Source organism: Streptomyces sp. NPDC048417, from assembly GCF_040651615.1.
Lineage (GTDB): Bacteria > Actinomycetota > Actinomycetes > Streptomycetales > Streptomycetaceae > Streptomyces.
Genome location: NZ_JBEZKI010000004.1, coordinates 1 through 110,780, shown reverse-complemented (window position 1 = coordinate 110,780; position 110,780 = coordinate 1). Strand labels below are relative to the sequence as shown.

Below are 110,780 nucleotides of genomic sequence, written 5' to 3'. Positions count from 1 at the left end.
GCCCCCTGGGCGGGACGGGCAGGGGCCGCGGGGGCGAGCCGGCTACGACGCGAACAACCGCACCGCCCACCCCGCATGCCACTCGGCCCCGATCTCCAGCAACGGCGCGGACGCGGCGGGCAGCTCGTCCGCCCCACCCCCCGCGGCCACCCGCCGCGCCGCCTCCACCGCCCGGTCCACCACCCGATCCACCTCGGACGCCAACCGGGCCAGCACCCCCGTCGCCTCGAACGGGTCCAGGCTCAGCAACCGCACCACCGCCGTGGCCGGCCCGCTCACGCACTCGTACGCCGCGCAGTAGGCCGCGTCCTCGGCCGAGAGCCCCGCGGCCCTGGCCACCACCCCCAACACCACCGGCTGATGAGCCCCCTTGGGGAACTCCTTTGCCAGAGCGTCGAGTTCGGCACCCGGCCAGGTTGCACGCGCGGCCCGCAGCAGCTGCCGCCCGAGCCTGCGCGCGACGCCCCGCAGCGCCGGCGACGGCGTCCGCGCGTCGGCCGCCGCGTCCAACTCCCTTACCTCCACACCGAGTACCGCGGCCGCGGCGAGCGCACCCGCCACCAGCCCCGCCGTGTGCAACCGCCCCCGGCAGAACTCCTCCAGATCCGCCGCTCCGGTGATCCGCCCGGCCTTGACAGCGGCCTCCGCCCCGCCGGAGTGCGCATGCCCTCCGGCGGGGAAGCGGCCGTCGGCCAGTACCAGCAACGCTGCCCGAGACATCAGAGACCCCTGCTCTCAGAACAGGAAGTAGCGCTGGGCCATGGGCAGTTCGGCTGCCGGTGTCGCCTCGACCAGCTCTCCGTCGATGTACACGGCGAAGCTGTCGGGGTCGACCCGCACCCTCGGACGCGCGTCGTTCTCCCGCATGTCCGCCTTGGTCACCCCACGGGTCGACTCGATGGCGACGAACCGCTTCCCGAGCTGCAACCGCTCCGGCAGCCCGTCCTCGACGGCGAGCGGGGCGACGAAGTTGAAGGAGTTGGCGGCCGGCGCCCGTCCGATCGCCCCGTACATGGGGCGCGGCAGAATCGGCTGGGGCGTCGGGATCGACGCGTTGGCGTCACCCATCTGCGCATAGGCGATCTGGCCGCCCTTGAGGACGAGGTGCGGCTTGACCCCGAAGAACGCGGGCTCCCACAGCACGAGGTCGGCGAGCTTGCCGCTCTCGACGGACCCGATCTCACGGGCGAGTCCCTGGGCGAGCGCCGGGTTGATCGTGTACTTGGCGACATACCGCCGTACCCGGTGGTTGTCGGCCCGTCCGTCGCCCGGCAGCGCGCCGCGCCGCCGCTTCATCACATGCGCGGTCTGCCAGGTCCGCAGGATCACCTCGCCGACCCGCCCCATGGCCTGCGCGTCGGACGAGATGATGGAGATCGCACCGAGATCGTGCAGGACGTCCTCGGCCCCGATGGTCGACGGCCGGATCCGTGACTCGGCGAAGGCGAGATCCTCCGGCACCGCCGGATTGAGGTGGTGGCACACCATGAGCATGTCGAGGTGTTCCTCGGCGGTGTTCACGGTGTACGGCCGCGTCGGATTCGTCGAACTCGGCAGTATGTGCGGTTCGGAGACGACGGTCATGATGTCCGGTGCGTGCCCGCCGCCCGCCCCCTCGGTGTGGTAGGCGTGGATCCCGCGCCCGCCGATCGCCGCGAGGGTGTCACCGACGAACCCGGCCTCGTTCAACGTGTCCGTGTGGATGGCCACCTGGATACCGGTGCGGTCCGCGACGGTGAGGGCCGCGTCGATGACCGCCGGGGTGGACCCCCAGTCCTCGTGCAGCTTCAGCCCCAGGGCGCCGCCCCGGATCTGCGAGAGCATCGCCTCGTGCGAGACGGTGTTGCCCTTGCCGAGGAAGCCGATGTTGAGCGGGTACTGCTCCATCGCCTCCAGCATCCGGGCGAGGTGCCACGGCCCCGGTGTCACGGTGGTGGCCTTCGAGCCCTCGGCCGGACCGGTGCCGCCGCCCACCAGTGTCGTCATCCCGGACGCCAGCGCCTCGTCGGCGATCCCTGGGCAGATGAAGTGCACGTGGGCGTCGACGCCGCCGGCGGTCAGGATGCGCCCGTTGCCGGCGATGACCTCGGTCTCGGGCCCGATCACCAGGTCCGGGTGGACTCCGTCCATGGTGTCGGGGTTGCCCGCCTTGCCGATGCCGGTGATCCGGCCGTCGCGGATGCCGACGTCGGCCTTGACGATGCCCCAGTGGTCGATGATCACGGCGCCGGTGACGATCGTGTCGGGAGTGCCGTCTGCGCGCGTAGCGCGCGACTGGCCCATGGACTCGCGGATGACCTTGCCGCCGCCGAAGACGGCCTCGTCACCGGCGAGCCCGGGCCCGCCGGAACGGTCCTCCTCGATCTCCACGATCAGGTCGGTGTCGGCGAGCCGGATCCGGTCGCCGGTCGTTGGTCCGAACAGGTCCGCGTAGGCGGCGCGGGAGATCTCAGGCATCGAGGGCACCTCCGGTCTCCCCGCGCAGCCCGGGTACGACACGGGCCCCGGTGAGGGGGACGAGTTCGACGTCGACGGGGATGCCGGGCTCGAAGCGGACGGCGGTGCCGGCAGCGACGTTCAGTCGCTTTCCGCGCGCGGCACCCCGGTCGAACTCCAGTCCGGGATTGGCCTCGGCGAAGTGATAGTGGGAGCCGACCTGGACGGGCCGGTCGGCGGCGTTGAGGACGGTCATCCGGGTGACGTCACGGCCCTCGTTGTACACGATGGGCTCGTCGGCGAAGAGGATCTCTCCGGGAATCATCGGCGGCCCCCTCAGACGATCGGGTCGTGGACGGTGACGAGCTTGGTGCCGTCCGGGAAGGTCGCCTCGACCTGGACGTCGTGGATCATCTCGGGGATGCCCTCCATGACGTCGTCCCTGGTGAGGAGCTTGCGTCCGGAGGCCATGAGTTCGGCGACGGTACGGCCGTCACGGGCGCCTTCGAGGATGTGCGACGTGATGAGGGCGACCGCCTCGGGGTGGTTCAGCTTCAGCCCGCGGGCCCGGCGCTTCTCGGCCACGTCGGCCGCCACATGGATCAGCAGCCTCTCTTGCTCGTGCGGGGTCAGTTGCACGTCCCACCTCACAGTCCTCGCTCCGGACCGTGCGGGGTCCGGTTGCCGCAGCCACCGCGACAGATCGGGCTCAGGAACCCGATCCGGATACGAAAACCCCTGGTGGCGTGGATCGGCAGGCTAGTTCGCCGGAGTTTCGACGACGTTAACCGGACCTTGATCATCTGATGACCGGCGCATGGGGCGGGTCCCGGCGCAGGGCGCGCACCCTCGGCGCCGGCGCCACAGCCCCTCCGCCGCCCGCCGCCGCGCCGCCTCACTCAGGGGCGCGTGATCGATCGGGGCCTCGGTGACCCTCCCGACCGGCACGCGCGGCCGACCGGCTCGATCACGCCGGCCGCCGCCTCCACGGCACGGTCGGCGCCGGCCGGGACGGTGACGTGCACGGCGGTCGTCGGCACCGCCGAACGGATCGTGTCGCCGCTCGCCGGCGAGTCCGCGCCCGTACGGGTGAACAACCCGGTCGCCGGGCACCGTCGGCACACTCGTCGGCCCTCCTCCGAACGCTTCCGGAGGAGGGCCGATGTCATGACGGCCGCTAGGAGCCCGCGGCGCCCCGGTGTTCGGCCGCGATGCCGAAGCGGCCTCGCTCCGGGCGTACGGCGGCGCTCTCGCGGACCGTGGAGACCGCGCTCACCACCTGGTCCTCGGCGGCTTCCGAGAGCTCTTCGAGGCGTTCGAGGTCGGCGGCGGAGACGAGGGCGACCAGCGGCTTGCCGTGCCGCGTCACGACGACACGCTCACCGCCGTACACCACCCGGTTGATCAGTTCGGCGAGCTCCGCCCTGGCTTGCGTCACCGGAATCTCGTAGGCCATGCCCCCAGCTTACGGGGCACCTCGGACATCACATCTTGTTCGGCCTCAGCGGAATCCCCTCGCGACACCCATCCAAGGCTCTGTACGTCCTGTACATTTCTTACGGAGAGTCCGGCCGCTGACACAGCTCAGCCGCGAGGAGGGGTACGCCATGACCCGACCGTCCGCCCGCTATGTCCTGCCCGAGTTCACCGAACGCACCAGCACCGGGCAGCGCACCCTGGATCCGTACTCGAAGCTGCTGGAGGAGCGGATCGTCTTCCTCGGCGCACCCGTCGACGAGACCTCGGCCAACGACGTGATGGCGCAGTTCATGTACCTGGAGCACGCGGCTCCGGAGCGGGACATCTCGCTGTACATCAACTCGCCGGGCGGCTCGTTCAGCGCGATGGCCGCGATCTACGACACCCTCCAGTACGTCACCTGTGACGTGGAGACGATCTGCCTGGGGCAGGCCGGGGCGTCGGCCGCGGTGCTGCTCGCGGCGGGCACGCCGGGCAAGCGGTCCGTGCTGCCGGGTGCGCGCATCGTGCTCCAGCAGCCGTCGCTGCCGCAGCCGGTACAGGGCCAGCCGAGTGATCTGGTCATCCAGGCGGCGGAGTTGGAGCGGATCCGCACGTTGCTCGAGGAGATGCTCGTCCGGCACACCGGGCGGGCACCGGCCCAGGTCCACCAGGACCTGGAGCGGGATCTGACGCTGGACGCGCAGGCGGCGCTGGCGTACGGGCTGGTGGACCGGATCGTGCCCAGCCGCAGGACCTCGCTCGGCCTGCCGGACGCGGGGTGAGCGGCCGATGCTGCCACCCGAGCTGCCGCCGCTGCCCGCGCTGACCCGCGCCGAGGGCGAGTTGATCGACCGTTACCTGGACGTGGTCGACCTGCTGGGCCGTATCAACCCGGCGCAGAACGAGGACACCTATCGTGGGCTGCGCGCCGCGCAGGCGCTGGTGCGCGCGGCGTCCGAGCTGCGCGACGCACTCGCCCTGATGCATCGACGGGGCGAGACGGAGCTTCACGGGGACACGCTGGCACGGGCGTTGCGGGTGCTCGACGGCGAGCGCCGGACCGCGCGCGTCGCACTCCCGCCCGACTGCGTACGGTGACGCCCGGCGAAGTCCGGTGCGACGCGTCCACCGGCCGACCGGGCCGGAGTTGAAACGACCCAAAGGGGTTACCGCCGTTCGGCGGAGGATGGCGTGGTTTTACCTGACCGCCGGAGCCGCTCAAGGTGCGTGCTCAAAGGTGCCCACGGAGGGCTCCGGTGCAGGTCCGGGGCTACGTCGGCCAGTTGACGACTAATCGAACACAGCGCCGTCCACCCGAACGGGTGGGTGGTGAGTAACCCCACAAATCCACGGTTCCGTTGGGATTTTCGGACAGGCGTGAGTGAAGATCCCTGTCTGACGACAAGCCCCCGCCACAACGGCGGGGCGATCCGGGCGGACGCCGAGTCCTGCCGCCGCCCGGATGACCGGTCGACGGAAGTGGATCGGCAGGAGTGGAGGACCCAAGCACGACGGGTCGCCGGAACGGTCGCACCATGACCGGCCCGCGCAGCCCTTGGGGTGAAGCCGTGGCAACGCGGCCGGGCAACTTCGCCAGCCCGAATCCGACAGGTCATCCTTCACAGGCGGCTGACGAAGGGTTGCGCATGACTGCGCTCAATCGTGTCCCGTCGCTGATGGCGCGGGCCGGCACGGCCTCGGCGCTCACCATCGCCGCCGTGGGCGGCTCCATCGTGATCCCCGGTGTCGCCTCCGACGCCTCGGCCGCCACGATGGGGACGAAAGCACTTCGGATCGCGGCCTCGAAGAAGGGCTCGCCCTACAGTTGGGGTGCCACCGGACCGAACCGGTTCGACTGCTCCGGGCTCACGCTGTACTCGTTCAAGAAGGCGGGCAAGAAGCTCCCGCGTACGGCGGCCCAGCAGTACAACAAGACCCGTCACATCTCGGCCGGCAACCGCAAGGCCGGGGACCTGGTCTTCTTCCACTCGGGTTCCAGCGTGTACCACGTCGGCATCTACGCCGGGAAGGGAAGGATCTGGCACGCCCCGAAGACCGGGGACGTGGTGAAGCTCCAGAAGATCTGGACGCGAAGCGTCTGGTACGGCCGGGTCAGCTGACCCACCCTGCGGCCGGCCGGCGGGAACTCGGGGCTACGGTTCCTGCTGGCCGGCGGCGGTGACCGTGCCGGCCGGGATCGCCCAGGGCAGTTCGATGAAGACGGTCTTGCCGCCCTCCCGGGTGGGACGCACCCGGAGCTTGCCGCCGCACTCCGCGGTGAGCCAGCGGATGATGACCATGCCGCGCCCGTTGTCCTGCTGGACCGCGGCTGGGAGTCTCTTGGGGAAGCGCGGATGGCTGTCCGTGACGCCGATGCGCAGCTGTTCGTCACGGTCGAGGACGAGGCCCACCGTGAAGGTGGGTGACTGTCCGAAGGTGTGCTGCACCGCGTTGGTGGCGAGTTCTGAGACGATGAGGCGGATGGTGTCCGCGGTCTCCGTCTCCGGTGGCAGCCCCCATTCCGCGAGCGTGCCCAGCACATAGGAGCGGGCCGCGGAGACCGAGGCGGGATCGCTCGGCAGAGTGACGGATGCTTCCAGGTGGTCTGCCATGGCGACGTCGTCCCTTTCCCACGGGACCGGAGCCCGACACGGCGCGGATGGTTCGAGTACGGTCCCGGACTGGTGCTTCTTCGTCAGACTGCCATTACCAGGGCAGCCAGGGGAGCGATCCACCAAGATATGCATATATCTGTCGCTCGATGCGGTGAACTCTGCTACCCCAGAGCGTATTTGGGCGGCTCGGGAGGAGTAAGGAGTAGCCCATGCAGAACGGTCCCGCGGTACGCCGCCGGAAACTGGGCGCCGAACTGCGCACACTGCGCACCGGCGCCGGCCTCACGAGCGGTGAGGCCGCCCGTCTGGTGGGCTGGCATCAGTCGAAAGTGAGCCGGATCGAGACCGGCGCCAGCGGTGTGAAACCGGCCGATGTGCGGTTACTCCTCGACGCCTACGGCGTGATCGAGGGGCAACTGCGCGAGTTGCTGCTGGTGTTGGCGGGGTCGGAGGACACCGCCGGGCGGCACCACTGGTGGCACGCCTATCGTGGGGTGCTGCCGCCCACCTACCGGGATTTCATCAGCCTGGAGTCGCAGGCCAGCGCGATGCGCACGCTGGAGACCTCGGTCGTACCGGGGCTGCTGCAGACCCCCGAGTACGCGCGTGCCGTGACCCGGGCGGCCGTCGACGGGCTCGACGACGAGGCCCTGGACGCTCTCGTCAAGGTGCGTCTGGCCAGGCAGGACGTGCTGCGCAACCATCCGCCGCTGGAGCTGAGCGCGGTGCTGGACGAGGCGGTGCTGCGCCGGGAGGTCGGCGGGCCCGGCGTGATGGCCAGACAGCTGGAGCGGCTGGTGGAGGCGGCCCGGCTGCCCCAGGTACGGCTCCAGGTGTTGCCGTTCTCGGCCGGAGCCCATATCGGCATCACCGGGCCTTTCGTAATCTTCTCATTTCCGAGCACTTCTGATCTGGATGTGGTTGTTCTCGACCAGTTGACGAGTAGCCTCTACCTCGAACGGAAAGAAGACCTCCAGGCCTACGCGGAGGCCTTCAACACCCTTCAGATCCACGCCCTTTCGCCCGAGGACTCGTTGGATTACATCGCCGGGATAGGTGACGGCGCGTAAGGAGGCACCATGACTGCACTGCCTCGGAACGTACCTTCAAGTGCTGATCTGCACGGACTGCGGTGGCTGCGCAGCAGCTACAGCACCGGAGCGAACAACTGTGTGGAGACGGCACGGCCGCGCTCCGGTCGGCTGACCGGACTGCTCGCCGTGCGCGACTCCAAGGATCCGGCCGGACCCGCGCTGCTCTTCTCCCCCGGGAGCTGGGCGGGGTTCGTGTCGGCGCTCACCGGCTGATCAGCCCGTAACCGACTCCATATCCGCATTCGGACAAGGCCCGGCCGTGTCACGCCGACTCATGGTCGTGTCTCACCGATCACCTGTACAGCGCGTTCGATCTCGGCCCCGGAGAGGTCCGCTCGGGCGGTCAGCCTGAGCCGTGAGATGCCGTCCGGCACGGACGGCGGACGGAAACACCCCACGGCCAGGCCTGCCGTACGGCAGTCGGCCGCCCACCGCACGGCCCCCTCCGGGGACGAGGCCCGCACGGAGACCACCGCGGCGTCCGGACGCACCGCTTCCAGACCCGCGGCGGTCAGCCGCGCGTGCAGCTCCGCGGCCACCTCACGGGCCCGCACCGCGCGTCCGGGCTCACGGCGCAGCAGCCGTAGCGCCGCCAGGGCCGCCCCCGCCGCGGCAGGGGCCAGGCCGGTGTCGAAGATGAAGGTCCGGGCCGCGTTCACCAGATGGTCGATCACCCGGGCCGGGCCGAGCACGGCCCCGCCCTGGCTGCCCAGCGACTTGGACAGGGTCGCCGTGACCACCACGTCCTCGGCGCCCGACAGCCCGGCCGCGTACGGCGCGCCCCGCCCGCCGTCCCCGAGGACCCCGAGCCCGTGGGCGTCGTCCACGAGCAGCCCGGCGCCGCGCTCCCGGCAGGCCGCGGCCAGGGCGGCCAGCGGGGCCGCGTCGCCGTCCACCGAGAACACCGTGTCGGAGACGACGACCGCGGGTCCCTCATGGGTGCCGAGCGCCTTGCGTACGGCGTCCGGGTCGGCGTGTCCGACGACCTGGGTGGCGCCCCGGGCCAGCCGGCAGCCGTCGATCAGGGAGGCGTGGTTGAGGGCGTCGGAGACGATCAGGGAGCCGTGCGGGCCGAGAGTGGTGACGGCGGCGAGGTTGGCGGCGTAGCCGGAGGAGAAGACCAGGGCCGCCTCGAACCCGCAGAATTCGGCCAGCTCGCGCTCCAGCTCGGTGTGGAGTTCGGTGGTACCGGTCACCAGCCGGGAACCGGTGGAGCCGCCGCCCCAGGTCCGGGCCGCCCCGGCCGCGCCCTCGGTGACCTCCGGGTGGTGGGCGAGGCCCAGGTAGTCATTACTCGCCAGATCCAGCAGCGGCGAGTCGGCGGGACGGGGGCGCAGGGTCCGTACCAGTCCGGCGCGGCGGCGTAGTTCCGCCTGTTCGTCGATCCAGCCGAACGCCATGGCTCCTCCGGAGAATTTGTAGGCAGTGGACAGACCCTAGCGGGACCACCGGCCACCCACTGTGTGGCAATACCCACACGTCGAACTGACAGGGTTGTGCAAACTCTCCTTGGCCCGGAGCAGCCTCGTAGTAGAGGATCGGCTCTCATGGACCTGCTGAACACGCTGGTGGACAAGGGGCTTCGGCGCGAGCTGCCGACCCGCGAGGAAGCGCTCGCCGTACTGGCGACCTCCGACGACGACGTGCTCGATGTGGTGGCCGCGGCCGGCAAGGTGCGCCGGCACTGGTTCGGCCGACGCGTGAAACTCAACTACCTGGTCAACCTCAAGTCGGGCCTGTGTCCTGAGGACTGCTCCTACTGCTCGCAGCGCCTCGGCTCCTCGACCGGGATCCTCAAGTACAGCTGGCTGAAACCCGACGAGGCCTCGAAGGCGGCGGCCGCCGGTCTGGCCGGGGGCGCCAAGCGGGTCTGCCTGGTCGCGAGCGGACGCGGCCCGACCGACCGGGACGTCGACCGGGTCGCCGGCACCATCAAGGCGATCAAGGAGCAGAACGAGGGCGTCGAGGTGTGCGCCTGCCTCGGACTGCTCTCCGACGGCCAGGCCGAGCGGCTGCGCGAGGCGGGCGCGGACGCGTACAACCACAACCTCAACACGTCCGAGGGGACGTACGGGGACATCACGACCACGCACACGTACGCCGATCGGGTGGATACCGTCAACAAGGCGCACGCGGCGGGTCTGTCGGCCTGCTCCGGTCTGATCGCCGGCATGGGCGAGAGCGACGAGGACCTGGTCGACGTGGTCTTCTCGCTGCGCGAGCTGGACCCGGACTCGGTGCCGGTCAACTTCCTGATCCCGGTCGAGGGCACCCCGCTGGCCAAGGAGTGGAACCTCACCCCGCAGCGCTGTCTGCGGATCCTGGCCATGGTGCGGTTCGTCTGCCCGGACGTCGAGGTCCGCATCGCGGGCGGCCGCGAGGTCCATCTGCGCACCATGCAGCCGCTCGCGCTGCACCTCGCCAACTCGATCTTCCTCGGCGACTACCTCACCACCGAGGGCCAGGCCGGCCAGTCCGACCTGGAGATGATCGCCGACGCCGGGTTCGTGGTGGAGGGCGCCGACGAGGTCACCCTGCCGCAGCACCGGGCGGACGTCGCGGCCGGGGGCTGCGGGTCGCACGCGGAGGCCGGGTGCGGGTCGGGCTGCGGCGGGCACGACGGCGCCGACCTGTGCGGTACGGCCGCCGTCGCGGCGAACGAGCCGCGCACCGACCTGGTCGCCGTCCGCCGCCGGGGCGCCGGAACGGATCTCGCGCCCAATGCCTGACCTGAGCGTCCCCGAGCTGCTGGAGCTGGACCGGCGGCACGTCTGGCATCCGTACGGACCGATGCCGGGCCGGGCCGAACCGCTCGTCGTGGAGTCGGCGAGCGGGGTCCGGTTGAGGTTGGCCGGCGGCGCGGACGATCTTGTCGACGGGATGTCGTCCTGGTGGTCGGCGATCCACGGCTACAACCACCCCGTGCTCAACGAGGCCGCGCGCGACCAGCTCGGCCGGATGAGCCATGTGATGTTCGGCGGGCTCACCCACGAGCCCGCGGTACGTCTGGCGAAGCTCCTTGTCGACATGTCGCCGGACGGGCTCGAGCATGTCTTCCTCGCCGACTCCGGCTCGGTGTCGGTCGAGGTCGCGGTCAAGATGTGCCTGCAGTACTGGCGTTCCCTCGGCCGCCCCGCGAAGCAGCGCCTGCTGACCTGGCGGGGCGGCTACCACGGCGACACCTGGCAACCGATGTCGGTGTGCGACCCCGAGGGCGGGATGCACGAGCTGTGGTCCGGCGTGCTGCCCCGCCAGGTCTTCGCGGACGCGCCGCCGGCCGAGTACGAGGAGTCGTATGCCGACCAGCTGCGGTCGCTGATCGAGCAGCACGCGCACGAACTCGCCGCGGTGATCGTGGAGCCGGTGGTGCAGGGCGCGGGCGGGATGCGGTTCCACTCCCCCGCCTATCTGCGGGTGCTGCGCGAGGCCTGCGACGCGCACGACGTGCTGCTGGTGTTCGACGAGATCGCGACCGGCTTCGGCCGTACGGGCGCGCTGTTCGCGGCGGACCACGCGGCCGTCACCCCCGATGTGATGTGCGTGGGCAAGGCGCTGACCGGCGGCTATCTGACGATGGCGGCGACCCTGTGCACGCGCCTGGTGGCCGAGGGCATCTCGCGGGGCGAGGTGCCGGTGCTGGCCCACGGCCCGACGTTCATGGGCAATCCACTGGCCGCCTCGGTGGCCTGTGCCTCGCTCGGGCTGCTGCTGGGCCAGGACTGGCAGGCGGAGGTCAAGCGGATCGAGACGGGCCTGCGGGACGGCCTGGCGCCGGCCCGGGAGATCCCCGGCGTACGGGACGTCCGCGTCCTGGGCGCCATCGGGGTCGTCCAGCTCGACCACGACGTGGACATGAAGGCCGCCACGGCCGCCGCAGTGCGGGAGGGCGTGTGGCTGCGGCCGTTCCGCGATCTGGTCTACACGATGCCGCCGTACGTCACGGGCGACGCGGACGTGGCACGGATCGCGCGCGCGGTGTGCGCCGCCGCGCGGGAGGGATGAACATGCCGATCCTGATGATCACGGGGACGGGTACCGAGGTCGGCAAGACGGTCACCGCGGCCGCCGTCGCCGCCGCGGCCCGCGCGGCGGGCCGCTCGGTGGCGGTCCTGAAGGCCGCGCAGACCGGGGTAGGACCGGCCGAGCGCGGGGACGCCGACGAGGTCACGCGGCTCGCGGGCCCGGTGACGACGGCCGAACTCGCCCGCTACCCGGAGCCGTTGGCGCCCGGCACGGCGGCCCGGCGGGCCGGTCTGGCCCCCGTGCGTCCGCACGACGTGGCGGAGGCCGCCGCCAAGCTGGCCACCGAGCACGATCTGGTGCTGGTCGAGGGCGCGGGCGGGCTGCTCGTGCGGTTCGACGCGGCGGGCGGCACTCTGGCGGACGCGGCCCGGCTGCTCAACGCGCCCGTGCTGGTGGTGGCATCGGCCGGGCTCGGCACCCTCAACACCACCGAGCTGACGGCCCGTGAACTGCGGACCCGCGAACTGGAGTTGCTGGGTGTGGTGATCGGCAGCTGGCCCGAGTCCCCGGATCTGGCGTCGCGTTGCAATGTCGCCGATCTTCCGGAGGTGGCCGGGGCTCCGCTGCTCGGTGCGCTGCCCGCCGGGGCCGGAGCGCTGGCGCCCGCCGACTTCCGTGCGGCGGCGCCGGGTTGGCTGTCCGCGCGGCTGGACGGCTGCTGGGACGCGGAGGCGTTCCGGGTGCGCGAGGCGCGCTGAGCGCTGCGGCCGGGAAGCCGGGACGGTTGTCGGTCTTCCGCGGCGCCGTTGTGGCTGGTCGCGCAGTTCCGCGCGCCCCTGCGGGGCGCTCCGCGGCCCCTTCAGGGAGCCTTCCCGTCGGCCAGCAGTCGGACCAGTTCGATGCGGGACCTGATGCCCAATCGGGCGAAGACGCCTCGAAGATGGTGGTCGATCGTGCGTGGGCTCAGGTTGAGGCGGTCGGCTATCTCACGGTTGGTGGCGCCCTCGGCGGCCATCCGGGCGACCATGAGCTGCTGTGCGGTGAGGACGGCGGCCGGGTCGGGCGCACCGGCGGTGGCAGGTGTCAACGCCGTTCCCAGAGCCCGGAGTTCGGCACGGGCCTGGGCGGCGCAGTGCGGGGCGCCGAAGGACTCGAAGGCGGCCAGCGCGCTGTGCAGCCGGTCGCGTGCCTCGGGGCGCTGCCGCAGCCGGCGCAGGGCTCCGGCGAACAGCAGCTCGGTACGGGCGCGTTCGAGGTCCCGGGTGCCCCGGGCGTGCAGGTCGAGGGCGGCACGGTAGTGCTGGACGGCCTCGGCGCCGGGGGCGAGCAGGGCCCGGCAGCGGGCGCTGAGCGCGAGGTCGTCGGTGCTGCGGACGGCGGTGGCCCACCGGTGGTAGTCGGCGTGCGCGGCGCGGGCGACCCGGGTGTCTCCGGTGCGGACGGCGGCCTCGACGTAGTGCGGGGTGGCCAGGTGCCGGATGGCCCGGTGGCCGTGTCCGGGGCCGAACCCGGCGAGGGCGCGCAGCCGGGCGGCGGCAGCGGGGAAGCGGCCGTTGGTGAGGTCGAGGAAGGCGAGCGCCCACTGGGCGAGGGCGGCGGCCAGGCCGAGCCCGTGCGCCAGGGCGTGGGAGCGGACGGCGGCGGTGCGCTCGCGGCAGGCCTCCTCGTCGCCCCGGACGGCGGCGAACATGGCGAGCGCGGCCTGGAGATGGCAGGCCCCGTTGTCCTGCCCGGTGGCGTGGGCCTGGCCCAGGGCCTCCTGGACGGCGGCCTCGGCGGCCCGGGTGCGGCCGGTCCAGAAGTCGGCGTAGGCACGGAACTCCATGGCCTGCGCGGCCGGCGCCGGGATGCCGTGGGCGCGGGCCGAGGCGGCGGCCCGGAGGGTGGCGGTGGCCGCGCGGGTGTGGTCGCCCAGCATCAGCGCGGCCATGCCGGAGTGGATCAGCAGACCGGGGTCGCCGCCGGGCCCGCAGCGGCCGGCGGTGCCCTCGAGGAGGATCCGGGCGTCGTCGTAGCGGCCCTCGACGGCGGCGGTGAGTCCGGCGAGGATCCCGGGCGGGGGGACGCCCAGCCACCGGGCGAGGTCATGGGCCTCGCGGCAGCGTCTCAGGTCGCCGGTGTAGACGGCGGCCTCGGTGGCGAGGGCGAGGAGATCGGCGGAGTCGACGGAACGTTCCTGCCGGACGGCGGCGGTGAGCAGGGCGTCGAAGGCCTCCGAGGCGTTGCCGGCTCTGAGGGCGAGGACGCCGTCGAGGGCGGAGTCGTCCGTACGGGCGGCGAGCCGTCTCGCCCGGTCGGGCTCTCCCGAGCGCCAGGCGTCGGCGGCGGCCAGGGCGAGCAGCCGGGCCTCCGCCACCGGATCCGGACAGAGGTCGGCGGCGCGTTCGGCGAGGGCGCGGGCCAGCGCGGGTCTGCCCTCGGTACGGGCCCGGTCGGCGGCGATCCGGAGTTCCGCAGCGAGCCGGGCGCTGGGGCCGAGCGCGGCGGCGCCCCGGTGCCAGGAGCGGCGGGTCGTCTCGTCCTTGCCGCCCAGCACCCGGGCGAGCAGCTGGTGGGCCTCGCGCCGGTCGGCCGGTGAGGCGGTCCCGTAGGCGGCGATCCGGGTCCAGGCGTCCCGGAAGAACACCCCGCCGGCACTGGCATGGGCGACCCCGGCGGTCTCGGCGGCCTCCAGCGGGCGGGTGTCGAGCCGTCCGGCCGTGACCGCGCGCAGGAAGGCGTGGGTGGCGACCGGGTACTGGTCGGCCGCGGCGAGGAGCAGCAGCCGGCGGGTGTCGTCGGGCAGGGCGCGGATCTCCCGGCGCAGGGCATGGAGCAGCCGCGGGGCGAGTTCGGCCGGTTCGGCCGGCAGCGGGTCGAGTCCCGCCGTCTGCCGTGCGGTGAGACGCGGCACGAGTTCGGCCACGGCGCGCTGGTCTTCGTATACGACGCGTCGCACCCGGGCGCGTACGCCCTCGGGGAGCGCCGACGCCGGGCATGGCCCCGCGTCGGACGTCTGCGGTGGCGAAGTGCGGTCAAGAGGTGGGGGATTCACCGGTATCACCACACGAAAGACGTTACTGGCGAGTTAGTTGACTCGTAAAGACTGGCGACTTCACCGATGCGGCGCGCGTAGACCCGTCCCGACACTCCTGAACAACCCCACCCGTTTCAGGAGGCATCATGCAACGCGCCACGCGTCGCATCGCAACCGCTCTGACGGCGATAGCCGGTTCGCTCCTTCTGTCACTCCCCCTGGCCACGACTCCCGCGCAGGCGGCGAGCCACGACCCGGTCGTCTTCGTGCACGGCCTCAGCAGCGACTCCAGCAGCTGGGACAGCTGGATCGCGGACTTCAAGGCCGACGGGTACACCTCGTCGCAGCTGTGGGCCTGGTCGTACGACTGGACGAAGTCGAACGTCACCACCGCCTCGCAGCTGTCGACCTACATCCAGTCCGTCCTCTCCCAGACCGGCGCCTCGAAGGTGGACCTGGTGGTCCACTCCATGGGCGCGCTGAACAGCCGCTACTACCTCAAGAACCTCGGCGGGACCTCCTTCGTGGACGACTTCGTGTCGGTCGCCGGGGTGAACCACGGGACGAGCGTCGCCTCGCTGTGCGGGTGGCTGTACACGTCCTGCAAGGAGATGACCACCGGCAGCTCCTTCCTGACCGCGCTGAACTCCGGTGACGAGACGCCCGGCAGCGTCTCGTACGCCGCGTACTGGTCGAACTGCGACGCGGCGATCGACCCGGACTCCTCGGCGCTGCTGAGCGGGGCGACCGACGTCGGCGTCGGCTGCATCTCGCACACCGACATGAACGACGACTACGGCGTCTACCAGCAGGTGCGGGACTTCATCGCCTGATCCGGCGGCGGGGGGTGCGACGGGCCTTCGCGGGGGACAATCACCGTAGACCTGCTCCCGTCGGGAGGTATCGTCATGCGGCTGATGTCCACCGGTGCCGGGAACCCGGTGCGTGATCCCGTCCACCACCCGCTGTTCGCCCGTTTCTACGCCCGCTGCAGTGTGGCCGCCGAGACCGGGCTCGGTATGGCGGCGACCCGGGAGCGGCTGCTCTCCGGGCTGTCCGGGCGGGTGATCGAGATCGGCGCGGGCAACGGGCTCAATTTCGCGCGGTATCCCGGTTCGGTGGCGGAGGTCGTCGCGATCGAACCGGAGCGCTCCCTGCGGAAGTTGGCGGCACAGGCGGCGGTCCGCGCCGAGGTCCCGGTGGACGTGGTACCGGGCGCGGCGGAGGCGCTGCCGGTGAAGAGCGAGGCGTACGACGCGGCGGTGCTCTCCCTGGTCCTGTGCAGCGTGCGGGATCTGCCACGGGCGCTCGCGGAGGTACGGCGGGTGCTGCGGCCGGGCGGTGAGCTGCGGTTCTTCGAGCACGGGCGGGGCGGCGGCCCGGCGATGCTGTTCACCCAGCGGGCGCTGGACCGGACGGTGTGGCCGCTGCTGAGCGGCGGCTGCCATCTGTCCCGGGAGCCGATCGCGGAGTTGCGCACGGCCGGGTTCGAACTCGGCCCGTACCGGCGGGTGTTCCTGCCGGAGAACGGCCTGCGGCTGCCGTCCTCCTACTGTGTGCTGGGCGTCGCACGCAAGCCCCCGGAGTCCTGAGCGCAATCCTCACCGGGATCCCGCTCACAGGCTCCAGCGGCGCAGCTCCTCCGCGATGTCGGACACGCTCGCCTCGCCCGTCTTCACCAACCGGGCCAGATCGCGGACCTGTTCGGGCGAGGTGGCGACCTTGAGGCCGCTGGCGACCAGATAGGCGTAGGCGACCGAGGACGCGAAGAGGGCGTTCGAACGCTCAAGGGCCGGGACGTGGATGAGGAGTTGGAGCAGGGCGGCGGCACGGGCCTGCGGGGTGTCGTAGACGGGGACATCGAATATCTCGGCCTGGTGCCTGGCGACGGCCGCGATCAGCGCACCCCAGTCGGTGACCTGGGGGTCCCCCGGGGTCTTCTGCTCGGCGAGCATGAGGAGCCAGGCGAGGTCGATGGTCAGGTCGCTCAAGGGATCAGTGACGGCCTTCGGTCTTGTCGGACGTGTCGGGACCCTGCGCTTCGCCGAATTCCTCCGCGAAGACGGACTCGTACTGCTTCATGAAGTCGGCGGCGGCCTCGACGAACGTACGGCCCGCTTCACCTGTGTCCTGCATGACCAGTTCCTCTATGTAGCGGTTGACGCTCATGCCGCGCGCGAGGGCGCGCTCACGGGCCGCCTTGGCGGTGCCCTCGTCCACGCGCACGTTCAACTGGGTCTTCGCCATACCTAGACGCTAGCGCGGTTGTGCTAGCAGCGGCAAGCGCGCATCGGAACCGAAAAGTGATACCGCCTGTGGGACGCGTCACACTACGCTCGACCCGGACAAAGAGGCCGCGCGAGCTAGGAGGCAGTCTTGGCCACACCTGCTGCGGAGGCGCCCGCCGCCGAGGGGACAGCAGCCCGGGCACGGGGGCTGACCAAGGCGTACGGCGCGGGTGAGACGTCAGTGCTCGCACTCGACTCGGTGGACGTGGACATCGCACGCGGCCGCTTCACCGCGGTCATGGGCCCGTCGGGCTCCGGCAAGTCCACGCTGATGCACTGTCTGGCGGGGCTGGACACTGTGTCGGCGGGTCAGGTCTGGCTCGGCGGCACCGAGATAACGGGGCTGCGGGAGCGCGAGCTGACGCGGCTGCGCCGGGACCGGATCGGGTTCATGTTCCAGTCGTTCAACCTGATCCCGACGCTGAACGCGGCCGAGAACATCACCCTGCCCATGGACATCGCGGGCAGGAAGCCCGACGGGAAGTGGCTGGACCAGGTCATCGACACACTGGGGCTGCGGGACCGGCTCAAGCACCGGCCCGCGCAGCTGTCCGGCGGGCAGCAGCAGCGGGTGGCCTGCGCGCGGGCGCTGGCCTCCCGGCCGGAACTGATCTTCGCCGACGAGCCGACCGGCAACCTGGACTCGCGGGCCGGCCTGGAGGTGCTGGGCTTTCTGCGGGACGCGGTCGACCAGCTCGGGCAGACGGTCGTCATGGTGACCCACGACCCGGGCGCCGCCGCCCACTCCGACCTGGTCCTCTTCCTCGCGGACGGCCGGGTGGTGGACCGGATGGCAGGTCCGACGGCGAACGCCGTGCTGGAACGCATGCGCCTTTTCCCTGGGAGCGCTGACACCAGCGGCTCCGCCACGCGGCCCCAGCCCCCCGGATCCGACACGGGACGCGGGTCCGCGGGGCCCGAGGAGGACTGACCCGGTGCTCAAGGCAACCCTGCGGAGTTTCCTGGCCCACAAGGGACGGCTGCTGCTGTCCGCGCTGGCCATCGTCCTGTCCGTGGCGTTCGTCGCGGGCAGCCTGATTTTCTCCGACACCGTCACCCGTACCTTCGACCGGCTCTTCGCCTCCACCTCCGCCGATGTGACCGTGGAGCCGAAGGAGGACCTCAAGTCGTCGGTGCCGACCGGTGCCGTGCAGACCGTACCGGCTGCGTTGAAGGACCAGGTCGCCAAGGTCGACGGGGTCGCGGGCAGCCACGCGGACGTGTCCGTGCAGAACATCGTGGTGGTCGACAGCCACAACAAGTCGGTCGGCCCGACCACCGGCGCCCCGACCATCGCCACCGACTGGTACCTCACCCACCGCAGCCCCGTGAAGCTCACCTCGGGGCACGCCCCGCAGGGCGCCGGCCAGGCGCTGCTCGACGCGGACACCGCCGACAAGAAGCACGTACGCGTCGGCGACACCCTGACCGTGCAGGCCCAGCCCGGCACCTTCGAGGTGGAGATCGTCGGCATCGCCACCTTCACCACCACCAACCCCGGTGCGGCCCTGGTCTTCCTCGACCCGTCGGTCGCCGCGAAGGAACTGCTGGGCTCCGCCGACCGGGCCACCAGCATCTCGGTGGACGCGGCGCCAGGTGTCACGGACGCCGAGCTGAAGCGCCGGGTCGGCGAGGCGATCGGCACCGGTGCGTACGACCTGAAGACCGCCGACGAGCAGGCGAAGTCCTCCGCCGCGGACCTGGGCGGCTTCCTCGACGTCATCAAGTACGTGATGCTCGGGTTCGCCGGCATCGCCACGCTCGTGGGTGTCTTCCTGATCGTGAACACCTTCTCCATGCTGATCGCCCAACGCACCCGCGAGCTGGGCCTGTTGCGTGCGCTGGGCGCCGACCGGCGTCAGGTACGGCGGTCCGTGCTCACCGAGGCGGTGCTGCTCGGGCTGGTCGGTTCGACGCTGGGTCTGGGCGCCGGCATCGGGCTGGCGCTCGGGCTGATCAAGCTGATGAGCGCGTTCGGGATGAACCTCAAGACCACCGAGATGGTCATCGGCTGGGGCACCCCCGTCGCCGCCTACGTCGTGGGCGTCGGCGTCACCTTCGTCGCCGCCTATCTGCCCGCCCGGCGCGCGGCCACGGTGTCGCCGATGGCGGCGCTCGCGGACGCCGAGATCGCCGGGGTGGGCAAGCCCTTGAAGACACGCGCGATCGTCGGCGCGGTCGTCGGGGCGCTCGGGGCGGCGGCCCTCGCGGGCTGCGCGGCGGCCACGAAGACCGCCTCGGCCGCCTCGCTGCTGGGCCTCGGGGTGGTGCTGACGCTGCTCGCGACGGTCATCGCGGGCCCACTGCTGGTACGCCCGGTGATCCGGGTCCTCGGCGCGGCCTTCCCCGCGCTCTTCGGCTCGGTGGGCCGGATGAGCCAGCGCAACGCCCTGCGCAACCCGCGCCGCACCGGCGCCACCGCCGCCGCGCTCATGGTGGGGCTCGCCCTGGTCGGCGGGATGTCGGTGGCCAGCGCCTCCATGTCCAAGTCCTTCGACCAGCAGATCGACAAGACGCTGGGCGCCGACTTCATCGTCCAGAACGGCAACTTCCTCCCGTTCACCCAGGAGGTCACCGACAAGGTGCGCGGCACCGACGGCGTCGGTCTCGTCGTACGGCAGCGGTTCGCGCCGGTGGCGGTACGGCTGCCGGACGGCAAGCGGGTCACCACGACCGCCGCCGGGTACGACCAGCAGGTCGACGAGGTCGCCCATGTCGCCTACAAGGGCGGCGACACCGCGGCCGCACTGGCCGCCGGCCGTATCGGCATGGACGCCACCTTCGCCGCGGACCACGCGGTGCGCCTCGGCAGCGTGCTCCCGGTCGAGTTCCAGGGCGGGAAGAGCGCGGAGATGAAGGTGGGCGCCCTCACCGACCAGGACAGCGGCAGCGGCTTCGGCACCCAGGGCGGGCTGTTCTTCGGCATCGCCACCGTGGAGAAGTACGTGCCCGGCGGCCAGGACTCGTCGTTGTACGTCAACCACGCGCCGGGCACGAGTGTGGACCGACTCCGCGCGAACCTGGAGAAGACCCTCGCACCGTTCCCGCAGGTGCAGGTCCGCGACCAGGCCGACTACAAGAAACTGGTCCACGACCAGATCGCCGTGCTGCTCTACCTGGTGTACGCGCTGCTGGGGCTTGCGATCGTGATCGCCGTGCTCGGCGTGGTCAACACGCTCGCCCTGTCGGTCGTGGAGCGCACCCGGGAGATCGGGCTGCTGCGCGCGATCGGGCTGGGCCGGCGGCAGCTGCGCCGGATGATCCGGCTGGAGTCGGTGGTGATCGCGGTGTTCGGCGCGGTACTCGGGCTCGCGCTCGGCCTGGTGTGGGGTGTGTGCACCCAGCAGGTGCTGGCCCTCCAGGGCATGAAGGCCCTGGCGATCCCGTGGGGCACGATCGTCGCGGTGGTGATCGGCTCGGCGGTCGTGGGCATCGTGGCGGCGCTGTTGCCGGCGTTGCGTGCATCGCGCATGAATGTGCTGGCGGCCATCGCGCACGAGTGATGGAATCGTGGCGCTCACGTCCCGGACCGCTGAGGAGAGTTCATGTCGCGTCCGTTCCGCTTCGGGGTCAACCTGCTCACGCCCGCGTCGGCCGCCGAGTGGCGCGCGAAGTGCCGGCGCGCCGAGGAACTCGGATACGACGTACTCCTCGTCCCCGACCATCTGGGGATGCCGGCGCCCTTCCCGGCGCTGGTCGCGGCTGCCGGGGCGACCGAACGGCCCCGCCTCGGCACCTTCGTGCTCAACGCGGGTTTCTGGAACCCGGTGCTGCTGGCCCGCGAGGTGGCGACGACCGCCGCGCTGACCGGCGGCCGTCTCGAACTCGGGCTCGGCACCGGGTATGTGCAGGCGGAGCACGAGCGCGCCGGGCTGCCGTTCGGCTCGCCGCGCGAGCGCGTGGATCATCTGCGGCGCACGGTCGAGGAGTTGCTCACGTCGGACGAGTGCCGGGTGCCGTTGCTGATCGGTGGCAACGGCGACCGGATGCTGCGGCTGACCGCCGAGCACGCGGACATCGCGGCCTTCGCCGGGGCCCGTCTGGTACCGGGAAACACGGAGGGTCGCCTGGAGCCGGTCCCGGCGGAGGAACTCGACGAGCGGGTCGCCCGCTACGGGGAGTTGGCTGCGGGCCGCAAGGAACCCGCCGAACGGAACCTGCTCATCCAGGTCGTGGCGATCACCGACGACCCGCAGTCCGCACTCGCCCCGCTCCTGGGGCGACGGCCCGAACTGACCCTGACCCAGGCCCTCGACCTGCCCACGGTCCTCGTCGGCACCCTGGAGGAGGTCGTCGGGCGGGTGCGGGGGCTGCGCGAGCGGTACGGGTTCTCCTATCTGACCGTCCTGGAGCCGCACATGGAGGCTTTCGCGCCGGTGCTGGCGGAGCTGTCGGCATAGGGGAATCCGCCCGGGCCCCCGAGCCACCGGGAGGATTCGGCCGACGGGCTCGCGGCTCGCGGAAACCTGGGGCCGCGCCGGGGCATCGAGCAGGAGAGGCAGGTTCGAAAAACCCGTTCGCCAGACAGCCGAGCGCCCTGCTTGGCTCACCCCATGAGCGATCTGCACATCCGCCGCGCCACCTTCTCGGACATCGACACCGTGCTGAAGTTCTGGCGCGACGCCGCGGAAGGCACGAGCATCAGCGACGACCACGAAGGAGTGACCCGACTCCTCACCCGGGACCCCGAAGCCCTGCTCCTCGCCGAGCGCGACGGCCTCCTCACCGGAACCGTCATAGCCGGCTTCGACGGATGGCGCTGCTCCGCCTACCGACTCGCCGTACATCCCGACCACCGCAGGCAGGGCATCGCCACCGCCCTGCTGGAAGCCGCGGAGCGACGCTTCGCCTCCCTGGGCGGACGACGCGTCGACGCCATGGTCCTGGAAGCCAACGAACAGGCCCACCACACCTGGGCCGCCGCCGGCTACCACCGCGAGGACCACTGGCGACGCTGGGTCAAGCCCCTGTAGAGACAGGCAGGGCGACGTTCGCGAGCAACCACAGAGACAGACGAGGCGACGTTCGCGAGCAACCACAGAGACAGGCGAGGCGACGTTCGCGAGCAACCACGATTCGACGGCCGGCGCTGCCGGCAGCCATCGCGAAGCGGCTCGTACGGCTGGGTGGGCGGCGCGAGAACGCGGTGGTGCTGGTACACGACGAGACCGCGCGCCTTGCCCGGCGGGCGGGGCGCGGGCACAAGATGGTGCCGGTGCGCGACGAGACCACGCGCCTTGCCCGGCGGGCGGCGGACGGCGGGCGGCGGAGGCCGGCCGAGGCCGCCGGCGGAAGCTTCCGAGTGGCATGCTTTGCCGATCCTTTACCATTGAGGGATCGTCCCCTTCCTCGATGAAAGGTGTGTGAGCGTCCGCCCATGGGCGAGCCTCCCGGTCCTCTGTCCCGGCAACACCGCGCGGTCCCGGCCGCCCTGTCCGATCATGGGACGGAGGTGACCCGATGACCGAAGTGCTCCTCCTGCTGGTGGCGATCCTGCTCTCGCTCGCCTGCGGTGCCTTCGTCGCGGCCGAGTTCTCGCTGACCACGGTGGGTCGCGGTGAACTGGAGCGTGCCGCGGAGCGCGGCGAGAGCGGGGCGGCGGGCGCCCTCAAGGCCGTACGGCAGCTGACGTTCCAGCTCTCGGGGGCGCAGCTCGGCATCACGGTCACCAACCTGGTGGTCGGCATGCTCGCCGAGCCGTCGATCGCCAAGCTGCTGGCCGGTCCACTGGAGGCGGTGGGCATCGCGCGGTCGGCGGCGAGTTCGCTCGCGCTGGTGATCGGCACCGCGCTGTCCACGGTGTTCCTGATGGTCGTGGGCGAGCTGGTGCCCAAGAACTGGGCGATCTCCTCGCCGCTGGCCGTGGCCAAGCGGGTGGGCAACGCCCAGCGCTGGTTCAGTGCGGCCTTCCGCCCGTTCATCACGCACCTGAACAACACCGCGAACCGACTGGTACGACGGTTCGGCGTGGAGCCCGCCGAGGAGCTGGCCTCCGCGCGCGGTCCCCAGGAGCTGGCCGCGCTGGCCCGGCACTCCGCCAAGCAGGGCGCGCTGGAGCCCGACACCGCCGAGCTGTTCGTGCGCACGCTGAACCTCGCCGATCTCACCGCCGAGAACGTGATGACCCCGCGCGTCCAGGTCGTCGCCCTGGAGGTCCGGGCGACCTGCGAGGACGTGGCGAACGCGACCCGGGCGACCGGCCTGTCCCGCTTCCCGGTCTACCGGGACAGCCTGGACTCGGTCGTCGGCACCGCCCACATCAAGGACATCGTGGCCATGCCGGTCGAGGAGCGGGCCCGGGTGCGGGTGGCCCAGGTGATGCGCGAGCCCCTGCTGGTCCCCGAGTCCCTGACCGTCGACCGTCTCCTGGACCGCCTCGGCGGCCGGCGCACCATGGCCGTCGTCATCGACGAGTACGGCGGTACGGCCGGGGTCGCCACCCTGGAGGACATCGTCGAGGAGGTCGTCGGCGAGGTCCGCGACGAGCACGACCCGCACGAGACGCCCGATCTCGCTCCCGCGGGCGCCGACGAGCAGGGCCGCGTGCTCTACTCGGCGGACGGCGCGGCCCGTATGGACCAGCTCGCGCGCGTCGGCCTGAGGCCGCCCGAGGGGCCGTACGAGACGCTGGCCGGGCTGGTCGCGGCCGAGCTGGGGCGGATACCCGAGACCGGGGACGGCGTCGAGGTCGCCGGGTGGCGGCTCGACGTGGTGGACGCGTCGGGGCGGCGGGCGGCCAGGGTGCTGCTGCACGCACCGCTCGCCGACGCGCAGGAACAGGAGGGGCGCCGGTGACCGTCGTACAGCTGCTGATCGGTTTCGCGACGCTGGTCGTCAACGCCTTCTTCGTGGGCGCCGAGTTCGCGCTGATCTCCGTGCGCCGCTCCCAGATCGAGCCGCACGCCGAGGCGGGCGACCGGCGGGCCAAGAGCGTGCTGTGGGGCCTGGAGCACGTGTCCGCGCTCCTGGCCGCCGCCCAGCTCGGCATCACGCTGTGCACGCTGGTACTGGGTGTGGTCGCCGAGCCGGCCATCGCCCATCTGCTGGAGCCGGTGTTCCACGCGGTCGGCGTGCCCAAGGGCGCCGGCCATGCCGTGTCCTTCGTGATCGCGCTGGCGCTGGCGACCTATCTGCACATGCTGCTCGGCGAGATGGTGCCGAAGAACGTGGCGCTCGCCGAGCCCGTGCGCAGCGCGCTGCTGCTCGGACCGCCCCTGGTCACGCTCTCCCGGGCGCTGCGTCCGGTGATCTTCACGGTGAACGCCTTCGCGAGCGGCCTGCTCAAGCTGTTGCGGGTGGAGACCAGGGACGAGGTCGCGGCGACCTTCACGGACACCGAACTCGCCGAGATCGTCAAGGACGCCAGCGAGGCGGGCCTGATCGACGACCGGGCCCAGGAACGGCTGCACGACGCCCTGGAGCTGGGCCGCCGGCCGGTGCGGGACGTGGTGGTGCCGCTGGAACGTGTCGTCTACGCGCGCGTGGGCGTCACCCCGGAGGAGCTGGAGCGGCTGTCGGCGGAGTCGGGGTTCTCCCGGTTCCCGGTGGTCGACGAGGGGCGGCGGATCGTCGGCTACCTGCACGTCAAGGACGCGCTGGACGCCTCGCCCCGGGACGAGGCGTTCCGGCTGCGGGACATGCGGCCCATCGCACGGGTGCGGGAGAACACCCCGCTGGACGACGTGCTCACCGCGATGCGGGGCAGCCGCACCCATCTGGCGGGCGTGCTCGGCGACGACGGACGGCTGGCGGGGCTGGTGACGATGGAGGACGTGCTGCGGGAGCTGTTCGGGCAGCATGCGTAGCCCCCTCCGGGGAGGTACCGACTGACGGGTATGCGCCTCGGGATACCATCTCTGTCGCCATGCAGAAGAACCCTGTGCACCCCGCGCTTCCCACACATGCCAGCCTGGTCGCCGTCGGCGACTCCTTCACCGAGGGCATGTCGGACCTGCAACCCGACGGCACGTACCGGGGCTGGGCCGACGTCCTCGCCACCCGGATGGCCGCCCGCACCCCCGGCTTCCGCTACGCCAACCTCGCGGTGCGCGGCAAGCTGATCGGGCAGATCGTCGAGGAGCAGGTCGACGTGGCGGTCGCGATGCGGCCGGACGTGATCACGCTGGTCGGCGGCCTCAACGACACCCTGCGCCCCAAGTGCGACATGGGCCGGGTCCGGGACCTGCTGACCGAAGCGGTGGAACGGCTGGCGCCGGCCTGCGAGCAGCTGGTGCTGATGCGCAGCCCCGGCCGCCAGGGCCCGGTCCTCGAACGGTTCCGGCCGCGCATGGAGGAGCTGTTCGCCTGCGTCGAGGACCTCGCCGGACAGCACGGCGCCCTCGTGGTCGACCTGTACGGCGCCCCCTCGCTGGCCGACCCCCGGATGTGGGACGTGGACCGGTTGCATCTGACGGCCGAGGGGCACCGCCGGGTCGCCGAGGCGGTCTGGCAGACCCTCGGCTACGAGGCCGAGGACAGCGAGTGGCACACGCCGATGCCGACCACACCGCCGCCCGGCTGGGTCGCGCGCCGGGTCGAGGACGCCCGCTTCACCAGGCAGTACCTGCTGCCGTGGATAGGCCGCCGCCTGACCGGCCGCTCCTCCGGCGACGGCCGGGCAGGCGCCCACTTTAGCGCTGAGCTGGGCAAAGCCTTCTGGGTCACCCCTGCGGACCACACAAACCCCGGCCCTGTGACGGACTGGCGACAGGTAGGGCCCTAACCCAGAGCCTCGCCCGGATGCCATGCACCGATTGAACGCGGAGCCTCACCCGCACGACACCTGCAGCCGACAGACCGACGTCACGCCGTGAGTCGAGGACCTCGCCCACGCCCTGCGCCGCCTCGTGCACGGCGATCTGGCCGGGCTGTTCGACGCGCCGAGCACCGCGGCGTTCGACCCGAGTGCGCCAATGCTGTCCATCGGTCTGTCCCGGCTGGGCGGCGCGGGCGATGACACCGCACTCGTCCTGGCGATGACCTGCGCCTCCGCCTGGATGGAGGCCGCGCTCGCCGATCCCGCCGGAGGACGACGCTGGGTCATCCACGACGAGGCCTGGCGCGTCATGCGGCACGTCGCTCTGCTGGAACGGATGCAGAGCCAGTGGAAGCTCTCCCGCGGCCTCGGCATCGCGAACCTGATGGTCATCCACCGCCTCAGCGACCTGCTGGCCGCGGGCGACGCCGGTTCCCGCGGCCGGGCCCTGGCCGAGGGCCAACCACGCCTCGATGGCGGACAGCCCACGCCCGCCGGCCTGCGGCATGAAGTGCGTGTACGTCCGGAGCGTGAACGCCGGGTCGGAGTGCCCCAGCCACTTCGCGAGCGACACGATCGACTCCACATTCCGTGGCAGGACATGGAGCGTTTTCAGCGTTGCCTCTCCAGGGTGAGGACGGCTTTGGCGATGACGGTCATGCGGTTGGGGCTGATGCGGGATCTGCGGAAGATCTGCCAGGATTTCAGTCGCGCCATGCCGCGTTCGACGGGAACTCGGGCCTGGGCGAGGGCACGGTTCACGGTGTGCTTGGGTGGGGTGAGTTCCCCGCCGGGCGGACGTCTCAGGCCAGTGGTGACGTGCGGGCCGGCACCGGTGTAGGCGCGGTCGGCGAGGACGGGGACGCCCTGGCGTTCGCAGATCCGGATGATCTTGCGGGTGCGGGCCGCGGTCAGGTCGTGGGTGCGGCCTGGCAGTGCAGGCGAGATCCACAGAACCTCGCCGGTCGGATCGGTGATGAGCCGGACGTTCACGCCGTGGCGGCGGTGCTTGGCGGAGTAGTCGGCGCGGCTGTCGCCGACGCGGTCGCACTCGGCCAGGGTGCCGTCCAGAAAGACGAACTCGGGATCGTGGTCGCGCAGCGTCTTCAGCAGGCCCGGGCCCGGTCGGCGAGCAGGCCGGTGACGGTGGTGACGTAGGCATGGGCGGTGCCGACGGATTTCCCGAAGGCCGTGGCGATCCTCGCGAGGGTGTCGCGGCGGCGCAGGTAAACGAGTGTGACCAACGCACGGGAATGCGGCGGGAGTTTGCACCGCCGGTCACCCTCATGGGTGACGATGAGCATCGTGACCCACTCGACCAAGGCGTGTGAGTCGAGTGCGGCAGGATGGGGAACCAACAGGGCTCCTGTGCTGCTGAGTTGAGACGTCGAACCCCTCCCTCAACAGCACGGGAGCCCTGTCCGTTGCGCCCCGGCTCACGCCAGCTCCGTCCCCCGATCGGTGGCCGCTCCGAAAAGGCGCCATCAACCGTTTGCTCAGACAGGAAGTTCGGTGACGCTGAGGGCGAAGTCCAAGTTCCCCACCCCGTGGTTGGCGAGGCCTACCGTGACCACGCCCGCTCCTTCCAGCCAGTGCGCCATTTTCAGGCCGCCGACGTCCAGCGGGCGCAGTCCGAGGGTCTCGACGAACGCCTCCACACTTGCCTTGGCCTGCGCATCGTCGCCGGCGATGAAGACGTCGGGCCGCCCCTTCTCCAGGACATGGCGGAAGATCGTGTTGAACGCCTTCACCACGCTGGCGCTTGCCGGGGCCGCTTTGGCGACTTCCTGCGCGATCGAGGTCTCCTCGCGGTGTGCCAGCCCGTCGAACGTGGAATTGAAGGGGTTGCTGATGTCGACGATGACCTTGCCCGCGAGTGCGTCTCCGTACTGGGCGACGGCTGGCACGACGCCGTTGTACAACAGGGCCACGATGACGATGTCCCCGGCCGGGGCGGTGCCCCATTCTCCGGTCGCGGTGCCGCCGCCGAGAGTCTTGGCCAGGTCAGCGGCCTTGGACTGATCGCGGCCCATGACCTCGACGGTGTTGCCGCCCGCTATTGCCCGCGCGCCGATGGTGCGGGCCATGTTTCCGGTGCCGATGATGCTGATGTTGCTCATGAGATGTCCTGCCGTGGTTGTGTGTTGTTCGGTTCAGATGGCGGTGGTGCCGCCGTCGGCGACGAGTTCCATGCCATTGACGTAGCTGGAGTCGTCGGAGGCGAGGAAGAGGGCGGCGGTGGCGATTTCGTCGGGGCGGCCCATCTGGCCGCGGGGGATGAGGGACTCGAACTGGCGCTTGGTGGCCTCGTCGAAGAGTTCTTCCTGCTTGGCGGTGGCGACCTGGCCGGGGGTCAGGACGTTGACGCGGATGCGGCGGTCCTTGAGTTCGTTGAGCCAGATGCGGGCCCAGGCCTGCTGGACGGCCTTGCTGCCGGCGTAGACGCTCCAGCCGGGGAAGGCGCCGAGGGAGGCGTTGGAGCCGGTCATGAGGATGGAGCCGCCGTCGTTGAAGAGGGGGAGGGCCTTCTGGACGGTGAACAGGGTGCCGCGGGCGTTGAGCCCGAACCAGGTGTCGAACTGGGCCTCGGTGATCTCGCCGAGCGGGGCGGGCTCGCCGCCGCCGGCGCTGGCCCACAGCACGTCGAGGCTGCCCTTCTCCCGCTTGACGGTGTCGTACAGGCGGTCCAGGTCGTCCAGGTCGGCGGCGTCGCCCTGGACGCCGGTGACGTTGCGGCCGATCTGCTTCACGGCCTCGTCCAGGGCGTCCTGGCGGCGGCCGGTGATGAAGACGTGCGCTCCCTCGTCGACGAACAGCTTCGCGCCGGCCAGCGCCATGCCGGTGGTGCCGCCGGTGATGACCGCTACCTTGCCGTCGAGCTTTCCCATAGTCGCTCCCTTGGGTCGGTGGTGCCGTGCGCACCTGGGACGACGGTGTTATGTACACCGCCCTGTGTACGTACCGTACGGGGCGGGCAGCCGGGGCGCAAACTATGTACACCGGTCGTTACCCGGCCGGGGTACCATGGACCCATGACGGAGTTGGAGAAGGGCCCCACGGGCCGCCGCCGCGGCCGGGGCGCCCGCGAGCGCATCCTCAGCGCGTCCCAGCAGCTGTTCCGCGAGCAGGGCATCAACCGCACCGGCATGGACCAGCTCTGCGCGGCGGCCGAGGTGTCCAAGCGCACGGCCTACCAGCACTTCACCGGCAAGGACGAACTCGTCGCCGAGTACCTGCGCCGGTTCGACCCCTCCGTTCTGTCCGGCGTGTTCGACCGCACCGACCTCACGCCCCGCGAACGGCTCCTCGCCGCCTTCGACGTCCCCCCCACCACTCCCCTGTGCCCCTACATCGGCGCCGCCGTCGAACTCCACGACCCCCAGCACCCCGCATCCCAGTACGCACGCGACTACAAGAAAGCCGTCGCCGCGCGGCTCGCCGACACCGCCCGCGAAGCCGGCGCCACCGCCCCTGAACAACTCGGCGAGCAGCTCGCGCTGCTCCTCGACGGCGCCGCGGCCCGCACCCGGGTCCTCAACGCCGACGCCTTCCCCACCGCCGCCGCCATCGCCGCCGTCCTCATCGACAACGCCATCCCCGCCACAGCCGGCGATGACCGGCGGCGGGAGGAAGTGCCAAGCTGACTTGGCACTACGCGGCCGGGCTGGACGCGCTGCCCCTCGCGCGGCCGCACCCGCAGGTACGCGACACCAACCGCCCGGCACCTGGCCCGGACCTGCCGGCTTTTACGGAACTGGCCGCCCGCCTGCTGAAGGCCGCAGCAGAAGCCGCCGGGGAGACCGGCGGTCCCCGAGGACCCACCGACGTGGTCGGACTGGCAACTGCTGGCCCCGCACGCCGCCGTAGCGCTGAACACCCTCAGCGCTCTGCCGGACAGCTCAAGGGCATGGATTGCGCAGGATGCTGCTGTACCCCTTGAACACGGCCATGCTCATATGGAGGCAGTTGTTCGTGTGCAGGTCGTACCCACGGGCCTTGACGGTCCGGTACCAGTCCTGCGCTGTCTTGTGGTTGCCGTCCCGTGTTATCGGTCACCGGTCGGCGCCCTCGACGGTGAGGATCAGCATCGCGATGAGACCTCCAGGCGGCCGACGAGACGGCACAGGTCCTGCGCGCTGAGTTCGGTGCAGTCGAGCCCGTCCGTCTCGACGAGCAGCTGACGGGCGATGGCGACGTGACGGTGGGCGGTCTCGTCGAGTTCCTGGCGCGGGGTGGGTACGTTTTCCACGGGTCCGGCTCCTTGATCTGGAAGGTGCTGGATCAAGGCCCCGTTACGGTGCTCAACCCCCCGCGTCGGGGCCGCCGCCGTCTTACACACGTCTCACAGACCGTGCACGAGTCGACGGCCTCGGAGCCTCTGACCTGGACGTCTCACACTGCGTGGACGGTGACGACCACCGTGGACGGTGGGTAAACTCCGTACACGTGACTTCTGCCGCCCCCGCCAAGCCCCGCATCCCGAACGTCCTCGCCGGACGCTACGCCTCCGCCGAGCTCGCCACGCTCTGGTCGCCCGAGCAGAAGGTGAAGCTGGAGCGGCAGCTCTGGCTCGCCGTGCTGCGGGCCCAGAAGGACCTCGGGATCGAGGTGCCGGACGCGGCGGCGATCGCCGACTACGAGCGGGTCCTCGACACCGTCGACCTGGCCTCCATCGCCGAGCGCGAGAAGGTCACGCGGCACGACGTGAAGGCACGGATCGAGGAGTTCAACGACCTCGCCGGGCATGAGCACGTGCACAAGGGCATGACCTCCCGCGACCTGACGGAGAACGTCGAGCAGCTGCAGATCCGGCTCTCGCTGGAGCTGGTGCGCGACCGTGCGGTGGCCGTCCTGGCGCGGCTGGGCAAGCTGGCCGGCGAGTACGCGGAGCTGGTCATGGCCGGCCGCTCCCATAACGTGGCCGCACAGGCCACCACCCTCGGCAAGCGCTTCGCGACCGCCGCCGACGAGCTGCTGGTGGCGTACGGCCGCGTCGAGGAGCTGCTCGGCCGCTACCCGCTGCGTGGCATCAAGGGCCCGGTGGGTACGGCCCAGGACATGCTGGACCTGCTGGGCGGGGACGCGGCGAAGCTGGCCGAGCTGGAGAACCGGATCGCGCGGCACCTGGGCTTCTCGCAGGCGTTCACGTCGGTCGGCCAGGTGTACCCGCGCTCGCTTGACTACGAGGTCGTGACCGCGCTGGTGCAGCTGGCGGCCGCGCCGTCCTCGCTGGCCAAGACCATCCGGCTGATGGCCGGGCACGAGCTGGTCACCGAGGGCTTCAAGCCGGGCCAGGTCGGTTCCTCGGCGATGCCGCACAAGATGAACACGCGGTCCTGCGAGCGCGTCAACGGCCTGATGGTGATCCTTCGCGGTTACGCCTCGATGACCGGCGAGCTGGCGGGCGACCAGTGGAACGAGGGCGACGTGTCCTGCTCGGTGGTGCGCCGGGTGGCCCTGCCGGACGCGTTCTTCGCGCTGGACGGTCTGCTGGAGACCTTCCTGACGGTCCTCGACGAGTTCGGCGCGTTCCCCGCCGTCGTCGCCCGCGAGCTGGACCGCTACCTGCCCTTCCTCGCCACCACCAAGGTGCTGATGGGCGCGGTGCGGGCGGGCGTCGGCCGTGAGGTCGCGCACGAGGCGATCAAGGAGAACGCCGTCGCCACCGCGCTGGCGATGCGTGAGCAGGGCGCCGAGCGCAACGACCTGCTCGACAAGCTGGCCGCCGACGAGCGACTGCCGCTCGACCATGAGCAGCTGGCCGCCCTGATGGCCGACAAGCTGTCCTTCACGGGCGCGGCCGCCGCGCAGGTCGGTGCCGTCGTCGGCAGGATCGAGGAGATCGCCAAGCAGCACCCGGAGGCCGCCGGCTACACCCCCGGAGCGATCCTCTGAGCCGCCCTTCCGGCTCACCCCGTTCACCGCGCTTCACCCACGCGGAGCTGGAGGCCGCCCGCGACCGTCTCGTCCCGGACGTGATCGCGGACGGCCTGCACGTCCTGTTCTGCGGCATCAACCCCGGCCTGATGACGGCTGCCACGGGCCACCACTTCGCCCGTCCCGGCAACCGTTTCTGGCCGGTGCTGCACCTGTCCGGGTTCACCCCGAGGCTGCTGAAGCCCGCGGAACAGGGCGAGTTGCTGTCGTACGGGCTCGGCATCACGAACGTGGTGGCGCGGGCGACCGCGCGCGCCGACGAACTGACGGCCGCGGAGTACACCGAGGGCGGGCGGCTGCTGACGGCGAAGGTGACCCGGGTGCGGCCGAGATGGCTGGCGGTGGTGGGCGTCACGGCCTACCGGGCGGCGTTCGGCGACCGCACGGCCCAGGTGGGGCCGCAGGAGCGACTGATCGGGGACACCCGGGTGTGGGTGCTGCCGAATCCCAGCGGACTGAACGCGCACTGGACGGCGGCGACGATGGCGGAGGAGTTCGGGCGGCTGCGGGAGGCGGCCGAGGGCTGGTGCCGCACCGGGCACTAGCCGCTCACCACCGGCAGGGCGGTCGCGGGCCGTCAGGCGTCCCGTCGGCGCACGCTCCGGGCTCCGGCAAGCAGTGCGGCCGCCGTCCACAGCGCGGTCACCGCCAGTCCGGTCCACGGGCCCAGGGCCCCCTCCTGGGCGCTGTGCAGGACGACCTGGCCCGCCCGGTCGGGCAGCAGGTCGGCGCCGCCGGCGGCCAGGTCGCCGATGACGAAGGACACGATCAGCAGGAACGGGATCAGGATGCCGAGCGTCGCGGTCCCGCTGCGCAGGACGGCCGCCACTCCCACCGCGAGCAGGGCCATCAGCGTCAGGTAGACGCCGCAGCCCAGGGCACCGCGCAGTCCTTCGGTCCAGGTCGGTCCGTCAGCCCCGAGCAGACATGTGCCCAGTACGAGGGTGACGAGGCCGGTGAGCAGACCGGCGACGAGCACCGGCAGTGCGATCGCCGTGGCCTTCGCCGCGAACCGGCACCGCCGGTCGGGCACGGCGGACAGGGTCAGCCGTAGCCGCCGCCCTGGAACTCGGACGAGACGGCCGTCGCACCGAAGGCGACCGCCGCGATCTGTCCGAAGGACACGCCGGCGAACGTGGAGAACAGCGGGTCGGAGCCGTGGGAACCGGCGGCCGTGAGGCCGGAGAACACGACGGTGACGAGCGGCACCGCGCAGAGACCGCCCACGAGTGAGCGCAGCGTACGGATCTTGATCCACTCGGCGTGCAGTACGGGCTGGAACGGCATGGTCTTCATCGACCTGTCGACCCCGTGGGTGCCCGCGCTGGTGCTGGTTCCGGTCGGGCTGATCCCCGCCGTGCGCCGGGGCGAGGGTGTGCAGGCGCGGCTGCTGCTCACGCCCGGCGAGGAGGATTCGGGGATCTCCGAGGCGCCGTCGGCGACCTGGCGGGACCGGTGGCGCACGGTGCTGTGGCTGGAGGCGCGGATGGTCCTCGGCTCGGCGGGGGCGTTGGCGACGGTGTGGCTTCCTGCCATCGCGTTCGACCTCGGCCGGCTGGCGGCGGGTCAGGTGCCCGGCGGCTTCCCGTTCCTGGACTCGGCCCGGCCGCACTGGGCGTACGCCCTGCTGGTCCCGCTCCCGCTGATCGCCCTCTACGGCGCCGTCGTCGGCTTCGGAGAGCTGGTGACGGCGGCTGGCCCGGCGGCTGCTCGGTCCGTCCGCCGCCGAGCGGCTCGCGGCCCTGGAGGAGCGCACCGAGCAACTGCTGGAGCGCACCCGTATCGCGCGCGAGCTGCACGACTCCATCGGGCACGCCCTGACTGTGGCGGTCGTACAGGCCGGTGCGGCCCGCGCGGCGGGGAGTCCGGAGTTCACCGACCGGGCACTGGCCGCCATCGAGGAGACCGGCCGGAGCGCGCTGGAGGATCTGGAGCGCGTGCTGGGTGTACTGCGCGAGTCCCGGCAGCCGGTGCACGCGCGGCCCACTCTCACTCACGCCGACCGGCTCCTGGAGTCGGCGCGGGCCTCGGGCGCGAAGGTGGACGCGGAGGTCACCGGTCCGCTGGAGACGGTGCCGGGGCCGGTCTCCCGGGAGGGCTATCGCATCCTCCAGGAGGCGCTCACCAACGTGCTCCGGCACGCGGGGGCCGTGCCCGTGCGGGTCCGGGTGACCGTGGGCGAGGGGGTGCTCGGGCTGGAGGTGCGCAATCCGCTGCCGGGCCGGGTACCCGGGCCCGGGCGGGGCAGCGGGCTGCGTGGGATACGCGAACGCGCGGCCCTGCTCGGAGGCAGCGCGCGCACCGGACCGGACGAGGGCGACTGGCAGGTGCACGCCGAGCTGCCGGTGCGCTGATCTACGCTGGCCGGATGCCGGTCACCGTTCTCCTCGTCGACGACGAACCCCTCGTACGGGCGGGTCTGCGCGCCGTGCTGGAGGCGCAGCCCGACATCGGGGTGGTCGGCGAGGCCGCCGACGGGGCGGCGGTCATCCCGCTGGTGCGGCAGTTGCGGCCGGACGTGGTGGCGATGGACGTACGGATGCCGCTGCTCGACGGGATCGAGGCCACGCGCGCGGTGCTGCGCACGGTCGCGGAACCGCCGAAGATCTTGGTGGTGACGACGTTCGAGGACGACGAGTACGTGTACGAGGCGCTGCGCGCGGGTGCCGACGGGTTTCTGCTGAAGCGGGCCCGGCCGGCCGAGATCGTGCACGCGGTGCGGCTGGTCGCCGAGGGCGAGTCACTGCTCTTCCCGGCCTCGGTACGGCAACTCGCCGCCCGGTACGGCGGGGCCGACCAGCGGGACGCGCTTCGGTGGGCCCGGCTGACCGAGCGGGAGGCCGAGGTGCTGCGGCTCATGACACAGGGGCTGTCCAACGCCGAGATCGCCAAGCGGCTGGTCGTCGGCACCGAGACCGTGAAGTCCCATGTGGGTGCCGTCCTGGCGAAGCTCGGGACGCGGGACCGTACGCAGGCGGTGATCGCGGCGTACGAGTCGGGGTTCGTCGTGCCCCGCTGATCGCGGATCCTCGACAGGTAGGGGGCGTCAGGCACTCGCCCGGGTCGCCGCTACCGAAGTACGATCCGGCCAACACGCAGGGCTAGCTGGGAGGACGGACGTTGGCGGGACTGACCGGCGGTGATCCGTCGCTGCTGCGGAGGATCAATTCCGCGGTGGTGCTGCACGCTCTGCGTGCCACGGACTGCGCGACCCTGACCGAGATCACCCGGGTGACCGGACTGTCCCGGCCGACCGTCGAGGGGGTCGTCGAGGGGCTCATCGAGGCCGGTCTGGTCGTCGAGAAGGCAGCCGACGAGGGTGCCACCCGGCGGCAGGGGCGGCCCGCGCGGCGGTTCCGGTTCCGGGCCGAGGCCGGGCATCTGCTGGGTCTGGAGATCGGCGCGCACCGCGTCGCCGTGCTGCTGGCCGATCTGGACGGCCGGGTGCTGGGGTCACAGGCCAAGGACGTGGACGAGACGGTCGACGCGGACGAGCGGCTGGAGCGGCTGCGCACCGCGGTCGCCGAACTGCTGCGCCGGGCCGGGGTGCCACGCAGTTCGCTGCGGGCCGTCGGGGTCGGCACCCCGGGCATCGTCGAGGCGGACGGCCGGGTGCGGCTGGGTACCGCGCTGCCCCAGTGGACGGGACTGCGGCTCGGCGAGCGGCTGAGCCGGTCCTTCAAGTGCCCGGTGCTGGTGGAGAACGACGCCAACGCGGCGGCCGTGGCCGAGCACTGGAAGGGCGCCGCCACCGAGTCCGACGACGTGGTGATGGTGTTGGCCGGGCTCAGTCCGGGTGCCGGATCGCTGATCGGCGGACGGCTGCACCGGGGCTACGGCGGGGCGGCCGGGGAGATCGGCGCGCTGCATCTGCTGGGCCGGGAGGTGACCCCGGAAACGCTGCTGTCCACCACCGACGAACCGCTGCACCCGCTGGACGAGCAGGCGGTCGCCGAGGTGTTCGCGCTGGCCAGGAAGGGGGACACGCGGGCGCGGGCCGCGGTCGACCGGTTCATCCAGCGGCTGGTCCACGACGTGGCCGCGCTCGCGCTGGCCCTCGATCCCGAGCTGGTGGTGATAGGCGGCTGGGCGGCGGGGCTCGACGGTGTCCTGGAGCCGCTGCGCCGCGAACTCGCCCGCTACTGTCTGCGCCCGCCGAGGGTGGCTCTCTCCCTCCTCGGCGAGGCGGCGGTGGCGACCGGCGCGCTGCGGCTCGCCCTCGACCATGTGGAGGAGCAGCTGTTCGCGGTGGACGGGACGGTCACCGCGCGCCGCTGAACAGCGGTGTGGCCGTGCAGCCGTGCAGCCGTGCAGCCGTGCAGCCGTGCAGCCGTGCAGCCGTGCAGCCGTGCAGCCGTGCAGCCGTCGTGGAAACGCGACGCGCCCCGGAGGAGTTCCGGGGCGCGTCCTGTTCCGGCTCGGTGGCTACGAGGCCTGCCGCTCGGGTCCGTGGTGGATCTCCACGCCGCCGGAGTCGCCGAAGGTCAGCCGGCAGGTGTCCGCGCGGTACGTGGCGACGGAGAACGCGGCGGTGCGGCCGGCGGCCAGGAAGCGGGTGGTGACGACGAGGACCGGGGCGCCGGGGAGGCGGTCAAGCTCCTTGGCGTCGTCGGCGCGGGCCGAGCCGAGCTCCACGGAGCGGTCCTGACCCTCCAGCGCCAGGCGCTGCAGCTCACGCAGCACGGCACGCGCGCGTGCCGATCCGGACGGCGCGTCGATCGCCGTCAGGTCCGGGACCGAGGACGCCGGGATGTAGAGCAGTTCGGCGGCGACGGGCTGGCCGTGGGAGACACGGGAGCGGCGCACCATGTGCACCGGCTCCTCCGCGCCGGTCTCCAGGGCGGCCGAGACGGCGGCGGGCGGCACCACGAGGGTGCAGTCGACCGGCTGCCAGGCGTCGTCGGGGGCACCCGGCCAGGCGTGCTCGTCGGTGCCGACGGCCACGCCCATGCGCGGGGGCGCCACCGTCGTACCGACACCGCGGCGGCGCTGGAGGCGGCCCTCCAGTTCCAGCTGTTCGAGGGCCTGACGGAGGGTGGCGCGGGCCACGCCGAAGCGGGCGGCGAGGTCGCGCTCGTTGGGCAGGATCTCGCCGACCGAGAACTCCGAGTCGAGTGCCTCACTGAGCACGGTCTTGAGATGCCAGTACTTCGGTTCCGGTACCGATTCCAGCTGCGTGGTCCCCACCCTGTCCTCCGCAATCGCCGTGGTCCGGCGGCGTTTTAGCGCCCTTGTTTATTAAAGGTTGTTGTACTTATCTGCGACCATAAGGCGGCGCACACCCTTGGTCAAGACCAATCCTCGATCCCATGGGCGGCACATAGAAAGCGGTGCCACGCGGCGTTCACGGGGCGTTCGCACGGGGGTGTTTTCGTGACATGGCGGCAAAGCTCCCGTCGTACGACGGGAGCCGTGGGGTGACCGTCGTACGACGGGAGCCGTAGGGCGGCCGGGGCCGGCGGGCGGCGAGGGTCCACTGCTTCTTCGTTCCACGGATGACGCCCACGATCCGGATGGTCCGAACGGGACCGCCGGGGACGCCGGGGACGCCGGGGACGCCGGGGACGCCGGGGACGCCGATCACGGCCTCGTGCCATCCGACACGTTTCCCCGCCCCCAGTCGGAAACGCCCCGTCCGCCGCGCGCTCGGCCCAGAATGATCCCGCGGACCGCTGTTGGCCGGCGGCCCCGCGGGCCGTGGACATGCGGCTGACGCCGCGACTGACGTTCACCCGGCGCCTCGGGCACCCCCGATGTCAACCCTGGAGCCGCGCAGGGTGCGTTGGGTTACGCCGTCCGCCGCCGAGGCGCGACACACCGACCGGGGACTACCCGCCAGTAGCAATTGCTGACAAGCTGTCTACTCAGCCGATGTCCCAGACGAGGAGCCTCCATGTCCGCCACCGTCTCGCTCAAAGTCCCGGCCGCGCAGGGCCAGCAGGACGTGACCGTCTCCTACGCGCGCGTGGGCCGCGGTGAGCCGCTGGTCCTGATCCACGGCATAGGGCATCACCGGCAGGCCTGGGACCCGGTGGTGGACATCCTCGCGACCGAGCGGGACGTGATCGCCGTGGACCTGCCCGGCTTCGGCGCCTCCCCCGGGCTTCCCGCGGGCCTCGCCTACGACCTGCCCACGACCAACACCGTGCTCGCCTCCCTGTTCGAGGCGCTGGAGCTGAACCGGCCGCATGTGGCCGGCAACTCGCTCGGCGGGCTGCTGGCCCTGGAACTGGGCCGCGAGAAGCTCGTACGGTCCGTCACCGCCTTCTCCCCCGCCGGATTCTGGACGCAGGCCGAGCGGCGCTACGCCTTCGGCGTGCTCGTCGCCATGCGACGGATCGCGGAGCGGCTGCCGCTCCCGCTGGTCGAACGGCTGTCCCGGACGGCCGCCGGTCGGACGGCCCTGACCAGCACCATCTACGCCCGCCCGGCGCGCCGTTCACCCGACGCCGTGGTCGCCGAGACGCTCGCGCTCGCGCGGGCCACCGGGTTCGCCGAGACCCTGCGGGCGGGCTCCGCCGTCCAGTTCACCGACGACGTGCCCGGAATCCCGGTCACCGTGGGCTGGGGCACCCGGGACATGCTGCTGGTGCGCCGTCAGGGGGTGCGGGCCAAGCAGATCATCCCCAAGGCCCGCCTGGTCCGGCTGCCCGGCTGCGGCCACTGCCCGATGAACGACGACCCGGCCCTGGTCGCACGGGTCATCCTGGACGGCAGCCGCTGAGCGTCGCCCGAGGCGGGATGGGACGTCGGCGGTCACCGGCCGACGCCCCATGCCGGACCGGTCGCCGGCAGCCGCTGACCGCCGGCAGCCGCAGACCGGCGGCTGCCGCGGCGCGGCGCACCCACCGCCCGACGGACGGCACGGCGCAGCGCACCGATCCCCACCACACTGCGGCCGATGCGCGGGAGCGCCCCGGAGGTGATGGCGGAGGCGCTCGGCGGGTGATCTTCCGGAGCCGGGCAGTTGTTCACTTGTGGTTTCCGTGAGCGCTGCGGCGCACCAGTAGTTGTGGCTGTGCACAACTGGCCGGATCTCGTTCTGGAGGCCCTTCATGTCCCTTTCGTTCCCCGGCCGCCGCAGCGTGCTGCGCGGCTCCCTCGCCGCGTCGGCGGCCCTGACCCTGCCCACGGCGCTCGGCGCGGCTCCGGCGTTCGCGCTCTCCGGGCGGCCCCGGGCCGACTGGGGTGTGCAGGCGGGCGACGTGACCGCCGACTCCGGCCTGGTGTGGGTCCGTTCGGACCGGCCGGCCCGGATGATCGTGGAGACCTCGGCCACCGAGTCGTTCCGCAACCCGCGCAGGTGGCGGGGCCCGCTGCTCGGCGCTGACAGCGACTTCACCGGCACCACGCGGCTGCACGGGCTGCCGGCCGGCGAGCAGATCCACTACCGGGTGCTGCTCGCCGACCCCGACGACCCGCGCCGCACCGGCCAGCCGGTCACCGGTACCTTCCGCACCGCGTCCACCCGCCGGCGCCAGGGCGTGAAGTTCCTGTGGTCCGGCGACCTGGCCGGGCAGGGCTGGGGCATCAACGAGTCCATGGGCGGCTACCGCATCTTCGACGCGATGGCCAAGCTGGACCCGGACTTCTTCCTGTGCAGCGGTGACAACATCTACGCCGACGGCGTGATCTCGGCCACGCAGGCACTGCCCGACGGCAGCCTGTACCGCAATGTCACCAGCGAGGCGAAGTCGCACGTCGCGGTCACCCTGGACGACTTCCGCGGCAACTTCCGCTACAACCTGCTGGACGAGGCGCTGCGCCGGTTCAACGCCCAGGTGCCGAACGTCATCCAGTGGGACGACCACGAGGTCCGCAACAACTGGTACCCGGGCGAGGTCATCGGCACCGGCACCCCCTACCCCGCCGGCACCAGTCTGGACGACATGGCGGTGCGCTCCCGGCGGGCGTTCTCGGAGTACTTCCCCATCTCCACGGTCAGCGGCCGCCCGGACGGCCGGATCTACCGCGTCCACCACCACGGCCCGCTCCTCGACGTGTTCGTGCTCGACATGCGGACCTACCGCAACGCGAACTCGCCCGACGACCAGAGGACCGACCCGCAGGGCATCCTCGGCGCCGAGCAGCTGGAGTGGCTCAAGCGCGAGCTGTCCCGGTCGCGTGCGGTGTGGAAGGTCATCGCCGCGGACATGCCGCTCGGCCTGGTGGTGCCCGACCCGGTCGAGGGCCAGGCGAACATCGAGGCCGTCGCCCAGGGCGACCCGGGCGCGCCGCTCGGCCGCGAGCTGCAGATCGCGGAGCTGCTGAGGTACATCAAGCACCGCAGGATCACCGGCACGGTGTGGCTGACGGCGGACGTCCACCACACCTCGGCCCAGCACTACGACCCGTCGCGGGCCGCGTTCAAGGACTTCGCGCCGTTCTGGGAGTTCGTCTCCGGCCCGCTCAACGCCGGTGCCTTCCCGGCCAGCGCGCTGGACGGCACGTTCGGCCCCGACCGGGTGTTCGTCAAGGCGCCGACCGCCTCGAACGTGTCTCCCGCAGAGGGCTACCAGTTCTTCGGCGAGGTCGACATCGACGGCCACAGCGGTGAGCTGACGGTCCGTCTGCGCGAGTACGACGGCACTGTGCTGTTCACCCGGACCCTGCAACCGGGCCGGGTCGGCCAGTAACTCCCGTACGCTTTTCGCAGGGCCGCGCACCGCCGTCATCCCCCGGTGCGCGGCCCTGCCGCACTCCCGGGCACGGGTCCCGCCACATCCCCGGCACAGATCCGACCACATCCCCCCGCGCGGGCCCCGCCGCATCCCCGAACCCCCCCGACAGCAGGGCGTTTTCGCAGGTCAGAGCCGATTGTCAGTGGTCGCCTCTACGGTTTTTCCATGACGCGATCTTCACAGGCCGTGGCCTATCGCCAACCCTCCGTGCTGCGCTCCGCCGCCGACGGACGCCATCTCGGACTGGAGACCTCCCGGGGTGCGACGCCCACCGGGGTCGAGGAGCATCCACGGTTCTTCGCGGGCTTCCTGACCTCGCCTCAGGTGGCCGCCGCCGGACTGCTCGCGGTGGCCGACGTGGCGGCCGCGCGGTACTACCAGCCGCAGCTGCGCGCCTCGCTGGACCCGGTGGTGACGGGCAACGGCGACCGGCTGCGCTTCGAGTCCTTCTCCGGCTGCGGCGGGGTGTACGCCCGGCTGGACGTCCTCGGCCCGGGCCTGGACGGCGGCGAGGTGGGCCACGGCACGACGAACGTCGACGTCAACAACCCGCTGCGGGAGGCCCTTTCCCGGCTCGGCACCGACGATCCGCTGCATCTGCGCGTCGGTCCCGAGGAGTTGGCAGTGACCACGCTCGACGGCGCCGTGGTGGAGAAGAAGGTCCCGCTGCCGGACCGCTGGCTGCGCGGCTTCGCGGAGGCTCAGGTCACAGCGGCCGGATTCGACCTGCGGGCCGAGCTGCCGGCCGACGAGGCGGTGCGGTTCCTGCGCTCGCTGCCCCGCGCCGGCACGGCCCGCCGGGGCTCGGCCGGGCCTCGCTGGGTGGTGCCGGCGGGCCGGGGGCTGCGGCCGACGACCCGCCCGGTGCCGGGCGCGGTGTGCCTGCCGGGACCGGAGCGGCTGGCCGCGCTCCAGCGGGTGCTGCGCCATGCGACGGCGTTGCGGGTCTACGGCCCGCAGGGCGCCCTCGCGGTCTCAGGTACGGCCGCCGCCTGGGAGGTCGTGCTGCCGGGCATGCGGCTGACGCTGACCCTGTCGCCCGACGCGGCCCGCGGGTTCTCCGGCGAGGGCGGGGTGCTGGACGCGCTCGCCACCGACGCGGCCGCCGAGGACGCGGAGCTGATCGCGGTGCTGCTGGCCTGGGAGCCCCGGGTCGACGTGGCCGACCTGGCCGCCTCCGCCGGGCTCACCCCGGAGCGGGTCCGAGCGGCCCTGATCCGCCTCGGCACCTCGGGACGCGTCGGCTACGACACGGCGGAGGCCGCCTACTTCCACCGCGAGCTGCCGTACGACGCGGGCCGCGTCGAGCGACACAACCCCCGGCTGCGCTCGGCCCGGGCGCTGGTGGCCGCGGGCGCGGTGAGCGTCGACGGCGCTGTCGGCACGGTGACGGCCGAGGACGGTCATGTGCACCGGGTGCGGGATGCGGCGGGGGTGCTGAGCTGCAGTTGTCTGTGGTGGGCGAAGTACCGGGGCGGGCGCGGGCCGTGCAAGCACGCGCTGGCGGTGCGGATGGCGCGGCGCGGTGGAGCGGTGGAGCAGGACATGGCGGAGATCGACGGGGGTACGCGATGAGTGCGGTGCTGGAAGCGGTGCGGATGGGGCGCGCGGGCGAGACGGAGGTCCTGCTGAGGAGCACACCGGATGCCGAACGGCGGGCGCTGCTGCCGGAGTTGAAGAGGCTGCGCAAGGAGGTGCGGGCTCTGCCGTGGGAGCAGCGGGACCGGCTTGAGCGCATGTATCCGGCGCTTCAGGTGGCCGGGGCGATGTGCCACTCGGGGGCGGCGGCGGCCGCGACCTGGATCGCCGGAGCGGACATGCGCTGGCGGCAGGCGCCGGCGGAGACGCTGCTGCGGGCGCTGGCCGACCGGGACACCGGCTGGCAGGCCGATGTGGCGCGCCGCCTCGCCGCCCGGCCGGTCTCCGCGGACGTACCCTTCCCGCTGATGGCCGGGCTGGTGCGCCGCTCGGGATGCGAGGTGCCGGTGACGGACGCCTATGTGGTCGGCTGGGTCCGGCACATCGGCCATGGCTGGGGGCGTGTCCCCCTGATCGACCGGCTGCGGGCGGAGCCGGACCTCGCGCCGCTGGTGAACGGCCTGTTCGAGTTCTCCGATCTGGGCGAGGTCCGCTGGCTGTTCGGCGACGGTCCCGGTTCCTGGCAGAGCGCGATCGCGGAGCTCACCCGCACGGGTGAACTGGACCGCACGGCCGTGACCGACGCCTGTGTCGCCCGTCTGCTGCGCGGCGGCGGCCCGACCGACCACCGGATCTTCCTGCCGCTGCTGCTCCGGCTCGCCCTCACCCGGGAGGAGGAGCGCGAGCGCGTCACCGACTGGACGGCTCTGGCCCGGGACGCCGTCTCCCCCGTCGCCGCACACGCCCAGGCGGTCCTCGCCGCCCTGGCACTCGACGGCGAACTCACCGCACGGCAGCTGGCGGAGGCCTCCGAGGGGCTGCTGTTCCGCACCGAGAAGAAGCTGGTGCGCGCCCAGTTGGTGCTGCTGGGCAAGGCGCTCGCCCGTGAGCCGGCCTCGGCGGCACAGCTGCTGCCGACCGTGGCCCAGGCGTTCGGGCACGAGGACACCCAGGTGCAGGAGCGGGCGCTGAAGCTGGTGGAACGGCACGCGAAGAGGCTCGACGACCCGGCGGCCCGGTCCGACATCGCCGGCGCGGCCGGACAGTTGAGTCCCGTCCTGCGTGCCCGCGCGGCCGGTGCCCTGGGGATCGCGGCCGTAGCGGCGCCCGAGGGGTACGAGGAGGTGCTGCCGCCGGCGCCGGAGCCGTTCCGGCCGGCACCGGCGCCGGATTCGGCGGTGGAACTCGCCGAGGAGGTCGGAGCCCTGCTGGCGGCCGACGGGGACGTGGCCGCGTTCGAGCGGGCGCTGGACGGGCTGGCCCGGCACGCCCACCGCGACCAGGACGTGCTGCGGGCGGCGCTCGAACCGGTGGCCGCCACCCGCTGGTGGAAACAGCCCGACGCCCGCCGCTGGTGGCACACCGACGAGTACTTCGGCAACACCCGCTACGGCCTCCTCGGCGCCCGGGACGGCCTGGAGCTGCTGCTGGCCACGCTGTTCGGGGTCGTCGGCACGGACACCCTGTTCGCCGCCCAGCAGCGCGGCCCGGCCGATCACGAGTGCGCGCACACCGGGTTCTCCCGGGTGTTCGACGTCCGGCTGCGTGAACTGGCGTACCGGATACGGACGGATCCGCAGCCGCTGCTGCTGGCCACGCCGTCGTGGAGCACCGGGCTTGTGGAACCGGGCGAGCTGGTCGACCGGCTCGCGGTCTACGGTCGGCTGGGCGCCCGGGTCGGTGCCGCCGACTTCGCGCAGGCGCTGCTGCGGGTGCGCCGTGAGGACCGTGCGGCGGCCCTGGCGGCGGCCGAGCGGGCGGCGGCACTCGGCACGCCGGAGGGCGAGAGGCTCGCGCGCCGGCTCTCCGCCCAGGGACCCGCCCTGCCCACGTCCTGCCACCGGACCTCGGGGGTGCGGATCCTGGTCGAGTCGGGTGAAGTCCTGGAACTCCAGGCGGACTTCCCGGAGGCGTTCCGGCGGCTGGGCCGGCCGGTCACGGCCGGCGACGAGCGGCGGTACTGCCACCACTGGGGCCAGGAGAACCACCAGCACTGGCTGGCCATCCTCCCGGAACAGCGCGAGCTGGTCGCCGTGCGGCTGGTGCACGATCTGTCCCGGGCCGCCGTGGACGACCAGCAGGGCATAGCCGCCGCCCTTCCGCTGCTCGCCGAGTCCGGCGGCACCGCCGGGGAGAGCACCCGTCTGTGCGTGGCCTACGGGCTGGGCGCCCGGCATCCGGAGGACCGGCTCGCCGCGGTGGACGCGTTGCTGGTGCTCGCCGCGCGTGGGCAGCTCGACGCGGAGCGGCTGGGCGCCGACCTGGGCCAGCTGGTCCGGCGGGGTGCGGTGAAGTCGCTGCGGCTGGCCGAGTCGGCGCGGACGGCTGCGGCCACCGGGGCCAACACGACGATCTGGGAGATGCTCCGGCACACCCTCCCTGTGCTGCTCGCCGACCTCGCGACGGCGGGCGCGGGCACACCGGGTCCGGCCCGTGGGCTCGGAGAGCTGCTCTCGGTCGCCGCCGAGTGCGCCGAGCGGTCCGGGGCACGTGGTGCGCTGCCGCACCTGTCACAGACGGCGGCCCGGCGCGGCTCGTCCCGTCTGGTGGTCCAGGCCCGCCGGCTGCGGGATGCGCTGGGTGCGGGGGTGGCCGCGTGACGGAGACCGGAACCGGTCATTTCAGCTACCCCGGCAACGGTAAAAACTATCGCAAAATCAACATAAGCACGCTTTACCCGTCGGTCACAGACCGTTCGTGATCACGCAACACCCTTCCTTCACAGTGGATGCATGAATCGAGACATGTCTGACGTGAGGCGCACGCGGGACGGACGCCCCGTGCACCACTGGCGACGGGACGTCGTCGAACTCGCCGCCCTGTTCACGGCCGTCGCGGTGGCGGACGCGGCGGCGAACCTGATCGGGCACGGGCCCGACGGCCCGGCTCTGCTGGTGATCTCGGCACTGGTGCTGGCGGCGACGGCCGGCTTCCACGTGTGGTGGGCGAGGCGCCCAGGTCACGCACCTCCGGTGACCGATACCGATACCGGCGCCCGGCCGGCCGTCACCGAGACGCGCCAGGCCGGGCCCGGCGCAAAGGCCCCGACGGCCGCAGGCGCGACCAGCACGCTGTGGCGACTGCGCACGACCGTGCGGGACGAGCCCGGTTCGCTGGCCGCGCTGTGCGCCGCGCTCGCCGGGCACGCGGTCGACATCCTGAACCTGCAGACGCATCCGCTGGCCGACGGCACGGTCGACGAGTTCCTGCTGCGGGCCCCGGGCCGACTGACGGCCGGCGAGATCACCCGGGCGGTCGCGCTGGCCGGGGGCACGGACACCTGGATCGAGCCGGCCGACGCGCACGATCTGGTGGACGCCCCGACCCGGGTCCTGGGCCTGGCGACCCGAACCGCGCTGGACGCGGCGGAACTTCCGCTGGCCCTCCGGCAGTTGTTGGGGAGGTGCACGATCCGCTCACTCCCCGCCCATCCGGTCGGCGGGGCCCGGAGCCCCGAGACGGTTCCCGTCGAAGGGGTGCTGGAGGACACCGTGATGCGGTTGCGCGCACCGGAGGGTGGAGTGATCACCGTGGAGCGGCCCTATCTGCCGTTCACGCCGACCGAGTTCGCGCGGGCGCGCGCGCTGGTGGAACTGGACGCCCGGCTCGGGCCGCGTATCCCGCACAGTCAGGACGTGCTCACCCTGCCCGAGGGCAGGGAGATCACGGTACGCCGGGCCGACACCGGTGACGTGGAGGCCGCGAAGGCCATGCACGAGCGCTGCTCGGCACGGACCCTCGGGCTGCGCTACCACGGCCCGGTCGGGGACGCGGACCGCTATCTGAACCACCTGCTCAGCCCCCGCTTCGGCCGGACGCTGGCCGTGCAGACCGCGTCAGGCCGGATCGTCGGCCTCGGGCATCTGCTGTGGGACGGCGACGAGACGGAGGTCGCGCTGCTCGTCGAGGACGACTGGCAGCGGCGCGGCATCGGCGGCGAGCTGCTGGGCCGGCTGGTGGGGATGGCCGTCGAGGCGGGCTGCGAGAGCGTGTACGCGGTGACGCAGGCGTCCAACACCGGGATGGTGGCGGCGATGCGGGGGCTGGACTTGCCGCTGGACTATCAGATCGAGGAGGGGACGCTGGTGATCACGGCGCGTCTCGATGCGGTTCCGGCGGAGCCGGGGGATGCCGTGACTGCCATGGGGCGGCTTTCCGGTGCGGGTGAGGCCGGAAGGGCCGAAGCGCCGTAGGATCCACGGCCGTTCGACGCCGGCGGGTGCGGGGGGCTGGTCGCGCCCACGTGGCGGTGGCCGCAGGTCGATACAGCCCCGCGCCCCTATCGGGGCTCCCCCAGTGCCCGGTCCAGGTCTGCCCACAGGTCGTCGACGTCCTCCAGGCCCACCGACAGTCGCAGCAGTCGGTCGCTCACCCCGGCGCCCCGGCGGTCCTCGGCGTCGACGACGCGGTGACTGATGGACGCCGGGTGCTGGATCAGGGTGTCGACGCTGCCGAGGCTGACGGCGGGAGTGATCAGGCGTACCCGGGAGACGACCTCGTGCGGGTCGTCGTACACCTCGAAGGCGATCATCGCGCCGCCCAGCCGCGGGTAGTGGACGCGGGCGACGCGCGGGTCGGCGGTGAGACGGTGGGCGAGTTCGGCGGCGGTGGCGGAGGCGGCGCGGACCCGTACCGGGAGCGTGGACAGGCCGCGCAGCAGCAGATAGCCGGCCAGCGGATGCAGCACGCCCCCGGTGGCGAAACGTATCTTCCTGAGCTGGCCGGCGAACTCCTCGTCGCAGGCGACCACCCCGGCCAGCACGTCCCCGTGGCCGCCGAGGTACTTGGTGGCACTGTGCAACACCAGCCGGGCGCCGTGTTCGGCCGGGCGCTGGAGCACGGGGGTGGCGAAGGTGTTGTCGGCGAGCAACGGGACCGTGCCGCAGGCGTGGGCGACGGCCCGCAGGTCGAGTTCGGCGAGGGTCGGGTTGGCCGGGGACTCGACCAGCACCAGACCGGTGTCCGGGCGCAGCGCGTCGGTGATGCCGGCCGGGTCGGTCCAGGTGACCTCGGTGCCGAGGAGACCGGCGGTGAGCAGGTGGTCGCTGCACCCGTACAGGGGCCGTACGGCGACGACATGGCGCAGGCCGGCCGCCGCGCGGGCGAGCAGCACGGCGCTCAGCGCGGCCATGCCGCTGGCGAAGGCGACGGCCGACTCGGTGCCCTCCAGGCGGGCCAGGGCGGTCTCGAAGCGGGCGACCGTCGGGTTGCCGAGGCGGCCGTAGACCGGCGGGCCCGCCGGGTCCGCGCCGTCGGCGGCGAAGGCGTCGATGCGGGCGGCCTCGGCGCGGCTGTCGTAGGACGGGTAGGTGGTGGACAGATCGATCGGCGGGGCGTGCAGGCCCTGGCGGGCGAGGTCGTCGCGGCCGGCGTGCACGGCCTCGGTGGCCAGGGCGCGCGAGGCGCCGGACAGCCGCGTCGCGCCGTCGCGGAGGTCCACCGAGTCGTCGTAGGCGCGCACTGAGTCGTCGTAGGTGCTCGTCGAGTCCATGGCCGAAGGGTGAACATCGAGCGGGGTACGGGGAGCGGACACCGTGTTACGTTCGCCGCATGGCCGAATCTGTCGTACTGGATCCGGTCGATCTGCATCTGCTGCGGCTGCTGCAGAACGACGCCCGGACCACCTACCGCGACCTCGCCGCCCGGGTGGGCGTGGCGCCGTCCACCTGTCTGGACCGGGTGACCCGGCTGCGGCGCTCCGGAGTGATCCTCGGGCATCGGCTGGAGCTCGATCCGGCCAAGCTCGGGCGCGGTCTCGAGGCGTTGCTGTCGGTGCAGGTGCGGCCGCACCGGCGGGAGTTGGTGGGGCCGTTCGTGGAGCGGATCAGGGCGCTGCCGGAGTCGCGGACGGTGTTCCATCTGACCGGTCCCGACGACTACCTCGTGCATGTGGCCGTGGCGGACATGACGGACCTCCAGCGGCTGGTGCTGGACGAGTTCACGTCCCAGCGCGAAGTGGCCCGGGTGGAGACCCGCCTGATCTTCCAGCAGTGGGAGTGTGGACCGCTGCTCCCGCCTACGCCGTCAGCTCAATCCCAGTGACGTGCGGCGGCCCGTCGTACGAGGATGGACCGCATGTCACAGACCCACAGCCCGCTGCCCCGCCAGGTCGCCGACACCTTCGTCGACGAGCTCATCGCCCTCGATCCGATCACCGGTACGTTCCTCGGCGTCAAAGAGAGTTCGAGCCGTCTGCCCGACACCTCGCCGGCCGGCGGCGAGGCGCTCGCCCGGCTCCAGCGTGACACGCTCCTCCGGCTCGACGAGGCCGAGCGGCAGCCCGGCGCGGACAGTGACATCGAGCGTCGCTGCGCACGTCTGCTGCGCGAGCGGCTCACCGCCTCCCTCGCCGTGCACGAGGCGGACGAGAGCCTGCGCTCCGTCAGCAACCTGAGCTCGGCCGCGCACGCGGTACGCCAGGTGTTCACCGTGACGCCCACGGCCACCGAGGAGGACTGGGCGGCGGTAGCCGAGCGGCTGCGCGCCGTGCCGGCCGCTCTGGAGGGCTACCGGCAGTCCCTGGAACTCGGTCTGGAGCGGAAGCTGCACGCGGGACCGCGTGCCACCGCAACCTTCGTCGGACAGCTAGCCGAATGGGCGGACACGGGTGACGGGCGGGGCTGGTTCGAGCAGTTCGCGGCGTCCGGGCCTCAGGCGCTGCGCGCCGAACTGGACGAAGCGGCCCGCTCCGCCACCGAGGGTGTGGTGGCGCTGCACGACTGGATGCGGGACGTGTACGCGCCGGCGATCGAGGGGGCGCCGGACGTGGTGGGCCGCGAGCGGTACGCCCGCTGGGTGCGCTACTTCAACGGCACCGACCTCGATCTGGACGAGGCGTACGCGTACGGCTGGTCCGAGTACCACCGGCTGCTCGGCGAGATGAAGACCGAGGCCGAGAGGATCCTGCCCGGCGCGGCCACGCCGTGGGTGGCGCTGGCGCACCTGGACGAGCACGGCACCCACATCGAGGGCGTCGACGAGGTCCAGCGCTGGCTGCAGTCGGTGATGGACGAGGCCATCGAGAAGCTGGACGGCACCCACTTCGACCTGGCCGAGCGGGTCCGCCGCGTCGAGTCCCGGATCGCTCCCCCCGGCAGCGCGGCGGCGCCGTACTACACACCGCCGTCGGACGACTTCTCGCGCCCGGGCTGCACCTGGCTGCCGACCATGGGCCAGACCCGGTTCCCGGTCTACGACCTGGTCTCGACCTGGTACCACGAGGGCGTACCCGGCCACCACCTCCAGCTGGCGCAGTGGAAGCACGTCGCCGAGAACCTCTCCCGCTACCAGGCCGGCGTGGGCATGGTCAGCGCCAACGCCGAGGGCTGGGCGCTGTACGCGGAGCGGCTGATGGACGAGCTGGGCTTCCTCCCCGATCCGGAGCGCCGGCTCGGTTACCTGGACGCGCAGATGATGCGGGCCGCGCGGGTCATCGTCGACATCGGCATGCACCTGGAACTGACGATCCCGGACGACTCCCCCTTCCACCCCGGGGAGCGCTGGACGCCGGAGCTGGCGCAGGAGTTCTTCGGTGCGCACAGCAGCCGCCCGGCGGACTTCGTGGAGAGCGAGCTGACCCGTTATCTGTCCATGCCGGGCCAGGCCATCGGCTACAAGCTGGGCGAGCGGGCCTGGCTGCTGGGCCGGGAGCAGGCCCGGGAGCGGCGCGGCGACGGCTTCGACCTCAAGGCCTGGCACATGGCGGCCCTGTCCCAGGGTTCACTGGGCCTGGACGACCTGGTGGACGAGCTGACGCAGCTCTGACGTACGCCGGCGGCGGCAGCCGCCCGCGGAGCCGACGACCTGCCCGGTGACCCGGTGCGCCTCCTGCGATGAGTCGCGCCGGGTCGTCGGGCAGAACCGTGTCCGGCCGGGAACCGCGCGGCCACGACCGCCTGGGCCTCGCCGCGCTCACACCGGGGAGCGGCGCCCAAGGCGTCGGCCCAGGTGGCGCCGTCTGCCGTTCGGGGGTGCTCCGGTGGCGGCGGCCGGGCGCAGGCGGCTTGCTGGTGCGGGGGCCATCGGACAGGAAGCGAGCCGCGCATGCAGACCTCCACGCCACCTCGGCAGTCGCTGGAGGCCCCCCGCGCCGCAGGTGTGGCCGGCATCGTCTTCGCACTGCTGCTGGCCGCCGCGATCGTGCTGATCCGGCTGGGCATCCCGCAGGGCGCCGACGCGGTCAACGCCCAAGGAGCGGACCCCGCCCGGCGCAGCGCCGTCCACGCTGCCCTCACGCTGGTGCCGTTCGCCGGCATCTTCTTCCTGTGGTTCATCGGCGCGGTGCGCACCCATGTCGGTGACAGCGAGGACCGGTTCATCGCCACCGTGTTCCTCGGCAGCGGGCTGGTCTTCACGGCGACGATGTTCGGCGCCGCCGCGGCGGCCGCGGCCCTGCTGGACACCGCGCATCCGGCGGGTACCTCGCCCTCCCGGCCCACCTGGGACTTCGGTCAGCACTTCGCGTACACGCTGATGACCGGGTACGCGATGCGGATGGCGGCCGTCTTCGTCTGTTCCACCTCGGTGATCGGGCACCGACTGGGCATCCTGCCGCGCTGGCTCACGGTGCTGGGCTTCCTCAGCACCGTGGTCCTGCTGTTCGTGTCGTCGGTCGTGCCCTGGGCCGAGCTGGTGTTCCCGGCCTGGTCGCTGCTGCTCAGCTCGTACATCGTGGTGGCGGGTTTCCGCCGCTCCGCCGCGGCCCCGGCGTCCTGAGGGCTCACCCGTTCGGAATGCCCCGGGGCGCGGCGGCGGGCGCGGGCTCCCATGCTGGCGTGCGGGGAGTTCCCCGCCGTCCCGGACGGACGGGCTGGCGGTACGCACGACACCTGGCCACCGGAAGGGCGAAGCCATGATGCGCCTTGTCGTCGATCTCAACAGATGTCAGGGATACGCGCAGTGCGCGTTCCTCGCTCCGGACGTCTTCACCATGCACGGCGAGGAATCGCTCGTCTACAACCCGCGCGCCGAGGCGGAGCAGCGGGAGCGGCTGGCCCGCGCCGTCGCCGCCTGCCCCGTGCAGGCGATCACGGCCGACGGCCTCGACGAGATCGTGGGAAGGACGTCCGATGCCGCCCGCTGACTATCTCGACTGGCTCCGGCGCGAGGGCCGGATCGTGATCGTGGGTGCCTCGCTGGCCGGGCTGCGCGCCGCCGAGACGCTGCGTGCCGAGGGCTTCGCCGGCGAACTCACCATGATCGGCGACGAGCCGTACGAGCCCTACGACCGGCCGCCGCTGTCCAAGGGGGTGCTGCTCGGCAAGGCGTCCCCGCAGCACACCGAGCTGCCCCACCGCCGGGAGATCGACGCGAAGTGGCGGCTGGGGGTCGCGGCGACCGGTCTCGACATCGAGGCCAGGCGGGTACGGCTGGCCGACGGCGACGAGGTCGAGTACGACCGTCTGCTGATCGCGACGGGTGTGAGCGCCCGGCCCTGGCCGAAGGAGGACGAGGCCCGGCTGGACGGCGTGTTCACGCTGCGCACCCGGGACGACGCCGCCGCGCTGCAGCGGCGCCTGAAGGCCGGCCCACGCCGGGTGTTCGTGATCGGCGCCGGGTTCACCGGCTCGGAGATCGCCTCGGCCTGCCGGGAGCACGGGATCGAGGTCACCGTGGCGGAACGCGCGGGCGCGCCGCTGGTGGGCGCCCTGGGCGGGGTGATCGGCGCCGTCGCGGCCGACCTGCACCGCGAGAACGGGGTGGACCTGCGCACCGGGGTCATGGTCACCGCGCTGGAGGGCGACCCGGTCGGCCGGGTGCGCGCCGTCCATCTGTCCGACGAGAGCATCGTCGAGGCGGACGTCGTGATCGTGTCTCTCGGCGCGACCCGCAACACCGAGTGGCTCACCGGATCCGGTCTCGGCGCGGGCCCCCGGGGCATCGCCTGCGACGCGGGCTGCCGTGCCTTCGACTTCCGGGGCATCGTCACCGACGACATCTTCGTCGCCGGCGATGTCGCCCGGTCCCCGCACGCGCTGTTCGGCTACCAGTTCCTCTCCCTGGAGCACTGGGGCAACGCGGTCGCGCAGGCCGAGATCGCCGCGCACAACATGATCAGCCCGAGCGCCGAGCGCAGGCCGCATCTGTGGGTGCCGGCGTTCTGGTCGTCCCAGTTCGGGGTGAACATCAAGTCGGTCGGGGTGCCGCCGATGGGCGACCAGATCATGATCACGCAGGGCTCGCTGGCCGAACGCCGGTTCGTCGGGGTGTACGGCTGCAAGGGCCGGACGATCGCCGCGGTGAGCTTCGACAACACCCGGTGGCTGGAGTTCTACCAGCGGCAGATCGAGAAGGGCGCGCCGTTCCCGGTGGAGTTCCCGACGGTGGACCGCCGTCCCGAGGGCCGGGTGCCGGTCGACGCCGACTTCCCGGACCCCGCGCTGCCTACGCACGGTCCCATGGTGACCCTCAGCGGCTACTCGCCGACCGACCAGCAGCTGGTCTTCCACCCCGCCCGCCACTGACCGCGCCCCGGCCCCGACGCTCCAAGGACCTGTCATGCCGCAGACCTCGATGTTGCGCCAGATCACCGACTTCGCGAACCGTGCCAACCCGTACCCGGTGTACGAGGAACTCCGCAAGACGCCGGTGCTGCATGAGGAGGACGACGGTCCCTACCTCATCAGCTCCTACCACGACATCGAGGCTCTGCTCCACGATCCGCGGATCAGCTCCGACGAGTCCAACGTGACCGTCGGCGGGCAGGACGGCCTGTCAGGTCCGGAGGCCACGGGACTGCCGCCGAGCTTCATCCGGCTCGACCCGCCGGAGCACGACCGGCTGCGCAGGATCGCCAACAGCTCCTTCGGGCCACCGCACCGGCCGCGCCGGATCGAGAACATGCGGGGCCAGCTGGAGGAGATCATCACCGATCTCGTCGACGACCTCGGGGACGCACGGGAGTTCGACCTCGTCGACCAGGTCGCGTACCCCTTCCCGGTCACCGCGATCTGCCGGCTGCTCGGCGTGCCGCGCGAGGACGAGCCCCGCTTCCGTACCTGGGTCGACCCGATCGTCGCCGGCCTGGACCCCGACAGCCGTACGGCCGCCGACTCCCAGCGCACCGCGCAGGAGGCACGGCTGCAGCTCGGCATGTACCTGAACGGGCTGGTGGAGCAGCGCGCCAAGGACCCCCGTGACGACATGCTGTCCGACCTGGTGCACAGCAGTGGTCCGGACGGCTCCATGACGACCATGGAGGTACTGAGCACCGCGGTGCTGCTGCTCATCGCCGGTCATGAGACGACCGTCAACCTGATCACCAACGGCATGCTCACGCTGCTACGGCACCCGGAGGTCCTGGAGCGGCTGCGCAACGACCCGGGGCTGTCGGTGCGGATCGTGGAGGAACTGCTGCGTTACGAGCCACCGGTGCAGCTCGTGCCGCAGCGCACCTGTATCGCCGACATCGAGGTGCGCGGGGTGACCATTCCCAAGGGGTCGCGCATCTGGCTCGTCCTGGGCGCCGGCAACCGGGACCCGGAGCGGTTCCAGGACCCCGACCGCTTCGACCCGGACCGCCAGGACATCCAGCACCTCGGTTTCGGCAGCGGCATCCACAGTTGCTTCGGCGCCCCGCTGGCCCGCATCGAAGCCCAGCTCGCGCTGTCCCAGCTGGCCCGCCGGCTCGACAACCCGCGGCTGGTCGAGGACCCGCCGCCCTACCGTCCGAACGCGGTGCTCCGCGGCCCGCGCCACCTCAACATCGCGATCGACGGCATGAAGTGACGATCTGTCAGTGCCCGATCCGGCGCAACTGCACCAGCCCCAGCCAGGTTTCCGGGCCGGGTCTGGTGTAGGCGGCCCGCACCTCGTAGGTGCCGGGCTCCAGCGGGACCCGCAGATGGTCCCCGCCCTCGGCCTCGCCGCCCGGCCAGGCGGAGTCGAACAGGACGACGGGGCCCGGAACCTGCCAGCGGATCTCGTTCTCCCACACGGCGCTGTCGAGCGCGGCGGGGACCTGCGCCAGGAGCTCGTCCTCGGAGTTGGCGGCGGACCAGCGTACGAACGCGCCGTGGTCCGGCAGGAAGGACGTCGAGGCGGGCTCGTCGCCGAGGACCAGGGCCGCGCTGTCCCCGACCGGGAGCAGTCCGACATAGCCGTCGACCTCGCAGGCCCGGTCGTAGTCGGTGGCCAGTTCCTCGCTGTCGGCTCCGGCCCAGAACGGCAGGACCGTCTCCGGGACCGCCACGAGCGGGCCGCCGCCCGACTCGACCCACTCCACCGCGCCTGGATCCGCATAACGAGTCATGGGGTGAACCTACACGTACAGCGACGGCCCACCTTCGCCCCCGGGAATCAGCAACCGCAGTCGCCCTGGACGGGTGCGGTCAGCGGGTCCGGAGCCCGGCGCGCACGGCCCTGCCAGGTCTCGAACTCGAAGCCCTCACGCACCCAGTACTCGAACCCGCCGAGCATCTCCTTGGCCCGGAAGCCGAGTTCGGCCAGGGCGAGGGCGGCTCGGGTCGCGCCGTTGCAGCCGGGACCCCAGCAGTACGTCACCACGGGCACGTCCCTGTCGAGGAGCCCGGCCGCCCGCTCGGGGATCAGCGCGGTGGGCAGGTGGACGGCGCCGGGGATGTGGCCCTGGTCCCAGGACTCGGTGGAGCGGGAGTCCAGGACGACGAAGCCGGGGTCGCCGTCGGCGGCGAGGGCGGCGGCCACGTCGGAGACGTCGGCGTGGAAGACGAGGCTCGCCCGGAAGTGGGCGGCGGCCTCGGCGGGTGCGGCGGGGGCGACACGCAGAACGGGGTTCACGGTGGTGGCGGGCATCTGGGGCCTTTCGCTCGGGCGCCGGTGCGGCGGATCTCCTTGACCGGAAATCTACGGCCGGTGACGGACCGCCCTGAAGGTGCGATCCCCGGCCCTGACCTTGTCCGGCCGGGGATTCCCTGTTATCCATCACCCATGACCGTGTTTTCCCCGGACGCCACCGACTGGCGCATCCTCGAGGTCCTCCAGCGCGAGGGCCGGGCCAGCTTCGCGGAGCTGGCGCGTGCCGTCGCGATGTCCCCGAGCGCGGTGACCGAGCGGGTGCGCCGCCTCGAGGAGGCGGGCGTGATCCAGGGGTACGCGGCCGTGGTCGACCCGGAGCGGCTGGGCCTGCCGATCCTCGCCTTCGTCCGGCTGCGCTATCCGAACGGCAACTACCGGCCGTTCCACGACCTGGTCGCCGCCACTCCCGAGATCCTGGAGGCGCACCACGTCACGGGCGACGACTGCTTCGTCATCAAGGTCACCGCCCGCTCGATGCGCCACCTGGAGGAGATCTCCGGCAGGATCGGCACCCTGGGCTCGGTGACGACGAGCGTCGTCTACTCCTCGCCCCTCCCCCGCCGCGCCATCGGTACCTAGTGCCCCGTCGGGCAGACGTCGCCCGACGTGGCACTAGACCCCGCGCTGGTGCAGCGCCGAGCCCGATCTGCCCTTCGTCACCTCCAGTTGGGCGTGGATGCGGCGGCGCAGGTCGGCGACGTGGCTGACGATGCCCACGCTGCGGTCGCGTTCGCGCAGCGAGTCGAGGACGTCCAGGACCTCGTCCAGGGTCTGTTCGTCGAGGCTGCCGAAGCCCTCGTCGATGAAGAGGGTGTCGAGCCGGACCCCGCCGGCCTCGTCGGTGACGACGTCGGCGAGGCCGAGGGCGAGCGCGAGGGAGGCGAAGAAGGTCTCGCCGCCGGACAGGGTGGCGGTGTCCCGTTCGCGTCCGGTCCAGGCGTCGACGACATGCAGCCCGAGGCCGCTGCGACCGCGGCCGGTGCGGTCGTCGGAGTGGACGAGGGTGTAGCGGCCGGAGGACATGCGGTGCAGGCGTACGGTCGCGGCGGCGGCGACCTGTTCCAGGCGGGCCGCCAGGACGTACGACTCCAGGCGCATCCGGCGCTCGTTGTCGGCGGAGGTGCCGGCCGTGAGGGCGGCGAGCCGGGCGACCCGCTCGTACTCCTCGCGCAGCGGCCCGAGCCGGCGTACACCCTCGGTGGCGCGGGCGGACAGCCGGTCGAGCTCGGCGCAGCAGCCGGCCGCCCGGTCCCGGGCGGAGGCGGCGTCGCGCAGCCGCCGGCCCGCCGTGGCGGCGCCGGCTTCCGCCGCGTCGAGGTCGGCGGGCGGCTGCTGGGCGGCCGCCGCGGTGTCGGCCTCCGCCAGCACCGCGCGCACCGCCGCCTCCTCGGACTGCCAGTCGTCCAGACGCCGTTGGAGTTCTCGGTGGGCGGCGTCGTCGAGGAGGGCGGCGGCCGCGTCCTGCGGGGTGTCGAACCCGGCCCGGAAGGCGGCGTCGGCGAGCCGGGCGTCGGCGTCCTTCAGATGCCGGGCGGTGTCGTCGGCGGCGCGTGCGGTGTCGGCGGCGACGGTGAGCAGCGCCGCCTGCCGCTCCAGCTGCGCGGCCCGGGCGGCGACGCTGACCGCACCGCCCCGGGCCTTCGCCAACTCCTCCTCCAGGTATGCCTGTTCCGCGTCGAGACCGTCACGCCGGGTCAGCCGGGCGGTGGCCCGGACCTCGGCCTGCTGCCGGCCGGCCAGCCGGCGCTCGCGCTCCTGCTCGGCGAGCCGCAGCTCCTCGTGTGCCGCGTGCAGGTCGGAGGCGCCGCGCCGGGCCCACGTGTACTCCTGCTCCAACTCGTCTGCCTGAGCGGCGAGTTGGCTGGTAGGTGTGTCGGCTGCCTCGGCGGTGGCGGCGGCCAGTGCCTCACGGACGGTGCCGAGGCGTCGCTCGTCCTCGGCACGCTGTTCGTCGGCGCGCTGATAGGCGGCGAGCGCCCGCTCCTCCGCCTCCCGGTCGACGTGTCCCGCGAACTTCCTTGCGGGCGCCGGGTGTTCGGTGGACCCGCAGACCGCGCAGGGTGCGCCGTCGGTGAGATCGGCGGCCAGCTCGGCGGCGATGCCGTTCAGCCGCTGTTCCTTGAGGTCGAGCCAGTGGGCCCGTGCGTCGACGGCCTGGCGCGCGGAGGTCAGGGCGGCGCGCTGGGCCTCGTCCGTGTCCCGGCCCAGCTCGTCCCGCAGCCGCGCCGCCGCCAGCCGCCGGCGGGCGGGTTCGCGCTGTACGGCGAGTTGTTCGGCGCGGGTCGCGGCCTCCTGGGCGGAGTCGATACGGGACTGCAGTCCCGCGCGCATGGCGTCCCAGTCGGCGAGCCAGCCCGCTGCCTCGCGCCGGGCGTCCTCGTCGTCCCGTTCCTGCCGGTCCAGGTGCCCGCGCTCGTCGACGACCTCGGCGAGCCGCCGCTCGGCCCGGCGCGCGGACTCCAGCCCGCCCAGCTCCTCGGCGGCCCGGCGGGCAGCGGCGGCGAGCCCTGCCGCTCCGGCTCCCACGAAGATCTCCGGCAGCAGCGCACGCGCGTGTGCCTCGGCGGCGGCCGCCTCGCGGTGCCCGGCCTCGGCGGCCTCCCGCAGCTCCAGCGCCGGCGCCACCGCCGCCGCCCGCCGCCCCCGCTCCATCCGCGCCTGCGCCGCACGGCGGTCCCCGGCCCGCTCCTCCAGGCGTACGGCCCGCTCCCCGGCCTCGGCGAACCGGCCCTGCAACCGCGCCAGTTCGCGCGCCTCGGCCAGCGCGCGGCCGGCGGCGAACTGGGCGGACTCGGCCGCGGTGAGACGGCAGTGGGCGAGGGTGAGGCGCTCGCGGGCGGTGCTGCGGGCGACGGCCGCGGCGGTGAGCACGGCCTCGGCGAGACCGGGCTCGCCCGGGGTCAGCTCCGGCAGCTCCATCGCGTCGCCGGCTTCCTGCTGCATGCGGTGCGCGTCGGCCAGCAGCGCCAAGTCGCCGTCCCGCACCCGGGCCTCGGTCGTCCTGCGGCGCTCGGCGAGGCGTTTCTCGACATCGGCGAAGCGCTGGGTGTCGAAGAGGCGGCCGAGCAACTGGCCGCGGGCGCCGGCGTCGGCGCGCAGGAAGCGGGCGAAGTCGCCCTGGGGCAGCAGGACGACCTGGCAGAACTGCTCGCGGCTCATGCCGAGCAGCTGGCTGATCTCCTCGCCGATCTCCTGGTGGGAGCGGCTGAGGTCCTTCCAGACGCCGCCTGGCGCGTCGTACTCGCGCAGCCAGGTCTGGGCCTTGTCGAGGGTGGTGCCCGAGCCACGTTTCTTGGGGCGTTCCCAGGGCGGCTGCCGGGTGATCTCCAACCGGCGTCCGCCGACGGTGAGTTCGAGGCGGATCTCGGTGCGGGTGGCCCGGTCGGCGTGGTCGCTGCGCAGGGTGAGGCCCTGGCCGCTCTGGCGGGCGCCCGGGACGGTGCCGTACAGCGCGTAGCAGACGGCGTCCAGGACGGAGGTCTTTCCGGCGCCGGTCGGGCCGTGCAGGAGGAAGAGCCCGGCGGCGGAGAGCGCGTCGAAGTCGACGCTCTGGGTGGAGCCGAAGGGGCCGAAGGCGGTGATGTCGAGCCGGTGGAGCCTCACCGGACGGCCTCCGTGTTCCGTCGCGCGCAGGTCCTCACCGCGCCACCTCCCGCACCGTGGCGTCCGCGCGCACGGCGTCGAACGCCTCGCCCAGCACGGTCAGTTCCCGCTGGTCGGGGCCGGCGCCGCGGACATGGGCGACGAAGTCCTCGGCGATCTGGCGGTCGGTGCGGCCGGCCAGGCGGCGGGCGTAGGTCACGTCGGGGTCGTCCGGGGCGCGGTCGGGGGCGAAGACCAGGCTGAGGGTGCCCGGGAAGCGTTCGCTGAGGCGGGCCATGGGGTCGGCGGGGCGGACCGGGTCGGTGAGGGTGGCCTCGATCCAGGCGTCCTCGTGCCGGGTCAGGGCGGGGTCGGCGAGCAGGTCGTCGAGCGTGCCGCGGATGCGGGCCAGCGGGCGCGGGACCGGGCACTCGAGGCGCTCGGCGGTGACAGTGCCGTCGGCGGCCAGGTCGACGAGCCACATGCTCTTGCGGTGATCGGCCTCGGAGAAGGAGTAGGCCAGCGGGGACCCGGAGTAGCGGACGCGCTCGGTGAGGGTCTGGCAGCCGTGCAGATGGCCGAGCGCGACATAGTCGACGCCGTCGAAGACCCCGGCCGGGACGGCGGCCACCCCGCCGACGGTGATGTCGCGCTCGCTGTCGCTGGCCTCGCCGCCGGTGACGAAGGCGTGCGCGAGGACGACGGAACGCGTACCGGGCGCGCGGGCGGCGAGGTCGGCGCGGACGCGGTGCATGGCGGCGGCCAGCACCGGCTCGTGCCCGGCCTTCTCGACGGCGAACTCGTCCTTCACCAGGGCGGGTTCGAGATACGGCAGGCCGTAGAAGGCGACGTCGCCGAAGGCGTCGGCGAGGACGACGGGCGTGCCGCAGGCCGACGGTTCGGTGCGCAGATGGATGCCGGCGCGGTCGATGAGTCCGGCGCCGACGCCGAGGCGGCGGGGCGAGTCGTGGTTGCCGGAGATCATCACCGTGGGTACGCCCAGGTCGGCGAGTCGGTGCAGGGCGTCGTCGAACAGCTCGACCGCGGCCAGCGGCGGGACCGCGCGGTCGTACACGTCTCCCGACACGACCACAGCGTCGACGGCGTGCTCACGCACGGTGGCGACGAGGTGGCCGATGAAATCGGTCTGGGCGTCGAGCATGTTCACCCGGTGGAAGGTGCGGCCGAGATGCCAGTCGGAAGTGTGCAGAATTCTCAAGACACTGCTCCGACCTGCATGTTTCTCCCTACTTCGCCTTTGGCCACAGCACCGGACCAGCACGGTTCGCGCTCTCAGCACCGACCACGCTAACGCCTGTCAGTACCTGGTCCATCACGGACCTCAGTCTGCCACCGACATCTGGCGTCAGGTGGCCGTGGATGTCTGCCGTGATCTGGATGGTTGCGTGGCCGAGCCACCGCGACACTTCGAGAAGCGCGACACTTCGAGAAGAGAGACACCGCCCGCGATGGCACTACTCGCGAAGAAGTGACGCAGCGTGTGCGCAGATATGTTTCTGGGAGGAGTCGCCGACCTGCGCGGCCGCTCCCGGGTCTACGGGCTCACGGCGCTGGTGGCGACGGGCCGTCTGCCGGCCTGCGCCGAGGAGCACCTCGAACTGCTCGACGCGCTGCTGGAACGCAACGGGCAGGCGGTGCGCGAGATCATGGCCCGCCGCCTGGGACACGTCCGCGGCCTGTGGGGGCCCTTCGCAGCGTCGGGGCAGGACATATGGACGCCGGCCTCGCCCATTCGCGGACCGGACGAGCGGCGGCTCCACCGGGAAAACCGGTGGGGCCGCCGCGGGCAGGCGTGTCAGCCCTCCTGCATCCCCCCGGGGATCAGGTGCGGTGCGCGGTCTTCGAGGACGCTCAGCACCTCCCGAAGCGCCTGCCCCCGCAGCTCCGGGAAGAACGCCTCGTCGATCCGGCCCTCCCTGGCCCAGATACCCGCGAGCGACTCCGCGCACATCTGGGCCATCACGCTGCTGAAATCCTCGCGCCGCAGGATCTCGAAGATCTCCTGCTCGAACCAGGCGCCGGAGTGATCCTCCAGGTCCAGGGCCGCGTCGAGCTGGTCCCCCTCGGGCGCCGTGGGGTCGTTGATGATCGCGAGCAACTGAACCGCCACAGGGTCCTCGGACGGTGACGTGGTCGTCATCGGCTCACCCCCTCCTCTCAGAAAAGATCTCTGATGCCGTCGGCGATGCTCTCAGGATGCCGCCCGCGATGCCGCCGACGGCACGGCCGACCGCGCTGCCGACGGGTCCGAAGGCGAAGCCGATGGACGCCCCGGTCTCGGCTCCGTAGGCCGCTGCGGCCAGACCGCCCGCCAGGCCCGCCGCGTCACGCGTCGCCGTGCTGACCTTCTGGTCGCTCGGCGCCGAGGCCACGTCGTAGGCCCGGCATCACCGACGAGCCTCTCGCGGAGCGAACCCAACGCCGGTCGTCCCCTGATCCGCCACTGCCCTCAGATTCACCATCCCTTTCGACAGCAGACAGCAAGACATGTCCGAGAACATCCGTTTGGCGGCTCTCGCGATCCCAGGTGGTGGCGGTGACCCCGCGCTCCCGCAGGACCGCCTTGCGGACCTTGCCGGTCTCGGTGAGCGGGAGCTCCGGGACGGTGTCGACGTACCGGGGCACCGCGAAGGCGGGCAGCTCGCCCGCGCAGTGCCGTACGAGGTCCCGGGCGTCCAGAAGGTGGCCGGGCCGGGGGACGACCGCGACCATGACCTCGTCCTCAGCCAGTTCCGAGGGCACCGGGAAGGCCGCCGCGTCGGCGACCGCCGGGTGCGCGCGGACGGCCGACTCCACCTCCTGCGAGGAGACGTTCTCGCCGCGTCGGCGGATGACGTCCTTGATCCGGTCGACGAAGCGGAACCATCCGTCGGGTTCGCGGACCACCCGGTCGCCGGTACGCCGCCAGGCGGCGAGGTCCGGCTCGGGCTCCCCCAGGTAGCCGGTGCTGAAGGCGCATGCGTGGGTGCTGCGGACCAGCAGTTCGCCGGGCAGGCCGTCCGGGGCCGGGGCGAGGCGGTCGTCGACGACGCGCGCGCAGAAGCCGTCGCGCACGGTGCCGAGGTAGCCGGGCCGCTGGTGCTCGGGAGTCGATCCGATGACGAGATTCGTCTCGGTGGAGCCGAATCCGTCGACGAGAGTGACCCCGAACCGCTCGTGGAAGGGCCCCCACGCGGAGCCGGGGGTGGCCGGGGAGAGGCCGCGCCAGGCCCGGTGCGCACGGTCGCCGGGGCCCGGGGGCTGGGCGAGGAGCATGGGCACCATCGCGCCCAGCAGGTAGACGGCGGTGGCACCGGCTTCGGCCACCCGCTCCCAGTGGCGGGTGGCGGAGAACCGCTCGCCGATGACACAGCTCGCTCCGACGGCCATGGCGTGCGCCAGGGTGTTGAGGGCGTTGGTGTGGAAGAGCGGCAGGCAGGTGTACAGCACGTCGTCGGCGGTGAGGCGGAGCGAGTCCGCGACGTTGCGGCCCCACCAGACGGTCTGGGCGTGCGGACAGCGCACGCCGCGCGCCGTTCCCGTGGTGCCCGAGGTGAACAGGACGAAGGCGGTGTCGTCCGGACGCACGCGGGCCGCCGGTACGGCGCGGGCCGTGCCCGGCACGGGGACGTCGTCCCCGCCCACGATCCACAACTCCCCCTGGAAGCCGGCCTCGACGGCGCGTTTGGCCGCCTCCGGTTCCGCGAGCAGGAACCGCGGTTCGGCCTCGCGCAGGACGTGCCGCAGCCCGCCGCCCCGCAGGCCGGTGTTGAGCGGGACCAGCACCGCTCCCAGCCAGGCGCAGCCGAGGATCAGGTCGACGACCTCGATCCGGTTGCCGGCCATGACGGCGACGCGGTCGCCCGGCCGGCAGCCGCGCTCCGCGAGCGCTCCCGCCATCGTGGCCGCGGCCGTACGGGTCTGCGCGTACGTCCGGGTCGCCGCCCCCACCCGCAGGAAGATCCGCTCGCCGAATTCCCTGGCGGCCGCGTCGAGTTGACCGGGGATGGTGTCGTTCACCGCAGCACTCCGGCCTCCCGGAGCTCCCGGATGCGCTCTGCCGGAAACCCGGCCACCTCGCTCAGTACGGCGTCGGTGTCGGAGCCGAGGACGGGCGCGGCCGCACGGATCCCGCCGGGCGTGCGGGTGAGACGGATCGGAACGCCCTCGTGCAGGAAGGCTCCCGCGACCGGGTGCTCCTTGCGGACGTAGAAGCCGCGGGCCCGCAACTGCGGGTCGTGCTCGACGAGTTCGCGGCCGTCCTGGACGGCTCCGGCCGGTACGCCGTGCGCCTGGAGCAACTCTGCGGCGAGATCGGCGGGCATCGTGCGGGTCCACTCCTCCAGCGCGGCATCGACCAGGGATGCCGCGCGCCTGCGCGCCCCGGCCGTCCGCGTCCGCTCGTCGGTGGCGAGTCCGGGGCGGCCGATCACCTCGCACAGCGCCGCCCATTCGGCGTCGTCGCGCACGCTGACGGCCAGCCATCGGTCGGCGCCGAGGCACCGGTAGACGCCCTGCGGGCTCCACCTCGGGTGGGTGTTGCCGCTCGGCTCCACCTTCGGTCCGCCGAGGAGGCTGGTGCCCATGTGGGCGGCGATCGCCTCCAGTTGGGAGAGGTCCACGTGCTGTCCGCGCCCGGTGGCGGCCCGGTGTTCCAGCGCCGCCACGATGGCGAGGGCTGCCTGCAGGCCCGCGACGATGTCGCCGTGACCGTAGATCACGCCGACCACGTCGTCCGGTCCCCAGCCGGTCAGTCCGGTCAGTCCCGAGCTCGCCGAGACCGTGTCGGCGTACGACACCCAGCCGTTGCGCGGCCCGGTGTGCCCCATGCCCGACATGCTGACGTACACGAGGTCCGGGTTGATCCGGCGCAACTCCTCATAGTCCAGGCCGAGTTTGCGCATGACCGTGGAACTGAAGTTCTCCACGAGGACGTCGCAGTGCGCGACGAGGTCCCGCAGCACCGCGACGCCTTCGCCGGTCCGGGTGTCGAGCGCGATGCTGCGCTTGTTGCGGTTGACCTCGTTGAAGTAGCCGTTGGTGTCGGGGTTCGTGTGCGGGCCGCGGGACAGGTGCATGAAGGGGGCGAAGCGGGTGGGATCGGGGCGGCCCGCGGACTCCACCTTGATCACGTCGGCACCGTGGTCGGCCAGGACCTTGGTGCAGTACGGCCCGGCGAGGACCCAGGTCAGGTCGAGGACCCGGATGCCGTGCAGGGCGGGGTGCGGGGGGTCCTGCGGGTGCGCGGCGGCGGCAGGTCTCGGGCGGTGCTCGCCGAGCAGGTCCTGGTCCGCGCCCGGACCGGGTACGTCCAGCTCCCGGACCCGGCGGCCCTCCGGGAACGCGAAGGGAAAGCCCAGGTCGGTCCGCTGCCCCTCCCCTGTGCGTACCCGGGTGAAGAAGCCTCGGGCCACGAGCTGCGGGTTGCCGGGAAGTTCGTGGGGCAGGTCCACGGCGGCCCAGGGCAGCTTCCTGGTCTGGGCCCGCTCCGCGAACTCGGCCTTCGGCCACGTCCCCACGAAGTCCTGGACGACCTTGAACACGTACTCCTGGTGCTTCTTGCGTTCGACCGGGTCCTGCCAGCGCGGTTCAGTGAGATCGGCAGCAGCGCCCTCCTCGCGCAGCCAGTCGAGCAGCGCGTCCCACATCCGCGGGCTGCCGCCGAGGCCACCGCCCAGATAGCCGTCGGCGGCCCGGAACAGCCCGTGCGGCACCAGCGGATGGACGCGGCCCGGGCGCGGCGGCACCCGGTCCTCGTGCAGGTAGGCGAGGGTTCCGGCCTCCAGGCCGGCCGCCACGCACGCCTGGGCCGAGACGTCGACGAGTTGTCCCGGACCGCTCCGCCGGGCGCGCAGGCCGAGCACGGCCGCGATCGCCGCGTTGACGCCGGCGAGCTGCTCGGCCTGGTGCTCCGGGAGCCGCAGCGGCGGGCCGTCGGGGTCGCCGACCTGTGCGAGCATGCCGCCCAGCGCGGCCACCACGAGGTCGGTGCCCTGCCAGTCGGTGCGGGGGCCGACGAGGCCGAACGGGGTGACGCGAACGTGTACGAGGTGATCGAGACCGTCGGTGAGTGCCTCGGCCCCGCTCGGACTCCCGTCGAGCAGCACGTCGGCGCCCGCCAGCAGGCGACCCAGGTCCTCGGGCGTGGCGGGGACCACCGATCGCTTGCCCGCGTGCCAGTGGACGAACGCGTCGCCGTCGAGTTCGCGTCGGGTCTCGTCGCCTTCCGGCGGCTCGACGAGCACGACCTCGTACCCGAGCCCGACCAGCAGCCTGCCGGCGAACCGGATGAAGGGGCTGGACAGTTCGACGACGCGCACGGCGGTCTCGCTCATGTCTCCTCCCCGGAGAGTCAGTTGTGCCGCTGGTTCAGGAAGCCGGAGACGACGCTGTAGTAGTCGTGGGGCCGTTCCTCCTGCGGGTGGTGGGAGGCCTCGCTCATCACGTGCAGGTTGCCCTGGGGGATCATGCGGGCCAGCATCAGCGGGTAGTCGGGGGTCAGGAACGCGTCGTGCATGCCCCACAGGAAGAGCGTCGGCGCGGCGATCCGGCCGAGGTCGGCGGTGAGGTCCTGCCAGTCGCCGCGCGGGTTGTCGGAGGCGCCTGCGAGCGCGGTCTCCTCGGGGTCGAGGCTCTGTTCGTACCGCAGGGTCACGGTGCCGTCGGGGATGACATCGGGGTCGAACCACTCGAGGCGGGCGATGAGTTCGCGCATCTTCTGCCACGAGGGGCCGGTGCCGCCGTAGTACACGTCGCGGGCGTTGCGGCCACGGCGGCCGCCCTCCGGCAGGGGGGCGAGCGGGCCGTAGAAGACGGGCATGCTGCCGGTGATCACCAACGACCGTACGCGCTCGGGGTACTTGGCGGCCAGGTTGAGCGCGATGGTGCCGCCCCACGAGTTGCAGACGAAGTCGGCCCGTTCGATGCCGAGTTCGTCGAGCAGCGCCACGGTCTTGGCCGCGTGGTAGTCCCACATGGGTCCCTCGATGACGGGCTTGGCGGACTTCCCGTACTGCAGGATGTCCACGAGCAGGCACCGGCGGTCCGCGGCGAACAGGGGTGCCACCTGCCCGAAGTCCGACCATCCGGTGCAGCCGGGGCCGCCGCCGTGCAGGAAGACCGTGGGGCTGCCCTCCCCCAGTTCGACGTAGTGGTACTTGACGCCGTCCGCTTCCGCGTAGGTGCCCTCCGGGGGCGCCTGGATGTCCATGAGGTCCATGGACCGATGGTGGGACGGCGACGGTCCCCGCCCAAGCGGAACGGTCCGCTGAGCGGGCCGGTTCCGTGGCGGCCGGCGGCCGGCCGTCCTTAGCGTCCGGGCACGGGACGACCGCAGGAGGCAACGCATGATCCACCACACCGTGCTGGAACTGGTCGAGGAGCGCGCCCGGGAGTCGATCGGGCAGGAGGAGCGGCGGTCGTTGGGTGTCGTACGGGCCGAGGACGCGGCGGAGTTCGCGCGGGCGGCCGGGGAGAGCGCGCCGTGTCTCGTCGATCCCGATCGCGCCGACTTCGCCGTCCATCCGATGTACGTGGTGAGTCTGCTGCGCGGGGCGCCAGGAGCCGATCCGGCGGAGTTCCGGCCGGACGGCATGTACCGCGACGAGGTGCCCGGCACCGACGGGCTCGACGTCCGGCTGATGGCGGGCGGGCAGGCCGTGCGCTGGATCGAGGCGGTGCGGCCGGGAGACCGGATCGAGATGCGGCGCACGCTCGCGGCCGTGGAGCGCAAGGGCAGCGGCGAGGGTTTCCTGCTGCTCACGGTGGAGAAGGCGTACGGCGCGGCGGACCGGGGGACGCTGGTGGAGGTCACGGAGAGGTTCATCGTCCGATGACGGGGCAGGCGCGGCGGATCGTCGTGGGGCAGGCGGTACCGCCGGTGGAGTTGGCGCCCGATGCGGTCACCCTGCTGCGGTTCGGCGCGGTCACCCGCAACGCCCATCGCATCCACTACGACACCGGGTTCGCCCGGTCGGAGGGGCTGGCCGGGCCGGTCGTGATGGCCCAGCTGCACGGCTGTCTCTTCTACCGTGCCGCCGCGGAGTTCGCGGGCGCGGGCGGGCAGGTGCGGGAGGTGGGATGGCAGAACCGGGCGCCGGCCCCCGTGGGTGACAGGCTGGTGGTCACCGGCACCGTAGCGTCCGCGGACGCGGTCAGCGGTGCGGTCACTCTCGATCTGGTCGAGCGCTGCGGTGCCGAGGGCCTGGTGTGTTGCCGGGGGCGAGCGGTGGTGGTCCTGGCCTGAGACGGGTCCAGGGGTTTCACCGCGGTCGGCTTTTCCTCCGGGGCCGGCGCATACGATCCGTAGCCAGGAAATGTGCGACCGGAGGTGTGCCGATGAGCAAGCCCGAGCTGGAGTTCCACCGACCCGACGCGCCCTGGACGACACCTGCGGGTGCCGCCCCCGGCGTACGGGAACAGACCCTGGCCGAGGACCCCGCCACCGGTGCCCGCACCGCGCTCGTGCGGTGGGCGCCGGGCACCGACACGTCCGCCCACGGCGTGGCACGGCACGGCTTCTGGGAGGAGGTCCACCTCCTGTCGGGAGCCCTGCGCGACCTCACGCTGGACACGACCTTCACCGCCGGCATGTACGCGTGCCGCCCGCCCGGCATGCCGCACGGGCCCTGGACCTCCGAGGACGGGGTCACGATGCTCGTCATCACCTACCCCGACCCGGCCGGCCGAGCGGCACCCTGAGCGTCGGGGCCGGCTGCGCGTCGGTGGCCGCGGGTGCGGCGCCGGGGCCCTTCAACCCAGGTCCAGCACCACCTTGCCGACCGCCTCGCCGGTCCGCAGCCGATCGACGGCCTCAGCCAGCCCGTCGAGGCCGTGGCGCTCGATCTCCAGGGTCAGCGCCCCCGACCGCAGGTCGGCCAGCAGCCCCTCCGCGTCGGCGGCGACCTCCTTCCCCCGCGACATCAGGTTCACCGGCAGCACGGACACGTCGGCCAGCAGGAAGTCCGCGAGGTCCACGGTGAACTCGCGTCCGGCGGTGTAGCCGACGAGCGCGGCCCGGCCCCGCGGGCGGACCAGCGGGAGGGCGTCCCGCAGCACCGGGCCGCCCACCGTGTCGATGAGTACGTCGACCTGCCCGCCCACCGACTCCGCGGACAGTTCGGCGGCGAGGACGGGCTTGGCGGGAGCCGGGACGTGACCGAGCTTGGCCGGCCGGCCGACCACGCCGACCACCTCGGCCCCGGCCCGTGCGGCGACCTGCACGGTCAGCGCCCCGACCGCGCCCGCCGCACCGGTCACGAGCACCCGCTCCCCCGGTCGTACGGCGGCGACCGTGTGCACCGCGGCCCACGCCGTGCCCGCCGGGGAGAACCAACTGCACGCCAGGGCGGGGTCCGTGCCCCCCGCGACCGCGGTCACGGCGGCGTCCGGCACCAGCGCGTGCTCCGCCCAGCAGCCGTCGCGGCGCAGGCCGAGGCCCTTCCCGCCGAGCCGGACGAGGCTGCCCTCGGGGTGGGTGTCCGAGGCGAGGACGACCCCGCATCCCGTGGTGCCCGGGACCGCCGGCAGGTCCGGGAGGATCCCGAACCTGCCGTCCACGACGTTCAGATCGAGGTGGGCGACCTGAGCCGCCCGCATCCGTACGAGGGTGTGGCCGGGGCGCGGCCCCGGCACCGGTCGCTCCACCAGGCGGGGCAGCGAGCCGAAGCTCTCCAGGACCAGGGCGCGGGACATGCCGGTCGTCACAGCTTCACTCCGTATCGACGCAGGACGCGGGACGCGACGATCCGCAGGACGCGGTCGAAGACGAACCCGAGGATTCCGAGGGTGATGATTCCGACGAAGACCCAGTCGATCCGCCCGTAGTTGCGGGAGGTCCAGATCAGCGACCCGAGCCCGACCTGGGAGGCGACGATCTCGGCGGAGACGATGGTCAGGAAGCTGTTGCCCATGGCGAGGCGCGCACCGGTGACGATGTGCGGCACGGTCGAGGGCAGCACGATCCCCTGCAGGATCTGCCGACGGCTCGCGCCCAGGTTCTGCGCCGCCCGCAGCTTCGACTCGCTCACCGCCAGCACCCCGGCGCTGGTGTTCACCGTGACGATGAAGACGGCCGTGTAGAAGATCAGGACGACCTTGGACGACTCGCCGATGCCCAGCCACACCACCGCCAGGGTCACGAAGGCGACCGGCGGGATGAACCGGAAGAACTCGATGTAGGGCTCAAGGAGTTGGCGTACCACCGGAACCTGCCCGACGAGCAGTCCCACCGGTGCGCCGACGAGCACGCCGAGCCCCCAGCCGATCAGGATCCGCCGACTGGAGGCGACGATCGAGTTGGTCAGCGTGCCGTCCGACGCCAACTGGCGTGCGGCGCTGAGGGTTTCGCTCGGCGAGGCGACCAGCGAGGAGCCGTACCTCATCGCCAGCAGTTGCCAGACGCCGAGGCCGACGAGAACGGACAGGGTGTACATGCCGAGCGTGCGCAGTCGTCGTACGCTCGCCCAGGCCGGGCGTTTGCCGCTTTCCGCACTGCCGGCGGCGGCAGCCGTCGCGACGGTCATCGATCGTCCTCCTCGGTGTCGAGCCCTTGGTCGCGCAGCGCCTTGCGGACCTCTTCGCCGATGTCCTCCCGCAGCCGGCGCCGCAGTTCGACGGCGGCCGGATCGTCCTCGTCCCGGGGCCTGGGCAGGTCGACCGGGTAGACGGACTTCACCGAGGCCGCCGGACCCGCGGTCATGACGGCGATCCGGTCGGCCAGCAGGATCGCCTCGTCGATGTCGTGGGTGACGAAGACGACGGTGCAGCCCGAGGCGCGCCAGACGCGGTCCGTCTCCTCCTGCATCACCTGCCGGGTCTGCGCGTCGAGCGCCCCGAACGGCTCGTCCATCAGCATGACGCCCGGTTCGTTGGCCAGTACGCGGGCGATCTGCACGCGCTGGCGCATGCCGCCGCTGAGCTGCCCCGGAAAGCGGTCCGCGCAGTGGCGCAGCCCCACCAGGCCCAGGTACTCGTCGGCGAGCTTCGCCTGTTCCGCGCGCGAGGCACCGCGCATCCGTGGGCCGAACGCCACGTTCTGACGGACCGTCATCCAGTCGAACAGCGCCTCGCTGCTCTGGAAGACCATGCCCAGCTCCGGATCGGGGCCGGTGATCGGGGACCCGCCGACGGAGAGGGTGCCTTCGTCCGCGGTCACGAAGCCCGCCATGGCGGACAGCAGCGTGGACTTGCCGCAGCCGCTGGGGCCGAGCAGACAGAGGAACTCACCGGCGGCGATGTCGAAGGAGATGTTCCGTACGGCCTGGAAGGCGCCGAAGCGGATGCCGACGCCGTCGGCGGTCAGGGCCGCGCCGCGGCGGCCGGCCTGCGGGAGGTGGGTCTGCACGGCCTCCGTCATGAGGATCCCTTCAAGTGCTGGGTGAACCAACCGCGTTGGACGGCCGTCGGCACGTCCGGCTGGGCCTTGACCTTGCCGGCGTCGACGAAGAACTTGGCCGTGTCCGCGTATCCCTTGAGGTCGGCGGTGGTGAAGTCGCGGGCCCCGAAGTCGATCTCCTTGATGGCGGTCAGGGTCTGGGCCGCCGGGACCTTCACCGCTTTCTCGGTCGCCTGGGCCGCGGCCTTCGGGTCGGTCTCGGTCAGCCGTGCCGCCTCCTGGAGGGTCTGTGCGACCTTGGTGGCGGTGTCGGAGTTGGCCTTCAGCCAGGCGGCGCTGGTGAGCAGCCACTGGGAGTAGGTCACCCCGTAGGCGCCGGTGTTCTCCAGGATCCTGCCGCCCTGCGCGACCCCCTTGGTGGGCCAGGGTTCCCACAGGACGTACGCGTCGACGTCGCCCTTCTTCATCAGCGCCGGGATCTCGGGCGGGTCGGCGCTGACGAACTGGACCGACTTCGGGTCGATGCCCTTCGCCTCCAGGAACCGGGTCGCGGCGAGTTCGGACAGCCCTGGGGAGACGGCCATCTTGCGGATCTCGGAAGGGGACTTCACCTTCGGGCCGAGGACGACCTTGAGGTACTTGCCGGACTGCTCGTAGACCATCAAGGACCGCAGGTCGGGGTCCTGGGGCAGCATGCTGATGGTGGTGGTGTCGGAGTTTCCGGACATCTGGACCTGGCCGGCGACCAGGTTGTTGACGCCTTCGCTGCCCTGCCCGAACTGGACCAGTTGGACGTTCACGCCGTGCTTGGCCCACAGTCCTTCGGCGTCGGCGAGGAAGAAGGGCGCGTACGAGGCGTCGATGCCGACGCCGATGCGGATGGTGGGGCCCGCGGCGTTCTTGCCGGAGCCGGAGCCGGCGGCCGAGTCCGTGGTCGCCGCGCTGCACGCGGTGAGCGTGCACAGCGCGACGGCGAGGGCGGCGGGGCCGGCGTAGGGGTGTCTTGTCGTGGACCGTGTCTCCATGAGCACCTCGGGGGTCGATGGGAGACCGCCGGTTTCGGCTGGTCGTCGGGGTGCGGCCCGGGAATTGGCGCACCGTAGAACGGGGGGTGCCCGGCACGCATCGACAAGGGTCCGCTGAACGGGACGCGCAGGTGGGCCCCGGTCTCCCGGCCGCTCCGCGGGGTGCGGTCTGCTCAGCGGACCGGGTCCCTTGGGCGGATCCTTCGGCCCACCGCATGCTCGCCTCACAGCTCACCCGGCAGCAGGAGGACGCCCACGATGACGGTCGACGACTCTCCCGACACACCGACCCCGGTCCGGAGCCGCCGCAGACCAGCAGGAGAGCCCGGTCGCCAGGACTGGAAGTCGTGGCCGCACTACGACGCCGCGGGCGCCGGCTTCCGCGGCTACTGGTATCCGGTCACCTGGTCCAGCCACATCACCGCCGACCCGCTCCCGTTCACGATCTGCGGCGAGAAGATCACGCTGATCCGGGACGGCGGCACCGCGTACGCGCTGCACAACCGCTGCCCGCACCGCGGTGTGCCGCTGTCCGAGGGCAACCAGCAGTTCCCCGGCACGGTCAGCTGCCCGTACCACGGCTGGACCTTCGACCTGCCCACCGGCAAGCTGGCCGCGGTCATCACCGACGGGCCCGGCTGCCGGCTGACCGGCAAGGTCTCGGTGCGGACGTACCCGGTCGAGGAGCGCCTCGGCATGGTGTGGGTGTACATCCCCCTCGCCGACGAGGAACCGCACCCCATTGACTCGCAGCTGCCCGAGGAACTCGTCTCCAACGGCTTCGTGATGGGCGGCCGGATCGATCCGCGCAGCGGCAACTGGCGCTTCGCCTGCGAGAACGGCTTCGACGAGGGCCACGCCAAGTACCTGCACCGGACGGCACTGTGGCGGCTCTTCAAACCCATGCCCACCTGGAACATCACCCGGATCGTGGCCAAGGGCCGCTGGATCTTCCGGGTCCAGGACGAGGTCTACTGGGAGGCGGACTTCCCCGGTGTCGGCCGCTGGACCAACAAACGCTGGTGGAAGGCCCAGCCGCCGAAGGAGACCTTCAACATCGGCAACACGGGCAAGCCCGACAAGGTCAACCCGACGATCGAGGCCCAGGAGTTCCCCGGCTTCGCGTCCCTGTCGATGCCCGGCGTGCTGCGTATCGCGTATCCGAACTTCATCCACTACGAGTTCTACGTCCCCGTGGACGAGGACAACCACCGCTATGTCGGCGTGATGGTCAACTTCACCGAGGGCTGGGACACCCTGCGCTTCTACGGCAAGTACCTGGGCGCGATCCGCTGGCTGTTCCACGGCCAGTTCTCCGGCCAGGACGCCTGGATGGTCGACATCACCGACGCACCCCCGGAGAAGCTCTACCGCCCCGACATCTCGCTGACCGCCTGGCGGAACCTCAGCGAGGAGGAGTACGGCAAGAAGCTGGCCGCGACGGGTACCGAAGGGAAGGAGGCCTGACCATGGGCCGCACACTGCTCACCCTGCTGATCGGAGCCGGGATCGCGATCGGGCTCCCGCTCGCGAAAAAGCGCTTCGAGCGCACGACGATGACCCAGGTACACAGGATCAACCAGTGACCGCCGCAGGCGAGTTGGCCGGTCTGGACGACAAGCGGGCCGCCTGGGTCGCCGACGCCTGGCGACACGTCACCGCCGACCGGCTGCGTGACCTGATCACCGGGCTCGTCGACATCCCGTCCCCCACCGGCGATGAGGCCCCGCTGGCCACGCACATCGCCGACACCCTCACGGCCGCCGGCTGCCCGGCCCGGGTCCAGCCCCTCGACGACCGCCAGGCCAACGCCTGGGCCCGGCTCTCCGGCGACGGCACCGGCCCCGACCTCATGCTGTACGCCCCGATCGACACCCTGACCGTGGGCGAGGAGAGCGAGGATCTCCCCTGGATCGGGCCGGAACTGCGGGACGACATGCGTCCCCGGGCCACCGTCCACGACGACCTGGTCGTCGGCCTCGGCGCCTCCAATCCGAAGGGCCACGCCGCCTGCGTGATGATGGCGGCCGAGGCGATCGCGCTCGCCGGGATCCCGCTCACCGGCGACCTGGTCGCCGCCTTCGGCGCGGGCGGCATGCCCACCAACGCCCGGCCCGTCGGCACCCGCCGCAACACCGGTCAGGGCGTGGGCTGTTCGTTCCTCCTGGAGCAGGGAGTGTGGACCGACTACGCGCTCATCGCCAAGCCGGGCTGGACGGTGTCCTGGGACGAGGTCGGCCTGGTCTGGTTCGAGGTGACCGTCCACGGCACGCACACCTATGTGGGCTCACGCCACCGCCTCCCCTACGACAACGCCGTCGCGCGCGCCGGTGAGGTCGCCCGGCACCTGGAGGAGTGGTTCGTCGAGTACGCCGACCGGCACACCGCCGGCACGGTCGCGCCGCAGGGCATCGTCTCCTCGATACGCGGCGGCTGGCCCCGGATGGCGGCGGTGACACCGGCCGCGTGCACCCTCATGGTGGACCTGCGCATCGGCCCGGACACGACACCGATGCAGGCCAAGCGGGAGTTCCTCGCCGCCCTGGACAAGGTGCCGGCGGACGTCACCGCCGAGCTGGTCCTGGCGATCCCCGGCACCCGGACCGACCCGGAGAGCTGGATCTGCCGCTCGGCGACCGCCGGCTGGGAGGCCTTCGAGGGACGCGAGCACGAGGTGATCCGGGGCAACAGCGGTGCCACCGACGCCAACATCCTGCGCGGGCGCGGCATCCCGACCGTCCGGGTCGGCATGCCGAAGGTCACGGACGCCCTGTTCGACATCGACTTCGCGCGCGGCATGAACACCGTCTCCGTGCGGGCCATGGAGAAGCTGACGCGCCACCTGATCCGGACCGCCGTCGACACCGTCACCCGGTCCCGCGCCGAGGAAGGAGTGGCACCATGACCGAGATCGTCCTGGGCGTGGGCGCTTCGCACAGCACGCTGATGAACACACACTGGGAGGAGACCTTCCACAAGGACCGGGCCGAGCGGTTCCGCGACGCGCTGTCCGAGGCCCGGGAGGCCCTCGCCGCGGCCCGCCCCGACACGGTGATCCTGATCGGCTCCAATCACTTCCGGGGCTTCTGGCTGGACCTCATCCCCAGCTTCACGATCGGGGTCGGCGAGTGCGTCGCCAGCGGCGAGTCGGGCACCCCGAAGGGCCCGCAGCCGGTGGACGTACCCCTGGCCCGGCACCTCGCCGGCTCCCTGGTGGAGAACGGCCGTTTCGATCCGGCGTTCTCGGCAAGGCTCCAGATCGACCACGGCCAGTCGCACGCGATCCAGTACCTCCTCGAAGGACTCGAGGTGGAGATCGTGCCACTCGTGGTGAACGTCTTCGCCCCGCCCCTGCCCACCCTCACCCGCTGCGAGGAACTGGGCCAGGCGATCCGGGACGCCGTACTGGCCTTCCCCGGCAACCGCCGGGTGGCTGTGGTCGGCTCGGGCGGGCTCTCGCACCGGCTGCCCTGGCCGGACTGGCGGGACCCGCACGGCGACGACGAGGAGTTCATGGTGGGCGCCTGGCTGAACGGCCGGGAGAACTGGCAGGACTACGACGTCCGGCGCCGCGAGATCATCCGCGCCGCCGAGGCCGCGCTCAACCCGGAGTTCGACGAGGAGTTCCTGTCCCTCGTCGCGCGGGGCGAGACCGGGCGGATCACCGCGTACACCACCGAGGAACTGGAGAAGGTCGCCGGCAACGGGGCGCAGGAGCTGCGTACCTGGCTGCTGATGTCGGCCCTGCTCGACCACGTGCCCGGCCGCCGGCTGGCGTACGAACCGATGCCCGAGTGGCTCACCGGGATGGCCGTCGCCGTCCTCGACCCCGCACCCGCGCACACCGAAAGGCAGCCATGAGCATCTGGACCGAACTGTCGGGTATCGACTACCGGCACGCGTACGTCGAGACCGGCGACGTCACCACCCGCGCCCTGCAGGCCGGCCCCGAGGACGGGGAGCACGTGGTGTTCCTGCACGGCACGACCGGTCATCTGGAGGCGTTCGTCCGCAACATCCCGGCGCACGCCGCGGCCGGCTACCGCTGCCACGCGATCGACATGCTCGGCCACGGCTACACCGGCAAGCCGGACCGCCCGGGTGAGATCCCCGCGTACGTGGAGCACCTGATGGCCTACCTCGACGCGGTGGGTGCCGAACGCGCACACCTGGTCGGCGAGTCGCTGGGCGGCTGGGTGTCGTCCTGGGCGGCGAGCGAGCACCCGGACCGGGTCGCCTCCCTCCAGCTGCTGTGCATGGGCGGTACGAAGGTCAACCCGGCGGTGATGGAGCGGCTGAAGACCTCGACGCGCGCGGCGGCCCTGGAGCCGGAGATCTCGTACACCCGGGAGCGGCTGGCGCTGCTGTGGGCCGCATGGGACGAGGACCTGGGCGAGGAGCTGACCCAGGTGCGCTACGAGATCTACCACCACCCCGAGTTCCAGCGGAACCTGCACAACCTGCTGGCCCTGCAGGAGGTCGAGGCCCGGGAGCGCAATCTGCTGCGCCCCGACCGCATGGCGCGGATCAAGGCCCCCACGCTGGTGGTGTGGGGCAACAAGAACCCGCTCGGGGACGTCCCGGAGGCCGAGGCGATCGCCGCCGCGATCCCCGGGGCCCGGCTGGAGATCTTCACGGAGTGCGGTCACTGGCCGCAACATGAGAAGGCCACCCTGTACAACCCGCTGAGTCTCGCGTTTCTCCAAGAGTCGTCATCCGGCCACTGACAGTGAGATTCCTGCCGTAACCGTTGATCGTGAGGTGCCCGCCATGACCGTCGTCCCGATCGCCCGCGCCACGGCCCCCGTTCCCCCGCCTCCCGTGTCCGGTTCGGCTCCGGGTCCGGGTCCGGGTCCGGGTCCGGAGTCGATGAACTCCGTCCTCGGCAAGGTGCGGCCCATCCTGGAAGCCTTCACCGCCGACGACGAGTCGCTCTCCCTCGCCGATCTCGTGCGCCGTACGGGCGTGGCGAAGGCCACCGTGCACCGGCTCTGCCAGGAGCTGGTCGTCTGGGGGCTGCTGGAGCGGTCGGGCTGCGACTACCGGCTCGGGCTGCGGCTGTTCGAGATCGGTCAGCGGGTGCACCGGCAGCGGATCCTGCGCGAGGTGGCGCAGCCGTACATGGAGGACCTCCTGCTGGCCACCCAGGAGACGATCCACTTCGCGATCCACGACGGCCTCGATGTGGTCTATCTGGAGAAGATCCTGCCGCACCGGGGCCTGAGCGAGGAGTCCCGGGTGGCGGGGCGGCTCCCCTTGTACTGCACGGCCACCGGCAAGGCGATCCTGGCCTTCTCCCCCGCCGCCCTGTTCGGCGAGGTGGTCAGGAGCGGACTGAAACCGTTCACCCGCCACACGATCACCTCTCCGGGGCGGCTGCGCGGTCAGGTCGAGCGGATCCGGGAGGAGGGCATCGCGACCGAGGCGGAGGAGGTCAGACTCGGCTACATGAGCATGGCCGTGCCGGTCTTCGGCCGGCAGGACACCCTGGCCGGTGCCCTGTCGATCACCGCCCCGACCTACCGCGTGGACGCCGCCGCGCACGCGAGCGCACTGCGCACCGCGGGTCTGGGCATCGGCCGCTCGCTGCGGTCGGCCCTGTGAGCGCCCTGGACCAGGTGCTGGCGCGGGCCCGGGGTCTCGTCGGCCGGTGGGAGGACGAGGACTGCGGCACGGTGACCGTGAAGGACTTCTGCCGGTACGCGGCCGCGCTGAACGACACCGACTACATCCGCCGGGCCCGCGCAAGGGAGGCGGCGGGCGCGGCGGTCGAGGCGCCCGCCCTCTTCCTCGCGGCCACCATGAGCTGGGAGGACGGGCCGGCCGAGCGGGACCTGCGGCCGGACGGGCTGGCCGCCCGGGAGTCGCCGTGCACCGCGGGCCTGCCGGTGCGCCAGGTGCACGGCGGACAGACCGTACGGCTGGGCCGGGCCCCGGTCGCGGGCAGTCGCGTCACCGCGTCGCGTGCGGTCACCTCCGCCGAGCGCAAACAGGGCCGGTCCGGGGCCTTCGTCCTGCTCGGTCTCGCCACCCGTTTCACCTCGGCGGACGGGACCGAACTGACGGCCGTCGACGAGACGGTCGTCGTCCTGGAGGCGCTGGAGCCCCCCGACTCCCCCGGAGCCGCATGAACACCCCCGTCGCCGGTGACGTCTGCCCGCCGCAGCGGTACACGCACAGCAGCGTCCAGCTGTTCCGCTTCAGCGCGGTGTCCTGGAACGCGCACCGCATCCACTACGACGCCCGGTTCGCGGCCTCGGAGGGTTTCCCGGACGTGGTCGTACAGTCCACCCTGCACGGCGAGACACTCAGCCGGTACGCGCTGGCGTGGGCCGGGCCCGCCGCCCGTCTGGAGACGGTGAGCTGGCGCAACCGTACGACCGCCGTGGCCGGCGAACCGCTCACCTGGACCGCGACCGTGGGGGCCGTGGAGGGCGCGCGCGTGTCCCTGGACGTGGCCGTCCGCAAGGCCGACGGCACCGCGTGCGTGACGGGAACCGTCGAACTCGCCCTCGGCTGACCGCCGTCCCGTCAGCCGGACCGGTTCCGTTGGGCGTGGAGCGGCCCGTTCCTACGCTCCTGAACCATGAGCGTTCCTACAGTTGAGCCGGTCGCACCGGACGAGTCGTCGGTGATCGAGACCGACATCCTGATCATCGGCGCCGGCCCCGCGGGGCTCTACGGCGCCTACTACGCGGGCTTCCGGGGACTGCGCGTCGCGGTGATGGACGTACTGCCCCGGTGCGGTGGCCAGATCAGCGCGATGTACCCGGAGAAGCCCATCTTCGACATCGCCGGATTCCCGTCGGTGCGCGGCCGCGACCTGGTCGACAACCTGGTCGCCCAGGCGGCGCCGTACGGCGTCCGCTACCTCCTCGGACAGCGGGCCGTCGAACTGTCCCACGGGCCCGACTGCCACCCCGTCGTCCGCACCGACCGGGGAACCGCCGTACGGGCGGGGGCCGTGGTGATCACCGGCGGGGTGGGGACGTTCACCCCCAGGCCGCTCCCGGCGGGCGAGGACTACCTCGGCCGCGGGCAGGTGTACTTCGTCCCGGACCCGGCCGCGCACACCGACCACGACGTGGTCGTCGTCGGCGGCGGCGACAGCGCCTTCGACTGGGCGGCGCTGCTCGCCCCGATCGCCAGGTCCGTCACCCTCGTCCACCGCAGCGCACGCTTCCGGGCACACGCGGCGAGCGTGGCGAAGGTACGCGCCCTCGGCATCGAGATCATCACCGACTCCGAGGTGAGCGCGCTGCACGGCACGTCGGGCGTCGAGCGGGTCGAGGTCCGGCACCGCGTCGAGAAGACCACCCGGCTGCTGCCCGCCCGCACCGTCGTCGCCGCGCTCGGATTCATCGCCGACCTCGGCCCGCTGCAGACCTGGGGGCTCGAACTCCAGGCCCGGCGGATCGCCGTCGACACCCGGATGGCCACCAACCTGCCCCGGGTGTTCGCCGCCGGCGACATCACCGACTACCCGGGCAAGGTGCGGCTGATCTCCGTCGGTTTCGGCGAGGTCGCCACCGCCGTGAACAACGCGGCCACCGTCATCGATCCGGAGGCGGCACTGTTCCCCGGACATTCCACGGAGAAGGAGAACTGACATGGCCTACGTCATCGGATCGGCCTGCGTCGACATCATGGACCGGTCATGCATGGAGGAGTGCCCGGTCGACTGCATCTATGAGGGCGAGCGCAAGCTCTACATCAACCCGGTGGAGTGCATCGACTGCGGCGCCTGCGAGACGGCCTGCCCCGAGCAGGCGATCACCGTCGACCGGCTGGCCGACCCGGAGTTCCGCGCCGACAACCGCCGCTTCTTCGAGCAGCCGCTGTCCGGCCGTACGACTCCGCTCGGCACGCCGGGCGGAGCGAGCGGGCTGGGACCGGTGGGTGCCGACACCGCCTTCGTGAACTCCCTCGCAGACCGTGCCTGACGGACGGGGTGGCGCAAATCTGCGTCTCCATGGGTGGCGCAATCCTGCGCCTCCCGAGGGAATTCCAAGCGAAAGCTGCACCGCAACACGGGCATACCATCGCCCACCCACACTCCTCCTTACCAGTTCCCACGGAGAGGAGTGAACACAGCCTCATGACGGAGCGAACGGTCCTGTCGGGAGTGACGTTGATCGACGGCACGGGGAGTGCCCCGCGGGCGAATGCGACCGTGGTGATCGACGGCGCCGTGATCGCCGAGGTGGGCCCCGCGGACACGGTGGCGCCGACCCCTCGGGACACGGTGTACGACCTGCGGGGGACGACCCTGCTGCCCGGCCTCATCGACTGTCATGTGCATCTGCGGTCCAACGCGGGCACCCGGCCGCACGACGTGCACCTGTGGAACATGCTGACCTCGACGGAGGAACAGACCCTCCATGCCGCGGCCAACGCCCGCGAGGCGCTGCGGTCCGGTTTCACCACGGTCCGTGACACCGCCGGCTCGCTGCCCGAGGTGGCGGTCAAGCACGTGATGGACGAGTACGTCCTCGACGGGGCACGGGTCGTCGCCTCGGGCCTCGTGGGCATGACCGCGGGGCACGGCGACATGTTCTGTCCGGCGACGCTCGACGAGAAGCGGATGTGGCCGCCGGCGGACGGCGCCGACGAGTGCCGCAAGCGGGTGCGGCAGTACGCCCGGATGGGCGTGGACCTGATCAAGATCTGCACGAGCGGCGGCACGCTCTCCCTCGGCGACAAGACCGAGTGGCGCAACTACACGGACGCCGAGATCGACGCCATCGTCGACGAGGCACACGCCCTGGACCTGCGGGTGGCGGCCCACGCGCACACCCGGGCCGGGATCACGGCGGCGCTGAGCGCCGGGGTCGACACGCTGGAGCACGGCTCCGACCTGGACGACGACCTCATCGAGCTGATGCTCGAACAGGGCACCTTCCTGTGCCCGACCCTCTCGATCAGCGAGTTCATGATCGAACACGGGCCCCGACGCGGCCTGGCCGCCGAGCAGTTGGACAAGGCGGAGCGGCTCCGCGAGCGCCGGCTGGCGTCCGTGCGCGGCGCTTACCGGGCCGGCGTACGGATCATCTCGGGCAGCGACTCCTCCAACACGATGCGCTTCGGGAACCACGCGCGCGAACTGGAGCTGCTGCACGAGCAGATCGGCATGACGCCGGCGGAGGTCCTGGTCGCGGCGACCTCGGCGGCCGCGGACGCCCTCGGCCTCGGTGCCAGGACGGGGACGGTCGCCCCGGGGATGTGGGCGGACCTGCTGCTGGTGGACGGCGATCCGCTCGCCGATCTGAGCGTGCTCGCCGACCGGCGGCGGCTGCGCGCGGTGTTCCGCGAGGGCCGGGCGGTCGACCCAGGCGCGGCCGGGTCCGTCCCCGCCGCCCTGGCCGCGCGCCGCCGTCCCTCCGATCCGGCCCGTCCGACGCCCCGGGCGTCGGCGCCGGCCGCCGCGATATAAGGGGAGAGACCCAGTGCTGCGTTATCTGTCGATCCGTGTGGTCCGCTCGCTCGCGGTGGTCCTCTGCCTCAGCGCCATCGTGTTCGCCCTGGCGCATCTGGTGCCCGGTGATCCGGCGGCCCTGATCGCCGGCGAGAACTCGACTCCCCAGCTGCGTGCCGAGATCACCCGGCAACTGGGACTCGACCAGCCTGTGTGGTCGCAGTACCTCAGCTGGATCGGGCACGCCGTCCGGGGCGACCTGGGCTCGTCCCTGCTGGACGGGCAGAGCGTCGCCGCACAGGTCGCCGCGCGCCTCCCGGTGAGCCTGGAACTCGCCGTCTACGCCGCGGTGATCGCGGTCCTGTGGGGCATTCCGGCGGGGATCTGGTCGGCCATGTACCAAGGGCGCGCCAGGGACCGGATGGTCAACAGCGCTGCCTTCATGGGGCTCGCCGTCCCGCCGTTCGTGGTCGGCACGGTCATGGTCCTCCTTGTCAGCACCCTGGCACCGGCCTGGCCCCTGTTCTCGTTCGTGCCGTTCTCCCAGGACCCGCTGCTCAACCTCCAGGTGCTGCTGCTCCCCGCGGTGGCGCTGGGCATCCCGTTCGGTGCGACGCTCTGCCGCTACATGCGGGCCGCCGTCCTCGACGTCGAGGGCCAGGACTTCATGCGGACGGCGGCGGCGAAGGGCGCGGGGCGACGGCGGCTGATGCTGCGGCACGCGCTGCGCAACGCGCTGGTGCCGGTGGTCACCGCCGGCGGGCTCCAGCTCGGGGTGCTGGTCGGCGGCACCGTCATCGTCGAGCAGGTCTTCGCCCTCCCCGGACTCGGCTCACTGATCGTCAACTCCATCACCCAGCACGACTTCACGGTCATCCAGGGCGCGATCCTCGCCCTGGGCGCCTCCTACGTGCTGATCAACCTGGTGACCGACCTGGTCTACCCGCTCATCGACCCTCGCATCCGGACGACTGGAGCTCGCCGTGACGGTTGAATCCACCGCGCCCGCCGTCACCGTGCCCGCGACGCGCCCGCACAGGCTGCGCCTCGGCTGGAACCCGACGCTGACCACGGGTGTCTGCATCCTCGGCGCGATCGTGGTACTGGCCCTGCTCATCGCCGGTTTCGGCCCCTACTCGGCGGAGGACGTCAGCGACTCGCTGCTCACCGGTCCGTCGGCGAGCCACTGGCTGGGCACCGACAACCTCGGCCGGGACCTGTTCACCAGGACCTTCGTCGCGGCCCGGCAGTCACTGCTGGTGGCCTTCGGGGCGACCACACTCGCCGCCCTGATCGGCGTGCCGATCGGTCTCGTCGCCGGCTACAACGCCCGGCGGCTGGACGCGGTGCTGATGGCGGCGATGGACACCGCGATGTCCATCCCCTCGGTGCTGCTCGCGCTCGTGCTGGTGTCGGTCTTCACCCCGGGCATGTGGGTCCTCGTCATCGGCATGGGTCTGATCTTCGTGCCGTACTTCGCCCGGATCGTGCGCGCTCCGGCACTCACCGTGCGCGAGCGCGACTTCGTCTCGGCGGCCCGCATCGCCGGGGTCCGCACCCCGGTGATCATCGGCCGCCATGTGCTGCCGAACGTGCTGTCCTCCGCGCTCGTCCAGTACGCGAACACGGCGGCGACCTGCGTCCTGGTCGAGGCGTCCCTGAGCTATCTGGGCCTCGGCATCCAGCCGCCGACACCGAGCTGGGGCCGGATGATCTTCGAAGGGCAGCGCTACATGAGGGACGACCCGCTGCTGGTGATCGTCCCCGGCATCACGCTGGCCGTCGCCACCGCCGCCTTCGGCCTGATCTCCGACGGCCTGCAGGAGCAGCTGAACCCGCGCGGCAAGCGCCGTACGACCTGATCGGACGCCGGTCCACGTCATTTCACCCTCACGTTCTTGAGAGACAGGCGGTCACCATGACGAACCATGTACACACGCGCAGAACCGCGCTGGCGCTCGGCGGGAGCACGCTGGCCGGCCTGCTGCTCGCGGGCTGCGGCGGCACGGCGACGGCCGGCAAGGTCTCGGGCAAGCCGGTCAGCGGCGGATCCCTCATCGTGGGCCTCGACGGGGAGCCCACCGTCGGGTTCGACCCGCATGTGGCCCAGGCGTACTTCGACCAGCAGATCGTCGCGCAGTTCTACGAGGGCCTGCTGAGCCTGGACAGCAAGGGCAAGGTGCAGCCCGGCCTGGCCAAGAGCTACCAGCAGGTGAATCCCACGACCTACCGTTTCACGCTCCGCGACGGGGTGACCTTCCACGACGGCAGCAAGCTCACCACCGATGACGTCATCTTCAGCCTGAAGCGGCTGATGGATCCCGCGATCAAGTCGCCGTACACCCAGCAGTACAAGATCAAGACGGTGACCGCCGTGGACAGCGGCACGGTGGAGGTGAAGCTCAGCACCCCCCAGCCGTCGCTGTACAACTTCCTGGCCCGCCCGTGGAGCGGCGCCATTATGAGCCGGAAGTGGACGACGTCCCGCACCGGCAACCAGCTCAAGCAGTCGGAGAACGGCACCGGCCCCTTCGCCCTGAAGAAGTGGACGAAGGGCGTCTCCATCCAGCTCTCCGGTTACCGCGACTACTGGGAGAAGCCGAAGCCGTACCTCGACGCGGTCACCTACCGGCTCATACCCGACGAGACCTCACGCGTGGCCTCGCTGCGCTCGAACTCGGTACAGCTGCTGTCCTTCCGCGACCTGCGCATGGTCGAGGACGTCAAGAGCACGAACGGCGTCACCGAGGCCAACGGGCCCCTCGTCTCCAGCATCTGGCTCAACATGAACACCCTGAGCGGGCCGCTCGCCGACAAGCGGGTGCGGCAGGCGTTCAACCTCGCCATCGACCGCGACACCCTGATCAAGACCCTGGGCAGCGGCTCCGCCACCTTCGGCTACGTCATCCCGCCACAGGACCCGTACGGCACCACTCCCACCGCCTCCGACCCGATGTACCGGCAGAACCAGGCCAAGGCCAAGGACCTGCTCAGGCAGGCGGGCCAGAGCAAGGTCAGCATCGAACTGCTCGCCCCCAGCGATCCGGCCTACGGCCCCGACATCTCCGCCATGGAGCTGATGAAGGCCCAGCTGGCCAAGGTCGGCATCACCCTCGACCTCAAGCTCGTGCCCTTCGCGAGCATCGTGCCGCACGTGCTGGCCGGCGACTACAGCGACATGGTGATGATGACCAGCGTGCTCAACGCCGACCCGAGCCAGTACCTCGACCTGTGGTTCGCCAAGGGCAGCCCGGGGACCAAGGTCAAGGACCAGCACCTGTGGGACCTGATGGCCGCCGCGAAGGCCGAGGAGAACAACGCCAAGCGGGTGACGCTCTACCACCAGCTCGCCCAGTACATCGCCGACGAGGCCTACCTGCTGGTGCCCTACGCCAAGGCGGTGCGGGGTGAGGCGTGGAGCGACCGGCTGCACGGCTACCGGCCGGATGCCACGGCGACCCGCCTCAACCTGAAGAACGCGTGGCTGGTGCCGTGAAAGCCGACACACTGACTCCCCCTCGGGCCGGTACCGAGGCGGACGGCACGGGTCCGGTCCTCGATGTCTCGGGACTGCACATCGGGTTCGGCGGCTCGGACGTCGTCTCCGGTGTGGATCTCCGCGTCGAACAGGGCGAAGTGGTCGGCCTGATCGGCGAGAGCGGCTGCGGCAAGTCCAGCGTCGCGCTCGCGGCCATGGGGCTGCTGGGGCCCGGCGCCTCCGTCCGGGCCGACCGGCTGGTGGCCTGCGGCACGGATCTGCTGGGCAGCGGCCCCGCCGAACTGGAGCGCCTGCGCGGCGACCGGGTGGCGATGGTCTTCCAGGAGCCCATGACCTCCCTCAACCCGTGCATGCGGGTCGGCGCGCAGGTCGCCGAGGTGCTGCGGATCCACGGCAAGGCGGGCCGGCAGGAGGCCCGGGAGCGGGCGGTGGAACTGCTGCGCCTCGTGGAGATCCCCTCGCCCGAGCGCCGGGCCCGGCAGTTCCCGCACGAACTGTCCGGCGGCATGCGGCAGCGCGTCGTCATCGCCATCGCGATGGCGGGAAACCCGCGGCTGCTGCTGGCCGACGAACCGACGACCGCGCTGGACGTCACCGTGCAGGCCGAGATCCTGCGCCTGCTGCGCTCGCTCCAGGAGGAGCACGGCATGGGGATGCTGCTCATCTCGCACGACCTCGGTGTCATCACCGCCATGTGCAGCCGGGTGCAGGTGATGTACGCCGGTCAGGCGGTCGAGTCCGGCACCGTCGACCAGGTCCTGAACGCACCCCGGCACCCCTACACGCGTGCGCTGCTCGCGGCGGTACCGCGGATGCGGGACGGCGACCGTACCCCGCTGACCGCGATCCGCGGCCAGCTCACCGACGACGCCCGTCGGTTGCCGGGGTGCCGCTTCGCGCCGCGCTGCCCCAGTGCCGCCGACGCCTGCACCGCCCCGCAGCCGCTGCGGCCCGTCGGTGACGGACGGGTGTCGCGCTGCTGGCGCGACGCCGAGGACGCCCCGGCCGCAGCCGGAGGAGAGAAATGAGTGACACTCAACTGGATGGGACCGTGAGCGAACCGCTGCTCGAACTCTCCGGCATCGGGCACGAGTTCGGACGCCGACCGGGCCACTCGGGCATCAGGGCGGTGGACGACGTCTCGCTCACCCTGAACCCCGGCGAGACGGTCGGCCTGGTCGGCGAGTCGGGATGCGGCAAGAGCACACTGGGCCGGATCGCGACCCGGTTGTACCGGCCCACTCGCGGCGCGGTGCGCTTCGAGGGCAGGGACATGACGCACCAGCCGAAGAGTGCCGACCTGAAGGCCTTCCGGCGTGCGGTGCAGATGGTCTTCCAGGATCCCAACGGCTCGCTCAACCCGCGGCTGCCGGTCGGCTCCAGCATCGAGGAACCGCTGCGTGCCCGGGGCGTGTCGCGCGCCGACCGGCGTACCCGCTTGTCGCAGGTGCTGGAGGAGGTCGGCCTCGACGCGACGGCGGCCGCCCGCTACCCGCACGAGTTCTCCGGCGGCCAGCGCCAACGGCTCGCGCTGGCCCGTGCGTTGGCCCCGCAGCCGTCCGTCATCGTCCTGGACGAGCCGACGTCGGCGCTCGACGTCTCCATCCAGGCGCAGATCCTCAACCTCCTTCAGGAGATCCAGCAGCGCGACCGCATCGCCTACTTGTTCATATCGCACAACCTCGGTGTGGTCCGCCACCTCAGCGAACGGGTCGCCGTGATGTACCTCGGGTCGATCGTCGAGATCGCCCCGTCACAGCAGCTGTTCGAGGCTCCGCAGCACCCGTACTCCATGGCACTGCTCTCGTCCGTCCTGGAGCCGGGCGCCGACACCGAGCCGGGCGAACGGATCGTCCTCAAGGGCGAACTGCCCTCGCCGGCGGACGTGCCGACCGGTTGTCCCTTCTCCTCTCGCTGCTGGCTGGCGGACGACCACTGCCGCAGCGAACGCCCCGCACTCACCGAGCAGGCGCCGGGCCATCTGACGGCCTGCCACAAACCAGGGAGTCGCTCATGACGGACACGCTGCGCCGCGGCTACGTATCCAGCCGTTTCGGTCAGCTGCACTATGTCGAATGCGGTACGGGCGAGCCCGTGCTGATGCTCCATCAGACGCCCCGGTCCTGGACCGAGTACCTGGAGGTACTGCCACGGGTCGGGGCCGTGCACCGGGCCATCGCCATGGACACCCTGGGCTTCGGCGCGTCCGCGAAACCCGACGGACCCCACACGATCGAGCGGTGGGCCGACGCGGCCGACGAGTTGATCGAGGAACTGGGCCTGGAGCGCTTCCATCTCGTGGGCCACCACACCGGTGGGGTGATCGCGGTGGAGCTCGCCGCGCGCCACCAGAAGCGGGTCGCGAGTCTGGTGCTGTCCGCGACGCCCTTCATCGACGAGGAGAAACGACGTACGGCGGACCAGCGAAAGCCCGTCGACCACGTCGTCCCGAAGCCCGACGGCTCGCATCTGCTGGAGTTGTGGAACCACCGCCGCGGGTTCTACCAGGACGGCGAGGAGGCCGCCCTCAACCGGTTCATGATCGACGCGTTGACCGTGCTGGACCGGGTGGAGGAGGGACACGTGGCGGTACGGGGCTCGATGATGGACCAGCGCCTGCCCCTCGTCACCGCCCGTACCCTCGCCGTCTGCGCCTCCGGCGACCACTACTCGATGCCGGGGCTGGAGAGGTTCGCGGAGGCGATCGGCTGCGAGACACGGGTCATTCCCGGGGGGCATGTCCCGCTGCCGGAGCAGCTCCCCGGGGAGTTCTCCCGGCACATCCTCGAATGGGTGGCGGCGGGATGACCACGGCCGGCGGGACCCGGAAGACCGGCGGGATCCGAGAGACCGGCGGGACCCGGAAGACCGGCGGGACCCGGAAGACCGGCGGGACCCGAGAGACCGGCGGGACCCGGGAGACCGGTGAGCGGCAGGAGGTCGGCGAGCGGCAGGAGACCGGCGAGCGGCCCAACTCTGTGCTCGGCAAGGTGAGTCTCATCCTGTCCGCCTTCGGGGACGACGACTTCTCGCTCGGCCTGGCCGAGCTGACGTCCCGTACCGGCATCGCCAAGGCCACCGTCCACCGGCTCTGCCAGGAACTCGTCGCCACCGACTTCCTGGACCGAGACGGCTGCGCCTACCGCCTGGGCGTGCGGCTTTACACGATGGGCCTGCGCTCACCCCACCAGCGCACCCTGCGCGAGGCGGCCAGGCCCGTCATCGAGAACCTCGCCCAGAGCCTCGACAACGCCGTCATCCTGGCGATACCGCACGAGTCCGAGCTGCTGTGCGTCGAGAACCTCGGCACCCACCGCAACCGGGCGCGCTCCACCGCCGGCGGCCGGCGCATGCAGTTGCACAGCACCGCCGCGGGCAAGCTCACCCTCGCCCTGCTCCCCGAGCGGTACCCGCTCGCGCGGATCCTCCCTCGAACGGTCCGCTGCACCCCGCACACGCTCGGCCCGGCCCAACTAGCCGCCGAACTCAGGCGTATCCGGGAGCAGGGCCACGCCGTCGAGGTCGAGGAGAAACGCCTCGGCTACCTCGCGGTCGCGGTGCCCGTACGCGGCACCGGCGACGCCTACCTGGGCGCGTTGTCGGTCATCGCCCCTACGGCGGGCAGCAGGATCTCCCGGCTGCTCCCGGCCCTGACCCGGGCGTCGAGCATCATCACGGCGCGACTCGCTCGGTACGAGTCCCTCCTCGTCCCGCTGTGAGGGCGGGCACCGCACCGCCTTCGACCAGGGCCGCCACGAAACCCGCGGGATTGTCGCGCATCATGTGGTGGCCCGCGTCGGGGACCTCGACGACCGGGATGCCCGCCTCCCGGACGGCGCGTTCGTCCTCGTACGGGCGGCTGCGGGTGCCCAGCAGCATGACCCGGGGCTGCGGAAGGCCGAAGAAGATCTCCGCCGTCCCCGGAGTGGTGCCACGCACCAGGCTCAACGCGCTGCGGTGCAGGATCGCGGGATCCGCCGCTCGTACCCGTGCCGCGTAGTCGGGCTCCAGCCCCGCCAGTACGGTACGGAATCCATGGCTGACGAAGTCCTCCTCCCGATGGGCTGCGATGGCCGCGCTGTACAGCCCGCCGCCCGCGCGCAGGTTGGGCTCGGCCACGACGACCCGTGAGGCCAGCTCCGGGCGGGCCGCGGCGAGGACGATCGCGATGCTCCCGCCCATCGAGTGCCCGATGAGGACGGCGTCCTTGATCCCACAGTGGTCCAGGACGGCGGCGACCGCCTCGGCATGTGCCTCCAGCGTGCCGGGGAACGTCTTGGGGCGGTCGCTGAATCCGTGCCCGAGGAGGTCGACGACCACCGCCCGTCGGCCGCGGAGGTCGGGATGGGTGACGGTCCCGGTGAAATCGGCGGAACCGGCGCACCCCAGCCCGTGGATGTACACCTGCGCGGGGCCCTCGCCCGGGATGTCGATCCAGCGCATGTGACCGCCGGCCGTGGGGATGTACGTGGATCGCATCAGTGCTCCTCAGCAGGTGTCGGGCGGCGGGAGGTCGGCGGGTTCGCCGGTGCCGCCGTCATCGCCACAGGCGCCTGTCGTCCGGCACCCCGGCGAGGCAGTCGGCCGGGACGTGGGTCGCCTGGGGTTCCCGCAGCGGCACGACGCCGACGCACCGGCCGTCCCGGTCCAGCAGCCGTCCCATGTGCTTGACCGTACGCAGCACCACCGAGCGGTCGTCGATCACGAGGCGGGGCAGCCGGCGCGACAGGTGTGCCTCGAAGGTGTGCACGTCGGCCAGCGCGCGCAGCCACACGTCGATCACCAGGTTGTGCGGGCCCGCGGTGATCGCGCACGACCGGACCTCCCGCACACCGGACAGCACGCGGCTGGTCTCCTCCAGGTACTGGGCGGGGACGGACGCGAAGTACACCGCGGACAGCGGCCAGCCGGACAGCGGCCTGGCCAGGTCGCAGCGCAGGCTCACCCTCGAGGCCAGCAGCGACTGGAGTCTGCGGCGCACCGTGGTGAGACCGACGCCGGTGGCGGTCGCCAGGGCGCGTATCGACATCCGGCCGTCGGAGCTGAGCAGTTCCAGGATCCGCGCGTCCAGGGCGTCCCAGGGCGCGGTGGTTCCCGTGCCCGTGCCCGTGTCGGGCGGCACGTCCGACGCGTGGCTCGCCTCGATACGGGCGCACTGTGCCGCGTCCAGGCTGCGCAGCCGCCAGCGGCTTCCCTCGGTCGGGACACCGGTGGAGACGTGCGTACGCGTCGCCCGCACTCCGGGCGTCTGCTGGAAGAGCCGGGTGGTGAGGTGGGCCAGCTCGTCGAGATCCCTGGTCTGTACGGCGGTCACGACGTCGCGTCCGCCGGCCGTGATCTTGACGTTCGCCACGGCGTGCTCGGCGGCGAGGGCACGTGCCACGTCCTCCGCGACGCCCGGCTCGGTGTCGACCTCGACGATTCCCGTCACCACGATCCGGAAGTCGGACAGCCGCGGGTAGGCGGTCACCCAGGCCAGGCCGGCCTCCTCCAACCGCTGCCAACGCCGGGCCACCGTCACCGGATTGACGCCGAGTACGTCCCCCACCAGGGTCCACGGGGCCCGAGGGTGTATCTGCAGCGCGTGCACGACACCGCGGTCGAGTTCATCGAGGTCCGACGCAGCGAAATCCTGCGCCTCCTGGGACGGCGTATTCCTGCGTGCCCGACTGAAATCACGACCGGAAGCTGCACCGTAGCGCGGGGTTCTCTCGTCCATTGCAGACTCCCTTTCGCCTGTTCCTGATACCGAGGTGCCCGATACCGGGGTTCCTGATACCGAGGAGTGATTCGGCCCCACCATGACGGATGCCATGACGCAAGAGAGCTTGAGGACCGCGCTGCGAGTCGAGAACGCCCGCCTCATCGACGGTACCGGTGGCCTCCCGCTGGACGACGCCGTCATCGTCTCGGACGCGGACGGAACCCTCACCTATGCCGGCCCGGCCGACGGCGCCCCGGCGCTGCCTGGCGACACCGCCGCGGTCCGGATCATCGACGCCGGCGGCCGGACGGTGCTCCCCGGGTTCTTCGACTGCCACACCCACCTCGCGTACGCGCAGGGTTCGCCGCCCGGGCGCCGTGGCGAACTCGACCCGGTGCTGGTCACCTACGACACCGCGACCCGGCTCCGGCAGACCCTGGACGCCGGCATCACCACCGCCCGTGACCTGGGCGGACTGTCCACCGGGTTCCGCACCGCCGTCGAGACCGGCCGGATCGTCGGCCCCCGCCTGCACACCGCCGTCCGGATCATCAGCCACACCGGCGGTCACGCCGACTTCCGGCTGCCCGACGGCACCGACCTCAGCGGCGGCGAGATGGCCGAGCTGGCCGACACCGTGGACGAGTCCCGGCTCGCCGTACGCACGATGCTGCGCGCGGGCGCCGACGTGATCAAGATCTGCGCCACCGGCGGCATGGCCAGCCCCTACGACCAGCCCGAGGACGAGGGGCTGCTCGAAGAGGAGATCCGGGCCGTGGTGGACGAGTGCCGGCGGCACGGCGGCAAGCCGGTCGCCGCCCACGCCCAGGGCACCGCGGGCATCCTCAACGCCATCCGCGGCGGCGTCACCAGCATCGAGCACGGCTACGGCCTGGACGAGCAGGCGCTGGACCTGGCGGGCGAGCGGGGGACCTTCGTGGTGCCGACCCTGTCCACCGTGTTCGCGGGGATCAACAAGGACACGATGCCCGCGCACCACTACCAGAAGAAGACCCGCTGGTCGGGCATCACCAAGGAGAACATCGCCCGCGCCATCGAGCAGGGCGCCCGTATCGCGCTCGGCACCGACGCGGCCGTCTGCCCGCACGGCCAGAACCTGCTGGAGCTCAGCTATCTCGTGGAGCTGGGCATGGACCCCATGGCCGCCATCGTCGCCGGCACCCGTGCCTCCGCCGAACTCCTCGGCCTGTCCGACCGGCTGGGCACGCTGACCGTCGGCAAGACCGCCGATCTGGTCCTGTGCGACGGCGACCCGCTCACGGACATCGGGGTGCTCGGCGATCCCGGGAACATCGTGTGCGTCGTCCAGGACGGCGTCGTACGCAAGGATCTTCTGCCACCTGCCGGACGACGCTGACGTCCTCACGTGCCGGCCTTCCCGCTCCGGGCGGCGGAGCGGAGGGCCGGCAGCACCTCCGAGCCGACGGTCTCGATCAGGTCGGTGGGCGCGTCGTAGGAGCCGACGTGCTGCAGGAACACATCGGTCACCCCCGACGCGCGCAGTGTCCGGAGCCGTTGTGCGATCTGTGCGGCCGTTCCGAACAGGCAGAACTCCTGGGCGAACCGGACGGCCGCCTCGTCGCTGATCCAGGCCGAGCAGATCCTGACGGCCGCGTCCCAGTCCTCGGCGTGCACGAGATCCGGATAGACGCCCTCCACCGTCGCCGGGACGTCCACGTCGATCCCCGCGAGGGCGAGGAAGGGCGCGCCGCCGTTCTGCGCGATCGAGGCGCAGATCGGCTTGATCTGCCGGGCCTCGGCCGCGATGTCGTCGGTCACCGCGCAGAACGCGGAAACGGTCACCGGCAGTGCCTCGGCACTCCGGCCGGCCGCTTCGGCGCCTTCCCGCACCCGGGCGGTGGCGGCGGCCAGGGTCCGCGGCGAGACACCGCTGAGCAGGACGACTCCGTCGGCGACCTCACCGGCGAGGCGCAGGTTCCGCGGCCCGCTCGCCGCCAGATGGATCGGCACCGACGGCTGGGGATCGCGCAGCCGGGAGCGGGCCCTGCCGTCGAAGTCCCACTCGTGCCCGTCCAGCAGCGCCCGCAGCATGCCCAGTCCCTCGCGCAGCTGCGCCGAGTCGGTCTGCCGCAGGCCGACGGGCGCCACGGAGCTGTTGCCCACGCCGAGGCCGAGGGTGAACCTGCCGGGCGCGAGTTCGGCCACGCTGCGGGCGGCCGAGGCGACGACGGACGGGTGCCGGGTCGCCACGTTGGTGACGGCGGTGCCGAGGCCGATCCGCTCGGTGCCCAGGGCGGCTGCGGTCAGCGTGGTGAACACGTCCCGCCACAGCAGCTGCGAGTCGGGGAACCAGGCCTGGTCGAACCCGAGCTCCTCGGCCCGGCGTACGGTCCTGGCCACCCGGTCCGCCCGGTCGCACGGAGGGATGCGCACCCCGATCCGCAGCGGGCCCTTGTCCGTGCTCACCGGCACGTCACGAAGAACGCTCATGGACAGCACCCTAGGAAGGACCCTGCTGCCGGCAAACATCCGCGGTCCGTTGAGCGATCCGCTGCGATCGGTACGAACGGAGCCCCGATCACGCGAGGATGATCCGGGGATCCACCCGTCATGTCCGATCGGCACCGGTCTCACGCGTCCCCGTAGGCCTCCCCGCCCAGTTCGAAGCCGGCCGTTCCCGCCGTCGCGTCGGCCAGCCACGCGCGGAAGGCGTCCACGTCCGCGTCCGGCAGCCCGATCTCGATGGTGACCGCCTCGCCGTAGCGGACGTCACGGACCTCGCGGCCGGTGGCGCGCAGGTCGTTCTGGACCTTGCCGGCCCGCTGGTGGTCGACGGTCACCGTGGCCAGCCGGAAGCGGCGGCGGGTGATCGCGCCGAGGGTGTCGAGGGCCTCGCCGACCGCGCCGCCGTAAGCGCGGATGAGTCCGCCGGCGCCGAGCTTGACCCCGCCGTAGTAGCGGGTGACGACCGCGACGACGTACCGCATGTCGCGGCGCAGCAGCATCTGGAGCATGGGAACGCCTGCGGTGCCGCCCGGTTCGCCGTCGTCGCTCGCCTTCTGTGTGGAGGCGTCGGCGCCGATGACGTAGGCCCAGCAGTTGTGGGTGGCGTCGGCGTGCTCCTTGCGGACGCGCGCGACGAAGTCCTGGGCCTCCTGCTCGGTGGCCGCCGGGGCGAGGGCGCACAGGAAGCGGGAGCGGTTGACCTCGGTCTCGTGGGTGCCCGCGCGGGCGACGGTGCGGTACTCGTCCTGCATCCGCCCACCCTATGCGGACACCTCCTGGTCCTTCTCCCCGCGAGGCACCGTCACCTGCGTCAGCAGCGCCGTCCCCGGGCCCAGCGCCGCCCATCGCGTCCCGTGCCAGGCCAGGACGGCGATCGCCGACGTCGGGAACTTCCTCCGCACCTGCTCCAGGGTGTCGTCCAGGCCGTCCCCGGCCAGTTCCAGGACCAGTTCCTCCAGTCCCGGGTTGTGCCCGACCAGCAGCAGCGTCTCCACCTCGGCCGGGGCCTCGCGCACCACCTCCAGGAGGTCGGGTACGCCGGCCGCGTACACCCGCCGGTCGTGGCGCACCGGCGGTGGCGTGCCCCACTGGGCGGAGGCCAGGTCCCAGGTCTGCCGGGCGCGTACCGCGGTGGAGCAGACCGCGAGGTCGGGCAGGCAGTCGGACGCGGCGAGGGCGCGGCCGGCGGCGGGGGCGTCCCGGCGGCCGCGGGCCGCGAGCGGGCGCAGCTGGTCGGGAACGCCCTCGGGCCAGGCCGACTTGGCGTGCCGCAGGACGACCAGGCGACGCAGGGGTCCCGCGCCCGCCCGGGCGGTCACGCGGCGCTCCCGAGGTCGCGGGTGAGGTCGAGGGCGAGCAGCCGGTCGGCGTAGGCGCAGGTCTCGAAGCGGGCGCCGTCGGGGATCTCGGGCTGGTTCTCCATCCAGCGCAGGACGCCGAGCACCCCGGGCACGTCGAGGTCGTCCTCCCAGGCGTCCCGGAGCCGTCCGCGCACCTTCTCGGGCACCGGCCGCGAGGGGCTGCGCGCCCACTGGGCCACGGCCTGCCGCAGTCGCCCGAGCCGCCGCCCTGCCGCGTCGAGGGCACCGGCACCGAGGTGGACGGTCGTGCCGCGCGGGGCGTCGAGAAGGGCGAGCCGGAGTGCGGCGGGGTCGGCGAGCCCGTTGAGGACGCCGGCCCCTGGGCCGCCGGCCGGGGCGACGGCGACGGTCAGCCCGGTGCCGGGCACGGTCACGCCCTCCGCCGCCACGTGGACGACCTGGGCCTCGCCCAGTCCCGAGGAGAGGTCGCGGCCGTCCTCGAAGGGGCGGATGCCGAGGGTGGTGGCGGCGGCGTGCAGCTCGGCCTGGTGGTGGTCGGCGGTGAGCAGGGGCAGGACCGGGGTGCCGCCGATCTCCAGGGCGCGCAGGAGCAGGTCCGTGGTGAGCAGGACCCGCAGCGCCGTCAGGTCGTACCCGGAGGCATGGACCTCGACCCGGGTCAGGGCACGGCGGGCGGGGGCGGCGGGGACGGTCTCACCGGTCTTGGCGTCGAGGATGCGCAGCACGGGCTGAGCGTAGGCGGGCGGAGGGTCGTACGCAGGCATCTTGCGCCGATTCCGGTCACCGTGGCGGGAGATGCGGGACATGCGGGACATGGGACGCCTTCTGTCGCGAGGTCTGTCCCGACGGTATTGCGCGGGCCCGGCCCAGGCCGGGGAGCCAGGCTCCGGGCGGGGGCTGTCGGCCACGACAGCCGCCTGCCCGAGCCGAGGTGGCCGGCGGGGTACGGCGACGAAGCGACGATCCGCGGGTTCCTGACCGAGACGGGTGGCACCTGGGCGGTGGTCGGCCTGTCATCCAACGGGAACGCACGACGTGCAGGGGGGCGCAGGTGCCGCGGCGGTTCGGCAAGCGGGTCGTGCCGCTCCGACCCGGGGCGGAGACGGTGTGTGGGGAGCCGGGCTGGGAGTCGGCCCCTGATCCCCGAAGTCCGTCACAGCGGCTCAGGACCAGCCCCCTCTCGCCCGTATGGGCGCCACTCGCGCCGGCCGCCCCCTTCCGACGTGCTGTGATGGGCTTCACCGTAAACATGAGGCCCCCCTCGAGTACGCTGGGCAACGCCGAACATGAGGACCCCCTCAGGATGTCCCCCGCAGTCGGCGACCGGCTGATCCGGAATCTCCGGAGCAGCCAACACGGACATGACAGCGCCCGCCACGTCGGCGGAATCGCAGCACATCACAAGGAATTGACTATGAACACGTGGATCAGGCGCGTCTCGATCGCCGTTGCTTCTACGGCAGTGGCGGGCAGCGCCCTCCTCGCAGCCGGCGGCTCGGCATCGGCGGCGACGGACCCGGGACCCGCGGAGCACACGCGATCCTCCATCGCCACCCTCGCTACCGGCAGCGACCGTGACGGCCACCGCGAGGACGGATACGTGAGCGGCCACCACGGGGAACAGGACGACGGCTGGGACGCGCCCCGTGACTGGCACAAGAGCGACGACCGGCATCACTACCGCACGCAGGACGAGCGTCGGGACGGTCGCCACCTGTACGTCTGGGACGGGCACCGCTGGCAGGAGACGACGGCGCGGTACGACGTCGGCGTCGGCGTCGGCGTCGGCGTCGGCCGCTGGTACCTGGACCAGGTCGCCTGGTACCAGCACCAGCACTGATGGGGCCACAGGCCATCACGGTCCGTGTGGCGAGCCGCAACGACGTGGCCGGGGGGCACGTCGTTGCGGCTCGCCACACCGGCCGCTCGCCGGGCCGGCACCGGGCCCGGTCCGATGAAATCGCTTCCTGGCCGAACGGGGCCGGCTCGCAGGACCCGCGCGCACCGCTCTCGCCTTCCGGCGCCTCCGGTTGCGCCGGGGATGCCGCCACGTCCCGTGCCTCGAAGCACCCGGGCAGCGATCGCAGCGCCCGGCGAGCGGGATGCAGAAGTGAGGGACAGTGAGATCGGTCAGAACCGTGGCGTACGAGCTGCCCGTGCAGCTGGTCGTGTCACACGACCTGTCGGTACCGATGTACGCCACACTGCGGTACGAGGCGGATGACCCCTATGCCGTCCGCGCCGTCTTCCACCCGTCGGCCCCGGACCAGGGGCGAACGGTCGAGTGGTTCTTCAGTCGCGACGTGCTGGCTCAGGCCCTGAGCGAGCGCACCGGGAGCGGAGACGTGCACATGTGGCCGGCCATCGACTCGGGACGCGACGTGGTGTTCATCGCTCTGCGTTCACCCGCGGGATCGGCCCTGCTCGTGTTCCCCGCGCAGGACGTGGATTCCTTCCTGCGCGAGACGCGGTCCGTGGTGCCGCCGGGGGCCGAATCCAGCCGGATCGACCTGGACGCCGAGCTGGCACAGTTGCTGGCGGGAAACTGAACGCCTCCACCGGACGGCGACGCCCTGACAAATCCCAGCGAGCCCGGTGCCGACTGCGGCACCGGGCTCGCTGTGCGTCCCGTTGACCCGGGGACCTCACGCGTCCCGTTGACCCGGGGACCTCACGTGTCCCGTCACCCGGGGACCTCACCTGCCGCGGCTCATGCCTCCTCGTGACACTCGCGGCACTCCTCTTCGGGGCACTCGAGAGTCGTGAGGGTCTGGTCGACCTGCTGGGGTGTCAGCGGCGGCTCGGGCAGCTCGTGGGCGCACTGGGCACGGAAGGCGTCAAGGAGCAGGTGAAGGTGGCGGCGCCAGGCGTTGGGGGCGACGGCACGTGTGGCCTGGATGATCCCGGCCTGGGACCAGATCACGAAAGCGAGGTCTTCCGGGGTGACGTCGTCGCGGAGGACGCCCTGCTCCTGGGCGTTGCGGAAGATCTGGGCGCCCCGTTCCGCCGCGCGCTCGAACATTCCCCTGCCGAGCGCGTGGATGGGCAGCCGGGCCGAGACCAGGTCATTGAAGGCGTGGTCACAGGCCTGCAGCTCACAGAGCTTTTCCAGGTAGTGGCAGAACCCTTCCCAGGCGTCGTCCATGGCCGCGGCCTCTTCGGCCGCGGCCAGCAGATCCGTGAACTTCGCGGTGAAAAGCTCTTCGACCAGGTCGAGCCTGCGGGGGAAGTGCCGGTAGAGCGTCCCGATCGCGACACCCGCCTCGCGGGCGACACCCTCCAGGGACGCGTCCAGCCCCTGCGCGGCGAAGGCCTTGCGGGCGGCGGCCACGATCGCGTCCCTGTTGCGCTGCGCGTCCCGCCGCAGCGGCTTGGCCGGCCCCCGGGGTGTGGACAGGACGTGCTGCTGGCTCATGGGTCCAGGCTAACATGAGGGCCCCCTCGAATTCAGGACGTGACCCTGCTCACGGCACGAACGCGGGCGTGCCGGCCGACCTCCGTGAGCGCCTCGTCCAGGGCGACCGCGCCGGCCGCCTCTTCGACCTGGCGCTCGGCCCGCCGGAAGGAGGTCAGGTCCTTCTCGGTGCCGCCGGCACGCGCAGCCACGCGAGGCCCGCGGCGGTCAGGTAGGCGAGCGCGCCGATGGCCATGCTGGTGCGCAGCCCGGTGTTGTAGTCGGTGGCGGTGGCGAGCAGGCTGCCGCCGAGCGCGACGCCGGTGGCGCTGCCGATCTGGCGGGTGGTGTTGAACAGGGCGGAGGCGGCACCCGAGTACGCCGAAGGCGCGGCGCCCATCACGGTGGCGGTCGAACCGGTGAGGGCGAAGGAGGTACCGAACCCCGCGGCCATCATCGGGGCCACCAGCAGTGGGTAGGCCGGGTCGGCTCCCGCCGCGGCCCAGCCGGCCAGCCCCAGGGCAGCCAGGAGCATGCCGGAGACCACCAGTGGACGATCGCCGGTGCGACGGCTCAGCCGCCCGGACAGGACGGAGGCGAACATGGTCATCGCCACCGCCGGGAACAGCGCCAGCCCGGTGCCGAGGGCGCTGAAGCCGCGCTGGTGCTGGAATTCCAGGCTGGCGGTGAACACCATGCCGTAGAAGCCGAAGTTGAACAGCAGGCCGATGACGGCGCCACCGCTCATCGCACGAGAGCGCAGCAGGCTCGGCGGAAGGACGGGAGAGCGGGCCAGCCGCTCGCGCACCGCGAACACCGCGGCGGCCAGTACGGCCAGGCCCACCCCGGCGAGTACAGCCGGATCGGACCAGCCCCGCCGTCCGGCCTCGTTGAGCGCCGCGGTCAGCAGCGCCACCGCCGCCACCACCGCGCACTGCGCCGGCCAGTCCAGGGGCCGGGCGGCGCGCCGGGGCGAGCGTGCCACATGCCGCAACGTCAGCATCAGGCAGGCCACACCGACGGGCAGGTTGATGAGGAACACCCAGCGCCAGCCCAACGTGGAGACGAGCAGCCCGCCCAGCAGTGGGCCGGCAGCGGCCGCGGTGCCCGCCATCGAACCCCACAGTCCGAAGGCCCGAGAGCGTGCGGCCGGCGCCGGGTAGGCCTGCTGGAGCAGGGCCAGGGAACCGGGCACGATCAGAGCCGCACCGAGCCCCTCCACCAGCCGGGCCGCAACCAGGAAAGGGGTGCTCGGCGCGAGCGCGCACGCGGCCGAGGACAGGGTGAACACCGCCACGCCCGAGCAGAAGATCCGACGGTTGCCCAGCCGGTCACCCAGCGCGCCACCGGTCAGCAGGAACCCGGCGAAGACGAGGGTGTAGCCGTCGGTGATCCACTGGATGCCGGTGAGCGAGGCCGACAGTTCCCGGCCGATCACCGGCACGGCGACGTTGATGGCCGTCACATCGAGGATCACCATGAAATACCCGGCGCACACCGCCAGCAGCGGTGCCCAGGACCGCCGCTCGGACTCCGGGGCCGACTCGGGAGAGGACATCGGCTCACCACCGCCTGCCGACTCCGTGAACGCCACGGCCCCCCTCCGTCCCATCCGCCGAGACATGACATCAAAAGCCACGATAAGGGACATATGCGCGGGACTGCGTGATCGCCCGGCGGCAGCTCGTGGACCAGGACCTCACCCCCTGCCGCCAGGCACGCCCCGCCCCCGGCCGCAGGAGCCGTACGGCCGGATCCCGCGCGCCGACGAGACGCCGCTGCCGGCCCCGGCCGTTTCCTCCGTACCGGCACAACCGCCCGCCCCGGGCACGGCGTTCAACGGCCGGGCGAAGGAACTGGGGCGGATGGACGCGCTGCCGGGCGGCGTCGTGGCGATCTCCGGGATGGCCGGGGCGACCTTCCTCTAAGTTCGGGCACGGCCGTGAAAAGGCAGCTGCCGGAAACCAGCCGCGCCTCCTCGATCGCATCCCTGGGGCAACTGCCAGGCACTGCGGTGCTCCTGGCGTCCGGGCCGGAGCAGACCACGGCCTCCGGCCGCGACCCAGAGGAATCGCCAGGGCCGACTCATCGTTGCCACGGACGGCAGTCTTCGTATCAACCTCAAGGAGTCCGGGCATGTTCGGCGACGCAGACACAGTCCGCAAGGTCCTCACCGAGCTGGGCGACACCTGGGCGGTCGTCGGCCTGTCCACGAACCAGCGGCGTCCGGCATACGGCGTGGCCGCGGTCCTGCAGCGCTTCGGCAAGCGCGTCGTACCGGTACACCCGAAGGCGGAGACGGTCCACGGCGAGGTGGGATACCCCTCGCTGGACGCGATCCCCTTCGAAGTCGACGTGGTCGACGTGTTCGTGAACAGCGGCCTCGCCGGCGTCGTGGCCGACGAGGCGGTCTCCATCGGCGCCAAGGCTGTCTGGTTCCAGCTCGGCGTGATCGACGAAGCCGCGTACGACCGCACCCGCGATGCCGGCCTCGACATGGTCATGGACCGCTGCCCGGCCATCGAGATCCCACGGCTCGGCTGACCGACCCGGCCCACCGGGTCACCTCCACACGAAGCGGAGACGCACCTGCGGACACCGTCCCGGTCGACATGGCGGACGTCTTCGTCAACAGCGAGTCGGCCGGTGCGGTCGCGGACGAGGCGGCGTACGAGCGGGTGCGGTCCGCCGGTCCGGGCATAGCCATGGACTGCTGCCCGACCATCGAAATTCCCCGCCCGAACCAGGCCTGTCTTACCTTCTTCTCACGTTTCCCAACTGAATACGGACATTCTGTGACCGTCTCTGACCTGTGCAGAAGCTTTGGCCAAGACAGGAACGATCGAGGGTCAAATTTTGGGCAACACTCTTCAGTCGGCGCGGCGCGCACCCTTAAGTTGTGGCCTCTTGCTCGTTAAATCTGCGTTCAGAAACTGAGAGGCCACTTGACATGGTGAGTGTCGAGAAAGCCGCGACGGAGGACATCACACCTTCGGGCGGTCTGAGGCGGGATGTCGGGCTGATCGGCCTGATGTGGGCCTCGGTGGGCTCGATCATCGGGTCCGGCTGGCTGTACGGCGCGCACGACGCGGTCATGCAGGCCGGTCCCTCGGCGATCATCTCGTGGGTGATCGGCGCGGTCGCGATCGTACTGCTGGCCCTGGTCCACGCCGAGCTCGGCGGTATGTTCCCGGTGGCGGGCGGTACGGCCCGCTACCCCCACTACGCGTTCGGCGGCCTGGCCGGCATGTCGTTCGGCTGGTTCTCCTGGCTCCAGGCCGCGACCGTGGCGCCCATCGAGGTCGAGGCCATGATCGGCTACGCCGGTCACTGGAAGTGGGCACAGCACTTCCAGCACGCCGACAAGACCCTGACAGCCAGCGGCCTGCTGGTGGCGATCGTGCTGATGGCGGTCTTCGTCGGCGTGAACTTCTTCGGCGTGCGCGTGTTGGCGCACACCAACAGCGCTGCGACCTGGTGGAAGATCGCCGTACCGCTGGCCACGATCTTCATCATCGCGGTCGGCAACTTCCACCCCGGCAACTTCCACTCGGAGGGCTTCGCGCCGTTCGGCGCCAAGGGCGTGCTGGCCGCGATCAGCACCAGCGGCATCATCTTCGCGCTGCTCGGCTTCGAACAGGCCATCCAGCTGGCAGGCGAGAGCCGCAACCCGAAGAAGGACCTGCCCCGCGCCACGCTCGGCTCGGTCGCGATCGGTGCCGTCATCTACGTCCTGCTCCAGATCGTGTTCATCGGCGCGCTGTCGCACAGCTCCTTCGCGCACGGATGGGCCCACCTCGCGTACCAGGGCGACAGCGGTCCGTGGGCCGGCGTCGCCACCATGGTGGGCCTCGGCTGGCTGGCCTGGGTCCTCTACCTGGACGCGATCATCTCGCCCGGCGGCACCGGCCTGATCTACACCACCGCCACCTCGCGGGTCTCCTACGGCCTGGCCAAGAACGGTTACGCGCCGAAGATCTTCACGAAGACCGATGCGCGCGGTGTGCCGTGGTTCGGTCTCGTCATGTCCTTCGTGACCGGCGTGATCTGCTTCCTGCCGTTCCCGAGCTGGCACCAGCTGGTCGGCTTCATCACCTCCGCGAGCGTGCTGATGTACGCGGGCGCTCCGCTTGCGTACGGCGTCTTCGCCGACAAGCTGCCGGGCCATGAGCGCCCGTACCGGCTGCCCGGCGGCAAGATGATCTCGCCGGTGGCGTTCGTGGTGGCCAACCTGATCATCTACTGGGCCGGCTGGGGCACCCTGTGGCGGCTCGGCCTGGCGATCGTCCTCGGCTATCTGCTGCTCGGCGGCTACGCCTGGTACGCCCACAGCAAGAACCTGCCGGACGCACCCCGGCTGGACTTCAAGGCCGCGCAGTGGCTGCCCGTCTACCTCCTGGGCATAGGCCTGATCTCCTGGCAGGGCGGCTTCGGCGGTCAGGGGAACATCCCGCTGTGGTGGGACATCGCCGTCATCGCCGTCTTCTCGATCGTCATCTACTACTGGGCCAAGGCGACCGCCTCCACGGCTGAGGACATCCAGCGCAGCATCGACGAGGTCGTGGTCACCGACGCCCCGGCGCACTGACCCGCCCCGACTCCCGTGTCCCGTCAGCCATGGCCGCCCCGCCGTGGCTGACGGGACACCGTCATAATGTGGGGGTGACTCCCCACTCCCCCTCCGAAGAACGCCGTACGGTCGTCGTCGTGGGCGCCGGGCCCGCCGGACTGGCCGTCGGAAACATCCTGCGGGCCGCCGCCGTCGACTGCGTGGTCCTGGAGACCGAGAGCAGGCAGTTCATCGAGACCCGGCCCCGGGCCGGGATCATCGAGGAATGGGCGGTCCGCGGCCTGCAGCAGCGCGGCCTGGCCGACACCCTGCTGGCCCGGGCGCAGACGCACAGCGAGTGCGAGTTCCGGTTCGGCGGCGAGCGCTTCCGGTTCGACTACGGCGAGTTGACGGGCCATCACCACTACGTCTATCCGCAGCCGCTGCTGGTGACGGACCTGGTGCGGGAGTACGCGGACATCCGCGGCGGGGACATCAGGTTCGGGGTGCGGGACGTCACGCTGCACGACCTGGAGGCCGACCGGCCCGCCGTGTCGTACCTCGACCCCGAAACCGGCCAACGGCACGTCCTGCGCTGCGAGTTCGTCGCGGGCTGCGACGGGGCACGCGGGGTGACCCGGGACGCGATACCGGGCGGGCGGGTGCGGGTCTCCCGGCAGGACTACGGCATCGGCTGGCTGGCGCTGCTCGCCGAGGCGCCGCCGTCCTCGGACTGTGTGCTGTTCGGCGTCCATCCGAACGGTTTCGCCGGGCACATGGCCCGCAGCCCCGAGGTCACCCGCTACTACCTGCAGTGCCCGCCGGGCGACGATCCGGAGAACTGGTCGCACGAGCGGGTCTGGGCCGAACTGCGGGAACGGCTCGGCGCGCCCGGGGCGCCGCCGCTCAACGAGGGGCGGCTGGTCGAGAAGCGCGTGCTGGACATGCACAACTACGTGGTCGAACCCCTGGTGTTCGGCCGCCTCTTCCTGGCCGGCGACGCCGGGCACCTGACCGCGCCGATCGCCGCGAAGGGCATGAACCTCGCCCTGCACGACGCCTTCCTGCTGGGCGACGCGATCGTCGCGCACGTCACCAAGGGCGACGACTCCGGGCTGGACGGCTACTCCCACGCCTGTCTGCGCCGGGTCTGGGACTACCAGGAGTTCTCCGCGTTCCTGTCCGGCATCTACCACGGCACCGCGTCCGGCGACCCGTTCCTCGCGGGCACCACGCTGGCCCGGCTGCGCAGACTGTTCACCTCACGCGCGGCGGCGACGGCCTTCGCCGAGCAGTACCTCGGCTCGGCCGCCGCCTTCTGAACGCTACGCGGAGACGTGCCGCATCGCCTCGGTGGCGAGCGGGACGGTCATGCGGCCGCCGATCCGGTCGCTGAGGCGTCCGGCTGCCCCGGAGGTGCTCGCCCTGCCGGAGAAGCTCAACGCTCTCCTTCGGTAGGAGCTGCGGCAGTGACATCGGCCGGGGTTCCGGCAGAAGCCTCGGTGGCGGTCTCGGCGAGCCGGTGGTCGGCGACCTTCAGCGCCTCGTCGACCAGCCGGCGCAGATGACCGTGGCGCAGCGAGTACACCACCCGGCGCCCCTCCTTGCGGGTGCCCACGAGGCCCGCGAGCCGGAGCCGGGCCAGATGCTGGCTGACGGCGGGCCGCGCGGCACCGCACACCTCGGTGAGCGTGGTGACGTCGGCCTCCCCCGTCGTGAGGGCGTGCAGCAGGGTCAGCCGGGTGCGGTCGCCGAGCAGGGCCAGGAGTTCGGCGGCGAGCGCGAACTGCTCCTCGCCCGGGCTGCGCGGATGCGCATGCTGCGCAGGTGATAGGTGCATGCGTGCGCTCATAAGCACATAATGGCCTCGGGGGCGTCGCATGTCCACGTCCCGCGCACCGGAGAGGGGAGCCGCATGAGCGACCGGCACCACCACGAGCACGCACCCGCGGACGACCGGCACCACTCTGAACAGGCGCCCGCCCACGACCGCCACCACCCCGAGCAGGCGCACGCCCACGACCGCCACCACCCTGACCAGGCGCCCGCCCAGGACCGGCACGCCCACGGCCAGCACCATCACGAGCATGCCCACGCGCACGCGCACGGCCCTGAGGGCGACCGCGGGCACGGCCACTCCCACTCCCCTTCGTCGCCGGGCGGCCTCCGCCACCGCCTCGGGCACCTCCTCACCCCCCACTCGCACGAGACGGCCGACAAGCTCGACTCCGCTCTGGAGGCCTCGGCGCGGGGGATGCGCGCGCTCTGGGTCTCGCTGGCCGTGCTCGGGGTGACGGCGCTGGCGCAGGCGGTCGTCGCGGTCCTGTCCGGCTCCGTCGCCCTGCTCGGCGACACCGTGCACAACGCCGCCGACGCGCTGACCGCCGTACCGCTCGGCATCGCCTTCGTGCTCGGGCGCCGCGCGGCGAACCGCCGCTTCACCTACGGCTACGGGCGGGCCGAGGATCTCGCGGGGATCGCGATCGTGCTGACGATCACCGCGTCGGCCGCCTTCACCGCCTGGACCGCCATGGATCGGCTGCTGAATCCGCGGCCGGTCGCGCATCTCCCGGCGGTCGCGGTGGCCGCGCTGGTCGGGTTCGCCGGGAACGAGTGGGTGGCCCGGTACCGGATCCGGGTCGGCCGGGAGATCGGCTCGGCGGCGCTGGTGGCCGACGGGCTGCACGCCCGCACCGACGGATTCGCCTCGCTGGCCGTGTTGCTGGGGGCCGGTGGCGCGGCACTGGGCTGGCAGCTCGCCGACCCGCTGGTGGGGTTGGCGATCACCGCGGCGATCGCCCTGGTGCTGCGGGACGCGGCCAGGGAGGTGTTCCGGCGGGTGATGGACGCCGTGGACCCGGAGCTGGTGGACCGGGCCGAGCGGGCGCTGTGCGAGGTGCCGGGGGTGCGGGCGGTGGGTGAGCTGCGGCTGCGGTGGATCGGGCACCGGCTGCGGGCCGAGGTCGCGGTCGTGGTCGACGGCGAGGCGACCGTACGGCAGGCGCACGCGGTCGCGGTGGCGGCGGAACACGCACTGCTGCACGCCGTACCCAGGCTGACGGCCGCCCTGGTGCACGCCGATCCGGCACCCGCGCCCGGCGAGCAGGACCCGCACCTGGCGCTGGCCCACCACGCGACGCTCTAGGGCCTGTCTGACAGGCCCTGGACGCCCAGGCCCTCCAGCACGACCGCGCCCGGCAGCTCGGCGAACGCCTTGCCGGGGACCAGGAGTTTGCCGCGCCGGCGGCCGCTGCCGACCAGGACGTAGGGCAGGTCGACGACGGCCGAGTCCACCAACAGGAGCCAGTCGCGCGGGAGTCCGATCGGGGTGATGCCGCCGTACTCCATGCCGGTCTCCCCGGTCGCGGTGTCCATCGAGGCGAACGAGGCCTTGCGGGCGCCGAGTCTGCGGCGTACGACACCGTTGACGTCGACCTTGGTGGTGGACAGGGCCAGACAGGCCGCCAGCGTCGTCTCGCCGCCGCGCTTGCCCGCCACCACCACGCAGTTGGCCGACCGTTCCAGCAGGTCGCGCCCGTAGTGCTCGACGAAGACGGCGGTGTCCGCCCACTGCGGATCGGTCTCGACGTAGATGATCTGCTCGGCGGGACCGCGCCGCTCCAGCGCCGTACGGCGTCGGCGACCGGGGCGGTCAGCTCGTCGAGGCAGTCGGGGGCGGGGACGGCGGTGTCGAAGTCTCCGATGGGTGCGCGCATGTCCGCACGCTAACAGCCCGGCCGCGGGCGGTTCAGGGCACGGGCGGGACGGAGACCGTCATGATCATCTCCATCGGCGCGTCCCCGGTGTTGCCGTACACATGGGCCGTGTTCGCCTCGAAGGAGGCACTGGCGCCTGTCGGCACGCGGTACTCGGTCCCGTCCACGGTGAGGGTCAGTTCACCGGCGGTGACATGGACGATCTCCACGGTGCCGGTCGGATGGGGTTCCGACGGGCTGCTCTCGCCCGGCATCAGAAGCCAGTCCCACATCTCCAGCGGGCCGGGCGCCTCGGTGCCGGCCAGGAGCCGGTTGTAACTGCCGGCGTCGGTGTGCCACAGCCGTACGGCCTTGTCGACGGGGACGATCTGGACCTTGGGGCCCTGCTCGTAGTCGAGCAGTGTGGTGATGCTGATGCCGAGCGCGTCGCCGATCTTGACGACCGTGCCGATGCTCGGGTTGGTGCGGGCCTGCTCGATCTGGATGAGCATGCCGCGGCTGACCCCGGCCCGGGCCGCGAGCACGTCGAGGGTGAAGCCGCGCACCGCGCGCCAGTGCTTGACGTTGCGGGCCAGGGACTGGGTCAGCAGGTCGAGGTCCGACACGTTCCGTCCATCATCGAGAGCATCACGGTCCAATATTTTAAATGACAGAGTTCAATCGAGTGAACTACGGTGGGGTGTACCTGATCGTTCACCGAACTGTACTGCGAGGCGGGCCGTGACAGCATTCTTCGCCCTGACCACCAGTCTCCTGTGGGGGCTGGCCGACTTCGGCGGCGGGCTGCTCACGCGACGCACCCCGGCGCTCACCGTGGTCGTGCTCTCGCAGGGCATCGCGGCGGCGGTCCTCGGCGTGATCGTGGTCGCCACCGGCGGCTGGAGCGAGGCCGGGCCCCGGCTCTGGTTCGCGTTCGCGGCGGGCCTGGTCGGGCCGGTCGCGCTGTTCAGCTTCTACAAGGCCCTCGCCCTCGGCCCGATGGGCGTGGTCTCCCCGCTGGCCACGCTGAGTGTCGCCGTCCCGGTCGGAGTCGGGCTGGTACTCGGCGAGCGCCCGGGGCTGCTCCAGTTCGCGGGGATCGCGGTCGCCGTCACCGGGGTCGTCCTGGCGGGCGGCCCGCAACTGCGCGGCGCGCCCGTCCAGCGCCGGACGATCCTGCTCACCCTGGTCTCGGCGGGCGGCTTCGGCACCGTGTTCGCGCTGATCACTGAGGCGTCCACCACTGTCACCGGCCTCTTCCTGGCCCTCTTCGTCCAGCGGCTGACCAGCGTCGTGACAGGCAGCGCGGCGCTGTGGCTGTCCGTGCGGCAGGGCGGGCCCGGGCTGCCGGATGGCGGCTTCGACTGGTCCACGGTTCCGGCGCTGGGCTTCGTCGGTCTCGCCGACGTCGCCGCCAACGGCACGTACACGGTCGCCGCCCAGCACGGCCCGGTCACCGTCGCCGCGGTGCTCGCCTCGCTCTACCCGGTGGTCACCGCGCTGGCAGCCCGCGGCTTCCTCAGTGAGCGGCTGCGGGCCGTGCAGGCGGCGGGGGCGGGGCTGGCGCTGGTGGGGACACTGCTGCTGGCCACCGGCTGAGTCAGTTCTCGCTCTCCAGGGCGGCGAGCCGCGCCACGCCCTCCTCGTCCAGCTCCGCCAGCGCGCGCAGCTGTTCCGGGGTCATGCCCTCCGGTATCGGCACGGGTGCGGGTGTCCGCAGCGGCGGCTGCCAGCCGGTGTCGGGGGTCCAGCGGCGTACCACCCGGGCGGGCGCGCCGGCCACCACGGCGTGGTCGGGCACCGTGCCCCGGACCACCGCGCCGGCGGCCACCACCACGTTCCGGCCGATCCGCGCGCCCGGCAGGATCACCGCGCCGGTGCCGATCCAGCAGCCCGGACCGATCTCCACGGACTCCATGCGGGGCCACTGCCTGCCGATGGGCTGGTGCGGGTCGTCGTAGGAGTGGTTGGTGGAGGTGACGTAGACGTACGGGCCGAAGTAGCAGTCGCTGCCGATGGTCACGGTGGTGTCGGCGATGACATGGCTGCCGCGGCCGAGGACCACGCCGTCGCCGATGCGCAGGATCGGGTCCGGGCCGAGGTCGAGGTCGGGCATCAGGCCCGCGGTGAGGGTGACCTGTTCGCCGACGATGCAGTGGGAGCCGAGGTGGATCCAGGGTTCGCCGAAGACCGTGCCCAGGGGGAAGGCGAGGCGGGTGGCTTCGCCGATCGCGCCGAACCGGAAGCGGCCGGGGTGGTCTGCGGTGACGGAGCCCGTGCGCTGCACCCAGGCCCAGCCCGCGTGCACCGCGCGCTGGGCGAGGCGGCGGCACCAGGACGAGAACGTGTTCTTGGGCTTCGGCACGGAGTCACGCTACGCGGAGGGAGCCACCGACAAGAGGGTGGGCTGCTGTGATCTTCGCCCCAGGGGGTGAGCTAGGTTGCCGAGGACGTCGATGGCGATGGCGATGGCGATGGGAGACCGTGATGACGCAGAAGGCGCTGATAGTGGGGATCGGCGGGCGCGAGCCGAAGATCGAGGACGACGTGTTCGTGGCGCCGACCGCCTCGGTGATCGGGGACGTGACGCTGAAGGCCGGGGCGAGTGTCTGGTACGGCGCGGTGGTGCGGGGGGACGTCGAGAAGATCACCGTGGGGGCGCAGGCGAATGTGCAGGACAACGTGACGCTGCACGCCGATCCGGGGTTTCCGGTGAGTGTGGGCGAGCGGGTGTCCATCGGGCACAACGCGGTGGTGCACGGGGCGACGGTCGAGGACGACTGCCTCATCGGGATGGGGGCGACGGTGCTGAACGGGGCCGTGATCGGGGCGGGGTCGCTGGTGGCCGCGCAGGCGTTGGTGCCGCAGGGGATGGTGGTGCCGGCGGGGTCGTTGGTCGCCGGGGTGCCGGCGAAGGTGAAGCGGAGTCTGTCGGAGGAGGAGCTTCAGGGGGTGACCCTCAACGGGACCCTGTATGCGGAGTTGGCGAAGGCGCATCGTGGGGTGCATGAGTAGGTGGAGTAGCGGGTGCGGCGCGGTGGGGGCTGGTCGCGCCCACGCGGCGGAGCCGCACATGGATACAGCCCAGCGCCCCTGGCAGATCTACTCCCCGGCGCCTACCGGTTCGGCTTCCTTCTCGGTGACCTGGACCTTCTTCGCCTTGCGCCGCACGATCAGCATGGAGGCGAGGCCGAAGAGGACCGCCGCCGCCAGGCCCACGTACGAGAACCTCTTCAGCCAGTCCTCCGCCACGATGCCGACGTAGTAGACCACCGCCGTCGTGCCGCCCGCCCAGCAGATGCCGCCGAGCAGGTTCGCCGTCAGGAACTTCCAGTACGGCATGTGGAGGACGCCCGCCAGCGGGCCCGCGAAGATGCGCAGGAGGGCGATGAAGCGGCCGACGAAGACCGCCCCCATGCCCCACTTCTCGAAGGAGCGCTCGGCGGTGGCGACGTGACCCTCGCTGAAGTGTCTCGGGAACTTACGGCCCAGCCAGGCCAGCAGCGGGCGGCCGCCCTTGCGGCCGATCGCGTAGCCGATGGAGTCGCCGATCACCGCGCCCGCGGTGGCGCAGGCGCCGAGGACGAACGGGTTGACGCCCGAGTGCTGGGAGGAGAGCAGCGCGGCGGAGACCAGCACGATCTCGCCGGGCAGCGGGATGCCCAGGCTCTCCAGCCCGATGACCAGCGCCACCACGGCGTAGACGGCGACCGCCGGTACCGAGTCGAGCCATTCCTGGACGTGCACCGCCGGATCCTCCCCTGTCGCGTGCTGCGTACCCCTGGAAGGCTACCCGGTCGGCCGGGTACGGCCGTGCCCGCGGCACCGGCCCGCCCCCGGGCCTTCGGTTTTCCGACATCCGGGTGTCACACGGGGCGGGAAGGCTCCCCAGCGGTCCCGCATGCCTGCGGTCCCGCTCGCCTGCGGCTCCCCACCGCGGCCCGCCGTGGAAGGACAACGTCCCCGTGTCCTCACTGTCGTCACTGTCCTCGTCCTGCTCCGACGCGCCCGTGCGCACCCTGTCGACCCCCTCGACGGCCGGCCGGCCGCTCCGGCTCGCCCTGTGCCTGTCCCCGCTGCTCATCGCGGCGGTCTGGGGGCTGACCAACCAGTCCCTGCTGTACGAGGGGGTCGGCCGACTCGCTCGTGCCGAACCCGCGTGGCTGCTGGCCGCGGGCGGTCTCACCTGCCTGACCTGGGTGGTCGCCGCCTGCATGCGGCAGGGTGCCGTGCCCGACCGGCTGCCGCCGGGGCTGCTGCTGGCCTCGCAGTTCGCCGCCGGGGCCGCCAACCACGCGCTGCCCGCCGGGCTGGGCGCACACGCCGTCACCGTCCGCTTCCTTCGCACCCGGGGCGTCCCCCTGGAGCGGGCCACCTCCTCGATCGCGCTGTACTCGGTGGCCAAGTCGGGTGCGAAGACGGTCGTGCTCATCGGGTTCCTGCTGTCCTCGTCCGCCTGGCGGCGGCTGGGCGAGCTGGTCCCGGACGGCGTGGTCCTGATCCCGGCCGCCGCCGTCCTCACCCTGGTGGGCGTGGCCATGGCGGTCGTACGACCGCTGCGGCGGCCGATCACCGGGCTGGTGCGGAGTGCGCTCACCGACGCCCGGGCGGTGCACGCCCGGCCTTCCCGGGTGCTGGCCCTGTGGGGCGGCGCGACGGCGATGCCGCTGGTGCAGGCGAGTGTGCTGGCCTGCACCGGGGAGGCGCTCGGGCTCGGGCTGTCGTGGGGCACCGTGATCTTCGCGTACCTGGCGGCGGGCACCGCGGGGGGTGCCGTACCGGTACCCGGCGGGGTCGCGGTGGACGCGGCGCTGGTGATCACCCTGGCCGCGTTCGGCTCCCCGGTCGCGGTGGCCACCGCGACCGTGATCGGTTACCGGGTGCTGACCGACTGGGTGCCGCTGCTGCCGGGCGCCCTGGTGCTGTCGGCGATGATCCGGGCGAAGGTGCTCTGAGGGCTCAGTCGCGGCGGGCCACGATCCGGTAGGCGTTGGAGACGCGCAGCCGGCGCGAGAGCGGCCGTACGGCGAAGCGGTCCGCGAGGGTGCCGGCGATCAGGGCCGGGATGCCGGCGAGGAGCAGGGCGGCGCGTGCCGTCTGCTGGAGGGCGCCCGGCGGGCGGGGCAGCCAGGGGGCGTCCTCGCGCGGGGCGGTGTGGTCCAGGGCGAGCCAGACGGCGGCCAGCAGGTCCACCGGGTCGTGCGCCTCGGCGTGCTGCTCCGCGACCACCGTGAAGCCCAGCTCCGTGAGGCGGGCGCGGAGGTTGGCGACGGGAACGAAGTGCAGGTGCTGCGGCTGGAGCCAGGGCAGCCACCAGCGGCCGAGGAGACGGGCGTAGCGGCTCTCCGGGTCGGGGACCTCGATGAGGAGGTGGCCGCCGGGGCGTACCGCCTGGTGGGCGGCGCGGAGTTCGCTGTCGGGGTCGGTGCTGTGCTCCAGGTAGTGGAACATGCTGACCACGTCGTAGCCGGCGGTGAGGTCGGGGGCCAGCTCGGGGAAGGCGCCCCGGTAGGCGCGCTCCACCCGGCCCTCGCGGGCGGCCAGCTCGACGCCGTCGGTGAAGTCGAGGCCGTCGAAGGCGGTGCCGGGCAGCACTTCGCGGGCGGCCTCGCAGAAGTGGCCGTGTCCGGTGCCGACGTCGAGCCAGTTCTTGGGGGTGGCGTCGTGCGGGAGCATGGACTCGGCGCGGCCCCGGTACATCTTGGTGCGGCCGCCGAAGGTACCGCTCATCTTCTGTTCGCCGAGGCCGTCGTAGAAGTCGCGGTAGTAGAACTCCAGGCCGGTCCCGTTCAGGCGCGGGTTCTGGAAGGTGTGCCCGCACTCCTGGCAGCGGTCCAGAAGGAAGCGGCCGGGCTTGTGCTGGAGCAGGTCGGTGGTGCGCAGCCGGGTGGTCAGCCGGCCGGAGCCGCACCAGGGGCAGGTGGTGCGGCGGGGTTCGAAGAAGCGGTCGACGCCGTCGGCCAGGTCCCGCTGGTAGGCGGAGCGCAGCGCCTCGATCTCACTCTGCTTGCTCATCGGGTCTCCGTAAGTTGTTAGGTGGCCCGGGAGGGCCGGATGTGGCTTATGGGGTCTTGCCTTCAGTGGCTTCTCAGGAGTGGCCGTCCGGCTCTCCGGG

The 110,780-nt window shown here is 72.0% G+C and carries 106 protein-coding genes, 8 pseudogenes and 1 riboswitch; of the genes and pseudogenes, 69 read left to right on the top strand and 45 right to left on the bottom strand.

Annotation, left to right across the window (positions count from 1 at the left end):
* Window positions 1-42: 42 nt before the first annotated feature.
* The 5 genes from AB0D59_RS07530 to AB0D59_RS07510 form a co-directional block, all read right to left on the bottom strand.
* Window positions 43-720, bottom strand: a complete 678-nt coding sequence (locus AB0D59_RS07530) for an urease accessory UreF family protein (RefSeq protein ID WP_362562013.1) — start codon at window positions 718-720, stop codon at window positions 43-45.
* Window positions 721-735: 15 nt separating this feature from the next.
* On the bottom strand, window positions 736-2,457 hold the full coding sequence (locus tag AB0D59_RS07525; protein WP_362562010.1) for an urease subunit alpha: 1,722 nt from the start codon (window positions 2,455-2,457) through the stop codon (window positions 736-738).
* On the bottom strand, window positions 2,450-2,761 hold the full coding sequence (locus AB0D59_RS07520; protein WP_362562007.1) for an urease subunit beta: 312 nt from the start codon (window positions 2,759-2,761) through the stop codon (window positions 2,450-2,452). Before AB0D59_RS07520 ends, AB0D59_RS07525 begins: the two co-directional genes overlap by 8 nt.
* 11 nt (window positions 2,762-2,772) lie before the next feature.
* Window positions 2,773-3,075 carry an urease subunit gamma gene (locus AB0D59_RS07515; RefSeq protein ID WP_010355509.1) on the bottom strand — a complete coding sequence of 101 codons (303 nt, stop codon included), beginning with the start codon at window positions 3,073-3,075 and terminating at the stop codon, window positions 2,773-2,775.
* A gap of 538 nt (window positions 3,076-3,613) precedes the next feature.
* Complete coding sequence (locus tag AB0D59_RS07510; RefSeq protein ID WP_362562004.1) at window positions 3,614-3,892, bottom strand: type II toxin-antitoxin system Phd/YefM family antitoxin; 279 nt, start codon at window positions 3,890-3,892, stop codon at window positions 3,614-3,616.
* Window positions 3,893-4,043: 151 nt separating this feature from the next.
* On the opposite strand from AB0D59_RS07510, the gene AB0D59_RS07505 reads away from it, so the two are divergent.
* From AB0D59_RS07505 to AB0D59_RS07495, 3 genes are all read left to right on the top strand, one after another.
* Window positions 4,044-4,679: an ATP-dependent Clp protease proteolytic subunit gene (locus AB0D59_RS07505; RefSeq protein WP_362562002.1), complete on the top strand. Its 636-nt coding sequence runs from the start codon at window positions 4,044-4,046 to the stop codon at window positions 4,677-4,679.
* Between the two features lie 7 nt (window positions 4,680-4,686).
* Window positions 4,687-4,995, top strand: coding sequence for a hypothetical protein (locus AB0D59_RS07500; protein ID WP_046730013.1), 309 nt, complete (start codon window positions 4,687-4,689; stop codon window positions 4,993-4,995).
* A gap of 331 nt (window positions 4,996-5,326) precedes the next feature.
* Window positions 5,327-5,540: riboswitch (cyclic di-AMP (ydaO/yuaA leader) on the top strand.
* A 3-nt stretch (window positions 5,541-5,543) separates the two neighbouring features.
* Window positions 5,544-6,017: a C40 family peptidase gene (locus tag AB0D59_RS07495; RefSeq protein ID WP_362562000.1), complete on the top strand. Its 474-nt coding sequence runs from the start codon at window positions 5,544-5,546 to the stop codon at window positions 6,015-6,017.
* Between the two features lie 33 nt (window positions 6,018-6,050).
* Here AB0D59_RS07495 and AB0D59_RS07490 read toward each other — a convergent pair whose 3' ends face one another.
* Entirely contained in the window at window positions 6,051-6,509 is a 459-nt protein-coding gene (locus tag AB0D59_RS07490; protein ID WP_362561998.1) for an ATP-binding protein, read from the bottom strand.
* A 212-nt stretch (window positions 6,510-6,721) separates the two neighbouring features.
* Here AB0D59_RS07490 and AB0D59_RS07485 point away from each other — a divergent pair, with 212 nt between their 5' ends.
* Both AB0D59_RS07485 and AB0D59_RS07480 read left to right on the top strand, forming a co-directional pair.
* Window positions 6,722-7,582 carry a helix-turn-helix transcriptional regulator gene (locus tag AB0D59_RS07485; RefSeq protein WP_351733792.1) on the top strand — a complete coding sequence of 287 codons (861 nt, stop codon included), beginning with the start codon at window positions 6,722-6,724 and terminating at the stop codon, window positions 7,580-7,582.
* 9 nt (window positions 7,583-7,591) lie between these two features.
* A complete protein-coding gene (locus AB0D59_RS07480; RefSeq protein ID WP_362561995.1) occupies window positions 7,592-7,819 on the top strand; it encodes a DUF397 domain-containing protein in 228 nt (75 codons plus the stop codon).
* A 59-nt stretch (window positions 7,820-7,878) separates the two neighbouring features.
* Here AB0D59_RS07480 and AB0D59_RS07475 read toward each other — a convergent pair whose 3' ends face one another.
* On the bottom strand, window positions 7,879-9,006 hold the full coding sequence (locus tag AB0D59_RS07475) for an 8-amino-7-oxononanoate synthase (RefSeq protein ID WP_362561992.1): 1,128 nt from the start codon (window positions 9,004-9,006) through the stop codon (window positions 7,879-7,881).
* A gap of 147 nt (window positions 9,007-9,153) precedes the next feature.
* Between AB0D59_RS07475 and bioB the strand changes: the two genes are divergently transcribed.
* The 3 genes from bioB to bioD are packed head-to-tail and all read left to right on the top strand — an operon-like array spanning window position 9,154 to window position 12,327.
* Window positions 9,154-10,335 carry a biotin synthase BioB gene (bioB, locus tag AB0D59_RS07470; protein WP_362561989.1) on the top strand — a complete coding sequence of 394 codons (1,182 nt, stop codon included), beginning with the start codon at window positions 9,154-9,156 and terminating at the stop codon, window positions 10,333-10,335.
* Window positions 10,328-11,608 (top strand): adenosylmethionine--8-amino-7-oxononanoate transaminase, encoded by a 1,281-nt coding sequence (locus AB0D59_RS07465; protein ID WP_362561986.1) that lies wholly within the window; start codon window positions 10,328-10,330, stop codon window positions 11,606-11,608. The genes bioB and AB0D59_RS07465 overlap by 8 nt, the downstream gene beginning before the upstream one ends.
* Before the next feature lie 2 nt (window positions 11,609-11,610).
* On the top strand, window positions 11,611-12,327 hold the full coding sequence (gene bioD / locus AB0D59_RS07460) for a dethiobiotin synthase (RefSeq protein ID WP_362561984.1): 717 nt from the start codon (window positions 11,611-11,613) through the stop codon (window positions 12,325-12,327).
* 101 nt (window positions 12,328-12,428) lie between these two features.
* On the opposite strand, the gene AB0D59_RS07455 is transcribed toward bioD, so the two are convergent.
* Window positions 12,429-14,615, bottom strand: a complete 2,187-nt coding sequence (locus tag AB0D59_RS07455; RefSeq protein ID WP_362561981.1) for a LuxR C-terminal-related transcriptional regulator — start codon at window positions 14,613-14,615, stop codon at window positions 12,429-12,431.
* Window positions 14,616-14,731: 116 nt separating this feature from the next.
* Between AB0D59_RS07455 and AB0D59_RS07450 the strand changes: the two genes are divergently transcribed.
* Window positions 14,732-15,418, top strand: a complete 687-nt coding sequence (locus AB0D59_RS07450) for a triacylglycerol lipase (RefSeq protein WP_362561978.1) — start codon at window positions 14,732-14,734, stop codon at window positions 15,416-15,418.
* Between the two features lie 75 nt (window positions 15,419-15,493).
* The gene (locus AB0D59_RS07445; protein ID WP_362561975.1) at window positions 15,494-16,177 is read left to right on the top strand and encodes a class I SAM-dependent methyltransferase; all 684 of its coding nucleotides are present in this window, start codon (window positions 15,494-15,496) and stop codon (window positions 16,175-16,177) included.
* Window positions 16,178-16,201: 24 nt separating this feature from the next.
* On the opposite strand, the gene AB0D59_RS07440 is transcribed toward AB0D59_RS07445, so the two are convergent.
* Complete coding sequence (locus AB0D59_RS07440; protein WP_351698266.1) at window positions 16,202-16,576, bottom strand: fic family toxin-antitoxin system, toxin component; 375 nt, start codon at window positions 16,574-16,576, stop codon at window positions 16,202-16,204.
* A gap of 4 nt (window positions 16,577-16,580) precedes the next feature.
* Entirely contained in the window at window positions 16,581-16,832 is a 252-nt protein-coding gene (locus AB0D59_RS07435) for a toxin-antitoxin system HicB family antitoxin (protein ID WP_351698264.1), read from the bottom strand.
* A gap of 129 nt (window positions 16,833-16,961) precedes the next feature.
* Here AB0D59_RS07435 and AB0D59_RS07430 point away from each other — a divergent pair, with 129 nt between their 5' ends.
* From AB0D59_RS07430 to AB0D59_RS07395, 8 genes and pseudogenes are all read left to right on the top strand, one after another.
* Complete coding sequence (locus AB0D59_RS07430; RefSeq protein WP_362561972.1) at window positions 16,962-17,804, top strand: ABC transporter ATP-binding protein; 843 nt, start codon at window positions 16,962-16,964, stop codon at window positions 17,802-17,804.
* Between the two features lie 4 nt (window positions 17,805-17,808).
* Complete coding sequence (locus AB0D59_RS07425) at window positions 17,809-20,376, top strand: ABC transporter permease (RefSeq protein ID WP_362561970.1); 2,568 nt, start codon at window positions 17,809-17,811, stop codon at window positions 20,374-20,376.
* 42 nt (window positions 20,377-20,418) lie between these two features.
* Window positions 20,419-21,273 carry an LLM class F420-dependent oxidoreductase gene (locus tag AB0D59_RS07420; RefSeq protein ID WP_362561967.1) on the top strand — a complete coding sequence of 285 codons (855 nt, stop codon included), beginning with the start codon at window positions 20,419-20,421 and terminating at the stop codon, window positions 21,271-21,273.
* Window positions 21,274-21,426: 153 nt separating this feature from the next.
* Window positions 21,427-21,846, top strand: a complete 420-nt coding sequence (locus tag AB0D59_RS07415) for a GNAT family N-acetyltransferase (RefSeq protein WP_362561964.1) — start codon at window positions 21,427-21,429, stop codon at window positions 21,844-21,846.
* Window positions 21,847-22,333: 487 nt separating this feature from the next.
* The gene (locus AB0D59_RS07410; protein WP_362561961.1) at window positions 22,334-23,668 is read left to right on the top strand and encodes a hemolysin family protein; all 1,335 of its coding nucleotides are present in this window, start codon (window positions 22,334-22,336) and stop codon (window positions 23,666-23,668) included.
* Complete coding sequence (locus tag AB0D59_RS07405) at window positions 23,665-24,678, top strand: hemolysin family protein (protein WP_362561958.1); 1,014 nt, start codon at window positions 23,665-23,667, stop codon at window positions 24,676-24,678. Before AB0D59_RS07410 ends, AB0D59_RS07405 begins: the two co-directional genes overlap by 4 nt.
* Before the next feature lie 59 nt (window positions 24,679-24,737).
* Complete coding sequence (locus AB0D59_RS07400; RefSeq protein ID WP_362561955.1) at window positions 24,738-25,595, top strand: SGNH/GDSL hydrolase family protein; 858 nt, start codon at window positions 24,738-24,740, stop codon at window positions 25,593-25,595.
* A gap of 97 nt (window positions 25,596-25,692) precedes the next feature.
* Window positions 25,693-26,088, top strand: a pseudogene (locus AB0D59_RS07395) (ATP-binding protein); the annotation flags it as partial.
* 152 nt (window positions 26,089-26,240) lie between these two features.
* Here the strand turns inward: AB0D59_RS07395 and AB0D59_RS07390 are convergent.
* The 3 genes and pseudogenes from AB0D59_RS07390 to AB0D59_RS07380 form a co-directional block, all read right to left on the bottom strand.
* A pseudogene (locus AB0D59_RS07390) lies at window positions 26,241-26,986 on the bottom strand (transposase family protein).
* Between the two features lie 138 nt (window positions 26,987-27,124).
* Window positions 27,125-27,748 (bottom strand): NAD(P)-binding domain-containing protein, encoded by a 624-nt coding sequence (locus AB0D59_RS07385; protein ID WP_362561952.1) that lies wholly within the window; start codon window positions 27,746-27,748, stop codon window positions 27,125-27,127.
* Window positions 27,749-27,781: 33 nt separating this feature from the next.
* A complete protein-coding gene (locus tag AB0D59_RS07380) occupies window positions 27,782-28,516 on the bottom strand; it encodes an SDR family oxidoreductase (protein WP_037738440.1) in 735 nt (244 codons plus the stop codon).
* Window positions 28,517-28,660: 144 nt separating this feature from the next.
* Between AB0D59_RS07380 and AB0D59_RS07375 the strand changes: the two genes are divergently transcribed.
* Complete coding sequence (locus AB0D59_RS07375; protein WP_362561949.1) at window positions 28,661-29,272, top strand: helix-turn-helix domain-containing protein; 612 nt, start codon at window positions 28,661-28,663, stop codon at window positions 29,270-29,272.
* Window positions 29,273-29,709: 437 nt separating this feature from the next.
* Here the strand turns inward: AB0D59_RS07375 and AB0D59_RS07370 are convergent, their stop codons facing one another.
* The gene (locus AB0D59_RS07370; RefSeq protein ID WP_362561946.1) at window positions 29,710-29,877 is read right to left on the bottom strand and encodes a hypothetical protein; all 168 of its coding nucleotides are present in this window, start codon (window positions 29,875-29,877) and stop codon (window positions 29,710-29,712) included.
* 197 nt (window positions 29,878-30,074) lie between these two features.
* Here AB0D59_RS07370 and purB point away from each other — a divergent pair, with 197 nt between their 5' ends.
* Both purB and mug read left to right on the top strand, forming a co-directional pair.
* Window positions 30,075-31,523, top strand: a complete 1,449-nt coding sequence (gene purB / locus AB0D59_RS07365; RefSeq protein ID WP_362561943.1) for an adenylosuccinate lyase — start codon at window positions 30,075-30,077, stop codon at window positions 31,521-31,523.
* 80 nt (window positions 31,524-31,603) lie between these two features.
* Window positions 31,604-32,110: a G/U mismatch-specific DNA glycosylase gene (gene mug / locus AB0D59_RS07360; protein ID WP_362561940.1), complete on the top strand. Its 507-nt coding sequence runs from the start codon at window positions 31,604-31,606 to the stop codon at window positions 32,108-32,110.
* Window positions 32,111-32,142: 32 nt separating this feature from the next.
* Here mug and AB0D59_RS07355 read toward each other — a convergent pair.
* Window positions 32,143-32,852, bottom strand: a pseudogene (locus tag AB0D59_RS07355) (ABC transporter permease).
* 1 nt (window position 32,853) lies between these two features.
* Between AB0D59_RS07355 and AB0D59_RS07350 the strand changes: the two are divergent.
* The 3 genes and pseudogenes from AB0D59_RS07350 to AB0D59_RS07340 form a co-directional block, all read left to right on the top strand.
* Window positions 32,854-33,919 (top strand): annotated as a pseudogene (locus tag AB0D59_RS07350) (histidine kinase); the annotation flags it as partial.
* 14 nt (window positions 33,920-33,933) lie between these two features.
* Window positions 33,934-34,584, top strand: a complete 651-nt coding sequence (locus AB0D59_RS07345) for a response regulator transcription factor (protein WP_362561937.1) — start codon at window positions 33,934-33,936, stop codon at window positions 34,582-34,584.
* A gap of 101 nt (window positions 34,585-34,685) precedes the next feature.
* Window positions 34,686-35,843: an ROK family transcriptional regulator gene (locus AB0D59_RS07340; protein ID WP_362561934.1), complete on the top strand. Its 1,158-nt coding sequence runs from the start codon at window positions 34,686-34,688 to the stop codon at window positions 35,841-35,843.
* A gap of 147 nt (window positions 35,844-35,990) precedes the next feature.
* On the opposite strand, the gene AB0D59_RS07335 is transcribed toward AB0D59_RS07340, so the two are convergent.
* Both AB0D59_RS07335 and AB0D59_RS07330 read right to left on the bottom strand, forming a co-directional pair.
* On the bottom strand, window positions 35,991-36,752 hold the full coding sequence (locus AB0D59_RS07335) for a GntR family transcriptional regulator (RefSeq protein WP_362561930.1): 762 nt from the start codon (window positions 36,750-36,752) through the stop codon (window positions 35,991-35,993).
* A gap of 157 nt (window positions 36,753-36,909) precedes the next feature.
* Window positions 36,910-37,149, bottom strand: a complete 240-nt coding sequence (locus tag AB0D59_RS07330) for a hypothetical protein (RefSeq protein ID WP_362561927.1) — start codon at window positions 37,147-37,149, stop codon at window positions 36,910-36,912.
* A 309-nt stretch (window positions 37,150-37,458) separates the two neighbouring features.
* Between AB0D59_RS07330 and AB0D59_RS07325 the strand changes: the two genes are divergently transcribed.
* From AB0D59_RS07325 to AB0D59_RS07305, 5 genes are all read left to right on the top strand, one after another.
* Complete coding sequence (locus tag AB0D59_RS07325; protein WP_362561924.1) at window positions 37,459-38,289, top strand: alpha/beta hydrolase; 831 nt, start codon at window positions 37,459-37,461, stop codon at window positions 38,287-38,289.
* Between the two features lie 331 nt (window positions 38,290-38,620).
* Entirely contained in the window at window positions 38,621-40,201 is a 1,581-nt protein-coding gene (locus AB0D59_RS07320; RefSeq protein WP_362561921.1) for an alkaline phosphatase D family protein, read from the top strand.
* Window positions 40,202-40,411: 210 nt separating this feature from the next.
* Complete coding sequence (locus tag AB0D59_RS07315) at window positions 40,412-41,821, top strand: SWIM zinc finger family protein (protein ID WP_362561918.1); 1,410 nt, start codon at window positions 40,412-40,414, stop codon at window positions 41,819-41,821.
* Window positions 41,818-44,484, top strand: coding sequence for a DUF6493 family protein (locus AB0D59_RS07310; RefSeq protein WP_362561915.1), 2,667 nt, complete (start codon window positions 41,818-41,820; stop codon window positions 44,482-44,484). Before AB0D59_RS07315 ends, AB0D59_RS07310 begins: the two co-directional genes overlap by 4 nt.
* Window positions 44,485-44,628: 144 nt before the next feature.
* On the top strand, window positions 44,629-46,077 hold the full coding sequence (locus AB0D59_RS07305; RefSeq protein ID WP_362561912.1) for a GNAT family N-acetyltransferase: 1,449 nt from the start codon (window positions 44,629-44,631) through the stop codon (window positions 46,075-46,077).
* 86 nt (window positions 46,078-46,163) lie between these two features.
* On the opposite strand, the gene AB0D59_RS07300 is transcribed toward AB0D59_RS07305, so the two are convergent.
* On the bottom strand, window positions 46,164-47,375 hold the full coding sequence (locus AB0D59_RS07300) for a PLP-dependent transferase (protein ID WP_362561909.1): 1,212 nt from the start codon (window positions 47,373-47,375) through the stop codon (window positions 46,164-46,166).
* 59 nt (window positions 47,376-47,434) lie between these two features.
* Here AB0D59_RS07300 and AB0D59_RS07295 point away from each other — a divergent pair, with 59 nt between their 5' ends.
* From AB0D59_RS07295 to AB0D59_RS07270, 6 genes are all read left to right on the top strand, one after another.
* Window positions 47,435-47,926 carry an Lrp/AsnC family transcriptional regulator gene (locus AB0D59_RS07295; protein WP_362561907.1) on the top strand — a complete coding sequence of 164 codons (492 nt, stop codon included), beginning with the start codon at window positions 47,435-47,437 and terminating at the stop codon, window positions 47,924-47,926.
* 33 nt (window positions 47,927-47,959) lie between these two features.
* Window positions 47,960-49,648 carry a DUF885 domain-containing protein gene (locus AB0D59_RS07290; protein ID WP_362561904.1) on the top strand — a complete coding sequence of 563 codons (1,689 nt, stop codon included), beginning with the start codon at window positions 47,960-47,962 and terminating at the stop codon, window positions 49,646-49,648.
* Window positions 49,649-49,927: 279 nt separating this feature from the next.
* A complete protein-coding gene (locus tag AB0D59_RS07285; RefSeq protein ID WP_362561901.1) occupies window positions 49,928-50,599 on the top strand; it encodes a hypothetical protein in 672 nt (223 codons plus the stop codon).
* 139 nt (window positions 50,600-50,738) lie between these two features.
* Entirely contained in the window at window positions 50,739-50,966 is a 228-nt protein-coding gene (locus AB0D59_RS07280) for a ferredoxin (protein ID WP_362562660.1), read from the top strand.
* Window positions 50,953-52,347, top strand: a complete 1,395-nt coding sequence (locus tag AB0D59_RS07275; RefSeq protein ID WP_362561898.1) for an FAD/NAD(P)-binding oxidoreductase — start codon at window positions 50,953-50,955, stop codon at window positions 52,345-52,347. Before AB0D59_RS07280 ends, AB0D59_RS07275 begins: the two co-directional genes overlap by 14 nt.
* Window positions 52,348-52,381: 34 nt before the next feature.
* Window positions 52,382-53,611, top strand: a complete 1,230-nt coding sequence (locus AB0D59_RS07270) for a cytochrome P450 (protein WP_362561895.1) — start codon at window positions 52,382-52,384, stop codon at window positions 53,609-53,611.
* A gap of 7 nt (window positions 53,612-53,618) precedes the next feature.
* On the opposite strand, the gene AB0D59_RS07265 is transcribed toward AB0D59_RS07270, so the two are convergent.
* Window positions 53,619-54,134, bottom strand: coding sequence for an immunity 21 family protein (locus AB0D59_RS07265; protein WP_362561892.1), 516 nt, complete (start codon window positions 54,132-54,134; stop codon window positions 53,619-53,621).
* Between the two features lie 47 nt (window positions 54,135-54,181).
* Window positions 54,182-54,655 carry a rhodanese-like domain-containing protein gene (locus AB0D59_RS07260; RefSeq protein WP_362561889.1) on the bottom strand — a complete coding sequence of 158 codons (474 nt, stop codon included), beginning with the start codon at window positions 54,653-54,655 and terminating at the stop codon, window positions 54,182-54,184.
* 135 nt (window positions 54,656-54,790) lie between these two features.
* Between AB0D59_RS07260 and AB0D59_RS07255 the strand changes: the two genes are divergently transcribed.
* Window positions 54,791-55,237: an Lrp/AsnC family transcriptional regulator gene (locus AB0D59_RS07255; protein WP_362561886.1), complete on the top strand. Its 447-nt coding sequence runs from the start codon at window positions 54,791-54,793 to the stop codon at window positions 55,235-55,237.
* A gap of 33 nt (window positions 55,238-55,270) precedes the next feature.
* On the opposite strand, the gene AB0D59_RS07250 is transcribed toward AB0D59_RS07255, so the two are convergent.
* Together AB0D59_RS07250 and AB0D59_RS07245 are read right to left on the bottom strand one after the other, a co-directional pair.
* Complete coding sequence (locus AB0D59_RS07250) at window positions 55,271-58,261, bottom strand: SMC family ATPase (protein WP_362561883.1); 2,991 nt, start codon at window positions 58,259-58,261, stop codon at window positions 55,271-55,273.
* Between the two features lie 34 nt (window positions 58,262-58,295).
* A complete protein-coding gene (locus AB0D59_RS07245; RefSeq protein WP_362561880.1) occupies window positions 58,296-59,459 on the bottom strand; it encodes an exonuclease SbcCD subunit D in 1,164 nt (387 codons plus the stop codon).
* Window positions 59,460-59,766: 307 nt separating this feature from the next.
* On the opposite strand from AB0D59_RS07245, the pseudogene AB0D59_RS07240 reads away from it, so the two are divergent.
* Window positions 59,767-59,943 (top strand): annotated as a pseudogene (locus AB0D59_RS07240) (FCD domain-containing protein); the annotation flags it as partial.
* A 113-nt stretch (window positions 59,944-60,056) separates the two neighbouring features.
* On the opposite strand, the gene AB0D59_RS07235 reads toward AB0D59_RS07240, so the two are convergent.
* From AB0D59_RS07235 to AB0D59_RS07220, 4 genes are all read right to left on the bottom strand, one after another.
* Window positions 60,057-60,401: a hypothetical protein gene (locus AB0D59_RS07235; RefSeq protein ID WP_362562703.1), complete on the bottom strand. Its 345-nt coding sequence runs from the start codon at window positions 60,399-60,401 to the stop codon at window positions 60,057-60,059.
* Between the two features lie 185 nt (window positions 60,402-60,586).
* On the bottom strand, window positions 60,587-62,260 hold the full coding sequence (locus AB0D59_RS07230) for an AMP-binding protein (RefSeq protein ID WP_362561877.1): 1,674 nt from the start codon (window positions 62,258-62,260) through the stop codon (window positions 60,587-60,589).
* Window positions 62,257-64,575 (bottom strand): CoA transferase, encoded by a 2,319-nt coding sequence (locus tag AB0D59_RS07225; RefSeq protein ID WP_362561875.1) that lies wholly within the window; start codon window positions 64,573-64,575, stop codon window positions 62,257-62,259. Before AB0D59_RS07225 ends, AB0D59_RS07230 begins: the two co-directional genes overlap by 4 nt.
* Before the next feature lie 17 nt (window positions 64,576-64,592).
* Window positions 64,593-65,459 carry an alpha/beta hydrolase gene (locus AB0D59_RS07220; RefSeq protein ID WP_362561872.1) on the bottom strand — a complete coding sequence of 289 codons (867 nt, stop codon included), beginning with the start codon at window positions 65,457-65,459 and terminating at the stop codon, window positions 64,593-64,595.
* Window positions 65,460-65,586: 127 nt separating this feature from the next.
* On the opposite strand from AB0D59_RS07220, the gene AB0D59_RS07215 reads away from it, so the two are divergent.
* The 3 genes from AB0D59_RS07215 to AB0D59_RS07205 all read left to right on the top strand — a co-directional run bounded on the left by AB0D59_RS07215 (window position 65,587) and on the right by AB0D59_RS07205 (window position 66,940).
* On the top strand, window positions 65,587-66,075 hold the full coding sequence (locus AB0D59_RS07215) for a MaoC family dehydratase N-terminal domain-containing protein (protein WP_362561869.1): 489 nt from the start codon (window positions 65,587-65,589) through the stop codon (window positions 66,073-66,075).
* A complete protein-coding gene (locus tag AB0D59_RS07210) occupies window positions 66,072-66,485 on the top strand; it encodes an acyl dehydratase (protein ID WP_362561866.1) in 414 nt (137 codons plus the stop codon). Before AB0D59_RS07215 ends, AB0D59_RS07210 begins: the two co-directional genes overlap by 4 nt.
* A gap of 92 nt (window positions 66,486-66,577) precedes the next feature.
* Window positions 66,578-66,940 (top strand): cupin domain-containing protein, encoded by a 363-nt coding sequence (locus AB0D59_RS07205; protein ID WP_362561863.1) that lies wholly within the window; start codon window positions 66,578-66,580, stop codon window positions 66,938-66,940.
* 51 nt (window positions 66,941-66,991) lie between these two features.
* On the opposite strand, the gene AB0D59_RS07200 is transcribed toward AB0D59_RS07205, so the two are convergent.
* The 4 genes from AB0D59_RS07200 to AB0D59_RS07185 are packed head-to-tail and all read right to left on the bottom strand — an operon-like array spanning window position 66,992 to window position 70,600.
* The gene (locus tag AB0D59_RS07200) at window positions 66,992-67,945 is read right to left on the bottom strand and encodes a zinc-binding alcohol dehydrogenase family protein (protein WP_362561860.1); all 954 of its coding nucleotides are present in this window, start codon (window positions 67,943-67,945) and stop codon (window positions 66,992-66,994) included.
* The gene (locus tag AB0D59_RS07195; RefSeq protein WP_362561858.1) at window positions 67,942-68,763 is read right to left on the bottom strand and encodes an ABC transporter permease; all 822 of its coding nucleotides are present in this window, start codon (window positions 68,761-68,763) and stop codon (window positions 67,942-67,944) included. Before AB0D59_RS07195 ends, AB0D59_RS07200 begins: the two co-directional genes overlap by 4 nt.
* On the bottom strand, window positions 68,760-69,596 hold the full coding sequence (locus tag AB0D59_RS07190) for an ABC transporter ATP-binding protein (protein WP_362561855.1): 837 nt from the start codon (window positions 69,594-69,596) through the stop codon (window positions 68,760-68,762). The genes AB0D59_RS07195 and AB0D59_RS07190 overlap by 4 nt, the downstream gene beginning before the upstream one ends.
* On the bottom strand, window positions 69,593-70,600 hold the full coding sequence (locus AB0D59_RS07185) for an ABC transporter substrate-binding protein (protein ID WP_362561852.1): 1,008 nt from the start codon (window positions 70,598-70,600) through the stop codon (window positions 69,593-69,595). Before AB0D59_RS07185 ends, AB0D59_RS07190 begins: the two co-directional genes overlap by 4 nt.
* A gap of 258 nt (window positions 70,601-70,858) precedes the next feature.
* Here AB0D59_RS07185 and AB0D59_RS07180 point away from each other — a divergent pair, with 258 nt between their 5' ends.
* From AB0D59_RS07180 to AB0D59_RS07100, 17 genes are all read left to right on the top strand, one after another.
* Window positions 70,859-72,067: a Rieske 2Fe-2S domain-containing protein gene (locus AB0D59_RS07180; RefSeq protein ID WP_362561849.1), complete on the top strand. Its 1,209-nt coding sequence runs from the start codon at window positions 70,859-70,861 to the stop codon at window positions 72,065-72,067.
* A 115-nt stretch (window positions 72,068-72,182) separates the two neighbouring features.
* Complete coding sequence (locus tag AB0D59_RS07175) at window positions 72,183-73,505, top strand: deacylase (RefSeq protein ID WP_362561847.1); 1,323 nt, start codon at window positions 72,183-72,185, stop codon at window positions 73,503-73,505.
* Window positions 73,502-74,461, top strand: coding sequence for a catechol 1,2-dioxygenase (locus tag AB0D59_RS07170; RefSeq protein ID WP_362561845.1), 960 nt, complete (start codon window positions 73,502-73,504; stop codon window positions 74,459-74,461). The genes AB0D59_RS07175 and AB0D59_RS07170 overlap by 4 nt, the downstream gene beginning before the upstream one ends.
* Window positions 74,458-75,327, top strand: a complete 870-nt coding sequence (locus AB0D59_RS07165) for an alpha/beta fold hydrolase (RefSeq protein WP_362561843.1) — start codon at window positions 74,458-74,460, stop codon at window positions 75,325-75,327. The genes AB0D59_RS07170 and AB0D59_RS07165 overlap by 4 nt, the downstream gene beginning before the upstream one ends.
* Window positions 75,328-75,370: 43 nt before the next feature.
* Entirely contained in the window at window positions 75,371-76,204 is an 834-nt protein-coding gene (locus AB0D59_RS07160; protein ID WP_362561840.1) for an IclR family transcriptional regulator, read from the top strand.
* Complete coding sequence (locus AB0D59_RS07155) at window positions 76,201-76,731, top strand: MaoC family dehydratase N-terminal domain-containing protein (RefSeq protein ID WP_362561837.1); 531 nt, start codon at window positions 76,201-76,203, stop codon at window positions 76,729-76,731. The genes AB0D59_RS07160 and AB0D59_RS07155 overlap by 4 nt, the downstream gene beginning before the upstream one ends.
* The gene (locus AB0D59_RS07150) at window positions 76,728-77,120 is read left to right on the top strand and encodes an acyl dehydratase (RefSeq protein WP_362561835.1); all 393 of its coding nucleotides are present in this window, start codon (window positions 76,728-76,730) and stop codon (window positions 77,118-77,120) included. Before AB0D59_RS07155 ends, AB0D59_RS07150 begins: the two co-directional genes overlap by 4 nt.
* Before the next feature lie 66 nt (window positions 77,121-77,186).
* Window positions 77,187-78,209 carry an NAD(P)/FAD-dependent oxidoreductase gene (locus AB0D59_RS07145; protein ID WP_362561832.1) on the top strand — a complete coding sequence of 341 codons (1,023 nt, stop codon included), beginning with the start codon at window positions 77,187-77,189 and terminating at the stop codon, window positions 78,207-78,209.
* Window position 78,210: 1 nt separating this feature from the next.
* On the top strand, window positions 78,211-78,543 hold the full coding sequence (fdxA, locus tag AB0D59_RS07140; protein WP_362561829.1) for a ferredoxin: 333 nt from the start codon (window positions 78,211-78,213) through the stop codon (window positions 78,541-78,543).
* Between the two features lie 155 nt (window positions 78,544-78,698).
* A complete protein-coding gene (locus AB0D59_RS07135) occupies window positions 78,699-80,033 on the top strand; it encodes an amidohydrolase family protein (protein ID WP_362561826.1) in 1,335 nt (444 codons plus the stop codon).
* 13 nt (window positions 80,034-80,046) lie between these two features.
* Window positions 80,047-81,009, top strand: coding sequence for an ABC transporter permease (locus AB0D59_RS07130; protein ID WP_362561824.1), 963 nt, complete (start codon window positions 80,047-80,049; stop codon window positions 81,007-81,009).
* Window positions 80,999-81,877: an ABC transporter permease gene (locus AB0D59_RS07125; RefSeq protein ID WP_362561822.1), complete on the top strand. Its 879-nt coding sequence runs from the start codon at window positions 80,999-81,001 to the stop codon at window positions 81,875-81,877. Before AB0D59_RS07130 ends, AB0D59_RS07125 begins: the two co-directional genes overlap by 11 nt.
* 56 nt (window positions 81,878-81,933) lie before the next feature.
* Window positions 81,934-83,511 carry an ABC transporter substrate-binding protein gene (locus AB0D59_RS07120; RefSeq protein WP_362561819.1) on the top strand — a complete coding sequence of 526 codons (1,578 nt, stop codon included), beginning with the start codon at window positions 81,934-81,936 and terminating at the stop codon, window positions 83,509-83,511.
* Window positions 83,508-84,542, top strand: coding sequence for an ABC transporter ATP-binding protein (locus tag AB0D59_RS07115; protein ID WP_362561816.1), 1,035 nt, complete (start codon window positions 83,508-83,510; stop codon window positions 84,540-84,542). Before AB0D59_RS07120 ends, AB0D59_RS07115 begins: the two co-directional genes overlap by 4 nt.
* The gene (locus AB0D59_RS07110; protein ID WP_362561813.1) at window positions 84,539-85,531 is read left to right on the top strand and encodes an oligopeptide/dipeptide ABC transporter ATP-binding protein; all 993 of its coding nucleotides are present in this window, start codon (window positions 84,539-84,541) and stop codon (window positions 85,529-85,531) included. Before AB0D59_RS07115 ends, AB0D59_RS07110 begins: the two co-directional genes overlap by 4 nt.
* Window positions 85,528-86,322: an alpha/beta fold hydrolase gene (locus tag AB0D59_RS07105; RefSeq protein WP_362561811.1), complete on the top strand. Its 795-nt coding sequence runs from the start codon at window positions 85,528-85,530 to the stop codon at window positions 86,320-86,322. Before AB0D59_RS07110 ends, AB0D59_RS07105 begins: the two co-directional genes overlap by 4 nt.
* Window positions 86,319-87,233: an IclR family transcriptional regulator gene (locus AB0D59_RS07100; protein ID WP_362561808.1), complete on the top strand. Its 915-nt coding sequence runs from the start codon at window positions 86,319-86,321 to the stop codon at window positions 87,231-87,233. The genes AB0D59_RS07105 and AB0D59_RS07100 overlap by 4 nt, the downstream gene beginning before the upstream one ends.
* Here AB0D59_RS07100 and AB0D59_RS07095 read toward each other — a convergent pair.
* Window positions 87,187-87,993, bottom strand: a complete 807-nt coding sequence (locus tag AB0D59_RS07095) for an alpha/beta hydrolase (RefSeq protein WP_362561805.1) — start codon at window positions 87,991-87,993, stop codon at window positions 87,187-87,189. The genes AB0D59_RS07100 and AB0D59_RS07095 overlap by 47 nt on opposite strands.
* Before the next feature lie 58 nt (window positions 87,994-88,051).
* Window positions 88,052-89,233 carry an Lrp/AsnC family transcriptional regulator gene (locus tag AB0D59_RS07090; protein ID WP_362561803.1) on the bottom strand — a complete coding sequence of 394 codons (1,182 nt, stop codon included), beginning with the start codon at window positions 89,231-89,233 and terminating at the stop codon, window positions 88,052-88,054.
* A gap of 82 nt (window positions 89,234-89,315) precedes the next feature.
* On the opposite strand from AB0D59_RS07090, the gene AB0D59_RS07085 reads away from it, so the two are divergent.
* The gene (locus AB0D59_RS07085) at window positions 89,316-90,596 is read left to right on the top strand and encodes an amidohydrolase family protein (RefSeq protein ID WP_362561800.1); all 1,281 of its coding nucleotides are present in this window, start codon (window positions 89,316-89,318) and stop codon (window positions 90,594-90,596) included.
* 5 nt (window positions 90,597-90,601) lie between these two features.
* On the opposite strand, the gene AB0D59_RS07080 is transcribed toward AB0D59_RS07085, so the two are convergent.
* The 4 genes from AB0D59_RS07080 to AB0D59_RS07065 form a co-directional block, all read right to left on the bottom strand.
* Entirely contained in the window at window positions 90,602-91,690 is a 1,089-nt protein-coding gene (locus AB0D59_RS07080) for an LLM class flavin-dependent oxidoreductase (RefSeq protein WP_362561797.1), read from the bottom strand.
* 140 nt (window positions 91,691-91,830) lie between these two features.
* On the bottom strand, window positions 91,831-92,457 hold the full coding sequence (locus AB0D59_RS07075; protein WP_362561795.1) for a YigZ family protein: 627 nt from the start codon (window positions 92,455-92,457) through the stop codon (window positions 91,831-91,833).
* Between the two features lie 9 nt (window positions 92,458-92,466).
* Window positions 92,467-93,024, bottom strand: a complete 558-nt coding sequence (locus AB0D59_RS07070) for a histidine phosphatase family protein (RefSeq protein ID WP_362561792.1) — start codon at window positions 93,022-93,024, stop codon at window positions 92,467-92,469.
* Entirely contained in the window at window positions 93,021-93,791 is a 771-nt protein-coding gene (locus AB0D59_RS07065) for a hypothetical protein (protein ID WP_362562657.1), read from the bottom strand. Before AB0D59_RS07065 ends, AB0D59_RS07070 begins: the two co-directional genes overlap by 4 nt.
* 153 nt (window positions 93,792-93,944) lie before the next feature.
* Between AB0D59_RS07065 and AB0D59_RS07060 the strand changes: the two are divergent.
* From AB0D59_RS07060 to AB0D59_RS07050, 3 genes and pseudogenes are all read left to right on the top strand, one after another.
* Window positions 93,945-94,159: pseudogene (locus AB0D59_RS07060) on the top strand (CoA-binding protein); the annotation flags it as partial.
* 282 nt (window positions 94,160-94,441) lie between these two features.
* The gene (locus AB0D59_RS07055; protein WP_362562700.1) at window positions 94,442-94,867 is read left to right on the top strand and encodes a hypothetical protein; all 426 of its coding nucleotides are present in this window, start codon (window positions 94,442-94,444) and stop codon (window positions 94,865-94,867) included.
* A gap of 280 nt (window positions 94,868-95,147) precedes the next feature.
* Window positions 95,148-95,576 (top strand): SsgA family sporulation/cell division regulator, encoded by a 429-nt coding sequence (locus AB0D59_RS07050; RefSeq protein ID WP_362561790.1) that lies wholly within the window; start codon window positions 95,148-95,150, stop codon window positions 95,574-95,576.
* 161 nt (window positions 95,577-95,737) lie between these two features.
* On the opposite strand, the gene AB0D59_RS07045 is transcribed toward AB0D59_RS07050, so the two are convergent.
* The 3 genes from AB0D59_RS07045 to AB0D59_RS07035 are packed head-to-tail and all read right to left on the bottom strand — an operon-like array spanning window position 95,738 to window position 98,015.
* A complete protein-coding gene (locus tag AB0D59_RS07045; protein WP_362561788.1) occupies window positions 95,738-96,442 on the bottom strand; it encodes a TetR/AcrR family transcriptional regulator in 705 nt (234 codons plus the stop codon).
* Window positions 96,443-96,474: 32 nt separating this feature from the next.
* Entirely contained in the window at window positions 96,475-96,633 is a 159-nt protein-coding gene (locus AB0D59_RS07040) for a hypothetical protein (RefSeq protein ID WP_362561787.1), read from the bottom strand.
* Window positions 96,597-98,015 carry an MFS transporter gene (locus tag AB0D59_RS07035; protein WP_362561784.1) on the bottom strand — a complete coding sequence of 473 codons (1,419 nt, stop codon included), beginning with the start codon at window positions 98,013-98,015 and terminating at the stop codon, window positions 96,597-96,599. The genes AB0D59_RS07040 and AB0D59_RS07035 overlap by 37 nt, the downstream gene beginning before the upstream one ends.
* A 542-nt stretch (window positions 98,016-98,557) precedes the next feature.
* Between AB0D59_RS07035 and AB0D59_RS07030 the strand changes: the two genes are divergently transcribed.
* The 4 genes and pseudogenes from AB0D59_RS07030 to AB0D59_RS07015 all read left to right on the top strand — a co-directional run bounded on the left by AB0D59_RS07030 (window position 98,558) and on the right by AB0D59_RS07015 (window position 102,292).
* On the top strand, window positions 98,558-98,965 hold the full coding sequence (locus AB0D59_RS07030) for a CoA-binding protein (RefSeq protein ID WP_362561782.1): 408 nt from the start codon (window positions 98,558-98,560) through the stop codon (window positions 98,963-98,965).
* 59 nt (window positions 98,966-99,024) lie between these two features.
* Window positions 99,025-99,159: pseudogene (locus AB0D59_RS07025) on the top strand (CoA-binding protein); the annotation flags it as partial.
* Between the two features lie 212 nt (window positions 99,160-99,371).
* Entirely contained in the window at window positions 99,372-101,009 is a 1,638-nt protein-coding gene (locus AB0D59_RS07020) for an APC family permease (protein WP_362561780.1), read from the top strand.
* A 74-nt stretch (window positions 101,010-101,083) separates the two neighbouring features.
* Window positions 101,084-102,292, top strand: a complete 1,209-nt coding sequence (locus AB0D59_RS07015) for a 4-hydroxybenzoate 3-monooxygenase (RefSeq protein WP_362561778.1) — start codon at window positions 101,084-101,086, stop codon at window positions 102,290-102,292.
* Window positions 102,293-102,408: 116 nt separating this feature from the next.
* Here the strand turns inward: AB0D59_RS07015 and AB0D59_RS07010 are convergent, their stop codons facing one another.
* Window positions 102,409-102,822, bottom strand: coding sequence for a metalloregulator ArsR/SmtB family transcription factor (locus AB0D59_RS07010; RefSeq protein WP_362561775.1), 414 nt, complete (start codon window positions 102,820-102,822; stop codon window positions 102,409-102,411).
* 63 nt (window positions 102,823-102,885) lie between these two features.
* On the opposite strand from AB0D59_RS07010, the gene AB0D59_RS07005 reads away from it, so the two are divergent.
* Complete coding sequence (locus tag AB0D59_RS07005) at window positions 102,886-104,115, top strand: cation diffusion facilitator family transporter (protein ID WP_362561773.1); 1,230 nt, start codon at window positions 102,886-102,888, stop codon at window positions 104,113-104,115.
* On the opposite strand, the pseudogene AB0D59_RS07000 reads toward AB0D59_RS07005, so the two are convergent.
* A pseudogene (locus AB0D59_RS07000) lies at window positions 104,112-104,686 on the bottom strand (YbaK/EbsC family protein). The gene AB0D59_RS07005 and the pseudogene AB0D59_RS07000 sit on opposite strands and share 4 nt — an antisense overlap.
* 32 nt (window positions 104,687-104,718) lie before the next feature.
* A complete protein-coding gene (locus AB0D59_RS06995; RefSeq protein WP_362561771.1) occupies window positions 104,719-105,291 on the bottom strand; it encodes a helix-turn-helix domain-containing protein in 573 nt (190 codons plus the stop codon).
* A gap of 115 nt (window positions 105,292-105,406) precedes the next feature.
* Here AB0D59_RS06995 and AB0D59_RS06990 point away from each other — a divergent pair, with 115 nt between their 5' ends.
* The gene (locus AB0D59_RS06990) at window positions 105,407-106,264 is read left to right on the top strand and encodes a DMT family transporter (RefSeq protein WP_362561768.1); all 858 of its coding nucleotides are present in this window, start codon (window positions 105,407-105,409) and stop codon (window positions 106,262-106,264) included.
* A 1-nt stretch (window position 106,265) separates the two neighbouring features.
* On the opposite strand, the gene AB0D59_RS06985 is transcribed toward AB0D59_RS06990, so the two are convergent.
* Window positions 106,266-107,030 (bottom strand): acyltransferase, encoded by a 765-nt coding sequence (locus AB0D59_RS06985; RefSeq protein WP_362561767.1) that lies wholly within the window; start codon window positions 107,028-107,030, stop codon window positions 106,266-106,268.
* A 122-nt stretch (window positions 107,031-107,152) separates the two neighbouring features.
* On the opposite strand from AB0D59_RS06985, the gene AB0D59_RS06980 reads away from it, so the two are divergent.
* Window positions 107,153-107,680, top strand: a complete 528-nt coding sequence (locus tag AB0D59_RS06980; RefSeq protein ID WP_362561765.1) for a gamma carbonic anhydrase family protein — start codon at window positions 107,153-107,155, stop codon at window positions 107,678-107,680.
* An 87-nt stretch (window positions 107,681-107,767) separates the two neighbouring features.
* Here AB0D59_RS06980 and AB0D59_RS06975 read toward each other — a convergent pair whose 3' ends face one another.
* The gene (locus AB0D59_RS06975; protein ID WP_362561763.1) at window positions 107,768-108,412 is read right to left on the bottom strand and encodes a DedA family protein; all 645 of its coding nucleotides are present in this window, start codon (window positions 108,410-108,412) and stop codon (window positions 107,768-107,770) included.
* A gap of 218 nt (window positions 108,413-108,630) precedes the next feature.
* On the opposite strand from AB0D59_RS06975, the gene AB0D59_RS06970 reads away from it, so the two are divergent.
* Window positions 108,631-109,620 carry a lysylphosphatidylglycerol synthase transmembrane domain-containing protein gene (locus AB0D59_RS06970; protein ID WP_362561760.1) on the top strand — a complete coding sequence of 330 codons (990 nt, stop codon included), beginning with the start codon at window positions 108,631-108,633 and terminating at the stop codon, window positions 109,618-109,620.
* A gap of 4 nt (window positions 109,621-109,624) precedes the next feature.
* Here the strand turns inward: AB0D59_RS06970 and AB0D59_RS06965 are convergent, their stop codons facing one another.
* On the bottom strand, window positions 109,625-110,680 hold the full coding sequence (locus AB0D59_RS06965) for a class I SAM-dependent methyltransferase (RefSeq protein WP_362561758.1): 1,056 nt from the start codon (window positions 110,678-110,680) through the stop codon (window positions 109,625-109,627).
* Window positions 110,681-110,780: the final 100 nt, after the last annotated feature.

Bases quoted from the DNA above. Each gene is read 5' to 3' on its own strand.
- AB0D59_RS07530 (WP_362562013.1), bottom strand. From the start codon at position 720: ATGTCTCGGGCAGCGTTGCTGGTACTGGCCGACGGCCGCTTCCCCGCC.
- AB0D59_RS07525 (WP_362562010.1), bottom strand. From the start codon at position 2,457: ATGCCTGAGATCTCCCGCGCCGCCTACGCGGACCTGTTCGGACCAACG.
- AB0D59_RS07520 (WP_362562007.1), bottom strand. From the start codon at position 2,761: ATGATTCCCGGAGAGATCCTCTTCGCCGACGAGCCCATCGTGTACAAC.
- AB0D59_RS07510 (WP_362562004.1), bottom strand. From the start codon at position 3,892: ATGGCCTACGAGATTCCGGTGACGCAAGCCAGGGCGGAGCTCGCCGAA.
- AB0D59_RS07505 (WP_362562002.1), top strand. From the start codon at position 4,044: ATGACCCGACCGTCCGCCCGCTATGTCCTGCCCGAGTTCACCGAACGC.
- AB0D59_RS07500 (WP_046730013.1), top strand. From the start codon at position 4,687: ATGCTGCCACCCGAGCTGCCGCCGCTGCCCGCGCTGACCCGCGCCGAG.
- AB0D59_RS07495 (WP_362562000.1), top strand. From the start codon at position 5,544: ATGACTGCGCTCAATCGTGTCCCGTCGCTGATGGCGCGGGCCGGCACG.
- AB0D59_RS07490 (WP_362561998.1), bottom strand. From the start codon at position 6,509: ATGGCAGACCACCTGGAAGCATCCGTCACTCTGCCGAGCGATCCCGCC.
- AB0D59_RS07485 (WP_351733792.1), top strand. From the start codon at position 6,722: ATGCAGAACGGTCCCGCGGTACGCCGCCGGAAACTGGGCGCCGAACTG.
- AB0D59_RS07480 (WP_362561995.1), top strand. From the start codon at position 7,592: ATGACTGCACTGCCTCGGAACGTACCTTCAAGTGCTGATCTGCACGGA.
- AB0D59_RS07475 (WP_362561992.1), bottom strand. From the start codon at position 9,006: ATGGCGTTCGGCTGGATCGACGAACAGGCGGAACTACGCCGCCGCGCC.
- bioB (WP_362561989.1), top strand. From the start codon at position 9,154: ATGGACCTGCTGAACACGCTGGTGGACAAGGGGCTTCGGCGCGAGCTG.
- AB0D59_RS07465 (WP_362561986.1), top strand. From the start codon at position 10,328: ATGCCTGACCTGAGCGTCCCCGAGCTGCTGGAGCTGGACCGGCGGCAC.
- bioD (WP_362561984.1), top strand. From the start codon at position 11,611: ATGCCGATCCTGATGATCACGGGGACGGGTACCGAGGTCGGCAAGACG.
- AB0D59_RS07450 (WP_362561978.1), top strand. From the start codon at position 14,732: ATGCAACGCGCCACGCGTCGCATCGCAACCGCTCTGACGGCGATAGCC.
- AB0D59_RS07445 (WP_362561975.1), top strand. From the start codon at position 15,494: ATGCGGCTGATGTCCACCGGTGCCGGGAACCCGGTGCGTGATCCCGTC.
- AB0D59_RS07435 (WP_351698264.1), bottom strand. From the start codon at position 16,832: ATGGCGAAGACCCAGTTGAACGTGCGCGTGGACGAGGGCACCGCCAAG.
- AB0D59_RS07420 (WP_362561967.1), top strand. From the start codon at position 20,419: ATGTCGCGTCCGTTCCGCTTCGGGGTCAACCTGCTCACGCCCGCGTCG.
- AB0D59_RS07415 (WP_362561964.1), top strand. From the start codon at position 21,427: ATGAGCGATCTGCACATCCGCCGCGCCACCTTCTCGGACATCGACACC.
- AB0D59_RS07410 (WP_362561961.1), top strand. From the start codon at position 22,334: ATGACCGAAGTGCTCCTCCTGCTGGTGGCGATCCTGCTCTCGCTCGCC.
- AB0D59_RS07400 (WP_362561955.1), top strand. From the start codon at position 24,738: ATGCAGAAGAACCCTGTGCACCCCGCGCTTCCCACACATGCCAGCCTG.
- AB0D59_RS07385 (WP_362561952.1), bottom strand. From the start codon at position 27,748: ATGAGCAACATCAGCATCATCGGCACCGGAAACATGGCCCGCACCATC.
- AB0D59_RS07380 (WP_037738440.1), bottom strand. From the start codon at position 28,516: ATGGGAAAGCTCGACGGCAAGGTAGCGGTCATCACCGGCGGCACCACC.
- AB0D59_RS07375 (WP_362561949.1), top strand. From the start codon at position 28,661: ATGACGGAGTTGGAGAAGGGCCCCACGGGCCGCCGCCGCGGCCGGGGC.
- AB0D59_RS07345 (WP_362561937.1), top strand. From the start codon at position 33,934: ATGCCGGTCACCGTTCTCCTCGTCGACGACGAACCCCTCGTACGGGCG.
- AB0D59_RS07325 (WP_362561924.1), top strand. From the start codon at position 37,459: ATGTCCGCCACCGTCTCGCTCAAAGTCCCGGCCGCGCAGGGCCAGCAG.
- AB0D59_RS07320 (WP_362561921.1), top strand. From the start codon at position 38,621: ATGTCCCTTTCGTTCCCCGGCCGCCGCAGCGTGCTGCGCGGCTCCCTC.
- AB0D59_RS07315 (WP_362561918.1), top strand. From the start codon at position 40,412: ATGACGCGATCTTCACAGGCCGTGGCCTATCGCCAACCCTCCGTGCTG.
- AB0D59_RS07310 (WP_362561915.1), top strand. From the start codon at position 41,818: ATGAGTGCGGTGCTGGAAGCGGTGCGGATGGGGCGCGCGGGCGAGACG.
- AB0D59_RS07305 (WP_362561912.1), top strand. From the start codon at position 44,629: ATGTCTGACGTGAGGCGCACGCGGGACGGACGCCCCGTGCACCACTGG.
- AB0D59_RS07300 (WP_362561909.1), bottom strand. From the start codon at position 47,375: ATGGACTCGACGAGCACCTACGACGACTCAGTGCGCGCCTACGACGAC.
- AB0D59_RS07295 (WP_362561907.1), top strand. From the start codon at position 47,435: ATGGCCGAATCTGTCGTACTGGATCCGGTCGATCTGCATCTGCTGCGG.
- AB0D59_RS07290 (WP_362561904.1), top strand. From the start codon at position 47,960: ATGTCACAGACCCACAGCCCGCTGCCCCGCCAGGTCGCCGACACCTTC.
- AB0D59_RS07285 (WP_362561901.1), top strand. From the start codon at position 49,928: ATGCAGACCTCCACGCCACCTCGGCAGTCGCTGGAGGCCCCCCGCGCC.
- AB0D59_RS07280 (WP_362562660.1), top strand. From the start codon at position 50,739: ATGCGCCTTGTCGTCGATCTCAACAGATGTCAGGGATACGCGCAGTGC.
- AB0D59_RS07275 (WP_362561898.1), top strand. From the start codon at position 50,953: ATGCCGCCCGCTGACTATCTCGACTGGCTCCGGCGCGAGGGCCGGATC.
- AB0D59_RS07270 (WP_362561895.1), top strand. From the start codon at position 52,382: ATGCCGCAGACCTCGATGTTGCGCCAGATCACCGACTTCGCGAACCGT.
- AB0D59_RS07265 (WP_362561892.1), bottom strand. From the start codon at position 54,134: ATGACTCGTTATGCGGATCCAGGCGCGGTGGAGTGGGTCGAGTCGGGC.
- AB0D59_RS07260 (WP_362561889.1), bottom strand. From the start codon at position 54,655: ATGCCCGCCACCACCGTGAACCCCGTTCTGCGTGTCGCCCCCGCCGCA.
- AB0D59_RS07255 (WP_362561886.1), top strand. From the start codon at position 54,791: ATGACCGTGTTTTCCCCGGACGCCACCGACTGGCGCATCCTCGAGGTC.
- AB0D59_RS07235 (WP_362562703.1), bottom strand. From the start codon at position 60,401: ATGACGACCACGTCACCGTCCGAGGACCCTGTGGCGGTTCAGTTGCTC.
- AB0D59_RS07225 (WP_362561875.1), bottom strand. From the start codon at position 64,575: ATGAGCGAGACCGCCGTGCGCGTCGTCGAACTGTCCAGCCCCTTCATC.
- AB0D59_RS07220 (WP_362561872.1), bottom strand. From the start codon at position 65,459: ATGGACCTCATGGACATCCAGGCGCCCCCGGAGGGCACCTACGCGGAA.
- AB0D59_RS07215 (WP_362561869.1), top strand. From the start codon at position 65,587: ATGATCCACCACACCGTGCTGGAACTGGTCGAGGAGCGCGCCCGGGAG.
- AB0D59_RS07210 (WP_362561866.1), top strand. From the start codon at position 66,072: ATGACGGGGCAGGCGCGGCGGATCGTCGTGGGGCAGGCGGTACCGCCG.
- AB0D59_RS07205 (WP_362561863.1), top strand. From the start codon at position 66,578: ATGAGCAAGCCCGAGCTGGAGTTCCACCGACCCGACGCGCCCTGGACG.
- AB0D59_RS07195 (WP_362561858.1), bottom strand. From the start codon at position 68,763: ATGACCGTCGCGACGGCTGCCGCCGCCGGCAGTGCGGAAAGCGGCAAA.
- AB0D59_RS07190 (WP_362561855.1), bottom strand. From the start codon at position 69,596: ATGACGGAGGCCGTGCAGACCCACCTCCCGCAGGCCGGCCGCCGCGGC.
- AB0D59_RS07185 (WP_362561852.1), bottom strand. From the start codon at position 70,600: ATGGAGACACGGTCCACGACAAGACACCCCTACGCCGGCCCCGCCGCC.
- AB0D59_RS07180 (WP_362561849.1), top strand. From the start codon at position 70,859: ATGACGGTCGACGACTCTCCCGACACACCGACCCCGGTCCGGAGCCGC.
- AB0D59_RS07170 (WP_362561845.1), top strand. From the start codon at position 73,502: ATGACCGAGATCGTCCTGGGCGTGGGCGCTTCGCACAGCACGCTGATG.
- AB0D59_RS07165 (WP_362561843.1), top strand. From the start codon at position 74,458: ATGAGCATCTGGACCGAACTGTCGGGTATCGACTACCGGCACGCGTAC.
- AB0D59_RS07160 (WP_362561840.1), top strand. From the start codon at position 75,371: ATGACCGTCGTCCCGATCGCCCGCGCCACGGCCCCCGTTCCCCCGCCT.
- AB0D59_RS07150 (WP_362561835.1), top strand. From the start codon at position 76,728: ATGAACACCCCCGTCGCCGGTGACGTCTGCCCGCCGCAGCGGTACACG.
- AB0D59_RS07145 (WP_362561832.1), top strand. From the start codon at position 77,187: ATGAGCGTTCCTACAGTTGAGCCGGTCGCACCGGACGAGTCGTCGGTG.
- fdxA (WP_362561829.1), top strand. From the start codon at position 78,211: ATGGCCTACGTCATCGGATCGGCCTGCGTCGACATCATGGACCGGTCA.
- AB0D59_RS07135 (WP_362561826.1), top strand. From the start codon at position 78,699: ATGACGGAGCGAACGGTCCTGTCGGGAGTGACGTTGATCGACGGCACG.
- AB0D59_RS07120 (WP_362561819.1), top strand. From the start codon at position 81,934: ATGACGAACCATGTACACACGCGCAGAACCGCGCTGGCGCTCGGCGGG.
- AB0D59_RS07110 (WP_362561813.1), top strand. From the start codon at position 84,539: ATGAGTGACACTCAACTGGATGGGACCGTGAGCGAACCGCTGCTCGAA.
- AB0D59_RS07105 (WP_362561811.1), top strand. From the start codon at position 85,528: ATGACGGACACGCTGCGCCGCGGCTACGTATCCAGCCGTTTCGGTCAG.
- AB0D59_RS07100 (WP_362561808.1), top strand. From the start codon at position 86,319: ATGACCACGGCCGGCGGGACCCGGAAGACCGGCGGGATCCGAGAGACC.
- AB0D59_RS07095 (WP_362561805.1), bottom strand. From the start codon at position 87,993: ATGCGATCCACGTACATCCCCACGGCCGGCGGTCACATGCGCTGGATC.
- AB0D59_RS07090 (WP_362561803.1), bottom strand. From the start codon at position 89,233: ATGGACGAGAGAACCCCGCGCTACGGTGCAGCTTCCGGTCGTGATTTC.
- AB0D59_RS07085 (WP_362561800.1), top strand. From the start codon at position 89,316: ATGACGGATGCCATGACGCAAGAGAGCTTGAGGACCGCGCTGCGAGTC.
- AB0D59_RS07080 (WP_362561797.1), bottom strand. From the start codon at position 91,690: ATGAGCGTTCTTCGTGACGTGCCGGTGAGCACGGACAAGGGCCCGCTG.
- AB0D59_RS07075 (WP_362561795.1), bottom strand. From the start codon at position 92,457: ATGCAGGACGAGTACCGCACCGTCGCCCGCGCGGGCACCCACGAGACC.
- AB0D59_RS07065 (WP_362562657.1), bottom strand. From the start codon at position 93,791: ATGCCTGCGTACGACCCTCCGCCCGCCTACGCTCAGCCCGTGCTGCGC.
- AB0D59_RS07055 (WP_362562700.1), top strand. From the start codon at position 94,442: ATGAACACGTGGATCAGGCGCGTCTCGATCGCCGTTGCTTCTACGGCA.
- AB0D59_RS07045 (WP_362561788.1), bottom strand. From the start codon at position 96,442: ATGAGCCAGCAGCACGTCCTGTCCACACCCCGGGGGCCGGCCAAGCCG.
- AB0D59_RS07030 (WP_362561782.1), top strand. From the start codon at position 98,558: ATGTTCGGCGACGCAGACACAGTCCGCAAGGTCCTCACCGAGCTGGGC.
- AB0D59_RS07020 (WP_362561780.1), top strand. From the start codon at position 99,372: ATGGTGAGTGTCGAGAAAGCCGCGACGGAGGACATCACACCTTCGGGC.
- AB0D59_RS07010 (WP_362561775.1), bottom strand. From the start codon at position 102,822: ATGAGCGCACGCATGCACCTATCACCTGCGCAGCATGCGCATCCGCGC.
- AB0D59_RS07005 (WP_362561773.1), top strand. From the start codon at position 102,886: ATGAGCGACCGGCACCACCACGAGCACGCACCCGCGGACGACCGGCAC.
- AB0D59_RS06980 (WP_362561765.1), top strand. From the start codon at position 107,153: ATGACGCAGAAGGCGCTGATAGTGGGGATCGGCGGGCGCGAGCCGAAG.
- AB0D59_RS06965 (WP_362561758.1), bottom strand. From the start codon at position 110,680: ATGAGCAAGCAGAGTGAGATCGAGGCGCTGCGCTCCGCCTACCAGCGG.